The following is a 114,246-nucleotide window of genomic DNA, read 5'->3' on the forward strand; positions in this document are numbered from 1 at the left end:
CACGCTGGCTAGGAAGGCCGGCGGCGGCTTCAGGAGAACCGCTGGTGGAAGGCGGGTTTCGGGCAATGAGGTCGTGGTCCTGGCGCCGATGAACACCAGGCCGGCTGCCCCGATGCCTCTGCCCTGGCGTCCCGCCTTCTCTTACAGCATGCATCCACCCGGCCACTACGGCTAGACGGCGATTACCTGATGGGTACTCAAGTTGACGGTTCCTTCCGAGCCATCAACTGGTCTATACCAAATTGCCAGCTATGAAAAATCAATCGGAACGTGATCGAGGGTTTTGAATGCTTGTAAGCGATAAGGCGTTCTTTCGCTACCAGCCCGCGCCAGAAGCCGAAAGCCACCGCGCGGGCTCCTGCCCTGGCAGCCGGGCGGGAGCCCGTGCGGGTACGTGCTGGCGGCCCTACTGACTGACTCTTCCCGGTGTGAGTGCACCGGATCCAAATAAGCACCCGAAAAATGGAAAGAGGGCCGGTCCAGCAGAAATCTGCTGCACCGGCCCTCTTTAATGCTATGCACTGATTCCGATCGATCCAACGTATGCGTACGCCGCATAGTCGGAATCCAGATCCGAGATCACGTCGTCCCAGATTTCATCGAGGGTATCGAGATCACCGGACGCCCATGCGGAAACCGCATCGTTCCAGATGTAGCGGGCAGTCACGGTGCGCTGCTCCACGACGCGCTTCCGCTTTTCCGGAACTGTGGATTGATCCACGGGGTGAATTTCGATTCGGCGCCCGCGGCCATCGTTATCGAGGAGCCTTTTCAGCGCGCCTGACCGAATCAGGTTTGCCCGACGCCGATCCCAGTACGCGGCGTCGACGGCGGCCAGCTTGGCGCGGCTGGGGGTGCGTCCGCCCTCCCAAGCACGGCGCAGGCGCTCAGAGACGCCGTGTTCGGCGAGGGCGCGGCGGCCGGCCTCGCTGTCGAGGTACCGCAGTCGCGCTCGCAGGCCGCGTGAGCTGGTCACGGGCGAGGAGATTCCGCCCTTACGGGCGATGCGCTCAATCTCCGCGCCCAACGCTTCTGCGCCTTTCTGGCCCTGTGCGTGGTATTTTCCGAATTCGCCCCACAGGTCACTTGCGCCGGTCGTCACTCATTCCCTCCCAGTGTGTAGACGTTCTTAGCCTTTACCTGGCTGAGCCCACGCCCTTCGGGAAAGACTTCCCTCCAGGCGCCGGACACGTGCAATTCGTCCGTGCCGCTCATCTGTACAACGGTGAGGCCGGCTTTATGTGCCTTGTGTGCTTTGAGCCATAGATTCACGAATGCCTGACTACGGATGGTGTGCATCCAGTCCGGCCGTCGAATTTCGCGGTTCGCTGCACTCTCTCCGATTGTGGAGACGAACTTAGAATACATGGACTTGATATATTCTGTGGTCACTGAGTCGTTATTTGCGATTGCCTCATCCCTTACGGTGGCGAGGGCGCGTCGCATTTTCTCCAAAAGCCCTTCGGAAGCTCCGGAGGTCCATGATTCCATGATTTTTGGCGCGTTGCAGAGGTCCATTTTGGCGCACCGGATGAGTGCCCGGAGAGTGGGCTCGGTGATCCAGAGTGGTCCCGGCTGTTGTCGCGCCCCCAGTGGGGACGGCAGATCGGGGGTGCTCCACTCTCCTGGGTCGACCAGGTGTACGCCGCTGCGTTTGGGGTCGTGGTGGTTGCCCTCGGAGTGCACCAACTTGCCGATGGGGAGCCAGGTCTTGAGCGCGCTGAGGTACGCGGCGTTCATGTCCAGGGCGGTTACGTCCATGGTGATGTGGCCTGCGCGGGCGGCGCGGTGGAGGTCGGTGGAGCGCCACTTGGGCCGGCCCTCCCAGATTTCGTCAGCTCCCTTCTGGGACCGCTTCCGGAGGATGTCGGCGGTGGGGGGGAACTCGCTGTGCTCGTACCGGCCGCCGACGCGGGAGGCTGCAAACAACTTCATCACGTCTGGCACCGCGGTTTTGATCAGGGCGGCTTGCGCGGTTTCGGCGTCGCCGCCCGCCTCGCTCAGGGCGGCGGTGACACGGTCGCGGATGAGGTCGGGCAGTGGTCCGGTCGGGGCGGCGCGGCGGGGGGTGGGTGGGGGCGAGTTGGGAGGCGGGGCTGTGTGGTGGGGGGCGGTGGGGCGGCGGGCGGGAGCTGGGTGGGGGCGGTGGTCTGTATGCCGGTGGTGGGGCGGCGGTCGGCGGGCAGGCGCTCAGCGGCGTGTGTGGGCCCGGCGAGGAGGTCGAGGGTGGGCATGCCCCAGTGGGCGGCGAGACGGTCGCAGTCGGTCAGGGTCCAGCCTGCTTTTCCGTTCTGGCGGCGGCTGAGCTGGGGCTGCGTCAGGCCGATAGCGGCGGCCACGTCGGGCTGTCGTTCGCGGGTGAGCTGCATGAGTGCGGCGACGGTGAGACGGAGCGTCTCCTCGGTGCTCATCATGGGTAACACCCTAGACAATTAATGCGGCTTCCGCATTGTTTGTAGGGAAGTCGCATTGTTCGTAGGTGTGATCAAGTGCTTTTCTCCCAGGATCGCCGTCAGGAGTTCAAGGGTGCGCTCGGGATGGACGGCCGTTGCGGACGGTGACGTGCCGGTGGGCGTGGGCCGCATCCTCTACCGCGTGGGCCACCTGCCCCGCGGAGTCGGCCAGGTGCACGGCGTCCGTGGAGTCGGTGAAGTGGCCGTTGTGCCCACGGGTGATGAGGGTTCGTGTAGCGGGGGTCGTCCGGCTCCAAGCACCGCGGGTCCCTGGGGCCTCGGTTCCGTCGGCCTGGTGGAGGTGGTGGCGGGGGCGTGGAGGAGAGCGCCGGGAGTTCCAGTGGCCTTCTGTGAGTCGCGCCAATTGGGTCTTCGGCTTTGCCGTCCGGCCCGAGGCTGATCACCTTGCAGGTCGTCAGTGTCGGTGTCCTCGTCGACAGGTCGGTGGTGTCGTGCTGGTGGGGTGGTATTTGGCGGGCCGGAAGCGGTTTGACGGCCCGGTCGTGGGGCGGGGTGGTTCGAAGAGCGCGTCGGGACTGTCAGGGGTGCTGACAAAGACGTTATTAGCGCTTCTAAGCTCGAAGAAGTCAAGGGCTCAGAGCGCCTGACTTCTCCTCAGCCTGCCTTGCCCTGCCCTGAATCGGGTCGGCCGATTCTGGCTCGGGCCGGGAACCCAGCTGGCTCGCCCCCATGAACCCCGTACGGGAGAACTCATGATTCACACCCGCGGGCTCACCCGCAGCTTCCGCGCCGGAGGAGAGACCGTCGAGGCCGTGCGCGGCCTGGACCTCGACGTCGAAGCCGGTTCCGTGGTCGCGTTCCTCGGTCCGAACGGCGCCGGGAAGACCACCAGTCTGCGGATGCTGACCACTCTGCTCCCGCCGACCTCGGGCACCGCCGTCGTCGCCGGGCACGACGTGCTGACCGACGCGTCCGGGGTCCGCCACCGCATCGGCTACCTCGGCCAGGGGAGCAGCGCCGGCAGCACCTTCGGCGTCTGCGACGAGCTGATCACGCAGGGCCGCGCGTACGGTCTGAGCCGTACAAAGTCCCGTATCCGGGCGGAGTGTCTGCTGGCCGCGCTCGAACTGGAGGGCTTGGCCAAGCGGACGGTGGGGACGCTTTCGGGCGGGCAGCGCCGCCGTTTGGACATCGCCATGGCCTTGGTTCACGAGCCGGAAGTCCTTTTCCTGGACGAGCCCACCACCGGGCTGGATCCGCACAGTCGCGCCCATGTCTGGGAGCACGTGCTGCGGCTGCACAAGGAGCTGGGCACGACGATCGTCTTCACCACCCACTATCTGGAGGAGGCGGACCTGTGGGCCCGTCGGGTGATGGTGGTCGACCACGGCCGGGTGATCGCCGACGACTCCCCCGAGAAGCTCAAGGCCGGCCTGGCCGGCGACCACATCATCCTGGGGACCGCCGGCCGCGCCGACGCCGGGCGGGCCGTCGAGCTGGCCCGCGCCCTGCCCACCGTCCATGAGGTCACCGCCGAGGGCACCGAGGTACGGGTGCGCACCCCGCACGGGGACGCCGAGCTCCCGTTCCTGCTACGGATCCTGGAGGTGGCGGGGGTGCGGGCGCTGACCGCCCGGCTCGTCCGTCCCACCCTCGACGACGTCTTTCTCGGCCTGACCGGGCGCACCTTGCGGGAGAGCGCTGATGTCACCGCTGTGACCGCCACGCGGGACGGGGTCTGACCATGAAGGTGCTCAATGACACCCGTACCGCGTTCGCCCGCGAGTTGGGCCCGAGCTGCGGCGGCCGGCCGGACTTCTCTTCACCATGCTGCTGCCCTTTCTGTTCCTCGCCCTCTTCGCTCCGCTGCTTTCTGGCCTCTCCGGCATGAGCCGCGTGGGCGGGAACACGGGCACGGGCTCCTCCTGGCAGTGGTTCGCGCCGGGCATGCTCGTCCTGCTGGCTCTCTCCGCCACTGCCGGGGCCGGGGCTTCGCTGCTCAACGAGATGTCTTCGGGGGCCTTCGAGCGGATGCTCGTGACCCCGCTCAATCGGGCCGCGATGCTGGTGGGGCGGGTTCTCAAGGAGGTTGTGATCCTGCTGGCACAGGCTGTGCTGATCCTGGTTCTGCTGCTGCCGAGCAGTTTCCGGCTCCGGCCGCTCGGCGCCCTGGCGGGCCTGGTGCTGCTGATGTTCTTCGGGGTGGGGATCGGCGCGCTCTCCTTCGCCCTGGCGCTCCGTTCCCGTGGGCGGCAGACCCTGTTCTACGGGGTGCAGCAGATGCTCTTCTTCCCGCTGCTGCTGCTTTCCGGTGTTCTGCTGCCCATCACCCGGGGCTCGGCCCCCACCTGGCTGCATGTCCTGAGCCGGGTCAACCCCGCGACCTATGTGGTCGAGGCCGAACGAGCGCTGTTCGACGGCCGGTTCGCCGAGACGAGCGTGCTGTACGGGGGGCTCGCGGCGACGGCTGTCGCGGTGCTGGGGGTTGTCGCGGGTATCCGGGGCATGCGCGATGCCTCCGTGTGACGTGCCGGCCGCCGCATCCGCCCGCTGCCGTCGCCATCCACCACCGCCACCGCCATCCACCGCCGCCGTACGACTCTGTACGGCTCCGTGCGCGAAGGAGCACCGCACCGTGACTGCTGAAGCCCTCCGGGTTACCTCGTGTCCCGAACTCCGCATCGTGGACGTCTGGTTCGACCCGGCCTGCCCGTACAGCTGGCTGACCGCCCGCTGGTTGCGGGAGGCTGCCCGTGTCCGTCCGCTGGAGCCGCGCTGGCACCTGATGAGCCTGGCCCTCCTCAACGAGGACGGGGACGGTGATTGCGAGGGCGACCGTGGGGGGTATCTGATGGTGCCTGTTCGGATCGGTGCCGCCGTCCGGCATCATCATGGGCACGAGGCCCTGGGTCGCTTCCATGCTTCCTTGTGGGCCGGTCTCGGCTCCCCCGGCGGGGGTGGCGGGAGGGCCGGGAGGTGGATCAACGATCCGGTCCTGGCACTGGCCCACGCGGGTCTGCCGCCGGAGCTGGCGGCGGCCGGTACGTCCACCGTCTATGACGAGGAGCTGCGGGCTTCGCACGCGGAGGCTGTACGGCTCCTGGGGCCCGGGGCCGGGACGCCGGTGGTGGCGGTCGGGGATCCGGCGCAGCCGTACCGTCCTCTGTCGGCGTTCTCCGGGCCGGTGGTCTCCCGCGTACCGAAGGGGGAGGAGGCGGGGCGGCTGTGGGACGGGACGGTGTTGGTGGCCGGGATCCCTGGGTTCCATGAACTCAAGGGAAGGCCTGCGGATCCGGACCCGGACGTGACCGGATCGGATGTCGGCCTGGCGTGACCGGGGCTGGTGTGGGGCTGGGGCATTCCCCCGCGGCCGGTGTCGCTGGGGCCATTGGGACGGGGACGTGCGGGAGCCCTCGCGCTCCCCGGGGTCAGTGGTAGCCGAGGTAGCCGCAGACGTTGAGGGCTTGGGCGGTGTTGGGCGGGGCCGTGTCGGTGGTCCGGTAGCCGATCGGGCCGGCCACCTCTTGGGGGTGGTGCGGCGGCCGAGCGGGGTCTTCGTGTGGAACCGTTCGGGGACCGTGTCGGTCGTGGTGTCCTACGCCGCCGCGTATTTCGCGCGGGTCTGCTGTGGTTATGTGTCTTGGCGTATCCGGGGGCGGCGGGCGTTGACCGTGTTGCCGGTGTCGGCCCGTTCCGGTCCGGGGGCCTTGGTGAAGCCGACGACGCCGTGCTTGGAGGCCGGATAGAGGGTGCGGGGTGGTGAGTACGATGCCGTGCTTCCGGCCCGTGGAGGGGATGTCGGTGATGCGTTCCCGGGCGTTCTCCGGCATGCCTTGCCCCTGGGTGGCCGGTGCGGCCCGGGTCACCCGGAACACGCTGTGGAGGTTGGTGTCGACGGCGTCGAGCCGGAGCTTGTCCGTCAGTCCGTCGTGTCCGTCGGTGGGCGGTGGGGCCTCCCTCCCCTGTTGGCGTCCGGTGTTGTTGACGAGGACGTCGACCGGGCCGTACCGGACGGCGGCGGCGTCCACCTGCTCGGTGGAGCGGACGTCGCGACTCCGCCCGCCGGCGTCGGGACTCTCTTCGCGCTGGAGTTCGGCGGTCACGGCGACGGTGTGCCGCGCGCGGAGGAAGATCCGCAGGCCGTCCCTGCCGAGCGAGCGGGCCACGGTGAGGCCGAAGCGCGACTCCCCGGGGGCACCGTCCTGGGTTTGGACCTCTCCGACAAGCCGGCGCTGACCGAGCCCTGGCTCACGGCACCGGTCGGGGATCAGAGCAACCCCGGGTACCTGACCGGACCGGCCCCGGGAGCACCGTCTGTTCGACGTCGTCATCGCCGGTGGCCACCAGTGTGAACGAGCACGTGTACGTCTCGTTCCGGGATTCTTCTTCCTGTAGGTGCGTCCCGGCGGTCTCCAGGCTGGCGCGGGGCCTGGACGACTCGTCGTCCGCACGTGCCGCGGCCCCGGGGGCGCACCGAGATAACTCGGTACGTCGATGCTCGCCGGGACCGTCCTGGTCCTGGAACGGATGGTGGACGCCCATCGCCCACCGGACCGGGCCGGGCGCACGCCATACGGCACGTGTCATACGGTCGGGGCGAGAAGATCACGGGCTGCGATTGTTGGGAGGGCACCGCCTTGAGGACACACGTCCCTTATCTCTTAGCCGTGGCGAGCACCGTCGCGACGCGCCGGGTGGACGAGAGGCTGGCGGCATACGGTCTGACGGTGCGCCAGTACGGGTTGCTCGCCCAGCTCTCGCTCGAACCCGAGCTGACCATGGCGGAGCTGGCCCGTCAGCTGGGCATCGCCCGGCAGTCGGTACACCAACTGGTCAGCGAACTCGTCCGGGCCGGCCATGTGCGCCGCCGCCCCGGGGCCGACGAGCGTTCACGTCGGCTGGAGATCACCGATACCGCGCACTATCTGCTGACCCGGATCGACGGGCCGCTGGAGCGGGTGGAGACGGAACTGCTCGGCGCTCTCGCCCCGGACGAAGCCGAGACCCTGCGCAGTCTCCTGCAGCGCGTCCTGGCCCATGCCACCGACGACGAGGCCTGGCTACCCGCCCGCTGACGACAGGCCCCAGCACGTACCGGCGTACGGGACGTACCGGCGTGCGGTGGGCGGCAGCCTCCCGGTGGGTGGCCTCGGCCGCCTTCCAGGACTTCTCGGCGGAGGAGACTGTGGACGGCCTGGCGGCGCTGAGCCAGTGGCGGCGCCCGACCTGGTGGTCTGGGACACGCTGATGATGCGCAGGGCGGTCGCCGCGCCTGCCTCCGGGCTGGCCACGCGCGCGCCTCCTCCACCGACTCGACCCGGTAGGCGCGACGCGGGAACGGCACTCGGCTCCACCCGCCGTGTGGCCCCCACAGCAGCGGGAGGGCCCCGCTCGCCGAAGGGCTCGGCCGGACAGCGACCCGGTACGGCAGCGGGTTCACGGAGGTCTTGGTGACCGGCCGATGGACCACCGCTCCACCCGTGCCTTGCTGCGCTTGCCCACCGGCCTGCCGTGGCCACCCGCCCGTCACGCCTCCACGACCGGCGGTCCGTGGTGTCTGAGTGGCTGCGCGAGCCGCCGACCAGGCGCCGGGGCCGTCGCCCTCGGGCTGTCCCCTTCCGCGAGGTGACGGGCGGCGGGCAGGCCTCCGTACCGGCCCTCCTGGAGTCGCTCCGCGAGCCGGACGCCGAGGCGGTGGCCCTCGACGCCGGGTTGGCGGCCAAGACCGGGCGGGCCCCCGGGAGCGTGCGGGCGGTGGACCTCGTGCCACTGGGCACGCTGCTCCCGCCCCCGTTCCGCGAGCGCGTACCAGGGCTGCTTCAACACCACAGAACGTGCTGGCACACAGCACGGCGTTGCCTCGGACGTCGGCCCGAGGCAACCTGTGGAACGTCCACCCGCAGGCGGAGCCGATCGAGCGGTTCGGCGCCGGACTGCGCCTGGACTACGCGTGCCCGGCGCCGGTCCACTGCTGCGCCTGGCCGAACTACGCAAGCCGACGGCACAGGTACTCGACGCGCCCTCGTACGCGAAGAGCGCGGCCCGGCTGCGGGCCGCGATCCGTGACGCGCGCCCTGGCCCTCCCAACCGGCCCCCTTCCTGCATGAACTGAGGGCGCATCACCGATCGTGTGCGAACCGGATGAAGCACGCTGGCGACGCGGACGTATGTGCCAAGATGCGTGCGCCCGCGCTCCGGCACCGCGCGGCATGACAGAGGTCGGGTGGTGGGGGTGTCGACGAGCAGGCGGAAGCAGTCCAGTTCGGGTACCCGATACGCCCGACGAAGTCGGTGACGTCGATGAGGTCGGTGAGGTCGGTGACGTGCGTACCCGGTGTCCGCAGGCTGTCGAGGAGCACCCGGCTCGTGGTCTCCGTGCGGTTGGGTACAGACGAGGTGGTGGGACACCACCGCGACACCGTACTCGCGCCGGGATTCGCCCACCGCCACCGGACATGGGCATTCCCTTCTCGTCGTACCGCAGTTGTGCCCAGATCAGCTCTATCCAAGTTTGACTAGCTGCACGCCTACGGTACCTTCAGTGCGACTAATCAAGTTTGACCTGACGGCGGCGGCGCTCTACCGTGACGCCAACTAGTCAAATTTGTCCACTGGTGAAGGAGGGTGCTTTGTCTGACCGCGATCTGGCGATCGTCGTCGAAGGTCTGCACAAGAGGTACAAGGACAAGCAGGCTCTCGACGGGCTCGACCTCACGGTGCGGGCCGCAACCGTCCAGGGGATCCTCGGCCCCAACGGCGCCGGCAAGACCACGGCCGTACGCATCATGTCCACGCTGCTGCGCGCCGACGAGGGACGCGTCGAGGTGGCGGGCATCGACGTGCGTACACGAGCCGACGAGGTGCGCTCTCAGATCGGGCTGCTGGGCCAGAACGCCGCCGTCGACGAGGAGCTCAGCGGCCGCCAGAACCTGGAGATGTTCGGCCGCCTCCACCACCTCGGCGGCCGGCGTGCCGGGGCACGGGCGGCCGAGTTGCTGGAACAGTTCGGCCTCGCCGACACCGGCAACAAAGCCATCAAGCAGTACAGCGGCGGCATGCGGCGGCGCCTGGACCTGGCGGCGTCCCTGATCTCCCGGCCGCAGGTGCTCTTCCTGGACGAGCCCACCACCGGGCTCGACCCCCGCGGCCGCACCGAGGTGTGGAACGCTGTGCGCTCCCTGGTGGGCGGCGGTACGACCGTACTGCTGACCACGCAGTACCTGGAGGAGGCCGACCAGCTGGCCGACCAGATCGCGGTGATCAACCACGGGCGGGTCATCGCCGAGGGCACGGCCGACGAGCTGAAGACCAAGACCGGCGGCGACCGCATCGACGTCATCCTCCACGACGTGGCACAGCTGGAGCGCGCCGCCGCCCTGCTGCCCGGTGACGTGGACAAGGACGAGGACCGGCGGATGGTCAGTGCCTCGATCAGCAACAGGATGGCGGCCCTGACCGAGACCGTACGGGCGCTGCGGGAGGCCGGCATCGAGGCGGAGGACATCGCCGTGCGCCGGCCGACCCTCGACGAGGTCTTCATGCACTTGACGAAGGAGGAGGCCGCATGACCACGGCCCATGGTGTGACCACGGCCCGGGTGGACACGACGCACGGGACGGGTTCGAAGCTGAGCTGGGCGCTCGCCGACTCCTGGACGATGACCCGGCGCGAACTGGCGCACTGGGCGCGCCAGCCCGTGCAGGTGATCGTCGGGCTGGTCTTCCCGGTGATGATGCTGCTGATGTTCGGCTTCCTGATCGGCGGCGGCAAGGGCATCGAGGGGGACTTCACGTCCTACCTGGTGCCCGGTATGCTCACCATGACCATGGCCTTCGGTCTTGAGGCGACCATGCTCTCGGTCACCCAGGACCTCGGCAAGGGGGTCATCGACCGGTTCCGCTCGATGCCGATGAACTCCGGCTCGATCCTGGTCGGCCGGAGCATCGCCGACATGCTGCAGTCAGTGGTCGCTCTGGCGGTGATGACCGGCGTCGGAACTGCGATCGGCTGGCGCTGGAACAACGGATTCGTCTCCTTCATGGGAGCGGTGGGCCTGCTGCTCCTGCTGCGGTTCGCGATGCTGTGGATCGGTATCCATCTCGCGATGGTCGCGGGCAAGCCGGAGCTGGTGCAGGCCGTGCAGATCCTGGTCTGGCCGGTCGCCTTCCTCTCCAACGCCATCGCCACGCCCGGTTCGATGCCCGCCTGGCTCGGCACGGTCGTCGAGTGGAACCCGATGTCGGCGACGGCCACCGCGGTACGGGGCCTGTTCGGCAACCCGGGCACGGCCGGCGACTCCTGGGCCGCGGCCCACGCGGAACTCCTCGCACTGGCCTGGCCGGTACTCCTGGTCGCGATCTTCTTCCCGCTCGCGGTCAAGAGGTTCCGCGACCTCAGCCGCTGACATGCCCGGCCCCGGTCCCCCGTCGGGGCCGGGGACCGCTTCCGGCCGCGCCACCGCCGTACCACCACTCCGGCCGCACCACAGCCTTGGAGAAACAGGAGCATGCCCCACCCCTCCGCCACGTCCTCCGCCGTGTCCCACGCAGCCGACAGCCACGACCTGATCCGTGTGCACGGTGCGCGCCAGCATAATCTCAAGGACGTCAGCATCGCCCTGCCCAAGCGCCGGCTGACCGTGTTCACCGGGGTCTCCGGCCCGGGCGAGAGCTCACTGGCGTTCGCCACGATCGCCGCCGACCCGTCGACTCTCACCAAGGACTTCGTGAATCTCTCCGATCTTCGTACCAAGGCCCCCTCGCTCGCGGCCGGCATGGCCGCCGCCGATCACAGCCCGGACAGCCAGCTGTCCCAGACTCGCCACCGCACCGCGCTCGTGGCGAGCTGGCACATCGCGCCAGGTTCAACCATCCTCGAACTGGGCTGCGGCCAGGGCGACATGACCGCCGTCCTGGCAGAGGCGGCCGGTCCCGAAGGGCGCGTGGTGGCCGTCGACGTGGCCGAGCCCTCCTACGGGGCGCCGGTAACGCTCGGAGAGTCAGCAGCCCGGCTCACCGCGGGCCCCCTCGGGCCGCGCATCGACTTCCGCTTCGGCACCGACGTCCTCGACCCCTCAACGGACTTCCCCGAAAACACCTTTGACCACCTGGTGCTCGCACACTGTTCCTGGTACTTCGCATCGCATGAACAACTACGAGACACACTGACCCGGACACGGCCATGGGCGCGGCAACTATGGTTCACCGAGTGGGACTTGACACCCGCGTCCGGTGACCAACTGGCGCACCTCCTCGCCGTGCTGATCCAGGGCCAGATCGAGGCCGCAGGAGCGCATGGCCAGGGCAACGTCCGCACACCCCTCTCCCGTGAGAGGCTGCTACGGCTCCTGCCTGAGGCCGGCTGGACACCCGACGGCAGCAGGTCGGTCGACACCGAAGAACTCCAGGACGGTGACTGGGAAATCGCCGCCTGCCTCGACCTGGCCGGAACAGAGGAGCATCTGACCACACTGCCCGAGCCCGTACGCCAACTCGTCCTGAGCCAGATCGACGTACTCCGGGCCACCGCCAAGCCACGCGGCAACCGCGCGCTCACCGCGTATTCAGTCACCGCACACTGACAGACACCCCCGTCACCGCACACTGACACGCACCTCCTGGCAAGACCAAAAACCAAGGGCTCGCGCACCCCGGCACAAGACAGGGCAGCAACGCAACGCAGCGCGACTCCACCTGTTCGCCCCACCGATGGAGAAGACCGAGATGAATCGCGACGCCGCTCTCCACCAGATCAGCCACATAGCCTTCGAGAGGGCGTTCGGCCGGCACGTCGGATCCGACCGTCTCATCCAGGCAGGGTTGGACGCGCTGATGGCCGGGGTCGAGAGCCCTTCGCTCGCCCTGCTGGCCGGCCTCTTGCGCAGCGAAGAACCAAAAGCCCCGGACCTCTTCAACCAGGTGCTGGAGGAACTCGGGCTCCAGCCGCCGGCTGACCCGCGGGCCGCGAAGTGGGCGATGGCCTACTGGATCGCCCGCCGGATCGTGAACGGATCGCTCGATCCCGCCGCCGGCTCCCATCTGATCTGGGCCGATGTCGCCTATGACCTCGGCTATCCCGACGACCTGCTGCCACTCGTCGGATGCGCAAGCAATCTGGAGGACTGGGACGAGAACTGGGGTGTCTCCATCGAGACACTGAAGAAAGAAGCGTATGAGGCAGCTGAACACCTCCTGAGCAAGCAGCCGTCAGGCGAGCGCACGACCTGACGGAACCCGTCCCGCCGTCCGGCCTGACGGCTCCCGGCCACACAGCGAGCACGCCCGCTCCTGCCGACGGCCCACCGGCTCGGGATGGCGGCGGCCCGTCGACGAGAAGCCCTCCGTGGTCCACGACCCCACCGTGCCGCTCGCCCCGATCGCCCCGGACCCGGCACTCAACGCCTTCCGCCGTCTGCGGGCCAAGGAGGCCGGCGCCACCAGACCGGCTGCCGGGTCCACGGCCGCCGATCCACGGTGCCCACACCATTCACGGCCGCCACGGAGCGTACGTCGCCCCGGTCACCGCCCCGTGCGGCACCGCCCCCGCCCCGTGCGACGCGACTCCGGCGGTCAGGCCCCCAGCCCCGCGTCCCGCGCCAACAACGCGGCCTGCACCCTGTTCTCGCATTCCAGCTTGGCGAGGATCCGGCTCACGTACGTCTTGACCGTGGCCTCGCTCATGTGGATACGCCGGCCGGCGTCCGCGTTCGACAGACCCTCACCCAGCAGGGCCAGCACTTCGCGCTCCCGGTCCGTCAGCTTCTCCAGTCGGCGGCGGGCCCGCTCCCCGCGCTGGGCCATGCCGCCGGACGCCAGGGAGTCCACGACGTGCCGGGTGGCGCCGGGTGACAGGTATGCCTCACCGGCCGCTGCCGCCCGTACCGCGCGCAGAAGTTCCGCGGGTGCCGAGTCCTTCAGGACGAAGCCCGCACTGCCACCGCTCAGGGCACGCAGCACGTTCTGCCGTTCACCGAACGTGGTCAGGATCAGCACCTGTACGCGGGGCGCCACCCGCCCGAGCTCGGCCAGGGCGGTCAGTCCGTCCATGACCGGCATCTGGATGTCGAGCAGCGCGACGTCGATGTGCCGGGTCCGGACGAGCTCGACGGCCTCACGGCCGTTCCCCGCCTCGGCGACCACCTCGATGTCCTTGGCCGAGGAGAGAATCATCCGGATACCCGCCCGGATCAGCGGCTCGTCATCCGTCACCAGAACCCTGATCACGACTCTCCTGAACAGACCACGCAGCGCGTTCCACCTCTGAGCACCGGACCATCATCCCCGATCGGGCCGGCCGCCTCGACGCCGGGCACCGTCCGTCCTCAGCTCTTGACCTCGAAGGACTTCTTCTCCACCAGGTCGCCGTCCTTGAAGCAGAACCGGAACACCGGTTCCGTGTCCCAGCTGCTTCCGAACTCCGTGGAGAGCAGGGTGAGGCACCGGGCCCCCTCCGGTACGGGTGGGGCGCCCTTCTCCACGCCGCTGGTCAAGAAGGACTCCCCGGCGGGAAGTTGCCGCCGGACCTCCGCCTCGGACTGGCCGACCGTCACCGCGTCGTACTGCTTCGGTTCGATCATGGCCTCGTCGGCCTCGCGGAAGAGGAAGACACCGCCGACGATCAGCGCAACCACCAGCAGTACGGCGATCAGGGCCGCCACTCCGCAGCCGATGGCTATCCCGCTGCCCCTCTTGTTCCTGCTCATTGCCCTGGCCAGCTCCTTCGGAAGACCGTTCCCGTCGATGACAGGGTCAATCTCGCCGAAAGAGCCCGCGGAATTCTGTGCCCGGAAGTCGTCCGGGACAGCGACGAACGTCGCATGGGCGCGGGCCGGCGAGGTGTACGGCAGGACGCCCGCCAGACGGAATCCGCCGTCGGCCGTGCGGCCCGCGTGCACCATGCCGCCGACGAGCCGGGCCCGCTCCTCCAGCCCGGTCAGCCCCTGGCCGCCGTTGGCCACACTGCCGGGCACCGGTTCCGCCCCCGGGCGGTTGGTGACCTCGACGACCACGGAGTCCTCCTCGTACCGCAGACCGACGGTGATCAAAGCACCCGGCGCGTGCTTGTGGGCGTTGGTCAGCCCCTCCTGGACCACCCGGTACGCGGCGTGGTCCGCGGCCGGGGCGAGCGGGCGCACCTCACCCGAACGCCGCAGCTCCACCGCCGTACCCGCCCTCCGGCAGGTCTCCACCAGACTGTCGATACCCGCCACCCCGCGTGACGGCATGCCAGGGTCCTCACCGCCCGTCTCCGGGTCCGGGCCCGCCCCGTCGGGACCGGGCGCCTCGGTACCGTCCCGCAACAGGCCCACCACGTCACGCAGTTCGTGCATCGCGGCCACCGACGCCTGACGCAGCACCCCGACAGCCTCCCGCTGCCGTCCCGACAGCCCCTGGTCGACCTCCAGTGCGCCCGTGTGGACCGCGATCAGCGCGAGCTGGTGGCCGAGACTGTCATGCATGTCCTGCGCGATACGCTGACGCTCACGGATCCGGGCATGCCCCGCCACCATCACGCGTTCGCGGACAAGCTGGGCGTGGTACTCGTCCAGGGTGTCGGCCAGCGTCCGCCGCTGCGACCAATAACGTCCGGCGAGACCGGGCACGATCAGCGAGACCAGCAGCCACAACCCGCTGAAGACCAGGAGCGACGGCGAGAGCAGCGCCCCCTCCCACACCACGGACAGCCCCAGTGCCAGACCGTAGGCGAGGGCGAAAACACCGGCCGCCCTGCCGAGGCCCCCGATCCGCCGGCCGGCCGACCACGCGGCGATCAGTACCAGCGGGCCCGCACCCGGCAGCACGACAGAACCGGCCACGGTCACCAGCAGCACGCTCGCGGGCAGCACCCGGCGCAACGGCGACAGCAGCCCCACCCCCAGCGCGACACCGACGGTCTCCGCCGCACCCCTGTCACCCAGCAGCCCGAAACCGACCACCACCAGCATCAACAGCAAGGACAGCGCCGATTCCCCCACGATCCGCCCCGCAGGCCACATACCCGGGGCGGACAAGGCCCGCCACAACACGGCCGGCCGGAACACCCGGCGCGGCCCCACCCCCACCGACGGCCCCACCGACGGCTGCGGCTGCGGCGGGTGAGCGGATGCTGCGGGGGTCATGGATTCCACACGAGTCACACGCCCACGCTAGACCCCGCCGGCCGGCCGCCGCAGTGACCCTTCGTCGCTACGGCCCACGACGAAAGTCGACCACCAACCCGCGCGGCCGGCCCCGACGACAGCACGCCCCCACCACACACCACCTACGCGGGACTCCGGTGCCCCCAGCCGTACACGGGATCGGTCCCGTCACGCCGCGACGCGACCCAGCCAGGAGCCAGCCCGTCAACCATCCGGACCACGCGCGACTCATCGAACACCACGACCCGGTCAGCGATACCCCAGGCACCGTCACGCCGCTCGAACCGGTCGACGTACCGGCAGCGGATGACCGCCAGGTCCTGCTCCCCACCGGGCTCGATGGCTGTCTGCCGCAGGAAACACAGACAGTACGACTCGACGTCGGCACCGTCCTCCCCCGTGAACTCCACCAGCACGTTGGAAATGAAGTGCTGGGAGGAATCAATGGTGCGGTGCCGGGCACGGATGTCCTCGACAAGCCCCGCCGCGTCACCCGTGTACCCGCCATGGACATCGACCGCATCGTCGAAGTAACACGCCGCGACAGCGTCGTAATCCAGCCGGTCCACCGCCCGGGCATACCGGAACAGGACATCCTGGATCTCGAAACGGTCATCAGCACGGCTCATACGGGGGCCTCCTCGGTCCACGACGACGACGCGGCCGCACGAGCAGCCGCCTCACGGCCAGCAACCCGGCCGAGTACCAGCGCGTGGGCGACGGAGTTGCCGCCACCGACATAACGTTCGCCGAGGATCCCACCGGCGGCCTCACCCGCCGCATACAGCCCCGGCAGAGCCCGGCCGTCGGTACCCAGGACCCGGGTCCGGGAATCCACCTCAAGGCCGGTATGAGTACAGACCAGCTCAGCGGGAAGCATCCGCACCGCGAAGAACGGCCCCTTCGCGATCGGGGCGAGGTGCGGATCGACACCCTTCGCCGCAAGCGACTCGTGCCGCAGGAAGTCCTCGTCCATGCCGTCGCCGAACAAGACGTTGAAGCGGCTGACGCTCGCGGTCAAGTGATCCGGGGGCACACCCATCAGGCCCGCGAGCCCTTCGAGAGTCTCGGCACGCAGAACGGTGCCCTTGGCGACCTCCTCCAGAACCCGGTCCGCATCCCAGTCGGCGTAACCAGGCGCCAGCGACGAGCGGGCATCGTCATCGAACACCGACCACACCCAGCCCCCATGATCCTTCAGAATGCCCGGACTCACCGCGTACGGGGCGTCCTCGTCCATGCAACGCCGACCGTCCAGACCCACATGAATACGCGAAGCGGGCGGGAATCCGCTCTGCCAGTGGTGATACCGCTGGAACTCAGCGGTCACCAACAGCAACCCCCAACCCTGACCGAACAGCGCGAGACCATGCCGCTCAGCAATACCGACATGGTCGCCCCGTGAGCCGGGCGCCGCCACCACGAACAACGCGTCCCCGGCGATCCCGGCGTCGGGAAGGAACCGGCGGACCAGGTCGGCGTCGGCCGCGAGACCGCCACTGGCGATGACGACGGCCGGCGCGGTCGCCTCCTCACCGTCCAGGACGACACCACGGACGGCACCGTCCCGTACCACCAGATCCTCCACCCGGCTACCAAGAGCCAGATCCACACCGAGCCGTGCCCGGGCCTTGTCGAGCACCTGCACCAGTCCGTAGCCCTGGTCCTTGGGGACATGGCCCCGCCAGACGTCCTCCACACCAGCCCGAGTCAGTCCCGGCTCGTGCGCGCTGCGCGACACCCGGGCAGGTATCTCGACCCCCAGGCCGAGCAGCCACTCGACAGTGCCGCTGGACTCCTCACAGAACATCCGAACAGGACCAGGCCGCACCCGCCAGCCGTTCAGGTCCATGTAGTGCTGGAACATACGCAGCGGCGAGTCATCAACGCCGAGACTGTCCTGGACACTGGTAGCCGAAGCCGTCAGCAGCCCGGCGGAAAGCTGAGTAGACCCGCCGATCTCGTCCTCGGACTCCAGCAACAACACACGTGCGCCCGCCTCGGCAGCCGAAACCGAAGCCGCCAGACCCGCCCCACCAGCCCCCACCACGATCACGTCGTAGTCGTACACGGCCTCCCGCAACTCAGACATGCTGCGAACCGCCGTCCACCGGGATGCTGATGCCGGTGATGTACCGGGCGCTGTCCGAGAGGAGGAAGTACAGGGCGGCGAAGACCTCCATGGGCGCGCCGATCCGGCGCAGCGGGACCGTGGTGAGCGCCCGGTCCATTGCTGCCCGGTCCTCACGGATCCAGCGCGTCATCTCGGTGTCGATGTAGCCCGGAGCGATGGAATTGACACGAATGTTGTCAGGGCCGAGCTCGACAGCCATACAGGTCGTGAGGTGCCGCACAGCGGCCTTCGAGGAGTTGTACGAGGCACGGGTCGGCCGTGCACGAACAGCGGCGACCGAGGACATGTTGACGATCGCGCCGCCCCCGACGGTACGGAAGTGGCGGGCGGCCGCCTGCCCGCCGTAGACGACGCCGTTGACGTTGACGCCGTAGGTGAGTGCGAGCTGCTGGGGTGTGATGTCGGTGAACCCGGCCTGGGGGAAGACGCCGGCGTTGTTGACCCACAGGTCGAGCCGGCCGAACTCGCGCAGGGCGGTGGCGACCAGCTCGTCGCCGGCGGCCGGGTCGGTGACGTCGGCGCCGACGCCGACCACGCGGCCCGCGCCGCTGGTCCCGGCGAGGCGGGCATTGATCTTCTCGGCGACGGAGGCCATCTCCTCCTGGTCGAGGTCGCCGCCGACGCCGTTGACGCCTCGGCGTGCCAGCTCTTCGAGGAAGAGGGCGCCCATGCCCCGGCCGGCGCCGGTCACGACGACGGTACGGCCGACCAGTTCGGGGTTGATCGCGGGGAGGACGTCGTAGTTGACACGGCCGGGGTTGTCGTCGGGTGCCTGGGTGGTGGTCATGAGAGTTCCTTCAGTGGGGGTGTGGGTGGTTGCGGACCGGCGCCGACGCGCGTGGGGCGTCGGCGCGCGGCCTCAGGCCGGCCTCGGTGGGCGGTTCACGGTTTGTCGGCCAGTCCCGCGAGGATGCGGTGGTAGAGCCCGCCGGACGTCAGTCCGCCGTCGACGACGACTTCCTCGCCCGTGATGTACGTGGCGTCGTCGGACAGCAGGAACGCGACCACGCCCGCGATCTCCTGGGGTGTCGCGAGCCTGCCCGCCGGGACCGACCTGAGGCTCTCGTCCACGAAAGTGGTGTCGGGGGCCTGGTGGAGCAGGGGGGTGGAGGTGAGGCCCGGGTGCAGGGAGTTCACGCGGATACCGTGCGCGGCGAGTTCGAGCGCACCGACTTTCGACAGCCCGCGGACGCCCCATTTACTGGTGCCGTACGTGGCCGAGAAGTAGCCGACCATCCCGGCGATGGAGGAGACGTTCACGACCGCGGCGCCGCCGTCCTCGGCCCCTCGCGCGAGAGCGGGGGTGAGCGTCTTGAGGCCGTAGAAGACGCTGGAGAGGTTGATGTCCATGACGCGCTGCCACTGTTCGACGGTGGTGTCGGCGATGCCCGCGCGCAGGCTGACGCCGGCGTTGTTGACCAGGCCGTGGAGCGGCCCGGCGGCGTCCACCGCGTCGGCCAGCGCACTCCAGGAGCCGGCGTCGGCGACGTCCAGGTGGACGGCCTGCCCCGAACCGCCGGCCGCCGCGAGTTCGGGGACGAGCGCCTCGGCGGCGGCCACGTCGATGTCGGCGGCCCAGATGTGCGCCCCCTCGGAGGCCAGCGCCAGGCAGTCGGCCCGGCCCAGGCCCCCGGCGGCGCCGGTGACCACGACCGCGGAGCCTTCGAACCTGCGTCGGCCGGTCGGTGTGCGGTTCACAGCTGCAGCTCCGTTCCGCGGGTCTCCTTGAGGAAGAAGGTGGCGACGAAGGTCATGAGCGCGGTGGCGATGAGGTAGCCCGCCGGTGCCAGGTTGTTGTCGGTGGTGCTGATCAGGAGCGTGGCGATGAAGGGGGCTGTGCCTCCCAGCGCCATGTTGGTGACGTTGTTGCTCATCGCGATGCCGCTGTAGCGGTAGCGCGCCCGGAAGATCTCGGCGTAGGCGGCGAAGGAGACGCCGTTGACCAGGCCGATGAAGAAGGTCAGCGAGCACTGGGCGAGGACGGCGGCCACGGGGCTGCCGTCGCGCATCACCATGAAGGCCGGGAGGGAGATGAGGGCGGTGACGCCGCTTCCGAAGAAGAACACGGGCCGGCGGCCGACGCGGTCGCCGACGTATCCGGCGATGGGCAGGCTGATCACCGCGGCGACCATGGCGATGCACGTGGAGGTGAACGCGAAGTCGGCCGAGCGTCCCCCTTCCGTCTGGAGGTAGCTGGCGGCGTACACGCCGGCCACGTAGTAGCCGCCGACGATCAGCGCCCCGAGGAAGATGACCAGCACGATCTGGCGCCACGCGTGGGTGAAGACGTCGGCGATGGGGTACTTCGCCACCTCGACCGAGTCGCTCTCCTGGACGGCCTCGAACTGCTCGGTCTCCGGCAGCTGGCGGCGGATGTAGAGGCCGATCAGGCCGATCACCGCGCTGAGGAGGAAGGGGATGCGCCAGGCCCAGTCGTGCAGGGTGTCCTCGCTGACGGCCGAGGTCAGCAGCAGTGCGACCAGTGAGGCGACCAGCGAGCCGAGGTAGGTGCCGGTGTTGACGAACGAGGTGTGGAACGCGCGCCGGTGTGCCGGGGCGTGTTCGGAGACGAAGGCGTTAGCGCCGCCGAGTTCGCCGCCGGCCGCGAAGCCCTGGAGGCAGCGGCACAGCACCAGGAGGCAGGTCGCCCAGATGCCGAGCGTGGCGTACGAGGGGATCAGCCCGATGCCGGTGGTGGCGACGGCCATCAGCAGGATGGTCCAGGTGAGCGCCTTCTTGCGGCCGTACTTGTCGCCCATGTGGCCGAAGAGGATGCCTCCGGGCGCCCGGAGGAAGAACGCGACCGCGAACGCGGCGAAGGTGGAGAGCAGTGCCGAGTTCGGGTCGCTCTCGACGAAGAAGTGCGCCGCGAGAAGGGTGGCCATGTAGCCGTAGATGCCGAAGTCGTAGTACTCGACGACGGTCCCGAGGATCGCCGCCCGGATGACTTTCAGTGTGTCGGCGGGGTTCGCGCCGTCCTTGGACGACGCCTCCCCCGATCGGTTCGTCGGCGTCGGGTCGGCTGTCAGTTCTGCCATGGATCGGTCCTTAGAACGCGCGAAAGCTTGAGTGGAGCACTGAAGGTCATGGGCGACCGTCGAAACGCGGTCGCTGTCACATGTCTCAGGCAGTGCGGGGCGGGACGGCTGCCGGTGCCCTCAGCCAGAGGTGGTGCCGGCCGTCGCCCGTGCCCGCGCCCTTCGCCGGCGCTCCGGGGCGCTCGGGCTGGAAGGGGTCGCCCCGGCCGGATGTCGCCGTGGACGGGTCGTGATGTGTGCGGGCACGGGCCGGGGTGTCAGGCCTGGGGGCCGGCAGGGGTGCCGTCGCGGCGTACGACGCGGGCGGCGATCCGCCAGCCGCTGCCGTCGTGGACGAGCCGGTCGGTGAGTGTGGTGAACCGCTCGGTGTGCGGTGTACCGCCGGCGGGTGTCGCGACGATCTGTAGATATGCCTCCACCCGCACAGTTCCAGCTCCGTCGTCGCCGGTCAAGGCCACGTTGCTGACCACGTGCCGGCGCACCACGCCGTCGGCGGCGCAGCCGGCGGCGAACCGTTCCGCGAACGCGGTCAGCGCGGCGGTGCCGGTCACCGGGGCGGGATAGGTGGGTGAGGTGAAGCTGCCGTCCGCGGTGAAGGTCGCTGCCCATTCCGCGGCGCGGCCACCGTCGATGAGGTGGCTCTGGAGGTGGTACAGCTGGTGGATTTCGGCCATCCGGGCACTGGCGGCAGGCGCGGGCGCGTTGGGGTTCATACGGAGATCCGTTCGGCTCGTGTCCTACTCCGGCAGTCGTCCGAGCCGCTGAAGAGGAGAGCTTGCGACACACCGAGATCGTGTGCGATATTCGCACCACCTGTGCGAATACAGGGAGCATAGGTAGCTGGCTGAAACCCGTCAAGGGATGAATTCGTGACTTCACCTTCGCCGACCAGGTCGGCACCCGAACTCGATGCGGGCATGTCCAAGACGCTCCACCACGGACTGCTGCTGCTCAGAGTTCTCTCGGAGCAGCCGCAGGGCTTGACCGTCATCGAACTGGCGGAGGCCATCTCGGTGCACCGCACCGTGGCGCACCGTCTGGTGCGGACCCTGGAGGCGCACCAGCTGTGCCGCCGCGACCACCAGCGCCGGATCGTCCTGGGTACGGGCCTGGTGTCGCTGGCCGAACCCGTACAGCAGGACCTGCGCGCGCTGGCCCGTCCGGTCCTGGACGAGCTGGCGGAGAGCACCCGGGCCACCGCACATCTGCTGGTCCGGGAGGACGACACCCTGATGCGCGCGCTCATGGTGGTGGAACCGCGCGGGGCCCTGGTCCACGTGTCCTTCCGGCCCGGTCAGACCCATTCCATCGAGCAGGGTTCCGGGGGCGTCGCCGTACTCGCCCACGGCCCGTACCGGGAGGGTGAGCGCGCGGAGGTCACCGAGGCCCGCGCCAAGGGGTACGCGGTCACCACGGGTGAGGTCATCCCGGCCGTGACCGGCGTGTCCGCCGCCGTCCCGTCGGGCAACGGGACGACGTCGGCCAGCATCGGCGTCTCGGTCTTCGAGTACACCGACCTCGACCAGCTCGGCACCCTGGTCTCCCGTGCCGCGAGGAGCCTGGGCGACATGCTCGACTGAGGGTCCTGGCCGGGCGCGACGGTGGGTGCCGTCCCGCTCGGCTCACGGGGCATCGCCCCGGCGCCCTGGGTCACCTGAAAGGCGCCGCTCTCCCACACCGCGAACCCCAGGCCCGGGGCGCGGCGTGGGAGAGCGGCGCGAGTGAGGCGGGGTTCAGGCGCGGCTGAGCCGGGCGAGCCGGGCGGCCGCCTCCCTCACCAGCTCGCCGAGACGATCGACGTCGACCTCCCCCATGGCGACCGTGCCGACGGACGCGCCGAGCAGGTGCGGCACCTCGAAGCCCGCGGCCACCCCGACGGCTCCGTGCTGAAGCTCCCCGGCGGTGACGCTGTACCCGGCGTCCCGCGCCTGTCCGACGGCTTCGGAGTCGTTCTCCCCCGGCGGCTGGAGCGCCAGGATGGCGATGCCGTTGGCCCCCTTGTCCAGCGGATGGCCTGCCCCGATGCGGTAGCTGACCTGGAAGATCGTCTGCCGGGCGGGTTCCGCGGACAGCACGGGGACGCATGCGTCGTCCCCCTGGGCCAGGGAGAGGAACGCGGCCACCCCGGCGGCGTCGGCGAGTTCCTGGAGGACCGGTCCGGCCGCGCGGATCAGCTGGGGCTGGAAGCGGCTCGCGAAGACGACGGCGCCGGCCCCGAGCCTGATCCTCTTTCCCACTCCCCGGGTCACCAGCGCGTGCTGTTCGAGCGTGTCGACGATGCGGTACGCGGTCGCCCGGTCGGTGCCGAGCCGTGTCGCGATCTCGGCGACCGTGAGTCCCTCGGGGGCGAGGGAGACGAGGTCCAGGGCACGCAGGCCACGGTCCAGACTCTGCAAGGTGGCCACGTGGGCTTCCTCCTGTGTTCGCTCCGCGGGTCGTAGCGCGCCGCGGCTCCGGGCACGGAGTGCGGGCACTGGAAGGTTAGTCATCCCCACCGCCCGGCCTGCCGACGGCTCCCCCGTGTTCGTCGGCGCCCCGGCCGCGCGTACACGGCTTCCCACCTCGGCGGATCAGCGGCACAGCGGCACAGCGGCTCTTGACCGCACCCGGGACGCGAACTATGTTGCATCCAGGTTGCGGACACCGCACAGAAATGTGCGCCAGGCGCACACTTGGTCCGAAGGGGTGGCGACACCACCAGGACGACGTCGCCGAGGCACGTCCTCAGGCCGCGAAGCCCGCGCGCACCGCCCGGCGCGGCTCGCGGCCCTTCCCTGCGCCGGCATCTGCCCGGCTCCGCCGACGTCCACCGCTCCGGGTGTCCACGGCCGCAGGGCGAACCGCCGACAGGAGATGACAGGCATGCCGTACTACCGCACAGCGGGAAGCGTCCCGCCCAAGCGCCACACTCAGCACCGCGCTCCCGACGGGTCGCTGTACTTCGAGGAGCTGATGGGAGAGGAGGGCTTCTCCTCCGACTCCTCGCTGCTCTACCACGTGAACATCCCGTCCGCGATCACGGCGTACCGGAGCTGGGAGCTGCCGGACCAGTCGCTCGTCCCGAACCATCCGCTGACGCCGCGCCACCTCTCCACGCACGACCTGTTCGGCGAGGGTGCTTCGGGGGCCGACGCGGTGACCGGCCGGAGGCTGCTGCTGGGCAACGGGGACGTCCGGCTCTCCTATGTCGTCGCCGACACGGCCAGCCCGTACTACCGCAACGCGATCGGTGACGAGTGCCTCTACGTCGAGGCCGGGACGGCCCGGGTCGAGACCGTCTTCGGGGATCTGCCGGTGAGTGACGGCGACTACGTCGTCATCCCCCGCGCGACGACATACCGGATCGTCCCGGACGGCCCGGTCCGGCTGTACGCCGTCGAGGCCAACTCCCACATCTCCCCCGCCAGGCGCTACCTCTCCCGTTACGGGCAGTTCCTGGAGCACGCCCCGTTCTGCGAGAGGGACCTCCGCGGCCCCGAGGACCTGAGGGTCGTGGCGGAGCGGGACGTCGAGGTGTACATCAAGCACCGCGGCAACGGCCCGGGAGGGATCGCGGGCACGGTGCACACGCTGCCGCACCATCCCTTCGACGTCGTCGGCTGGGACGGCTGCCTGTACCCGTACGTCTTCAGCATCCACGACTTCGAGCCCCTCACGGGCCGGGTCCACCAGCCGCCGCCGGCCCACCAGGTGTTCGAGGGCGACAACTTCGTCATCTGCAACTTCGTGCCGCGCAAGGTCGATTACCACCCCCTTGCCATCCCGGTGCCGTACTACCACTCGAACGTGGACTCGGACGAGGTGATGTTCTACTGCGGCGGTGACTACGAGGCACGCAAGGGTTCCGGGATCGGGCAGGGCTCGATCAGTCTGCACCCCGGCGGCCACCCGCACGGGCCGCAGCCCGGCGCCTACGAGCGTGCCATCGGAGCGGAGTCCTTCGACGAGCTCGCGGTCATGGTGGACACCTTCCGGCCGCTGGAGCTCGGTGAGGCGGCCCGCGCCTGCGACGACGGCGTCTACGCCTACTCCTGGGCCAAGGGCGGGAAGGGGGCCGGGAAGTGACGAGCGTTCCTCCCGGCGCCAAAACGGTCCCGCCGGAGCTGTTCGCCTCGTTCTGCGACGACGCCGCGGTGTTTCCGCCCGGTGAGATGCCGCTGGCCGAGGCGGTGCCCGCGCACCTGCGGCACGTCACCGCCGCCCACGCGCCCCTCGTGGGACCACTCGTGGTCCCGCGGGCACGGCTGGCCGAGCTGGCGGAGCTGACGACGGGCTACGAAGCGGGGTCCGTGGAGCTCGCGGTCACGGTGCCCTCACCCAAGGACGCGGCGAAGGCACTCGCGTCGGCCGGCGCGCTGCGGGCGGCCCGGCCGCTCTTCCTCGAGGTCGCCGTCCCCGACGGCATGCCCGCGGCGGAGATCGTGCCCCGGCTGTCCACCGCCCTGTCGAACGCGGACCGCGCCCCGGTGACCGTGTATGTGGAGGTGCCGCGCGACGGGCGCCGGGCCGAGCTGATCGCCTCGCTGGCGGACTCCCCGTACCTGGCGAAGTTCCGCACGGGCGGGGTGCGGGCCGAGCTGTATCCCGACGAGCGGGAACTCGCGCGCGCCGTGCGCCTCGCGGTACGCGCCAAGGTCCCGTTCAAGGCGACGGCGGGGCTGCACCACGCGGTGCGCAACACCGATCCGCGGACCCTTTTCGAGCAGCACGGCCACCTCAACCTGCTGGCGGCCACCGGCGCGGCGCTCGACGGTGCCGACGAAGGGGAGATCGTCGCGGTCCTGGCCGAGCGCGACGCCGCCACGGTCGCCGAGCTCGTCGGCGCCCTGTCCCCGGACGTCCGGAAGGCCTTCCGCTCTTTCGGCACCTGTTCCCTCACCGGGCCGGTCGGAGAGCTCGCGGCTCTCGGCCTGCTCGGCCCGGACCTGACCAAGGACCTCCTGTGACCGCATCCACCACCGTCCGCCTCGACGTGCCCCGAGACGACCTGTTCGGTCTCCACAACCTGCCCTACGGGGTGTACTCGCTGCCCGGCCGCGCCCCCCGCGTCGGCACCCGCTACGGCGAGCACGTCGTCGACCTCGCGACGCTCCTGGGCGACGACGTGTTCGCGGGCCCGTCGCTCAATCCGTTCATGGCCCAGGGATACGACCGCTGGGTCCAGGTGCGGTCCGCCGTCGCCGCCGCGCTGAACGAGGACGTCCCCCGGGAAGCGGTGCACCCCGTCGCCGACGTGACCCTCCACCTGCCGTTCGAGGTGGCCGACTACGTCGACTTCTACGCCTCGGAGCACCACGCCGCCAACCTCGGACGGCTGTTCCGCCCGGACAACCCCGAGCCGCTCATGCCGAACTGGAAGCACCTCCCGGTCGGCTACCACGGCCGGGCCGCCTCCGTCGTCGTCTCCGGGACCGACGTCATCCGCCCCGCCGGACAGCGCAAGGGCCCCAACGACCCCGCACCGGTCTTCGGACCGTCGGTACGCCTCGACATCGAGGCCGAACTCGGCTTCGTGGTGGGCACCGGCAGCGCGCTCGGGGAGCCCGTCGCGGCCGGGCGGGCGGAGAAGCACCTCTTCGGCGTCGTCCTCTTCAACGACTGGTCCGCCCGGGACATCCAGGCGTGGGAGTACGTGCCGCTCGGGCCCAACCTGGGGAAGTCGTTCGCCTCGACCGTCTCCCCCTGGGTCGTACCGCTGCTGGCCCTGGAGGAGGCCCGGGTGCGCACCCCCGTCCAGGAACCGGAGGTCCTCCCCTACCTCGCGCTCGACGAGCCCTGGGGCCTGGACATCGACCTGGAGGTCGAGTGGAACGGCCAGGTGGTCTCCCGGCCGCCGTACGCCGCCATGTACTGGTCGCCCGCGCAGATGCTGGCCCATCTCACGGTCAACGGAGCCCCCACCCGCACCGGCGACCTGTTCGCCTCCGGCACCGTTTCCGGGCCGGCCAAGGAGCAGCGCGGTGCCTTCATCGAGCTGACCTGGGGCGGGGCGGAGCCGGTGACGGTCGCCGGGCGGCAGCGGACGTTCCTGGAGGACGGTGACGAGGTGGTGCTGCGCGCCACCGCCCCCGGAGCGGGCGGCACCCGCATCGGCTTCGGTGAGGCGCGTGGGCGCGTCGTCGCCGCGCGACACGGCCGGGAGGTCTGATGGACAAGGTGGTTTCCTCCGCCGCCGAGGCGGTCGAGGACATCGGCTCCGGAGCGACGCTGGCGGTGGGCGGCTTCGGGCTGTGCGGCATTCCCGCCGTGCTGATCGACGCTGTTCTCCGGTCGGGCGCCGACCGGCTCCAGGTCGTCTCCAACAACGCCGGTGTCGACGACTGGGGACTCGGTCTCCTGCTCGCGGCGGGCCGTGTCCGCCGCATCGTCGCCTCCTACGTGGGAGAGAACAAGGAGTTCGCCCGGCAGTATCTCGCCGGTGAACTGGAGGTCGAGCTCACGCCCCAGGGAACGCTGGCCGAACGGCTGCGGGCCGGTGGCTCCGGCATTCCCGCGTTCTTCACCGCCACGGGTGTCGGCACGCAGGTGGCCGAAGGCGGCCTGCCCTGGAAGTACGACAGCGCGGGCGGCGTCGAGATCGCCTCACCGGCCAAGCAGACCCAGGAGTTCGACGGGCGCACCTACGTGCTGGAGCACGCCGTCGTGGCGGACGCCGCACTGGTACGGGCCGCGCGTGGCGACCGGCACGGCAACCTGGTCTTCGACAGGGCCGCCCGCAATTTCAACCCCTGGCCGCGATGGCGGGCCGGGTCTGCGTCGCGGAGGTCGAGGAACTGGTCGAGCCCGGCGAGATCGACCCCGACCAGGTGCACCTGCCCGGCGTCTACGTACACCGTGTCGTCGCGCTGTCGCCCGAACAGGCCGCCGACAAGCGGATCGAGAAGAGGACGGTGCGATGAGCTGGACCCGTGAGCAGATGGCAGCCCGTGCCGCGGCGGAACTGTCCGACGGGGACTACGTCAACCTCGGCATCGGTCTGCCGACGCTGGTGCCCAACCACATCCCGGCGGACGTGGAGCTGGTGCTCCAGTCCGAGAACGGCATTCTCGGTACCGGTCCCTACCCGGCCGAGGACGAGGTCGATCCCGACCTGATCAACGCGGGCAAGGAGACCGTCACCGTCCGCGCCGGGGCCTCGTTCTTCGACTCCGCGACCAGCTTCGGCATGATCCGGGGCGGCAAGATCGACGCCGCGATTCTGGGAGCCATGCAGGTGTCGGCGAAGGGGGACATCGCGAACTGGATGATCCCCGGAAAGATGGTCAAGGGGATGGGCGGGGCGATGGACCTGGTGCACGGTGCCAGGCGGGTCGTCGTCCTGATGGAGCACGTGGCCCGGGACGGGAGCTTCAAGATCGTCGAGGAGTGTTCCCTGCCCCTCACCGGACAGCGGGTCGTCGAGCGGATCATCACCGACCTGTGCGTCCTGGACGTCACTGCCGAGGGGCTGCGTCTGGTCGAACTGGCACCGGGCGTCTCCGTCGAGGACGTCCGGGCCAGGACTCAGCCGGAGATCAGCTGCGGGTAGCCGGAACCCGTGCGGCTGGGCGGGCGGGGCGGCAGAGCTGTTCCGCCGTCACCGCCTGTTGTGCCGGTCACCGCCTGTTCCTCCGTCACCGCCGGGCGGCGCCCACGTCCGCGGTGGTCCGGCGGCACGGGTCAGGCACCGGCGGGCGTGTCCCAGACGGCGCGCAGGGCCGGGCCCACGTCCTGTCCGGCGAGGAAGTGCGTCTCCGTGCCCGGCAGGGTGGGGAGTTGGGCCCAGTGCGTCACACTGTCGTCGCTGTCGGGGTCGTAGGGGAAGCGGACGACCTCGTCGGAGTCGACGAAGCAGTCATGGTGGGTGACTCCGTCCTCCGAGCGGTACCAGTCGGTGAAGTACATCGTCCTCACCAGCCAGAACTCTTCACGCGGCACATTTTCGCCGTCACCGTCGCGCGCCGGGTACCGTCCGGTGATCGCCACCGCGACCGGTACGCCGATCTCCGGCAGCCCCTCCCGGACGTCGACCCAGGTCACCTTGGCCCGTAGATCCGTCATCTCCGCCTCGTCCCCTTCTCCGCACGCCGACGCGCGAACGCCGACCGGGCTCGTACCGAACGCCGTCCGACAAGACCACCGGACACGCGCGGAGGTTGCCCGCGCCCGTGACGAGGCACGCGGAGGACCGCTGCGGACGCGCCCGTACGGCCGTGCGGTACGGCACGCGGTCTCCGCCTCCCGGTGCTTCCGCCCCCGCGCGTCACCCGGCCGGTCAGCGATGGGGAACGAGCACGACCGGACACGGCGCGTGGTGCAGGACGGCGTGCGTCACGCCGCCGAGCGGCGAGCCGATGGAGTGGGGGCGCCGCCGGGCTCCGATGACGATCATGTCCGCGCCCGAGCTCGCCGTCACCAGGGCCTCGGCCACGGAACCGACGCGGGCGACACGCTCGGTGATGGTCAGGCCGGGGAAGTCCTGGCGGACCTCCGCGACGAATCGCGCGGTCGCGGCGGCCTGGTCCGAAGCGATCCGGTCCAGGTCCGCTCCGGAGAACACGGTCGCCATGCTGCCGACGTTCTGGAGCAGAACCCATGCGCTCAGTACCTCCAGGCGCGCGTCTCGCCGCTCGGCCAGGCAGGCCGCCGCGCGCAACGGCGCTTCGTCACGCGAGTCCCTCGCCGCGACCATGACGACACCCGTCGGTTGCCGGTCGGCGCCGCCCGGTACGACGGTGACCGGGACGGGGGAGCACGCGGCCACCTTGAGCGAGTCCGAACCGACCAGCAGGGACGCGAACCCACCCCGTCCACGGGAGCCGACGACGATCATGGCTCCGGAACCGGCTTCATCCAACAGACATTCCGCCGTATTCCTTTCGCACACCTGTGTCGTCACCCGAAGTCCGGGAGCGAGTCCGCGTACGAGCGTGGCCGCTTCGTCCAGGACGTCCGCCGCCATACCGTCGATCTCCCGGACGTCCTTCGGCGAGAGGTAGACGGCTCCCCGTGTGGCCGTGGCGTAGACGATCCGCAGGCCCTGGCCCCTGGCGACCGCCTCTCCCACGGCCCACCGCACGGCACGCGCCGCGTGGTCCGAACCATCGGTGCCGACCACCACCGGCCCGTTCGTCATGGGGTCGGATCGATGTGTCTCCGCCATCCTTCTCCTCCTCGTCGTGAACAGCGGGCGGTCTTCGCCGCCCTCGGACAACGCTGGGCCCGCCCCGCTCCGCCGGCACACCGCGGTGCGTCGCGGAGGGCTGCGTGTACGTACCCTCTCGCGGGCCTCGGGGCGCACATCCGAGCTGAACGGGTCAACGGTCGTGGACCACGATGCGGCGCCCGGTCACCCTGCGGGGTGCCACGGCGATCCACCTGTCGCGTCGCCCACCGGCCCACGCCATCGAGGAGCCGCCCGCGGCTTCGAACCGCTCGACGGACGCGGGATCGGTGACCGAACGGGCCTCACCCACCACCAGGACACTCCAGCCCCGGCTGAACGCGTCGTCGATGTGGTCCACCTCGAAGGCGGTCTCATGACCGGCCGCCCGCGCGGGGCCGGAGTCCGGTGAGGTCCGGTAGGCGATCTCTCCGTCGAGGGTGAGGTAGTTGACCGGAAAGACGGCGGGCCCCGCGTCGTCGACCGTGACCACGCGCCCCACTCCGTGACTGCCGAGCAGCTTCCAGCACTCCTCCTCGCCGATCTCCACCAGATCGGGGTGGTAGGCCGCACGGCCCACACCGGGCGGCAGATCGACCGTGGCACCGGTGAGTTCGCCCACCGACGTTCCGAGCGCGTCGGCCAGGCGCAGCATGAAGCTCATCCCATGGACACCCGGGCGGGTCTCGACGTACTCGATGTATCCCGGCGCGGAATGGGTACGCAGCGCGAGTTCCTCCCTGGACAGCCCCAGGTACTCCCGCCGCGCCGCGACGCGCCTGCCGACGTCGCCGACCGCGTCGAGGCCGGTCCGGTCGGGATCTTGCTCTGGGCGATCGGTCATCCTTCACTCCTGCTTCCGGTGGTGGTGCGGGAGACGTCGTCCCGGAGGAACGCCGTCAGCCGTCCTCGGCGCTCGGGACCCGGCGGGGCCGCCCGGCGCGGCCGCCGGTGAGCACGGCTCCCGGCGGTTCGATCATCGTGCCGACCGGCAGGTGGCGCGCGTGACGTTCACGGGAGCACCTCGCTTCTCACCCGTTCCGCCTCCTCGCGCATGAGCGAGTTCCTCGGCGGCACCGCTGAACGGAACCATGATCCCGTCACGACGGCCCGGCACACGGGGCCGGGCTCGTCCATCCGGGTGACGGCTGCCGGCGGTTCCCGTTCGCGCTCCTCGTCCCGTGCGCCCCTCCCCCGGTGCGGAGCGGCTCTCCGGGATGTCCGGCGGCCGGTCCAGGACCTCGCCTCGTACGCCAACTCCGTGGTGCTCCGGCACTCCTGGAAGCCGGCCGGTCCCGGGCCGCTCGGCCGTCAGGATCCGTTGCGCCTACGACCCTCTGGGGGCCCGGTGGTGTGCGGCGAAGCGGGACGGGGGCCTGCCGAAGGTGCGGGTGAAGGCGGCGGTGAACGCGGCGGGCGAGCTGTAGCCGAGGCGGCTGCCGACCTCGCTGACCGATGCGGTGCGCAGGAGGGGCACCGCGGCGAGCAGACGGGCCCGGGCGCGCCAGACGGCTGGGCTGTCGCCTGTCTCGGAGCGGAAGCGCCGGCTGAAGGCGCGTTCGCTCATGCGGGTCTCCGTGGCCCAGTGGGCGTTGGTGACACCGGCGTCCGGGGCGGCCAGGTATCCGCGGCAGACCGCCGCCAGGCCGGCCGAGGTGGGGATCGCCACGTGGAACGGGAGTGGGGACTGCTCCGCGATCTCGTGCAGGAGGAGCGCGGTGATGTGTCCCTCACGTCCGGACAGGGCGTAGTCGGAGTCGAACTCCACTGCGGTCAGGAGCAGTTCGCGTAGCAGCGGCGGCACGTCCACCACCGTGCAGCTGTCGGGCCACCAGGGGACGGCTTCCGGCTCGATGTAGAGGCTTCGTGTGCTGACGCCCAGCATGCGGACGTGGTGGCGGGTGGCGGCCGGGATCAGTACGGCGCGCTCGGGCGGTACGGTCCAGCTGCCGTCGGCGGTGTCGACGACCATGACGCCGGTGGCACCGTAAAGGAATTGCGCGCGCCGGTGCTGGTGCCAGTCCAGTACGTGGCCGGGCGGGTAGTCGGTACCGATCGGCAGGACGGCTCGGTCCACGTGGTCGACCTCATCCAGGGACATGTTCTTCACCTGTCCACCCTACGGGCCGACTCGCGAAAGAAGTGTGCCGACCATCGCATGCGGGGATGGTGCGGGAACTGCTGAAGTGGATCCATGGACGTGGTGATACTGATCGGGGTCGGGCTCCTCACCGGGGTGACGACGGTGCTGTTCGGGTTCGGTGGCGGATTCGTCGCGGTCCCGGTCGTGGTGTGGGCGGACGCCGCGCTCGGACCGGACGCGATGAGGGTGGCGACGGCCACCTCGGCCCTGGTGATGGTGGTGAACGCGGGGTTCGCCACAGCCGTCACACCCGCTCGGGTACTGGCCGCGCTCCGTGGCAGCGGGATGCTGCTGTTCCTGCTGGCACTCGGGGGCTGGGCGGGTGCGGTCGCCACGCGTCTCGCTCCGGCCGGTCTGGCCCGTTGGGCGTTCATCGGATACGTCACGGTCACCATCGGTGACGTGCTGCTGCGGCCCGGCTTCCTGCGTCCCCGGGTCCTCCACGAGGCGGACCCGGCCACCGCGCGTTCGCTGCCGGCCGTGGTCGGGGCGCCGGTGGGCGCGATCGCGGCCTTCCTGGGTGTGGGAGGCAGCGTCATGACGGTCCCCGCGATGCGGCGGGCCGGACACACCATGCACACGGCCACCGCGCTCGCCAACCCGCTCACCCTCGCCATCGCGCTCCCGGCCACCGTGGTGGCCTTGAGCGGCACGGCGCTACCGGTGGCCGCGGACGTGCCCGTACGTCTGGTGGGCCTGATCGATCTCCGTGCCGCCTCGGCGCTGCTGCTGGGAGCTCTGCCGGTGATCGCGGTACTGCGGCGGCGCCCGCCACGGATCCCGGACCGTACGTACGCCTGGGCGTACGTCGGGCTGCTGGCCACGGTGAGCGTGGCGATGGTGTGCGCGTCCTAGATCACGGTACGCCTCCACCCGCCGGACAGTTGGTCCGCTCGACGCCTGGACAGCCAGGCCCTCCGGCCAGCCGGCGAGCCGGAGCCGGTCCACGACACGGCCGGCTCCGTTGTCGAGCAGGACGGCACCGGTCACCCCGAGGACCGGGCAGCTTCCGGTGACCGCCTCGTACGCCGCTCTCGGGTCGTCCTTGGCCACCCAGAAGCCGCCCGGCTGGTTCCGTCGGCCGGCGGTCACGGGTCCGCGATGTCGAGGGTGACCTTCGACCGTGGGCAGCCCATGCACGTCAGTACGTAGCCGTCTGCCTTCTGTCGCGGGGTGAGGCAGTTCGGCTCGTTCTGTGTGACCTCTCCGCTGCGGAGCCGCACCATGCAGTCGCCGCAGTTCCCGATCGTGCACGAATGCGGCATCGGCAGCCCTGCGGCGAGGCCCGCGTCCAGCAGCGTCTGGCCGGGCTCGACCACCACCGTGCCGACCAGGCGCCCGTCCTCCTGCACGGTCATCTCCTGAGGCACCGTCGCCATGGTCCCGGTGTCCGCCGCGCTGGTGTAGCTCTCGTGGTGCACCAGTTCGTCCGGGACTCCCAGCCCGGTCAGGACGCCCTGGACGACCTCCATCAGCGGTGCCGGGCCGCAGACGTAGTAGTGGGCGTCCTCGGCCGGGACCAGACCGGTGACCCAACGACGGACACCCTCCGCGTCGAGCCGCCCGTCCTGATCGGTCAGGACGTGGGTGACCGACAGCCGGTCGGGGTCGTCCTTCGCCAGCCGGGTCAGCTCGTCGGCGAAGATGACCTCGTCCGCACTGCTGTTGCTGTAGAGCAGAGTGGTCCGGCTGTGGCCCGGCCGGGTGGCGAGCTGTGCGCGGATCATGCTCATCATCGGCGTCACACCGCTGCCCGCCGCGATGAGCACGCTCTCGTCCGGCGGGTGCGGCCCGGTGTGGAAGGACCCCGACGGGCCGCGCACGGCGAGGCGGTCCCCGGGGCGCAGGCTCCGGTGCGCGTGGGTGGAGAACCGGCCGCCCTCCACGTGCTTGACGGTGACCTCCAGCCGGGACGAACCGGGCGCCGACGAAGCCGAGTAGGCCCGTCGCACCGGGCGCCCGTCGATGTCGGCGACGAGCGTGAAGAACTGGCCGGGCCGGAAGTCGAACGTCCCCGGGTTCCCGCCAGTGTCCTCCAGGACGAGGGTGACGGCGCTCGGTGTCTCCCTGCGCACCTCGGCGACGCGCACCTCCCGCAGAGGGTGTGCCGCCCCGCCGTCGTCCGCGGAATGCTGACGGGGGACGGCACGGAGCCGGCCGCCAGCGCCCGGTTCGACGTCTTCGTACCCCTCCTTCCGCAGGCCGGAACGGTACGCACGGTTCAACACCAGCCGCAGCAACCGGGACATCCCCGGGACCGCCCCGACGGCCTTCAGCAGGAACGCGCGTGAACCGCTACCGCTTTCGGCCGAGTTGGCGGCGAGGTGTCCTCCCGCCAATGCCATCAGGTCCGGCACGGTACCTCGGTCGAGGTGCGCGCCGGGGCTCCAGATCCGCGAGCGCGCCACGGCGTCGTTCCCGGCCACCTCGGCGTGCTCGACGTCGATGAGCAGCGCCAGCTGCGGGGACATCCCGCGCAGCGCCATCGTCTCCAAGAGCGCCGCGTCGTCGGTGATCGTGCCGCGGCCCCGGACGTGCAGCACTCCGCTGCGTCCCGGTACGAGCGCGGCGAACGAAAGCCGGTCGTCCCGCAGCAGGTTGTGGAGTGTGTCGGCGCGTTTGTTGCCCCTCCGGTCCGGGATGACGAGCGTGCGGCTGTCCAGGATCCGTGCCGCCGCCCGCCGGTCCCCGCGCGGACTCGTGTCGCTCCCGCCGGACGCGTCCCACGTGGACAGCGCGAGAAACGGTGCCGCGGCCAGGAACTCGGCTATGCCAGGGCGGCTCAGGGGCCCGTCGCCGGTGATCGCGGCGGCCGGCTCGGCCGGGCCGGGTGGCTGCCACAGGCGGGACCGGAGGACGGCCTGCGCGCAGTGCACGTACGCCTCCTCGATGTCGACGGCCGTCTGGGCGCCCTCGCGCGCGGCCACCGAGCCGTTGACGCGCAGGGTCTCCCCCACGCCGGGCAGGAGGAAGAAGAGCGAGACCGGACCGTGCGGGTCGCCGGACTCGGGCAGGGCGAACGAGATCCGCGTGGGTGAGTGGACGCGCGCGAATCCCGGCTGGCCGCCGACGAAGGTCGTCCTGCTGGTGCCGTCGGCGTCCCGGTAGCCGAGGGCCGCGATCGGGCACCGGGCGAGTACGGTCCTGCACCCCTCGTCGAGGGCGCTGATCTGCTTGAGCATGATCACCGGCGCCGGACGGCCGATGACCGTCTCGACCTCGTCCACCGTGGTCAGCCGACGCGGGGTGCTCACACTCTTTGCCTGCCGCACAGGGATTCCTCTCGTCCGGAAACGGAAACGGGCCGTACATGCGTCGGTGGCCGGCGAACGAGACGTCCCGCTCGGGCACGCCACGGTCGTCGACCAGGTGGGTCACGACCCGTCACCCGTCTCGGGAGGCGCCTTGTTTCCGCAGCTCATGGCACTATTGTGAGTAATAGCTCAGCTCTTTGGCTACTCGCTTTTCACGCCTTGAGAGGGACCTCGGATGCCGTCCGACGACCGTCGTCTTCAGCCACGTCGCAAGCCCCGTCAGGTGCGTGCCGAGCTCACCCGCGAGCGCATCCTCACCGCCGCTGCTCACGTTTTCGCCGAGTACGGCTACGCCGCCGGCACCACCAACCGCATCGCCGAACGCGCCCGCGTCTCCATCGGCTCGCTGTACCAGTACTTCCCGAACAAGGACGCCGTCCTCGCCGAACTGCTGGTGCGGCACATCGACCGTGGCGCGTGGACGCGGGCCGACCAGCTCGATCTGTCCGCCGGGAGCCTGGAGTCGATGGTGCGGGCACTGGTCCGTGACGCGATAGACCACCACAGCGACGATCCGCAACTCCTGCGGATCATGATCGAAGAGGCGTCTCTCTCGCAGGCGTTGCTCGACACGATCGACCGGCATGGAAGGAACCGTGTGGGTCAGGTACGCGATGTCCTCGCCCGGCACCCGGACGTCCGCGTGCGAGACCTGGACACGGCGGCCGAACTGATCGTGTTCACCGTGGAGTTGAACACGCACAAGGTCATGGCCGACCCACGGACCATCCCCGTCGAGACGCTTGAGAACGAACTGGTGGACATGGTCACCCGCTATCTGCGGGGCGCGCCGTAGCCGCTCACCGACTCGGCTCGCGGCGGGAGCGGGGGCGGGACGTGCGGGAGCGTCTTCCACCGCCCGATTACGTGCTACGCCCTGGTCAGCGGATGCGTCTGGCGGGTGTCGCCGCCTTCCGGCTGACCTGCCGCCGCGGACTCGGCCGCCGCCGCGGGGCACGGCACCGAAGCGGTGCGGAGGCATGGCGTGGGGCACGGTGCGGAGCACTGCCGGGCCTCCGCCGACGCCGTGGGCCTCGCCACGAACGCCCAGGAGCGGGAGCCGGCCTTCGTCGGCGTGCGTGTCCGCCTGGCGGCGGCCAGGAGCGTGGTGACGGTCGCGGGCTCGGCACCGGTGACCGTGGCGATCTGGTCGACGCTCAGCCGCAGCTTGTCGTGGAAGAGGGTCGCGTCCTCGGCGGCGGTGAGCGTACGGCCGCTCCGACGGGCGACGACCCGTGTGTGCTGCCGCCACGCCCATGCCGAGGGGCACCGCCCGGAGACAACGGTGGTCCAGTTGCCCGCCACGAGGTCGAAGAGGTGGGACACCGCTATACGGGCCTCCTCCGGGGCGAGGAGGGCCAAGGCGTAGGAGTGGTAGGCGGGGCGGTGCAGGTCGTAGAACGCGTAGAAGGAGTTCGTGAGGACGGCGGGCCGGGCGGGCTTCATGGTCGTTCTCCTCCCGGTCGTGGTCAGCCGAAGGCGTCGGCGGGGAAGGTGCGGCCGACCGCCTCGACACTGGTCCGCGCCTTGCGCCAGAGCGGGCGGGTGATGTGGGGCAGGCTCTGGAAGGCGGTGGTGAGCTGGTGGATGACCGGCCACGCCGGAATGCCGGGGCCTTCGAACGCCTGGTGCAACTCGGCCTTGGTGACGGTGTTCTGGACGGAGGCGAGGATCCTCTCGTCGCTGGGTGACCCGGCGGCGTAGCGCAGGGCCCGCAGGTAGGAGCGCAGGGTGCGCACCGGGTCGGTCCCACCGTCCTGTACGCCGGTGGCGACGTCCCATAACGGCTTGACGAGGTCCGGGTTGCCGCCGCACGCGTCGGCGATCATCTTCACGTGCTGCAGGGTGACGTCCCGCTCGCCGGAGAGCATGCGTGAGACGTAGGACGGGTCGATGGTCATGTGCTCGGCGAGTACGCGCTGGGAGATACCGGAGTGCTTCCACATGAGGGTGAGCGCGCAGGCCAGACGCTGGCGGGGCCGGCGCAATGAGTTCTTCACGGTCGGTGGGTCGTCGGGCTGCGGGGAGGCGTAGGCCGTACGCATCGGCCGGCGGCGGGCAGCCAGCTTCCGGTCGACCGTCCGGGGGTCGTACTTCTTGCGCAGCCGGTCCTCGGTGAGGTTCAGGACGGGCGCGAGGTCGGCGAGCGGTTCGCCCTGGGACCTCTGGCGGACGACGAGGGCCGCGGTCGCCTCCTCGACGAGGCCCTGGGCCATGACGACGAGACCGAGCAGTTCGGAGGCCGACGCGGCGCCGTCGGAGGCGCGGTTGATGAACGCGTCACCGACCACGACGACATCCTCGGCGATGTCGCGTACGGCTTCGGTGCAGCGCGTGGCCCGGTCGGCGTCGACGGCGGGCCCGTTGCGGGTCGGCCGCTCCGGTCCGGAGTGTGGACGGTTGGGCATGGGAGACCTCTTTCGGGGGTGCGGGGGCGGGTATCTGTGCCCACCCGCCCGGTTGGCACGGTGAGGGATCTGGGGCACGGGCAGGGAGGGAGCCGTGCTCTCGCCAGGGGTCCGGGTCGGACCCGCGACAACGGGCCCATCGGCCGACCAGCGCCTATCCATGAGAGCCCGTCAGGAAAGCGTCAGAAGGGGCGGCGTCCCGGACGCGGGAATTCCCGGGATCACGGGCAGCGGCCGAGAAGGCGGCGCGCTGAGCGGGATTCCCCTCACCATGACAGCCATGACATCCCCATGCGGCGTTCGAACCACAGGCGGGGCAGGGGTGATACGTTCACGACTCGGTCTTCGTGCAATCGCAGACGCACATGCAGGGAGACGGTTCGACGTCGGAGAAGAGACACGAAGGGGCTCCTTTCTTCCCGGGTTTCCGAGCTGACGTTGAGAAGTGACAAGAGACCCCGGCGTGAGGCGACCAACCAGTAGCCGGGGTCTTTGCCTGCCCGGCGAAGGCCGGGAGTCGGAATGTACTACCTTCCGCACGCGCCCGATGCCACAACGTAGGGCCGTGGGTATGGGTACCCGCCACCCCTGCGTTAATCAAGAAATCAACCATCCATACAAAAACATCAATCAATTGATCAGACTTGATCGCCGGAAACGGGCAACAGCCGCGAAGACCGCGAATTCGTCGAGCCTGAAATGCGCCCGCGCGAACCTCCGCCACGCCCGCGCCATGGCTGCGCTCCCCCTCTCGCAGTCCGTCGACTTGCGGAAACTTGTCAACGAATCCATCCACACTCGGGGCCCCGTTAACTCGAACGGGTGACATTCCGCATCGATGGACCCTGACTCGACGGCCGCGCCCTGCCTCCGCTCAGTCCGCAGAGCGTGCGAACGATCCGCGTCGGCGAGCGTCCGGGCGCGTGGGCGCGCTGGTGCGGTGCGGGGAGTTCACGGATCCGTGATCCCGCGCCGCCGGCTCTCGCCTCCACCGAATCCGTCACCGACCGGACCGGCCCGGCGCCGCCCCCTGCGTCCGGGCGCACCTCGCCACGCACACGGGCGGCGTGCGGCCTGCTCGACGACGAACTCGTACTGGACCCTGGCTTCCTGCTGTCCGCCGAGCCTGCCGCGCCACGACGGGTCCTACCGTCCGTGTCGGCCTGGCCGGCGGTCGCCGTCCGCGCCTCCTTCCGCCACAGCGCCCCGCTCCTGAGCGCCGAACGAGACCCCTGAGTACCGCCCGAGCGGCCTCGGACGCCTGACCGGTAACGGAGATCGCGCATGTCCCGCACGTTGATCATTTACGGTGGGGGGCAGCCTCGTAGCTCATCGGATGAACACCCGCACCTCGTAGGCCCGTTCGAGTGCGTTGTCCACGGTGCGCTCACCCGTACACGGGGCGGGCTTCCGCGTTCCGTCCCCCCCGAAAGGATGCACATGCCCCAGGACGTCCGGTTCGACCTTCCCTTCACCACACCCGTCAGCCCGCATCTCGCGTACGCGAGGGACCGCCATCTGCTCTGGGTGCGGGAAAGAGGGCTGGTGCGCAGTCGGACCGGTTTCGAGGAGTACCGGTCCTGGGACCTCGCCCAGGCCGCGGCCCGCACCTATCCGCACGCCTCGGCGGACGATCTGACCGTCCTGATGAACTGGTTCTCCCTGGCCTTCCTCTTCGACGACCAGTTCGACTCCGCTCGGCCCGACCGTGCGGACCGGATAGCGGAGGTGGCGCGGGAGCTGATCGCCACACCGCTGCGTCCGGCCGGCACCGCGCCTCGGGTGGTCTGCCCCATCACCCTGGCCTGGACGGAGGTCTGGGGTCATCTCTCAAGTGGCATGTCCCTGACTTGGCAGACGCGGTTCGCCGCGTCCTGGGGCCGCTTCCTGGTGGCCCACTGCGAGGAAGTCGACCTCGCGGCCCAGGATTTGGCCGGGAAGCTGGACCTGAGCGCCTACGTCGGCTTCCGGCGCCGTACGGTCGGTATCCACCACAGCATCGACATGGGCGAGCGCAGTCGCGGCTTCGAGGTCCCACCGGCCGCGATGGCCCATCCTCTGATGGAACGGATGCGGGACCTGGCGGCGGACACGATCGGGTTCATGAACGACATCCACTCCTTCGAGCGGGAGCGGCGCCGGGGGGACGGCCACAACCTGATCGCCGTACTGCGCCAGGAGCGGGACTGCTCGTGGGAGGAGGCCATCGGCGAGGCATACCGGATGACGACCGGCTGCCTCGACGAGTACGTCGGCCTGGAGGCCCGTGTCCCGCACATGTGCGACGAGTTGGGCCTCGGTGACGAGGAGCGGGCCCGGGTGTGGATGGGCGTGGAGGCCGTCCGGCACTGGATCAACGGCAACTACGAGTGGGCACTGACCACCGGCCGCTACGCGGCGGACAAGGACGGCCCGGTGGCCACGGCCGAACTGTCCGGACGGGGCTCGGTGGACGACCTGCTGACGATGTGACACGGGCGCACGGCCCGGCCGGGTGTCCGGCCGGGCCGTGACGTCGCGCAGGGCGACAGGTCCGTATGTGACGTCATGTCAGATGTTCCGAGGCGTCCGACGTGACATGGCGTCAAACGGCTCGGCAGGCCAGACCTGACTGGGCGTCAGCTTCAGAGCATCAGACGGCGAACTCGACCGGCAGGCTGTCGAGCCTCGACTCCCAGGTCGAGGCGGTGGAGGTGAGCTCGTCCGGCGCCACCGCCAGACGCAGTCCGGGCAGCCGGTGGAGCAGGACGTCGACCGCCGTCTCGATGATGGCCTGGCCGATGTTCTGCGCGGGGCACTCGTGCGGGCCGCCGCTGAAGGCGAGGTGCGAGGCGTTCCCCCTGACCGAGATGTCGGCGTCGGGGCGGATCCCGGGGTCGTGGTTGCCTGCCGCGAGACCGAGGACGAGCAGGTCGCCCTGCTTGACCGGACAGCCGCCGAGCTCCAGGTCGGCGGTGGCGAAGCGCCCCGGCAGCACGGCGAGCGGCGGGGTGTTCCACATCACCTCCTCCACGACCGTGGACATGTTCACCTGCCCGCTCACCAGGTCGGACAGCCAGGTGGTGTCGGTGAGGACGAGTTGCAGGGTCCGCGCCAGCAGGTTGCTGGTGGTGGTGTGGGCGGTGATCAGCACCAGGCGCAGGTGGTTGACGACCTCGTCCTCGTCGAGCGCCGCGTGGTGCTTGATGAGGCCGGAGGCGAAGTCGGATCCGGGCTCGGCACGTTTGCGGGCGGCGAGCTCTCCCAGTATCCCCATGATGCGCTCGTTGTGTGTCAGGGCGTCCGCCCCGCCCTTGATGACCTGCTTGCTCGACTCTGCGAGGGAGCGCCCCTCCTTCGCGGCGAGACCGAAGACCCGGGTGAGGACCAGCATCGGCAGGTACTCGGAGAAGTCGGCGACCAGATCGGCCCGGCCCGTGTCCGCGAACGCGTCGATCTGCTGGTTCGCGAAGTGCGTGACGTGACGGCGGATGCCCCGTCCGGCCACGGCGTACAGGTTGTCGGTCACCGCGCCGCGCAGCCGGCGGTGCGGTTCGCCGTCCTGGGAGACGCAGTCGGGGCGCCAGCCCACCATCTGCATCAACGGTGAGGTGGTGTCGACCCGGCCTTCCTTGAAGTCCCGCCATATACGCGAGTCCCGGCTGAACTGGAGAGGGTTGTCGAGCACCCGCCGGTTCTCCCGGTAGCCGAGCACGAGCCAGGCGGGGACGTCACCCTCCAGCAGCACGGGGGCGACGCCGCCGTGCCGCGTGCGCAGTTGCGCGTAGACGGCGTGGGAGAAGTCCTCCACCCCGGAACCGTAGAGCCGGGTGGTGTCCTCGCCGTGGGCGACCGGGCAGCCGCCCTCGGTGGCTCTGGGCGGGGTCTGTTCGCTCATCGGGGCTCCAGGGCAGCGGCCGAACGGTCTTTCAGGTGCCGGATCAGAGTGACGAGCACGTCACGGCTGGCACTCCGGCTGCGGGCGTCGAAGGACACGACCGGGGTGTGCGACGGGATGTCCAGGGCGTCGCGGATCTCGTTGACCGGGTAGTCCTGTGAGTCCGGGAAGATGTTGAGCGCGATGACGAAGGGGACCTTCTGCCGCTCCATCTCCTCGATCGCCCGGAAGCTGGAGGCCAGTCGGCGGGTGTCCACGAGGACGACGGCGCCGAGCGCGCCTTTGAACAGGCCGTTCCACAGGAACCAGAACCGTTCCTGACCGGGGGTGCCGAACAGGTACAGCATGAGTGTGTCGTTGAGACTGATCTTGCCGAAGTCCAGGCTGACGGTGGTCTGTGCCTTGTCGGTGACACCGATGAGATGGTCGTCCCCGGCGCTGGCCTGGGTGAGGGTCTCCTCGGTCGTCAGGGGCTTGATGTCGCTCACCGAGCGGACCATGGTGGTCTTCCCCGTGCCGAAGCCCCCGGCGATCATCACCTTCACCGAGCGTGTGTCCCCGGCCGCCGTGCTCCCGGGTTGGTCAAAGCCTTTGAAGTCCACTGAGTACCTCCTCAAGGAGCGCGATGTCGGGCCCACGGCCGACGTCATGTGCCGGGACGGGATCACGGGCGTCGATACGGCCTGCCTGAAGCAGGTCGGACAGCAGCACCGCGAGGATGTTGAAGGGCAGCCGGAGGTGGGCGCCGAGTTCGGCCACCGACAGCGGTTCACGGCAGCGCCGGAGGATCTCCTCGTACTCGTGCTGCATGCCCGATGTGGGGACGTCCCGCGCGATGACGAGGGTCGCCACGTCCAGGGTCGACGCCGAACCGCCCGGTCCGCTGCGCCCTTTGGTGAGAACGTAGTAGCGCTCGAGGCCGGACGGGTCGGTCGGCCGACGGGGAGCACTCATCCAGAGTGCCCCTCCAGTCGCGGCGAGGTGCCGAGGAGCTCGCCCATGCGGCGGGCCAGATCCCTCATCTGATGGCCGAGCAGGCCTTGGTCGAGGCCCTCGCGGGCGAGTACGCCGAGGTACGTCTCCACGCCCGCGCGGACGACGAAGAGGTGCCCGCCGTCCACCTCGATCATCGCCAGCCGCAACTGCCCGGCGTGCTGCGGGAACTGCTCGGCGACCGGCTGGGCCAGTGCCTGGAGTCCGGCCACCACGGCGGCGAAGCGGTCCACGTCGTCGGGGTCTTCGGCGCCGAAGGAGGTGATCGCCTTCCCGTCGCTGGAGGCCACGAGGGCGAAGCTGATCTCCTGGATGCTCTCCACGAGGTCGCGCAGCGCCCAGCTCATGTCGGTTCCCTGGTACGTCATGGGACTAGTCGCTCTCTTCAGTGCGGTGCTCGGTCGGTGCGCCACCGGCGGCCGTGCCGTGGCCGTTGGCTGCGGTCGGGGACCCGTCCGTCGCCGTGCCGGTGTCGCGTCCGGCGTCGGCGAAGGCCGCGAGGCCCGCGAAGGAGGCCTCCGGCGGGACGGCCGGGAAGGCGGGGACGGTGTTCGGGCCGTCCTGGGGGGTTTCGACGGCCGTCTCGCCGCGCCGGCTCCGCCTCCGGGGCAGGCCACCGGGGGTGGTCTCCACCATGTCCTCGTTCTCGAAGACCGTGGCCGGGGCCGGTTCGGGCTGGGGGGCGGCGGGCGCGGTGCCGTGCGGTGCGGTGGGCTCCGTCGGGATCTGCGGTGCGGTGGCCGGGGCGAGGGCGGGGAGCGGCCGGAAGTACTTGTGCGGTACGACGACCACGACGGACGTACCCAGCCAGGGCGAGTCGGCGAAGGTGACGCGGATGTCGTACCGGCGGGCGAGGAGGCCGACCACGCGGAGGCCGATGTTGGCGTCCTCCGAGATGCCGCCGAGGCCCGCGCCGGGCGAGGTGCCCGCGAGGGCGTGTTCGGCCTCGCGCTTCTTCTCCTCGCTCAGGCCCTTGCCGGAGTCCTGGATCTCGATGCCGACGCCGTTGGGGACCTCCTTGCCGGAGACGATCACCGGTTCGGTGGGCGGCGAGTACCGCGCGGCGTTGTCGAGCAGGTGCGCGAAGATCAGCGTGAGGTGGTCCACCAGACCGCCGTCGACGCCGAGTTCGGGCAGGTGGCGCAGTTGGACGCGGTGGAAGTCCTTGATCCGGCCGATGCCGCCGCGCACCACGCTCAGCAGGCGTTGCGGTTCCTGCCACTGCCGGCCCGGCCGGTCGGAGCCACCGAGCACCACGATGCTGGCGGCGAGACAGTCGGCGGGGCCGATGGCCTGGTCCAGTTCCATGAGGCACTGGGCGACGGCGGGCTGACGGCCGTGCTCGCCCTGCATCTCGTGCAGCCGGCCGCGGAGCTTGCTGGTCAGGACGTGGATGCGGTTGCCGACGCCGATGACGGCCTGTTCGGCGGAGGTCGAGCGGTCGAGCTCGGCCTCGATGCCCATCAGCGCGGTCCTGAGGACCTTGCCCAGTCCGGCCTGGAGGTCGTCGCCGGCCTTCATGCGCTGCTCGACGGTCGGGACGATGTCGTCGATGGCGTCACCCGCCTTCAACTGTGCTACGGCGGCCGGGAGTTGCTGGTCGTTGAGGAGGGCGATCGCGGCGAGCTGGTGGTCGAGCCGCTCCTGCCAGGCTCCGGCTCGCTCGGTGGACCGGCTCTCGTAGGCCGCGGTCTGCCGGGACAGCCGCTCCTCGTACACCCGGGAGCTCTCGGCCAGCCGCTCCTCGTGCGCCTGTGCCTGCTCGGCGAGCTGGGCCTTCTGGGCCTCGCGCTCGGTGGCGGACTGCCTGGCGTGTTCGGCCTGGGCGGTGCGGCGGGCCTCCTCGGCCAGGCGCAGCCGCGTACGGGTGCGCAGGAGGAGGAGTACGCACACGGTGCTGCCGACCGTCGCCGCGAGACCGAGGACGGCCGCGGGTATCCGATCCGAACTGATGAATGTTGCGGCCGCCGTCCCGCCACCCAGGCCCAGTGGCATCAGCCACCAGAGGTGCCGGGTGGCAGGGGCCCGCGCCGCCGGAGGCGGAGTGGCGAGTTCCATCTGCATCCTTTGAAGCAAAATGATCGAACAGGGGGTGTGCGAGGTGACCGCACCGTTGAGTACGCACCACGAGACGACCGGTCGCGATCGCGTCAACTCGCTGCGCCGGGAGGGAGCTTATCGGTTGTGAACCCGAAAAGATCAATTCGGCGGTACCGCGAGAGTGAGGATCCCGCCACTCAGAGCCATGGGCCGCGTGGCCGGCGCGGATCCGGGGCCGGCGGCCGTTGTCCGACACGTCCTCACGTGGTGGGCAGACGGGGACATCTCTCGCAACGAGCCCCGCGCTCGGCCGGACGGGGACGGCGAGCCGCTTCGGCGTAGCCCGGTTCACCTGGGCGTTTTGGTCAGGCTGTGCCGAGGGCGGGGAACGGCGGCCGCGGCGCGAGGGAGCGTCGGAGCGCGGCGGGCGCGGCAGCCGGACCGCCGGACGGACCACGACGCGCGGGGGGCGGCGGGGTGCCGTTCCGGGGTGTTCCGGGACGTGTCGGCCCCGTCCCCAGCTGACGCACACTCCCGCGACGCACATACGTGCGAACCCTGCGGTGTTTGCATCGCGGAAGCGACGTCGCGGCCGCCCGGGGTGATTCCGGCGCGGTACATCGCGGTGAGAAGCGCATGTTTTCAGCCGAACCGAACGGCGTCGGTGGCCGTGCCGCGGGGGCCCGCCCCGATCCGGGGCACCGGTTCGCGACCGGAGCCGGAGGGCCGCGCGCAAGAGCTCCGAAAGCCGTTGTCAGTGGGTCCTCATAGAGTTCCGCTCACTTGTTCACAGCGGTGCGGGGAGGCACGCATGGGGTGGGTGAAGGCGGGCGGTTACGAGATCGCCCTCGACGACGGCAAGGTGGTGTGCCGCAACGCGGCGGGACGGCGGCTGAAGTCCGTTCCGGCCGGAATCGCGGACGATCCGGCGGTCGTGGGGCTGCGCGGTCTCGCCGAGTGGCTGGAGCGGCACGAGCGGCGGTGCCTGGCCGACGTGGAGCGGTGGATGGTGCGTTCACTGCCGGTTCCGGCGACCGTGGTGACCCGTGTGTGGCCGGATCCGGCCTGGCAGGCCGCCCTGCGCGACCTCGTCGTCACGGGGCCCGGCGGAGAGGTCGCGGGATTCCTCCGGGACGCGGACCCCGAGCGGGGGCTCGGCCTGGTGGACCTGGACGGCGACACCGTGCGGATCACCCCTGACGTCGTGCGCCTTCCCCATCCCGTGCTCCTCGACGACCTCGACGAGCTGCGGGAGTTCGCCGTCGAGCTCGGCATCGACCAGCGGGCCCAGCAGCTCTTCCGTGAGGTGTGGCGCCGCCCGGCGGCCGTGGACGCGGCGAGCACACAGGTCGAGGAGTACGCGGGCGGCTCGTTCAAGGAGCTCCGCTTCCTGCACGGCAGGGCGGCCCAGCTGGGTTACCGGGTGCGGGGCGGGCACGCCCTGTGCTCCGTGCTGGAGGAGGGCCGCACCGCCGAGGCCCGGGTGTGGATCGGCGACTACGACGGCTACGAGGAGACCGAGACCGGTCCGCTGACGTGGAGCGGACCCACCGGGGGCACGCTGAGGCTCGGTCAGGTGGGGCCGGTCTCCTGGTCGGAGGGGATGCGGATGGCGGCCGCTCTGTACGCCGGGCGGGACATCGAGGACGAGGAGCGGGCGGCATGAGCGCGACGTACGACGACACCACGACGGGCACGCTGCTGGAGGCGGGCGCCGTGCTGCTTCCCGGTACGACCGCGCGGGAGGACGCCGACACCCTGACCGTACGGTCCTACGGGCATCCGGCCCTGGACGACCGGCGCGTGGTCCGGCTGGTGCCCGGCACGCTCGGGGAGGCGGAGGACCTCGCGCTGGAGTTCCTGGGCCTGGTCCGCGAGCCGGAGACCCCCGAGGTCGGGCAGGTGCGCCGGGAGACGCTCGAGTTCCCGGCCTGGGCGCTGGTCAACGACCCGGCCAACGGGCACCACGCGCTGGCCCTGGTCAAGGACGTCGAGCGGCTCGCCCGCCAGGCCAAGTCCCGCCCGGGGAACGCGAAGGCGGGCTTCGAGGCGCTCGGTGTGCGGCTCGGCCGGGCCGTGCCCCACTTCCTGCCCACGTTCTACGAGCAGGCGGCCCGGGTCTTCCTCGAACACGAGAACACGACGTATGCCGCCGCCTTCTTCGGCAAGGCGCGCGAGGCGGAGCGTGTGCACGCGCTCGCGGTCGACGAGGAGCGGCAGCGCGCGGTCTTCCTGGAGTTCGCGTTCGCCGGTGCGCTGACGGTCAAGGCCCTGAAGGAACACGTGCGGGACCTGTCCCGGCGGCTCGACCCCGCCGAGGCGTGGGCGCAGTTCCGGCAGTTGACCGTGGAGCGCTGCGCGGCGGGAATGCCGCCGTACGCCTCGCTGCCGCAGGACGCCCGCGGTCTGGTCAGGGCCGCCGGTCTCGACCGGGTCGCCGAGGAGTGCGCGCTCGTCGCCGACCTGCTGGCCTCCCCCGCCGCCGTGCGGGCCCCGGCCTCCTTCTGGACCGCCTACCGGACCACGCTGCCGGTTCTCACCGGGCTCCGGCCGGAGGTGCGGACGCGACTGCTGGAGATCATGCCCACCGGGCTGGGCCGCGGTGTCGAGGACGACGAGCTCTGGCTGACGCTGCTGGCGGAGAGCGGCGCGGAGGCGCTGCTGACCTCGGAGCCAGGCGACGGGCAGGCGGTGGACGCCGCGGACTGGCTGAGCCGCTGGTCGCTGCACCGCAAGCACGGCGCTTCCTGGTCACGGCGTTCCCCGGCCACCCTGGCGCTCGTCGGGCGGATGGCGCCACGGCTGCGTGCGGCCGGACGGCCCGTCGATCTGTTCAGCGGTCGCTGGCACGCGGGCGCGGACCTCGATCTGCTGGACCTGTGCGTGGCCGAGAACATTCCGCTCACGTTGCCCGCCGCCGGTGTGAATGTGCATCTGGCGCTGGATCAATGGCTGTCCGGCGCCACCGGGCCGTCCGTCCGGCGGGACCTGGTCGCCACCGGTGCCGATCCGCGGTTCCGGGCTCTGCTGCACCGGGCGGTGGGGGCTCTGGGCAGTGGCCACCGGGCGCGCCGCGAGGTCCTGGCCGCTCTCGCCGCCCATCCCGTGCTCCGTGAGGTGGCGCGCGAGTGGCTGGAGGAGGCGGCCGGGGAGTACACCGGCGCGGTGGGTCTGCCCGGGGCCGGCACAGCGCTCGACCGTCTGCGCGCCTTCCGGGCGGTGGCCGCCGATGTCGCGCCCGGCGCCGTCGCCAGGACCGCCGGGCACCCGCTCGCGCCACTGCTCGGCCGTACTCTGCGCGCCGGCGTCCTCGACGAACTGGGCTGGCCGGCCCTGGAGAAGGCGTTGCGGCGGCTCGACGCCGAGGTGCGCAAGGGCGAGGACAACACCCTGGCCGTGCACGAGGCGTGGCCCGCCCTGGTGCTGGTCCGTGGCCGCAAGGCGCTCGTCGTCGGGCCCGAGGAGGTGCTGCTCGAACACGACCTGTGCCTCCCGGACGGGATCGACCGCTGGCAGCGCCCCCGGTTCCGTTACGTGGACGGGGAACTGCTCGTGATGTGGCGGCAGGGCGGCAAGCAGTCGGCGTACTGGTCCGCCCGCCCGTCCGAGGTGTTCACGCTGGGCGGCGAGCAGTTGTCCTCGTGGTGGTCGGGGCACGACGCCGAGACCGTCTCGATTCCGCTGCCGGGCGGCGGCCGGGCCACCGGCGGCCGCGTGCTGCACACGGGCGACACCGACCTGCCGCCCCGCCGCGCCGTCATCGGTGACGGAACCACCTGCTGGCGTCAGGGCAGGCAGGGCCGGCGGACGCTGTGGCTGGAGTACGACCCGGCCACCGGCGCCCACGGGCGTGCGTCCCTGCCCGCCCTGCTGCGTTCCGGTGTCCTGGAGGGTGCTTCCCTGCTCACGGACGCCTGCGAGGTGCTGCCCCTGCAACCGGGCCTGGAGGAGAGCCCGTTCGGCACGGACGGCACGGTGCTCGGCCGGTGGGTACGCGAGCAGGGCGAGGGGGCAGACGCCCGGATGACGGCCGGGACGCCGGACGGCCGGACGGTCACCTTGCGGGCGGACGACGACGGTCGGATCTTGGGGGTCCCGCTGGGCGCGCTGCGGCTGCCCGGCCGGGCCGCACCGTTCGCCGTGCGGACGCATGCGGACATCTCCCTGTTCGCCGGGGCGGAGAGTACCGGTGCGGGACTGCTCGGCCGGGTCACGCCGTGCGAGCGGGGTGGTGAGTTCGCCGCCGGTACCCGGCTCGTCCCGCCGGTCGCCTTCTGGCACGCGCTGCGCCCTCGCGACGAGCAGGGCTCGGCCGTGCTGCGCGCTCTGACCGACGAGCAGGCCGGCGAGCTGATGCGGGCCGCCGCGAAGGCGCTGGCCGAGCGGCAGGACGCGCTGACGCGGGCCCGGCCGGACGAGGCCGCCAAGGCCGCCGTACCGTCCGCGGACGAGGCCGTCCTGCGTGCCGTGACCCGGCTCCTGCCGCGGCTCACCGCGCAGCCGCTGCTGATCGGTGTCGCCGCGCTCGTCCGTTCGGCCCTGCGCCTCGCCGACTCGGCGGCCACGTTCACGGCACCGCCCGTGAAGCAGCCGCCGTCCCGGCGGAAGCAGGGGATGTTCGCGGACTACGCGCCCGAGCACGGCGAGGACCATCTGATGCGGAACGCGACCTCCCGCCTCGCGAACCTGCACGGAGGGTGGGGCGGTGAGCGGTTCGGCGTGCTGCGTCAGATCCGGGCGGTGAACCATGTGCTGTCCGGGAAGCCCGCGGACGGCAAGCCGCTGTCCGATGCCGAGCGGCTCACCGCTCTGGGCGACGGCTGGCGCGGCGAGGCGTTCACCGTTCCCGGCATCGGCACGGTGTGGACGGACGCCCTGGCCGTGCTGCGGCCGCTGGCGTACCGGGCCGCCGGCCCCGCCGTGGGCGCCGACGAACGCGAGGCCCTGCTCCTGCTGTTCGAAGCGGTCCTTGAAGGTCCGCTGGCCGGAGGGGAAGGCACGCTCCGCGAGGTCGTGCTGAGCGAGCCTCACGACAAGCGGCAGCGCACGGGCCAGGTGCTGCGCCGTGACGGCCGCACCGTGGTGGTGCTCGGCTGCCAGAGCGCCGACGCCCGGCAGAACCGGGTGGAGTGGCTCGCGCTGGACCATGACCCGTCGGGTGCCTTCGGCGCGGTGGCCCACTTCACGCTGGAGCGGGAGACCCGGCACGCCTCGACGATCACCGCCGGACACCTCGCGGAGGTCGTCCGCCTGGTCCGGGACAAGGGGGCCGCGCCCTGGCGGTCCGAGGCTGCCGAGGCGTTCGCGTCCGCCGCTCGCGACGGGCTCGGCCCGCTCCAGGCCGGTGTGCTGCTCGCCGCCGAACCGTCACCGTGGGAGGCGGCGAAGCTCGCCGCCGTGGGTCTGAAGCGGCGGCAGGTGCAGTCGGGTGAGGATCTCTTGGCCCCGGTCGGTCACGAGGACCGGGTGGCGCTCGTCGGTGCGCTGCTTCCCGAGGACCCCGCCGATCTGTGGCTGTCCGGCCCGGACACGGCGGCTGCGGGCCGGATGTGGGAGGAGCGGCTGGGCCATCTGGTCCGCCTGCCGGAGCACCTCGCGGGGGAGGTCGTGGGGGCGCCCGTCGCCTCGGTGGAGGCGGTGCTGAATCCCCGGCAGACCCCCTGGCTCAGCCGGACCACGGTTCAGCGGCCGGACAAGGACGGCCATCTGGTCGCCGCGGATCCCTCGGCCGTGCCCGCGCGGCACACGGTCCAGCACGCCGTCGGGGCCCTGGCCTCCCTGGCCTACGTCCTGCCGTACGGGCACCCGCTGCGCGCGGCCCTGCCGGACGGACTGGCCGCGCTGCGCCACCGCTTCACCGACCCGGAACTGCTGCTCGACCTCGACATCGAGTGGACGGAACAGGGGCGTTCCACCGCCCGGGAGCTCCGCAAGGCGTACGGGCTCCCGGCCTCGGGGCAGTCCGACGCGCAGGGGTTCACCCGGCTCGGTGAGGCGATCGTGCTGCGGCCCTGGTTCCAGGACACCGAGACCGTTCTGGTCCGGCCGGCCGGACTCACCGGCTGTGACGACCCCGTGTTCGGGCTCGTCGAGGGGCTGGTCCACGCCGGGCGCGCCGGGGGGATGGCTGCTCTGCGCACCGTTCTGGGTGACGAGCTCCTCCGGGCTGTCAGCGCGGGCACCGGGCGACCCGCGGGGTACGCCCAGGACCCCATGGTCAGCGTGCCCGGTCTGGTCGCCGAGGTGGCGTCGGCGCACGGTCTGAGCGAGGACGGGGCCGCTCTCTACCTCCAGTTGCTGGCCCTGCCGGACCCCACGGACCGCAATCGTGCCCGGTGGACCGGCTGGAAGCCGGCGCGGACCAAGAGGGCCCGCGCCGAACTGGCCGCGACGGACCTGGTGGTCGAGGCCAAGCGCCCGAGAGCCGGACGCACGCTCTTCCTGCCCGGTGGCTGGCTCGACCTCAAGTCCCCCGCGCTGCCGGTGGAGACCTGGAAGGAAGGGCTCTACGCCGTGGCCGCACATGCGCGGTCCGTCCCGCCGGTTCCGGTGGACGAGCTGTTCCACCGCGCCTGGGAGCGGGTTCTCGGCGAGGACGCCCCGGCGTACGAGCAGCTCACCACCCGTGCCACCCGCAAGGGGCGCCGATGAGGTGCGCCCCGCGGTTCGTCCCCGGGAGTGGCGGGCCACGTCCGGCCCCCGCGACCACCGTCCGTACCACCTCGAAGGGCCCCAGCCGATGACCACCGCCCTCGCCTCCGGAGCGACCCGCCAGATCGTTCCGCCGGAGGACCGCCACTCCACCGAACTGGCCTTCCTCGCCGCGTACGACACGGGGCCGCGCCCACCGGCCTGGCTCCTCACCCCTCGTGCCGTCGTCACGTTCGTCATGGGCAGTGACGGCCGTGCGCTCAGGCTGCCCGACGAGGTGGAGGCGCCTGCCGGAGTGCCACGCCGCCTCACGGTGGAGGGCAAGTTCGTCGGTGACCGCGCCCTGGTCGAGCGGTGTGTCGTCACCCTCGCCGGTGAGCGCGGGCTGCTGCTCGTCGGCGAGCCCGGCACCGCCAAGTCGATGCTCTCCGAGCTGCTGTCCGCCGCGGTGTGCGGCACCAGCGGGCTGGTGGTGCAGGGCACGGCCGGGACGACCGAGGACCAGCTCAAGTACGGCTGGAACTACGCCCTGTTGCTGGCACAGGGGCCGAGCCCGCAGGCGCTGGTGCCCTCGCCGGTGCTCACCGCGATGACCCGGGGCGCGGTCGCCCGGGTCGAGGAGGTCACCCGCTGTCTGCCCGAGGTGCAGGACTCCCTGGTGTCGCTGCTCTCCGAGCGCCGCATCGCCGTCCCCGAGCTGGCGGGCACGGACGACGCGCTGGTCCACGCAGCGCCCGGTTTCAGCCTCATCGCCACGGCCAACCTGCGCGACAAGGGCGTGTCCGAGATGTCGGCCGCGCTCAAGCGCCGCTTCAACTTCGAGACGGTGGGCCCCATCGCGGACCTCGAAGCCGAGACGGCGCTGGTGCGTTCGCAGGCCCGTGCCTCCGTGGAACGGGCCCGAGCGCCCTTCCAGGTCGATGACACCGTCCTGGAGGCGCTGGTCACGGCCTTCCGCGACCTACGGGAAGGACGGTCGGCCGAAGGCTGGGAGGTGGAGCGGCCGTCCACGGTGATGAGCACGGCCGAAGCCGTGTCCGTGGCCGGCGCGCTGGCGCTGTCGGCTGCGTACTTCCCCGGTGACCGTGACGTGCTGGACCTGCTGCCGGGCCACCTGCTGGGTGTCGTGCGCAAGGACGACCCGGCCGACGCCGCCCGGCTGCGCGGATACTGGGACGGCCCGGTGCGGCGCCGCGCCGAGCAGGGGGCCGCCACCTGGCGCACCTTGTGGGACCTGCGCACGGTCCTGGAAGGCTGATCCCCGTTGTCTCTCCCTCCCCTCTCCCCCGAGGCGGCCGTCGCCGCCCTGACCGACCCGGCGGGGCCGTACCTCATCGGCGTACGGCACCACGCGCCGTCGCTGGCCGCGGTGGTGCCCGCGCTCCTCGACGAGGCGCAGCCCGACGTGCTGCTCGTCGAGCTCCCCGCCGAGACGCAGGACTGGCTGCCCTGGCTGGCGCACGAGGAGACGCGTGCCCCGGTCGCCCTGGCCGCGGTTCCCGGCGACGGACGAGCCGGCCCCGCCTTCTATCCCTTCGCCGACTTCTCACCCGAGCTGGCGGCGATCCGCTGGGCCGCGCGGCACGGGGTCCGGGTGGTCGCCTGCGATCTCCCGCTGGCCGACCGTGTCCTCGGAGAGACCCCGCCTGGGGAAGGGGAAGAGGCACCGGAGGCCGGGGCCCCGTGCCGGGAACCGGCCGCCGGTCTGGCCGCCGCACTGCGCGACGGGCTCACCGGCCGTCCCGGCGAGGACCTGTGGGATCGGCTGGTGGAGACCATGGCGCCGGGCTCGGCGCCGGAGGCCCTGCGCAGGGCCGCGCTGCTGACCGGGTGGGCGCTGAGGCAGGACGCCGCCGCCTCCGGTGGACTCGACGCGCTGGACCTCCGACGCGAGCGGTGGATGCGTTCCTGCCTGGCCGACGCCACCGCCGACGGTGCGCGCGCCGCCATGGTGGTGGGCGCCTTCCACGCTCCGGCACTCATGGACTCCGCTCCGTCGGGGGCCGGCGCCGGCCCTGCCGTGACCGGCTCGCTTCCGCCCGGTACGGCTCCCGGTGGAGGGACTCCGCGCGGGGAGGCCGCCGGACCGTTGCCGGGGCCGCGCGCCTCCGGGGAGAGTCGGCCGGCCGGCCGGACCGCGCGGACTCCTCCGGTGCCGCGCCCGTCCAAGGACGGGCCGCTGTGGACGACCTCTCTCATCCCCTACACCTACGCGCTTCTGGACGAACGTTCGGGCTATCCGGCGGGCATCCGTGACCCGGAGTGGCAGCACATGGTTCTGGACGCGGCGGGCGATCCCGCCGCGCTGGAGGAGGCGCTGACCCGTGCGGCCGTGCGGATCTGCGCGGAGCTGCGAGGGCTGGGCCATCCGTCGGGCCCGGCCGACGCGCGGGAGATCGCCCGGCTCGCGGGGGACCTGGCCCGGTTGCGGGAGCTGCCCGCGGCCGGCCGGGGTGAGCTGGTGGAGGCGGTCCAGACGGTGCTGGCGCAGGGCGAGCCGTACGGCCGGGGCCGGGCCGTGGCACGGGCGATGGAGAGGGTGCTGGTCGGCACACGTGCCGGGCGCCCCACACCGCGCTCGCCGCGCAGCGGGCTCGGCCCCGCCGTGGAGGCGGAGGTGGCCGCGCTGGGGCTCCCGGGGCCGTCGGAGTCGGGGCCCGGTTCGTCCCGTGACCTCCGGCTCGATCCGCTCCGGTCCGGGCTGGACCGGCGCCGGGAGCTGTTGCTGCGCCGGCTCGCGGTGTGCGGTGTGCCGTACGCCGAGGCCAAGGAGGTCGTCGGCGCGGGTGGCGCGGATGCTCTCACGTCACGTTGGGAGGTGCGCTGGACACCTGCCACCGCCGCCATGCTGACCGCCGCCGGTGTCCGGGGTGTCACCGCCGCGCAGGCCGCCGAGGGCGTGCTGCGTGAGAGGCGCCATGCCGAGCGGGAGGAAGGCGGCCCCACCGCCGCGCAGACCTCCAAGGGGCTGGAGCAGGCGGCGCGGTGCGGTCTGTCCATCCTCACCGACGAGCGGCTCGCCGACACCGCCGCCGTGTTGCCGCACTCGGCCACCCTGCCTGAGCTCCTGTCCGCGCTGGCGCTGCTGGACCGGCTGCGGGCGGGTCATGTCCCGGGGCTCGAAGCCGACGGGGGCCGCTCCCGCCGGGCGGCCGCCGTGGCCGAGTCCCTCACGGCCGCCGCGGTGCGTCAGCTGGACGGCCTGGCCGGCGCGGAGGACCCGGCCGACGCCCGCGCGCTGGTCGAACTCGCCCACCGCGCGGACGCCGTGGGCGGTACACGGCTCACCGCGGCCGTCGCCCGGCTGGCCGCCGAGGGTTCACCGCTGATGCGCGGCGCTGCCGGTGCCGTCCGGGTGCTGCTGGGCCACGAGGTACCCGGCGAGCTGGGCCGCCGGGTGGCCTCCTGGCTCGACGCGGCGGGCGATCCTGAGTCCCGCTCGGCCCTCGCCGCCCGGCTCACGGGGCTGCTGAGCGCGGCCGGCCCGCTGCTGGAATCGGCGGCGCCGGCGTTGGAGCCGCTGCTCGACCGGGTGTCGGAGCTGTCCGACCGGGACTTCCTCGACCGGCTCCCCTCTCTCCGGGGCGGCTTCGACACGCTGAGTCCCGCGGCCCGCGAACGCCTCCTCGACACCGTCGAAGAACGTCTGCGGGACACTCACCTGGGCGACACCGGGAACATCGACCCCGTCACCCTGGCCCTGTGGACCGCCGCGGACCTGACGGCCCGGGAGACGCTGGCGGCGCAGGGCCTCCTTCCGCCGCCCCCGGGTCCGACGGCCCAGGACCCCACCGCCGGCACGGCCACCGGGGAGAGCCACGGTGCCGGCGGTCACGGCCACGCCCCCGGTACGGGACGGCGCATCGCGCCCGCCGACCGCTGGAGACTCGTCCTCGGCCGCCGTACCGACAGGCTCCCCGACTCGGCCCGCCCCCTGGCCACCGCGTTGGACGAGCTGTACGGCAGCGGACGCGGCGAGGGCAGCAGGGGCGACCTCACCGGCGCGGGACGGGGCGGCGGCCGCGAGGCGCCCTATCCCGGGGTGCGGGAGTGGTCCGAGGAACTGGCGGCCCTGTTCGGGCCGGGCATCCGGGAGGAGGTGCTGGCCGCAGCCGCCGCGGCGGGCCGGCGCGACACCCTCGCCGAACTGGATCCGCGCGGCGTACGGCCGTCCGTCGATCTGCTGCGCTCCGTGCTCCGGCACGCGGGAGGGCTGCCCGAGAGCCGGCTGGCTGCGCTGCGCCCGCTCGTCCGGCGGCTGGTGGAGGCACTGACCCGGCAGTTGGCCACGCAACTGCGTCCGGCACTGCACGGCACGGTGCTGCCGCGCCCGAGCAGACGGCCCGGGGGCGGCCTCGACCTGCCCCGGACGCTCCGGGCCAACCTGGCGACGGCTCGGCGCGGACCGGACGGCGTGGTGCGGGTGATTCCGGAGCACCCGGTCTTCCGCACACGCGCCCGGCGCACAGCGGACTGGCGGCTGATCCTGGTCACCGACGTGTCGGGGTCCATGGAACCGTCCACGATCTGGGCCGCCCTCACAGCCTCGGTACTGGCCGGGGTGCCCGCGATCTCCACGCACTTCCTGGCCTTCTCCACCGAGGTCATCGACCTCACCGACCACGTGGACGATCCGCTGTCCCTGCTGCTGGAGGTCAGCGTGGGCGGTGGCACCCACATCGCGGCGGGTCTCCGGCACGCCCGGGAGCTGGTCGCGGTGCCGTCCCGGACCCTCGTCGTGGTCATCAGCGACTTCGAGGAGGGCTATCCGGTCGGTGGGCTGCTCACCGAGGTCCGCGCCCTGGCCGGTGCCGGATGCCACGTCCTGGGCTGCGCGAGTCTCGACGACTCGGGACGGCCCCGCTACTCCACCGGGGTCGCGGCGCAGCTGGTCGCCGCCGGGATGCCGGTGGCCGCTCTCAGTCCGCTCGAACTCGCCCGCTGGGTTGGGGAGAAGATCGCATGAGCCAGTCCCTTCCGCCGGTCGCTCCGTCGGTGACCGCCGAGCTGGTCGCGGCCCTGTCGCCCCGGCTGAGCAAGCGCCTGGACGGGGGCGTCGGCAAGCTGGCCGGTCTGCCCGTCGTCCGGGACGGCGACACGGTGCGTATCGCGCTCGACGACACCACCGCGCTCGAACTCCACTCGCCCGGCGGCGTGGTGCGCAGCGCCGACGCCATCCGCTGCGGCTGCCTGCTGGCCCCTGCCTGTCTGCACCGCGCAGCCGTGGCATCGGCCGCGCCGATCGCCGCCTCCGGCCCCGGCACCGATACCGCGGACCCGCACGCCGACCACCCGTCGCCGCCCATGGCCTCCGCACCCGCCGACTCCGGAACCGGCCCGCCGGACGCCACGCCCGCCCCGGGACAGGCACAGCCGGCCCCGCCCGTGCGACCGGACACGGCAGGGAAACGGGACCCGGGCGTTCGGCCGGACACGGCAGGGCGCCCCGGCACCGGGGTACCGCCGGTCGCGGCGGCAGACGGACCGGCGGCGGACGGACCGGCGGCGAACGGACCGGCGGCGAACGTCTCCGACAGCGCCACGCCGAACCAGCGCACGGCCGCCCGCGCGTTGTACGACGCCGCGGCCGCCGTGCTGGAGGCGGGCACCGACGGGTCCGGTGCCGTGCTCCAGGCCGCGTTGCTGCGTGCCGCCCACACCGCCCGGACGGCGGGGCTCCCCCGGCCCGCCGCCGCGGCGGTCTCCGTGGTGAACGCGTTGCGCGCGGCCCGTGGCGCCGACCCGGCGTACCGCCTCACCGACCTCGTGTCCGCGCTCCGCGACACGCTGGCCGTCGCCCACCGGATACCGGCGGCGACCGGAGACGAACTGACCGCGCTGCGGGGCACCTCACGGCAGGCGTACGTACCGGACGGCTCGCTGCGCCTGTACGGCCTCTTCTGCGAGCCGGTGCTGACCGCGACCGGGTACGCGGGGGCCGTAACGTGGACGGCGGACGCCGAGGGGCGGCTCTACACGGTGTCCGACGTGGCGCCGGGGGGCGTCGGCCGGGCGGTGGGCGCGGCGGACCGCGCCGTGCGTATCGGTGACACGGCACTGACACACCGCGAGTTGTCCCGCGCGGGCCTCGCGGTGTCCGGCGCCACCGTCTCTCCGACCGGGCGGCTCGGCGCGGGTGCGAAAGTCCGGGCGGTGCGGGCCTCAGGTGCCGACTGGAACGGACCGCCCCTCGACCGTCTGTGGGCCGTACCCGTCGCCGAGCAGGTCGCTCACGCGCTGGACGGCGACGGGCACGGTCTGCTCTTCCTCGACATCGTGGTCCTGGGCACGGTTCGTGAGGCTGCGGGCGACGTCCTGCTCGCCGACTGCGACGGGCTGCCGGTCCGGCTGGCCGTCGCCCACGACGATCCGGGGCTCCCCCACCGCGACAACGTCCGGCACCTGGCGGCCGCCCGGGGCACCCGGCTGCGAGCCGTCGCCCGGCTCAGCCCGGCACCGCACGCACGCGCCCTGCTCCTCGCGACCGGCCACCCCACGGATCCGGGCGCCCGGGTGGACCTGGGCCTGGACCGGCTCCAGCACGCCGACCTGCCGGCCCTCCCACCGCCCGCCCCCACGGCTGCGCCGCCCGGAGCCGACGAGGCTCCGCTGCATCTGCTGAGCCGTCGCGTCCACCAGGCCGCTTCCGGCGGACGCCGGGTACTGGCCTTCCCCGGTGCCGGTTCGGCGGACGGCGGCCGGCTGCGCGGATGCGGTCTGGCCACCGCGGCAGAGTTGCTGGCCGCCTTGGAGGCGGCCGCAGCGGAGCGCTCCCGTGATCCGTTCGGCCGTCTCCTTCCCGCCGACACAGGCCTGTTCGCCCACGCCTGGCTCGCCGCGGCCCGGTACACGCAGGAGATCGACCGCGCATGGTGCGCCGCCGCCTGGAACGCCGTGCGGGCCACCGCCCCCCGCACCGACGTCCCGTAAGCACTACCCGCACCGGGACCAGGCCCGATGACGTCGCACCCCTCGCGTCCGCTCCGGGCGATCACGTTCTTTCCCCATGGATCCACGCCGACCGATTCTGGGGGAAAATGGCCGAGCAACAGGGTTCGGCCGGGGGTGACCATGTCTGACCGCGACTGGTACGACGACGGTGAGTACCACGACGCACTCGAACGAGCCGAGCGGGCAACGCGGTTCGGCTGGGCAGCAATCGCTGGGACGGCCGGAGCATTGGTCTGCGCACTGATCGTCCTGGTCGCGCTCTGCGTCGTTGCGGTCGTGGCGGGCCTGTACGTGGTGATGGCTATGCGCTGATAAGACCTGCCGTGGGGAGCATGTGACAGCTCCTTGCCCGGATCGTCGATGTGAGTATGGAGCGAGGTGTGACTTGGGGCGCGTATCGAGTCGTGATCAACCTTCGGAAGCCGCCCTCGTCCCGGGGCCTGGATCGGAAGATCATCTTGCATGCCGCGAGTGCGGCTGAGATCCGTAGGGGATGTTCATGGAGCCGTACCTGCTGACAGGGTTCGGCCCGGCCGGACGCGGTAGCCGGGACAGGGCGCACTCGTCCCGTGGAAACCACGCCCACCTGCGTAAACGTCGTACACCGGGCGCTGAGGGCGGGATCGACGCGGAGGGCGCCGATCCGGACGGGATGCGGCAGGCCTTGGAGGTCAACGTCCTGGGTTATCTGCTGTGCGCCCGCCGCGCCATCGGCGACATGACGGCAGGCGGAGCGATCGTGAACATCTCCTCAGCCGCCGCGACTCTCAGCCGCCGCGACTCTCGGCAGCCCCGGCACCTACGTCCACTACGCGGCGGCGAAGGCCGCCGTGGACGCCATGACGGTCGGGCTGTCCAAGGATGTGGCGGTCACTCCCATGGGCCGCGCCGGCCGGCCCGAGGAGATCGCGGGAGCGGTCGCCTGGCTGCTCTCGGACGACGCCTCCTACGCCACCGGCACGGTGATGAGAATCGCGGGCGGGATGTGAGCACGGGCGGTTCCGCCGCCTCGGGGCACGGGCCTCCGCCGCGCTCAGATCAGCTTCCCGCCCCGCATCCCGTTCCTGTGCTCCTCGCACTCCGTCGCACCCCTCGAATCCTGGGCTGGAGCGTTGCGGCGACCGCGGACGCGAAGCCCGCACAAGCGCTTTGCGCGCGTACGCAGCCGCCCGAAGGCGGTCAGCGCCTGGGGTCCGTGCCGCGTTGCCCCGTACTGGCGTCGATCCGGGCGATCTCCACCCGGGCCCGCGCGATGACCGCGGCCAATCCGACGACACACACGCCGAGAAGTACCATCACGAACGCGGTAGTACCGGCCATGCCCGCCCTCCATCCCCGTCACAGCAAGTGGCAAGTGCACTACAAGGAGCATGCCCACCCGGGGCCGCCCCGGAACCGCCCCGTTCGAGCTACGACCAGCACATATGACTGTATGTCACCAGGCCGTGCTATCTGGCAGCATGAGGCTGCGTCACCCTACGCACTCCACACACCCCGGCCCTCGCCGGCACCTGCCCTTGCGCTTAGGCCTCGGGGCCGGGACCCGGCGGACACGAGCGGACACAAACGGCGCCCCTGAACCCACACGCGCCATGGAGGCCAAGGGAGTTCCGGGTACAGCGCCCGAGCCCACGCCAACGCCAACGCCAACGCCAACGCCGCCAGGATCCTGCGAGCGGCTGTTTCCCCCCATGGCCGCGGATCACCTGGCACGACCGGCCGGACGCGCGCGTCCCGCACCGCCTAGGACGTCGGGTCCGCGGGCAGGGCCCGGCCGCGGACCAGCGGCAGGAAGACCTCGTCGACGATCTCGGTCAGGACCGCGTCCGGCACCGCCGGTGCGCCCCGCACGACGTACTCGTTGCGCAGCAGTGCTGTCGGCGCGGACGTGACGCGCGGGTGCAGCGCCTCGGGTTCGGCCTCGCCTCGGGCGACGGCCCGGCCGATGACGGTCAGCCAGGCCGCCTCGATCGCGCTGCCGCCGGCCTCGCCGCGCAGCTCGGACAGCAGTTCCGGGGCGCCGTCGGCCGCGGCGAACAGGCCGCGCAGGATCTCACCCAACGGCGAGGACCACGTGCTGTTCGCGCCGCGCAGCAGCGCGAGGGCGTCATCTCGCAGCGAGCCGGTGTCCGGCACCGCCGTCCGCTCCGCGGCCAAGCGGCGGTAGGCGGCCACCGCGAGGTCGAGGCGGTGCGGCCAGCGCCGGTAGAGCGCGTTCTTGTTCGTCCCGGCTCTTCGGGCGACCTTGTCCATGGTCAGACCGGCCACGCCGTCCTCGGTGAGCACCTCGGCCGCAGCGGTGAGGATGGCCTCTTCCAGTTCGGCACCGCGCCGCCGTGTCACCGCTGCGGCCCGCCGTTCGACCGGCTCCACAGACTGCCCTCCCGTCCCGCATTACGTCCTTACGGTACGGATCGTACGCCATATGGCGCCACGGAGCCTACTCTGCTACACCTATACGGTACGTTCAGTACCCTATTTTGGAGAGAAGCCTCCATGCGCGCCCTCGGGATCAACTACGACACCGGCTTCACCTCAGCCGGGACCACCACCCACGAGCCGTTCGACCCTGCCGCCGTGCGCCGCGAGATGCGCGTCATCCGCGACGAGCTGCACTGCGACGCCGTACGCGTCACGGGCGGCGACCTCGACCGGCTGGAGACGGCGGCCCGCCACGCGGCGGAGACGGGGCTGGAGGTCTGGTACTCGCCCTTCACCAACGGCCTCTCCCCCGAGGCCCTGTTGTCCTTCCTGAGCGACAGCGCCGACCGCGCGGAGAAGCTGCGCCGCACCGGTGCCGACGTCACGTTTCTCACGGGTTCGGAGATCTCGCTGTTCACCACCGGATTCCTGCCGGGCGACACGTACACCGAGCGCCAGAGCCTGTTCGCCGATCCTCAACGACTTCGGGACACCCTCCCGGGCCTGCCCGCGCGGATCAACGCCTTCCTGGCCGAGGCGGTCGCGGCCGTCCGGGCCCGCTTCCACGGCCGCGTCGGCTACGCCTCCCTGCCTTTCGAAGGCGTCGACTGGACCCCCTTCGACGTGGTCGCCACCGACGCCGGCTACCGGGACGCGAGCACCGCCGACCTGCTCGAAAGCGGCCTGCGCGCCCTCGTCTCACACGGCATGCCGGCCGCTGTCACCGAGTTCGGCTGCGCCCCGTACCGCGGCGCCGCCGACATCGCGAGCCGGGCCGATCAGGTCGTCGAATGGGACGAACGGGGGCGCCCCACCGGTTTCACCCGCACCGTGGTCCGCGACGAACAGGAACAGGCCGACTACCTCCGCGAACTCCTCGGCGTCTACGGGAAGTCCGGTCTCGACGCGGCGTTCGTCTACACCTTCGCCCGCTACGACCTGCCCTATGACGACACCGACGACGCCCGCGACTTCGACAAGGCCTCCTACGGGGTCGTCCGGGTCCTCCCCCCGGGCCACGCCGGCATCACCCTGCGCCCCGGCCTGTCTTGGGAGCCCAAGACCGCCTTCCACACGCTGGCCGCCTACGGCCGCGACAGGGACCGCGCCCCGCGCACGGGCCCGGCCCCCGCCGGGTGACAGGCCGCCCCTCAGCTCCCGCCGGAACCGCCGTCCGTCCTGGGCCGGGAACCGTCCAGCGCCAGCGTGACCAGCCGGGGGACGAGGGTGTCGCCCCAGGACGCGCCGCTCAGCAGGACACGGGCGAAGAGGGGGCCGCTGACCGCCTCGATCAGCAGCCCCGGGTCGGTGCCCTCGACCAGCTCACCCCGCTCGACACCTCGCTCGACCATAGCGGCGGCCCGGTCGAGGCGGTCGGTCCAGTAGGCGCGGCGGCTCTCGTCCAGGCTGTCGTCACGCTCGACGCTCAGCCGGAGCAGCGCCCGGCCGTGAGCACCGGCCAGCAGGGACGCCAGGGAGCCGAAGAAGCGCTCCAGGTCCTCGCGCACGTCCCCCGTGTCGGGGATGGGCAGCGCCGCGTCGAGCTCCGTGGTCAGGGCATCGAGGATCAGGTTCTCGCGCGTCTTCCAGCGGCGGTACACGGACGTCTCGTGCACCCCGGCCGCGCCGGCGACGGCGGCGACCGTAGCACCGGCCAGGCCTTCGGTCGCGAGGATGTCCACCGCCGCGGCGAGCACCGCTTGCCGCATGGGCTCCCCGCGTCGGCGGAGCGGCTCTGCGGCGGGCTGCGAAGGAGTCATCGGGCCAGCCTAAAGCAGGCCTCCTTGCATTACGAGTTCCGACAGTCGTACCTTTAACGCAAGGCGACTTGCGAAATCCGATGACGCACGACCCGTCGCCGCACCGAGGAGGTCTTCCCATGGGCCAGATGCTCGCCGCCCGCCTGCACATACCCAGCCGTACCCTGCGCGTGGAGAAGGTGGAGCGGCCCCGGCCGGGCCCCGGTCAGCTGCTGGTCAAGGTCCAGGCGGCCGGTGTCTGCCTGTCCGACGTGCACCTCATCGACGGAACGCTCAGCCCGCTGCTGCTGAAGGGCGACACCGTCACGCTGGGCCATGAGGTCTCCGGGACGATCGCCGAGACGGGCGAAGGCGTCACCGCGTGGTCGGCCGGTCAACGCGTGGTGCTCCACGCGGGCGAGGTACGCGACGGTGTCACCTACACGCGTGGGGTGGACTACGACGGTGGCTGGGCCGAGTACGCCCTGTCGTCGGAGACGGCGTTGACGGCGCTGCCCGACGTCATCCCGTTCGACCAGGGCGCCATCATCCCCGACGCGGTGTCGACGCCCTGGGGCGCGATCACCACGACGGGCGCCGTCCGGCCCGCCGAGGCGGTGGGCGTGTGGGGCGTGGGCGGCCTGGGCGTCCACGCCGTCCAGTTGCTGCGCGCCGTCGGCGCCTGCCCGATCATCGCCGTCGACCCCAGCGAGACCGCCCGCGAGCGGGCATTGGCCGCCGGAGCCGACCTCGCTCTGGACTCCGCCGACCCCGCACTGCGGGAGACCGTCGCCGGGGCCACGGGCCGCCAAGGGCTCGACGTCGCGTTCGACTTCGCGGGTGTGCCCGCGGTGCGGGAGCAGGCACTCGGTGTCCTCGCCCCCAAGGGCCGGCTGGTCCTGGTCGGGCTCACCGACCAGCCCCTCGCGGTCGTCGACGGCACCCGCTTCAGCTATCTCCAGCAGCGGATCCTGGGCCACTACGGCTCCGACATGCCGGTCGCGCTGCCGCAGTTGCTGCGTCTCGTCCAGTCGGGGCGACTGGACTTCGCCGGTTCCATAAGCGAGGTCCTGCCACTCGCGCGGGCGGCCGAGGCCGTCGAGATGCTGCACAAGAAGGCGGGCAACCCCATCCGGCTCGTCCTGCGCCCCTGACCCGCGGTGACATCGCTGCCACGACGGTTTGCGGTGCCGTCGCGGCGAAACCGGCCGATACCCGATGCCACCCGCACGTCACAGCCGTAAGAAGCCACCGGCCCGGCGCAGTCGACGGGGAACAGGCCTGGTGTCACGGGGACGTCGACCCGCACCGGCGGACCGTCGCCGCGGACGCCTCGCCGCACGACAGGTGGTGGCGTCGGCACGGGACCGTGTTCGGCGGCACGGGCGATCCGCACGTCTGACGCCCCCGCCCCGCCGCGCGCACATGGGCGGCCTGGTCGGTGCCGCACGCCGGAGCGGGCCGCACCGGCCGGACTCAGCTCGCCCGCACACGAGGGGCGGATGTGCCGGACGGGGCGACGGCCTTCCCGGGACGGAGCGTCCACGGCACGGGTTCGGTGTTCGTCAGCCATCCTTCGGCGATCAACTGGCGGACGAGGTAGATCCGCAGCCGGCGCGGCTGCTTCCGTTCGGAGATGCCCTGGCAGAGCTGCTTGACCGAGGGACCGTGGCCGTGTGCCGCACGGAAGTCGGCGGCGAACCGCGCGGCGCGCGGGCCCGGCTCGGACTGGTTCTCCCGCCACACCGCGTAGGCGGCCCGCACCTTCTCGTCCGCCTGGGCGGGGACGGGCTTGCGCATGAACGCCTCGGACACGCGCGCGGTGGACAGTCCGCACAGGGGACAGTTCTCGACGGCCTCCACGTGCCGGCGCAACGCCACGCTCGCCCGGCCCTTCCAGACGTCCCAGCTCACGGGCTCCTCCTCGTCCGGCACACGGGCCGTGGGAACAGGCGCCGTGCGCTTGCCCGCCACATGTCGCACGGCGTCGCCCAAGAGATAGGTGTCGCCGTCCAGTTCCTTGAGGAAGTTCCTGGCCAGCAGGTCGGGAAGGGCGGCCCGGCAGTGCTCGGGCAGGTCCGCCGGCAGGATGCTCGGCCGGTACGGTCTGCCGTGCGCGGCCAGGAACAGAGCTGCCAGCCGGGCCGCGGGGGATGTCTTCTTGACCGGTTTGGCGTTGAGGGTACGACTCGTCCAGCCCGACACCCGGGACCGCATCACCTTTCCGAAGGGCAGCCGGTGGTCGGCCCCGTCCGTGAGGTCGGGCACGGCGATGCCGACGGGGACGTCGGGGCTGCCCGCGATCAGGTCGCCCCGCGCCTGCCACCCCAGGGCGGTGAGCGCGGCGACCGCGCCCTCGGCATCCGCCAGGCGCAGCGACCGCAGGTCCTGACCGGTGACGTTGCCGACACCGGTCCGGGCGGCCCGGATGGCGACGACCACGGCGAGGAGTTGGGCGTCCGCCCCGCGCAGCGGCAGGGAGGCGACGTAGGACATCAGCCTGCGGGCGGCTTCGCCCTGCTGAACGGTCAGCAGGAACACGACCGGGGGCGGGGCGCCCGTGACCGTGGGCTCAGGGGACGGGCTGGGTGAAGAGTGAGGCACACCGAGCACAACGCGCGTACGGCACGGAGGTCACCGTTCACGCCTGGGTGCGCGTACTGATGGACTGATTTTCAGCCATGCGCCGCACAGGTCTGGTCCCCCGAGGTTCCGGCGGGCGGGCGGGCGTTCCCGCCGCCGCGGCGCGCCCTGGGAGGAAATGCTTGGTCACGCGGGGGCGCTGCCGGATAGCGTCCGCCCATGACCATGTTGCAGCGGCTGCGGGCCGATCACGCTCCCTCCCTCCTGGCCTTCGAACGGGAGAACCGGGACTACTTCGCCGCCTCCGTGCCGGACCGCGGCGACGGGTACTTCGCCGGATTCGACGCCCACCTCGCGGAGTTGCTGGCCGAGCAGGCCGCGGGCCGGCTGCACTTCCATGTCGTGACGGATGCCTCGGGTGCCGTCCTGGGCCGTGTCAACCTCGTGGATGTGGAGGACGGTTCCGCGGAGCTCGGGTACCGCATGGCCGAGCGGGCCACGGGCCAGGGGCTGGCCACGTCCGCGGTCCGGGAGCTGTGCGGGCTGGCCCGCGCCTCGTACGGACTGCGCGTGCTGCGGGCGCGGACGACCCTCGACAACCCCGGTTCCAGGGCGGTGCTGGCCCATACCGGCTTCGTCCCGGACGGCGAGATCTCCCTGGACGGCCGTCCGGGGCTGCGCTTCGCACGGGTGCTCGACGACGGCGAGGACGGGGGCGACGGGGCCTGAGTCCGCGACACGGCGGACGACGGACGGCGGCCGGGACGCGGCAGGCGGCAGGCGGCAGACGCAGATCGGTGGCGAACCGTCGTGCGGTTCGCCACCGATGAGACCGATGAGGCCTAGGAACGGACGGGGCCGAAAATCAGTCCTTGACTTGCTCGTTGGTGATCTTGCCGTTCTCGGCGTCCACGTCGAAGGTCGTCATCTTCCAGTCCTTCGTGACGACGTCGACCTTCCAGACCAGGGTCTGGCTGCCGTTCTCGTCGAGGTCGACCGAGGTGACGATGCCCTTCTTCTTGTCCGTGGCCACCTGAGCCGCCTGCTGCGGCATCTCCTTCACCTTGGCGATCCGGTCGGCCGTCTGCTGCTTGTCGGCATCGCTCTGGTTCGCCTCCGGCTTGGAGTCGAGCACATCTCCCGACACCGCGTCGATGGTCACGATGTGGACCGTGCCGTCCGTCTCGGCGACCTGCGCCATCCACTTCGGTGCGGTGGAACTGCCGCTCGGACTGGGACTGCCGCTCGGGCTGTGGCTCGGACTGGCGGTACCCGAGGGGCTCGCCGTGCCGGTCGCCTCGGGGCTCGGGCTCGCGCTCTTGCCGCTGCCGTCCAGGCCCTCCAGCCCCAGCGCGGTCAGCTTGCCGCCGGCCACCTCGCCGACCGCGGTCGTGGCCGCCTTGTCGAAGGTGATCTTGACCTTCGAGAGCACGTCCTTGCGCTTGGTCTGCTCCTGGGTCAGCTGAGCCGTGGAGGAGGGGCTGGCCGAGCCGCTGCCGGACTGGTTCGGCATGACCTTCGCGGCTTCGGAGGTCGCCGTGGACGTGTCGTCGCCGCTGCTCTGGCCGCAGCCGGTCATCAGGGTGGCGGCAAGGAGTGCACCCAGGGCGCCGGCGACACGGAGACGACGGGTGCGCGGGGAGACGGTCTTGTTTCGTGGGGACTCAGATCTCATACCCGCATCAGTAGCCGCCCGGCCGATCGGTCATGTTGACCGACCGGCGCCTGTCACCCGTTCGACGGCGTGTTCCCCCCGTTCGCCGTCGCCGCCCGCGCGGTCCGGGCGCCCGGACGCGCCGGTAGGGGCCGCACCGTCGGGGCCGGGCACGCGAACGACGCCGGTCCGCGAGGGTCCGGCGTCGTTCAGAGAGCCGTGCGCGCTCCGGTCAGGCGGTGAGTTCGACCTCGGCCAGGGCGGCCGGGGCGGCGGGCGGGCCCGCCGACGGCACGGCACGCAGCTGTGTCTCCGCCGCGATCAGCGCGTCGGGCACCGTCCGCGTTCCGGTGGTGACGCAGAGGGTGTAGGAGACGTCCTCCAGGTGGCGGCCGCTCTCGGACGTGCCGAGCCGTGCGTGGGCGCTCCGCAGTGCCTCGTAGCGCTTGACGAGTTTCCGCAGTGTCGCGGGATTGGCCATCAGCACGGCAGTTCCTCTCTGCAGGGCGGTCGGCGGCCCGTGGCCCCGCACCGACGAAGGACGAATCGCGCCGGCGGTCCGCCTGGCGTCATGGGCGGCGGTGCGAAGGTCAGCACACGTCCGGTCCCTTGCACATGATGGTCGCCTCCGCTCACCGGATCCGCATCCGCAGTCACCGGTCGTGACACGGGGTGTGCGGGGCCGGCGCCGAGTGCGCCAAGTCCGCCGGTGGGAAACAATGGAGGTGACGGGCGGAAGGCCATCGGCCATGCCCGGTCGGGAGGTACAGATGGATTACCCGGAGCATTACGAGCTGATATTCCAGACGACAGGCGCCGCCGACGACGTGGTCGTCGTCCATCTCACGGCCCGGTCGGGGGCGGGCGGCTATCCGGTGTACGAGGACGAGACCGGCATCGTGAGGGCGGAGATCAGCGAACGCGGCGAGGTGCGCATGCAGGCGAGCGGCGGCCACCAGGCCCCCCGCGTGCCCCTGCTCGCCAGGCCTTTGAGTCGTGGGCCGGGCCCCAGGACGGACTGAGATCGGCCGGAACCGGGCCCGGAAACCCGGCCCGCCACCCGCCCGGCGCGTGTTTACTGGTACCCGCCGGAAGCGTGGGGCCGAGGAACAGGGGGCAGTCGTGGGTGAGACGTGGGACCGTGCGGATCCTGGGGTGCTGCGGCTGCCGTCGGGGCGGCTGGTGCGCGGGCGGGGCCTGCGGTATCCCCTGCCCGACGGCCCGGCCCCGACGTACGCGGTCCATCTCCTCGGCAGACGCCCTCCGGCCGTCGAGTGGGAGGCGCGGTGGCTGCGCTGGCCGGACTTCCGGCTTCCCAGCGACCGGCCGGCGGCCCGGCGCACCCTCGACGAGGCGTGGGCGAGGTCCGCGCACGAGCGGGTGGAGGTGGCCTGCGGAGGCGGCCGGGGCCGCACGGGGACGGCGCTGGCCTGCCTGGCCGTCCTGGACGGGGTCCCGGCGGAGCACGCCGTGGCGTACGTACGCCGGAATTACCACCCCAAGGCCGTCGAGACGCCCTGGCAGCGCAGGTTCGTGCTCCGTTTCGGGAGCTGAAAGGGCCGAGCGGCTTCAGGGCGCGCGCCGGGAGCGGCCTGCCGAGGACGGCGGGCCGCTCGTGTCCGTACCGGAATCACTCCACGCCGTGCAGCACCGGGACGGTGGCCGCGCCGCCGGCGCGGACCGCCTCGACGACGCTCTGGTGGAAGGAGCGACTCGCCTCCTCGGACGGGCACGGCACGGGGCTGCCCGCCATGGTGTACCACTCGGAGGCACCGCTGTACTGCACAGCAACCTCCGCCTGGCCGTTCGACCATGTGGTGTGTACGGTCAGATCGCCTTTGACGACGCCTACCTCTTCGGTGCGCACTCCGCCTGTTCCCGCGAAGACACCGCAGGTAGTCCACGATGCCCAGTTCATGAAGCGTCACCTTTCGGGACGATTGACAAGCCTGTTCAGCGAACTCCTTCAAGTATGGCACCGGAGAACGTCATTCGCACATATGTGCCCGCCTGTATCCCGGCCGTAGCGCGGTGCTGTCGGGCGGTGTCCGGTCAGGGGTGCATCGACGCCCCCTTGAAGATCTTGTCCACGTCCTTACGCGGTCCGTGCACCGCCATTCCCACCAGATCCAGCCCCTCCCGGGCCACCGCGCGGACGGCGGCCCGGTTCGCCGCGTCGTGCCCGGTCGCGAAGAGGTCGGACGTGAAGACGGCCAGGGCCGTGCCCCGTCCCACCGCCCGGCCGTGAGCGGTGGTGAGCAGTTCCCCGGACCCCGCGAAGACCAGGACCGGCTGCCGGAACATCGGCAGGTACGGGGTGCCGTCGGCGTCGGCGTAGGGTTCGCCGATCACCTCCGGCGCCCGCGTGCCGAGGCCGCTGACCAGGAAGGCGGTGACGTTGAGGCGCTGCCAGGTCAGCAGGTCGTCGCGGAGCAGTACGGCGATCTTGGTGTCGAAGCGTACGGGTGCGGTGTCGTCGTTCATGGCCGCAAGCCTGCCGGGGCGGAGCGCGGGAATCTTGTACGAAGTTTGCGTGTGCGGGCCTCACGTGCGGTGCTTGTACGCTTTCCGCATGGCCGCACCGGTGGAGGTCACCGCGTGGCGTCCGCGGGTGGAGGGGATCGACGAGGTCTTCCACGCCCGCTTCGCCGACCACGTGTACCCCATGCACACCCACGACTCCTGGACGCTGCTCGTCGTCGACGAGGGCATGGTCCGCTACGACCTCGACCACCATGAGCACGGCGCACCGCGCTCGGTGGTGACGCTGCTGCCGCCGCACGTTCCGCACAACGGTGACGCGGTCACGCCGGACGGCTTCCGCAAGCGTGTGCTGTATCTGAACACCGGGCAGATCGACGTGGACCTCATCGGCCGCGCCGTCGACCGCCCCGTACTGCACGACCCGCGGCTGCGGCACCGGGTGCACCAGCTGCATCTGACCCTCGCGCGGCCCGGTGACGAGCTGGAGGCGCAGAGCCGTCTCGCGCTCGTCCGTGAGCGGCTCGCCGGTCATCTGCTCGACCGGCTCGGCACACCTCCGCCGGTGCGGGACCGCAGGGTGGCTCGCGAGCTGCGCGATCTGCTCGACGGGCACGTCGTGGAGGGGATCACCCTGCGGGAGGCGGCGCGCCGCCTGCACACCCATCACACCCATCTGGTACGGGCCTTCGGCCGCGAGTTCGGCATGGCCCCGCACCAGTACCTCACGAGCCGCCGGGTGGATCTGGCGCGGCGTCTGCTCCTGGGCGGGATGCGCGCGCCGGATGTGGCGGCGGCGGCCGGTTTCTACGACCAGTCGCACTTCTCCCGGCACTTCAAGCGCGTCGTCGGCACGAGTCCGGGCCGTTACGCGCGCACCGGGCCGGCCTGCCGGCGTTCCAGCGCGCCGCGGACGAACGCCGCCTGACCCGCGTGCTGAAGGTCGTCGGAGAGCACGCTGATCAGCCGCACCCCGAGAGTCACCGGCGGTGACCACGCCTCGTCCACGACGCGGTCCAGGGCGCGCCCGTCGAGGCCGTGGATGAAGGCGAGGCTCTGCTCGTGGACGGCGTCGTAGTAGCCGAGGAGCAGTTCGCCCGAGGTCACCGTGACGGAGGCGACCTGCTCGCTGCTGTGCCCGAAGCCGGTCGATCCCTCGGGGAGGGGGAGTTCGAAGCGGGAGGCCCAGTCCTGGGCGAACCAGACCTGCTGGGTGCCCGCCGCGTCGGAGACGTGGTCGTCCTGGATGCGGGTGAGGTGCCATACGAGCCAGGCGATCGAGTTCGCGTCGTCGTCCGGCCGGGCGTTGAGCATGTCGGGCGCGAGGCCTTCGACGGTCGCGTGCACCGTTCCATGGATGCGTTCGAACGCCTCGGCGAGAATCCCAGCACTGTTCATACGCCTACCTTGGCCGCTCCGGGCGCGGGGCCCCGGCTCCGACACGCGTTCCGTGCCGGGGCCCGGGGCCGTTCGCTCAGCCGTGCACCGTGTGCAGCCAACGGACCAGCAGGGCGTTGACCTCGGCGGCGCGTTCCTGCTGGATCCAGTGTCCGCAGCCTTCGATGATGTGCGAGGAGACCAGACCGGGCAGGGTGTCGGGGTAGGCGGCGATCGCGTCGGCCATCCACGTGGTGGAGGAGTCGAGGGAGCCGCCGATGAACAGGGAGGGCTGGGTGAGCACGGCCCCGTCCCAGGCGGCCAGGTCCTCCCAGTCGCGGTCGACGTTGCGGTAGCGGTTGAGTCCGCCGGTCAGCCCGGTCCTCTCGAACTCGGCGCTGTACACGTCGAGGTCCTCCTCGGTGAGCCAGGACGGCAGCGGTCCACGGGCGAAGCGGTCCAGCATCCGGGCGCCGGCGGGCACGAAGAAGGGACTGCCCTGGTCGGCCGGGGGCATCGTGCCGGCGGAGAGCGAGGTGTAGAAGCCGGCGAGCCAGCCGCGTACGTCGGGCTCGATCTCGGCCTCCGCGCGCCCCGGCTTCTGGAAGTAGCTGACGTAGAACTCCTCGTCCCCGCCGATGCGAGCGAAACCGTCGGTGGGCCGGACCGGGTTCCACGGGGAGTAGGGGACGCTGAGGAACGCCGCGGCGGTGAACAGGCCGGGCCGCATCAGCGCGCTGTCGGCGGCGATGGACGAGCCCCAGTCGTGGCCGATGACGGTCGCGGTCTCCTCCCCGAGCGCCTTGACCACGGCGACGTTGTCGGCGACCAGGGCTGTCATCCGGTAGGCGTCCACGGCGTCGGGGGCCGAGGAGCGCCCGTAGCCGCGTACGTCGACGGCGACCGCCCGGAAGCCCGCCTCGGCGAGGGCGGGGAGCTGGTGGCGCCAGGAGTACGACGTCTCGGGGAAGCCGTGGATCAGGAGGACGAGCGGTCCTGTGCCCTGTTCGACCAGGTGGATCCGGCCTCCGGGAACGTCCACCAGCCGGTGGACCGCCCCGGAGACGGTTCCTGAGGTGCCGGACGCCGGCGCGGGCTGTTGCATGGGGGCTCCTTGGTGGTCCCTGGTACCTGTCCCCGCCACGATCACGCGACGCCTGCCGGCAGAGCAAGGAGAGTTGCAGTTCCGGCAAAGCCCGGGGCCTCCCGCCGCCTCAGACCAGCAGGTGGTGCAGGTGGCGGCAGGCCGTCGCCTCGTCGGGGTGCCGGGCGAACACGTCGTACACGCCCCGCTCATAGGCTCCGGTCTCCCACGTCCCGTCGGGTGCACGCCTCAGGAAGAGGAAGTCGGGCGGCGTGGGCGCCGGTTCGTGGACGCCTTCGATGCGGTAGTAGCCGTCGGGCACCCCCGCCGCGCTCAGCGCGGACCGCAGTCCTCGGCGGTCCATCGGCGGGTCAGATCCCGGCGTGCGTGAGGTAGGCGTGGTCGAGCAGCCACTTCACGTTGAGGCGTTCACCCGCGCCCGGGTCGAGGAAGACCGCGTCGAGCTTGATCTGCCGGCCTCCGCCGGGCTGCTCGAACCACGGGGCGATGCCGCCCTGCCAGACCCAGAAGGGTTTGGCGACCTTGTAGACGCGGTAGTCGCACGGAGTCGCCGCCTCACGGGTGTTGAGGTTCTGCGGCGGCAGGGCCCGCTCCCCGTAGGAGTCACCGGCCGGGGCCAGGTAGCCGCCGTACTCGGAGCCGAAGCGGTCCAGGCGCTGACCGGGGCGCAGCTGGGTGGGCTCCTTGTCGATCTCCCCGTTGACCTCGGCGAAGCCGTCGTTCGGCGGGTACTTCCAGCTGCCCGTGTCCGCGGGGCCCTCCCAGTACTTCTTCAGGAAGGCGGCCGGTGACAGGGTTCCGGTGCGCTTGTACCCCTTGAGCAGCGGGCCGACGGGCGCCTGGCCGGGGCGGGGCAGCCACGCGGGGCCGAGCCGGGCGTCGTCGAGGAACTCACCGGTGCAGGGGTCGTGGCGTACGGCCACCGCGGTCTGCGGTGTGTGCTCCTGCCGCGGGGCGGCGCTCGCGGCGGGTGCCACCACCAGGCCCGCGGTGACGCCCATCGCGGCAAGTACGGTGCGGATACGGTTCATTCGGGATTCCCTCGGTTGCCGTCACTGCTCGGTCAGCTACGAAGGGTAATGCTTCGAACGCGTGGAGTGGTCACGCCATGCCGCTTCCGTCCGGACCGGAACTGCCGTTGGTCGTGGAGCGGTTCAGCTTGAGGGGTCGGCGTAGCGGACGGTGACCTTCTCGAACCCGAGGGATCCCAGGAGCCCTTGGAGCATGGAGGTGGTGTTCTTCTCGGCGCGTGTGGTGAGGCCGCTCTCCTCGGCCGCTTCCGCGATGCGCCGCGCGGCCAGCTTGTTGACGGCCTGTTCACTTCCGGGGTTGTCGGAGAAGAGGTCGCCGAGCCGGTCGAGGAGCCCGCGCTGCTTGGACACCGCGTAGGAGCGGTCCGGGTCGAGGGCGGGCTTGCTCAGGACGGCGTGGGGCAGACGGAGTTCGGCCTCGGTCCGGTCCTCGTCGACCTTCACTCCGTCCTCGGCGACCCCGCCGAGGTCCACCGAGGCGGCGACGGTGCCCGCGCCCACGTACAGGGTGCGGGTGCCGCGGACGGCGTCGGGCAGGAACTTGGTGTCCTTCTCCAGGTCGACGACCACCTGGAAGTCTCCGGACGCGGCCTGGTAGGCGCTCATGTCCTGGACCGCCTTGAGTACGGCCGGGCCGGACCGGTCCGTGGTCCGCTCGCCGAAGAGGTCGCCGAAGCCGGGCAGGAGTCCGACGCGCGAGCCCACCAGCAGCAGGGCCAGGGCCACGGCGCAGACACCGGCGAACGGGAGGCAGCCCCGGGTGCGGGCCGGACGCCTGCTCCGGCCGGCGGCGTCGGGGTCCGGGGTACCGTCTGTCTTTACGTCGGTGGACGTCATGTCCTTCGGATGACCCGGTGCGGCGATTTCACTCCACACGGGGTCCGCGACTACGCCAGAGGCTGTACGGGCGCCGAAGGCGGTGCGCCGTGGAGGCCGTAGTCGTAGCTGCCGCCCTCGTCGGGTGCCCGCACCGAGGCGGTGACGCAGCCGGCGATGCCGAGGAGCAGGAAGAGGGCGAGCAGGAGCTTGCCCGCACCGCTCATGACCAGGGGTCGGGTCAGGGAGCGGCTCAGCGGCTCGGTCACCGGGAGGCCGTCGTCGCCGAAGAGTCCCGTGGGGTAGGCGGGGGTGAGCATCAGGGCGTAGGCGGCGAAGCGTACCTGGTAGCGCAGGACCGCCCCGGTGGCCTCCATGAGCGGGCGGGGCATCCGGCCGAGGACCAGGGTGATCAGCCACCACAGGACCGACAGGGCCCACCAGCCGGACAGGGCGAGGCTCTGGACGACCGCGGCCGGAATCATCAGCGGGAGGCGGAAGAGGACGGCGAGGCGGTTGAGGTCGGTGGGGCGTACCTCGACGCGCACCGGGTGGTCGGACGGCGGGGTCAGGGCGAACGGCGGGTAGCGGTCGACGAGCAGCATCCCGCTCGCCGCCACCCGGGTGCGGTAGCCGAGGTATCCGGCGAGGTAGCGGAAGACCGGCTGGGGCAGCCGCCCGAGGACGAGGGCGCTGAACCAGCCGGCGATCACGGTGAGCACGGCCGCGATGTGCAGGAAGAACAGGACGACGTAGTGCGGGAGCAGCAGGAGGAGGCGCGGCAGGACGGTGAGCCGCCGTTGGCGGGCCGGCTCGGTGACGTCCAGAACGGGCGCGGAGACGTACGCCTCCCCCGCGGCGCGCACCGGGCTCCACTGTCCGTCAGCCATGTCGCTTCCCCTCGGCCGGTGACCGTACGCGGTCGGTCCGTACGTCACCTCACGCTGGTCGCGGGCCGTGGGGCGGGCAATCGGCCGGGGGCCGAACGGGTGCCCCGGCCGGTGGGCCGGGGCACCCGCGAAGGCGCGGTCACTCACTCCAGGAGGTCTGCGTACGCCCCCAGGGCCAGTGCGATGTCGGCCTGTGCCCAGAACCGGTGGTAGGTGAAGACCGGGGCGGCGCCGCCGTCCAGGTAGGCCTGCACCTTGGGCCAGTTCGGGTCGTCCTTGTAGAAGGAGCGGATGGAGACGAACGTCGAGTTCTGGTCGACGGTGTCACCGTTGGGCATGGCGCCGGTCCAGCCGCCGGGGACGTAGACCGGGTCGTCGAACCGGTTGTAGTCGGCGCGTGTCTCGGGCACCGCGACACCGGCGTCGTCCTGGTAGTGCTGCCACATGCCGTCGAGCAGCGCCTCGGCGGTGGCCTTGGCGTCCGCGTCACCGGACTTGGCGGCGTAGTAGGTCAGTGTCCGGGCGTACGCGCCGGCCACTCCGACGTCGTTGGTGTAGTCGGCGACCGTGACGTGGAGCCCCGCGTTGGAGCCGGGGTTCGACGCGTTCCAGGTGTCGGGCGCGCCGGACCACTGGAGGGTGGACGGCATGAGGTAGGTGCCGTCCGGGTTGACGGTCGTCTCGGACAGGGCCCAGTCGACCCACTTGTCGAGTACGGCCTTCGCCTGGGCGTCGCCCGACTCGTGGTAGTACTCGGCGACGCGCTCCATGGACCACGCCTGGAAGCCGAACCACTGGTTGGACGGCGGGTCGTGGTAGACGGGCTTCTCGTCGTAGTACATGCCGTGGAAGGTCGGCGTGCCGGCCGGGGGCTGGGCGTAGCTGCCCTTCCAGCTGTTGGTCGCGCCGCCCGCGATGGCTCCCTCGTCGGACTGGAGCCACTGGTAGAAGTCCAGTTGCCGGTCGAGGCTCTTGGCCCAGTCCTGCTGTCCGGTGGCCGACTTGGGCTTGAGGTCGGCGACCGAGCTCAGCGCGTAGGCCGCCATCGGGTTCTGGTATCCGCCGTGGGCGTGGCTGGAACCGATCCGCCAGGCCCAGCCGGCGGAGGTGTCGGTGGCTCCGCCCCAGGCGTAGTACCAGGACATCAGGTAGTGGGAGCTGTCCTTGCCGGAGCCGGCCGGGCAGGTGGTCGGACCGACGCAGTCGCCGATCTTCTTGAAGTACTTGTCGAACATGGAGTAGCGCAGGTAGTCGCCCATCTTCGCCGCCTTGCCGACGGTGCCGGCGACCTCCCCCGACTTCCCCTGCTCCTTCGCCCAGACGTCGGCCCAGTAGGCGGCCTGCACGGCACGGGCGTCGGCGTCGGGGGCGTTGGTGAACTTCCACTGCTTGGCGTACGAGGAGTCCCCGGTGAAGAGGTCGAGGTAGCCGTTGGCGCCGCCGTACGTGAAGTTGTCGCAGGTCGGGTGGGTGACGGTCTCCCAGACCGACTCCTGCGGCCCGCGCTGGAAGGTGTTGATGTAGGACGGTCCGGTCTTGGTGGGTCCGGCCGCGCACGTGCCGGGCGCGTTCCCGTATCCGTAGACGTTGTCGACGTCCTGGATCCAGTGCATGCCGTAGATGTCATCGGTGCCGTACGCGCTCTTCAGCTCGGCCGCGATGGGGTCGGAGCCGGAGGAGACCGAGCCGTCGAGGACCGCGGGGTACTCGTTCGGGGTGTCGTGCTCGGGCGCGTAGGTGGCCGGCTTGGACGCGTCGTAGTAGGCGTTGGTGGGCTGGTCGGCGTGGGTGGGGATCATGTACGTCTCCATGGTGTCCCACGCACCGTTGAACCTGGTCCAGTCGCCGGTGATCTTCCCGTACATCGCCTGGAGCCAGATCAGGTAGCTGTACGCCTCGGACGTGGTCTCGTGCCCGTGGTCGGGGGCCTCGACGATCAGCGTCTCGACGGAGTGGTAGGGGATGCCCTCCGGGGAGAAGTAGCCGTTCGCCGGGTCGGTGACCTTTCCGTAGAGGTCGAGGAAGCGGGCGTCGTACTCCTTGGCCCCCGCCAGCTGGGTGACGGTGACCTCGGCCTTGCCGTGCCCGGGGGCCGAGACGGTGAAGGTGGCCGCCCCGGTGCCCGACGCGTCGGCGGAGACGGTCACCTTCTGGGGGGTGGACCAGTTGGCCGGGGTGAAGGTGAGGCTCGCTCCGCCGGTGACGCTCAGCCCGGTGTTGCCGGCGGTCCGGGCGGCCGTGGCGGTCACGTTCGACGCGGGCGCGGTGGACAGCGACACGTTGAAGGTTCCCGACTTGCCTTGCTGGACGCCGAGTTGGGCGGGTGTCGCGACGACGGCGGGGCCGGCGGCGACGGTGATGCCGGCGGGCGGGGACTCCGCGGAGGCGCCGAGGCTGTCGTAGGCCCTGGCGTACACGGAGTGGCTGCCCGCCGCGAGGCCCTGGGCGGTGTAGCTGTACGGGGACGTGGTGTCGGTTCCGAGCAGGGTCGTGTCGTCGTAGAACTCGACCTTGCTGATCGTCGCCCCGTCCGCGGCCGCCGCGGTGGCCGCCAGCGGGACCGGGTCCCCGGCGGTGAAGACGGCGCCGGCGGCCGGAGAGGTGAGGACGGCGATCGGCGGCTGGTGGGCCCCCGCGCAGACCGTGCCGTTGACGGCGAAGGCGGTCGGATCGGTGTTGGTACCGCTGTACGTGAACTGCGCGCCGGCCGTGACGGCCTGACCGGCGGCGACCGTGCCGTTCCAGTCGGCGTTCTTGACGGTGACGGTCTTGCCGGACTGGGACCAGTTGCCGCTCCAGCCACTGGTGAGCTGCTGGTTCCCGGCGTAGTCGTAGGTCAGGGTCCAGCCGTCGATGGCTCCGGATCCCCGGTTGGTGAGGGTGAGTTCGGTGGTGAAGCCCGAACCCCAGTCATTGGTCTTGTAGTCGACGCTGCACGCGACGGCGGCGGCCTGGGCCGGGGTGCCCGCGGCGGCGGTCATCCCCAGGGGGAGGGCCAGGGCTGCCACGAGGGCGGTCCACAGGCGTCTGGGCCCGGCGCCGGTTCCGCCGGATCTGATTCTGGAGGATCTGGTCCTGAAAGATCTGGTTCCGGGGGGTCCGGTTCTGCCCGGTCTTCCCGGTAACCAACTTCTTCGTGCGCCGGCCGATGGCATGCGCGGTACCTCCTGGCGGCTCGGAGACATGGGGGGGGTGTGCGGGCTGAGCACAAGCCTTGAACCAGTGGGAGCGCTCCCAGAATGGGGACGAGGAAAAAGAGAGTCAAGAGACTTGAAGAGTCGAATTATTTCGACAACAAGAGTTGGGAACGGGTGTGTTGACCGACGAGACTTGACGCTCTACGGTCAAGCCACACCAGTGGGAGCGGTTCCACCAGTCGACGTGCCGTAGGGGGCACGCCGGGCCTGTAAGGAGTCGCTCATGCGACACCCGCACGTTTCGCACCCGCACCAGCTGCTCCCACGAGCAGTGCCCGCCACGGCCGGCCCCGCCGCCGTCCCCGTGGCGGCACCCCCTCCGGATCCGCCCCCCGTACGCACGGTGGAACGACTGTGCCGTGCGCCCCGGGACGGCGGCTTCGCGGTGCCGGTGACAACGGCGCCCGCACCCGGCGCACCCACGCTCGACGGCACGCCGCGCAAGGCGGGTCCCTTCCGGGATCCGGACCGATCCGGCCGATCAGGCCGGCGAGAACGCCACCGCCCGTATCCCCGACCGAGGAGTGCCCGGCTGACCTGGACCCACAGATCCGCAGTACGCGGGGAAGTACACCATCACGAGGAATCGGGCCCGCCGGCGGGCGGCAGCAGCCGCCCAGGGACCGCGGTCCCGCCGCCCGGCACGCCCCTCAGACCGACGTCCGTGCGAGCGAGCACCGCCGGACCGTCCGCGCTCAGCCGCCCCACCGCCGGATTCCCCCTCGCCCAGAGCGAGTTCGGCACAGACACCTGAGCACGGACCTATCTGTCCCGGAGGGGCCCGGCCCGGGCACCAGTCCACGGACCCTTCCCCGATCAGCGACCACGACGGAACCCACCGTACGGAATCGGGCCGCGCGACCACCGCGCGCCCTCGACCACTGAGGAAACGGAATTCGTATGAGCCGCACGAGCCGCACCACCCTGCGCCGATCCCGGACAGCACTGATAGCGGCGGGAGCACTCGTCGCCGCAGCCGCGGGCTCCGCCGCCGCGGCCGCCCCCTTCGCCGCCTCCGCCGCCGCCGCGACCGGCTGCACCGTGGACTACAAGATCGAGAACCAGTGGAACGGCGGGCTCACCGCTGCCGTGAATGTCACCAACAACGGTGCTCCCGTGACCAGTTGGCAGCTCCAGTGGAGCTTCAACGGCGGTGAGCAGGTCAGCCAGGGATGGAACGCCACCATCTCGCAGAGCGGCTCGGCCGTCACCGCGAAGGACGCCGGATACAACGGGACCCTGGCCACCGGCGCCTCGGCCACCTTCGGATTCAACGCGACCGGCAACGGCAACAGCACCGTGCCCGCGACGTTCAAGCTGAACGGCGTCACCTGCAACGGCGACACCACGGGTCCGACCGATCCCACGGACCCGACCGACCCCACCGACCCGCCCGCGGGCAACCGCGTGGACAACCCCTACCAGGGCGCCAAGGTCTACGTGAACCCGGAGTGGTCGGCCAACGCCGCCGCCGAACCGGGCGGCAGCCGGGTGGCGAACCAGCCGACCGGCGTCTGGCTGGACCGTATCGCCGCCATCGAGGGTGCCAACGGTTCGATGGGGCTGCGCGAGCACCTCGACACGGCCCTCACCCAGAAGGGCTCGGGCGAACTCGTCGTCCAGCTCGTCATCTACGACCTGCCCGGACGCGACTGCGCGGCCCTGGCGTCCAACGGTGAACTCGGCCCCACCGAGATCGGCCGCTACAAGACCGAGTACATCGACCCGATCGCGGCGATCGTCGCCGACCCGAAGTACGCCGGTCTGCGCATCGTCACCACGGTCGAGATCGACTCGCTGCCGAACCTCGTCACCAACGCCGGCGGCCGCGAGACCGCCACTCCGGCCTGTGACGTCATGAAGGCCAACGGCAACTACGTCAAGGGCGTCGGCTACGCGCTCAACAAGCTCGGCGACGCGCCGAACGTCTACAACTACATCGACGCGGGGCACCACGGCTGGATCGGCTGGGACGACAACTTCGGCGCCTCCGCCCAGATCTTCCACGAGGCCGCGACCGCGGAGGGCGCGACCGTCAACGACGTGCACGGCTTCATCACCAACACGGCCAACTACAGCGCCCTGAAGGAGCAGAACTTCTCGATCAACGACTCCGTCAACGGGACCTCCGTGCGGCAGTCGAAGTGGGTCGACTGGAACCGCTACACGGACGAGCTGTCCTTCGCGCAGGCCTTCCGCAACGAGCTGGTCTCGGTCGGCTTCAACTCCGGCATCGGCATGCTCATCGACACCTCGCGCAACGGCTGGGGCGGCTCCGCCCGGCCGAGTGGACCGGGTGCGACCACCAGTGTCGACACCTACGTGGACGGCGGGCGCTACGACCGCCGCATCCACCTCGGCAACTGGTGCAACCAGGCCGGAGCGGGTCTCGGCGAACGGCCGAAGGCCGCCCCCGAGCCCGGGATCGACGCGTACGTCTGGATGAAGCCTCCGGGGGAGTCCGACGGTTCGAGCAGCGAGATCCCGAACGACGAGGGCAAGGGATTCGACCGGATGTGCGACCCGACGTACACCGGTAACCCGCGCAACAACAACAACCCGTCAGGCGCGCTGGGTGGCGCTCCCGTCTCCGGGAAGTGGTTCTCCGCCCAGTTCCAGGAGCTCATGAAGAACGCCTACCCGGCGCTCTAGGCACCCCGTCCGTCCGGTCCGGGCGCTCCCCCGCCCGGCCCGGATCGGCCGCTGCGCCACTTCTTGGCCAGGGCGCGTCCGCGTGTGGTCCGCGCGGGCGCGCTCCGGCGCGGGGCGGGCGGCGGATCGGCCGCCGGGGCGTCCGCCAGCGCGTGGTAGCGGTGACTGATCCGCCGGCCGATCAGGACATATCCCAGCAGGGCCCCGGCGGTGTTGAGGATCACGTCGTCCACGTCGAAGGCGCGTCCCACCACGAGCGCGCCCTGGACGAGCTCGACGACCGTGATGACCAGCGCTGTCAGCAGGACCATCCGGATCATCCGCAGCCGGCGCGGCACGAGGACCGGAAGCAGCAGCCCGAACGGCATGCCGAGCAGGAGGTTGCCGCCGGCCTGCTTGCACGCGGCGAGGAACGTGTAGTCCTCCGCGTACTGCCGCAGCGACCGGCCCGGCCGCAGGTTGGACGTCACGAGGTCCGCCGAGGCCGGTGACGGGGTCAGGGTCACCTTCGCCAGCGCGACCGAGAACACCACCAGCCCCAGGAACGCTCCCGCGAGCACCGCGGCCCGCAGCAGAAGGCGTCCGGGATTCGAGCGTCGTGCAGGGGGCCTGCGCTCTGCGTCCATGGACCACGTCTTCCCGGGTCCACCGCGACCACACCCGGCGACGGGATGCGACGATGTGCGCATGAGTGCTCGAACCAAGGACGACCTGCTCGCCGAGGCCGTGCGGCTGCGCGAACAGGGCCACCCGGAGCAGGCCAGGGAACGTCTGCTCTCCCTCACGGCGTCCTTCCCCGACGCGGCCGACGTCGCCTACCAGACCGCGTGGGTCCACGACGTGCTCGGGCTGGAGGCAGAGGCGGTTCCGTACTACGAGCGGAGCCTTCAGGGGGACGGTCTGAGCGAGGAGGACCGCCGGGGAGCGTTGCTGGGTCTCGGCAGCACCTACCGGGTGCTGGGCAGGTTCGGCCAGGCCACCGAGACGCTGCGCCGCGGAGTCGCGGAGTTCCCTGACGACGGGGCGCTGCGCACGTTTCTCTCCATGGCTCTGTTCAACACGGGCGACCACCACGAGGCGATGCGGATCCTGCTGTGCCTGGTCGCCTCGACGAGCGGCAGCCCGGAGGTGCAGCGGTACCGGCCGGCCATCGAGCACTACGCGGCGGATCTGACCCGGACCATGTGAAAGCCCCGACCGGATCGGGGGAATCCAGCCGGGGCGGCTCAGGCGCGGGGTCGGTGACGGTTACCCGTCGGCGGGCGTCGGCCCGCTCCTCCCCACGTATAGATGAACGATAAACCACTAGCGCCCGTTCCCGGGAATCCGTCCGGGCTCATGTGATCCACACCACGACGACCTGGGGCGACGTCCGTGCGGCCACGGGCGCGGGCCCGTGACTCAGCGGGCCTCGCGGAACAGCACGTGCCGCCCGGCGACCGGGTCGAACTTGCGCAGCTCCAGCCGGTCGGGGCTGGTGCGGCGGTTCTTGCGTGTGGCGTAGGTGTGGCCGGTTCCCGCCGTCGACCGGAGGAGTACGACGGGCCTGATCTCGCTGCGTGCCATGGGACCTCCAGACATGGATCCGACGACCCGCCCCGATGGGGATGGGTGTCGTTTTCGTACACCCGCCTCAACGCCGAGGCGCACGCCACCATTCCCGCCTCCACCGGCTGCGCATATGCCCTGGTCCCCGGCCGTGTGCGCCGTGCGGGAGCCGCACACGCGGGCGCGCACACCGCGGCTCACGCCGGGTGGCTTGCGTCAACTCGCCGACGGGAGCAAGGGTGTTCGGCGTGCCGTCGCCCCGTCCCGCCGAAGGCATATGCCAGAAGCAACACTCGGTCGAGTGTTGCCAAATCCCTTACGGGTCCCCCCGGCCTGTGCGACAGTCGTGTCCGGTCCCACCCCACGAACCGGCCGTGCCGTGTCTGTATCGGAGTACGAGATGCCGTCCCATCTGTTCGCGGACCGCCCGGCCCCAGGGCCGCCCGAGCGGACGACCGTCGACGCCCTGATCAGCCGCACCCGGCGGCTGCGGGGAGACGTCGCCGCGGTACGGCCGGACACCTCCGTACTGGACGGGGACGATCCCCAGCTGCGCTGGCGGCACGCCCTCTGCGAGCTGGCCGTGAACCAGCTCGACGACCTCGGCACACAGCTGGGACAGCTCAGGGACGGGGTCTCTGAGCAGCCTGCCGGGTGCCTGGACGGGACCGCGCGGCCGGCCGGCGCCGGACCCGAGCGGGGCTCGCTGCTCAGCAGGGTCGGCAGCGCCGAGTGGAATCTGCTCACGGACGAGGTCAGCTGGTCCGACGAGCTCTACGCGATCTTCGGAAGGGAGCCCGGGACGGGAGCGCTCTCCCTGGACGAACTCCCCTCCGTGCTCCTCGCCGAGGACCAGCCGGTGCTGACCGCGATGGTCACGGACTGCCTGGTGGACGGCAGACGGATAGACGGCGAGATCCGCATCCTGCTCCCCGACGGAGGGATGCGGACCCTGCACATGATGGGCGAGCCCGTACTCGACGCCGACGGCTGCACCGCTTCCATGTGGGCGGTCCTGCGCGACGTCAGCAGGCTCAGACGCAGTCGGCACCAGGTGGACCGGACCCGCTCCTCGCTCCGGAGCCAGGAACATCGCGCCAGGACCGAACGGCGCATGGCCGTGGAGCTGCACGAGGCCGTGCTGCCGCCCTGGCGGGGAACGCGGCCCCCCTCGGCACAGGGGCCCGACGGCCTGGATGTGGCCGCCCACTACCTCCCCGCGGATTCGGCCGACCGGATCGGCGGTGACTGGTACGACGCTCTGCGCCTGCCGGACGGCGGAACACTCCTCACGGTCGGGGACCTGACCGGCCACGGGGTCCCGGCGACCTCGGGCATGGCGACACTGCTCGGGGCCCTGCGCGCGATGGCCGTCGCCGGCATCGAACCAGGACCGGTGCTCGGCCATCTCAACGCGTTGATCCAGTGCTCCGCGCGGCCCGCCCTGGCGAGCGCCCTGTGCTGCCGCTTCGATCCCGTGACCGGCGGGCTCGTCTGGGCCCAGGCGGGCCATCCCGCGCCGCTGCTCTTCCGCGACGGCGTGGGGCGTCCGCTTCCGGCGCCGGACGGAGTACTGCTCGGTGCGGCCTCCGGCGTCGCCTACGAGCAGGACCAGGTGGCCCTGATTCCCGGCGACGTACTGATGTTGCACACCGACAAACTGACGCGCCGGAGCGACGGGGACACCGGCCCTGAAGCACTCCTGGACCTGGCCCCGCGATTCGCCCGGGCCGAGACGGCACAGGACTGCCTTCGCACGGTCGTCGCGGAGTTCGGTGGCACCGAACGGCTGGACGACGCATGTGTGCTGGTGGCCCGCGTCGAGGCCTGAGACATCGCCCGACGGCATGGCGCCGACGGGTCGGCAGGTCCGACGCAGCGACCGGGGACGTCAGATCTGGGCGCCCTTCGCCTTCCTGAACACGCTCTGGGGCAGGGATCGTTCGATCTCCTCACGTAGGTCCTCGATCTTGCCGTATCCGGCGAACTGGCCGGTCAGGCGGTACATCTCGCGAAGCCGGTCCCAGGTCCGGTGCGAGGAGGTCTCCCCCATCGACACCAGGGCGAGCCGCGCGTAGCGGTCGGCCTGCTCGGGGTCGTCGGCGATGAAGCAAGCCGAGGCGAGCGAGATGTAGTCGAAGATCTTGGACCGCTGGCGACCGTTCTTACGCAGATCGAGCGCCTGCTTGGCGTGACGCTGGGCGGTTCCGGCGGCCGCCGGGTCATGTTCGGCCAGGGTGCGGAAGGCGAGTGCCTGCATACCGTGCATGTCGGCCTCGTCGAACATCTGCATCCAGCTCGGCGGCGGCACGTCCCTCTTGTCGGAGACGAAGAGCTCCTCGGCCTCGCCGAGGGTGCGCCGCATGGCCTGCCCACGCCCCAGCGAGGCCTGGGCCCATGCCTCGATGGTGTGCAGCATGGCCTGGGTGCGCGGCAGGGTCTCCTCCCCCGAACCGGACTTGGCCAGTTTCATGAGATCCAGTGCTTCGTCGGGGCGTCCCAGGTGGACCATCTGACGGGCGGCCCGGGACAGTGCCTCGCCGGCGCGCGGCCGGTCGCCGCCCTCGCGCGCCGCGTGGGCGGCGATGACGAAGTACTTCTGGGCGGTCGGTTCGAGGCCGACGTCGTGGGACATCCATCCTGCGAGTACGGCGAGGTTGGCGGCGACGCCCCACAGGCGGCGCTGGAGGTGTTCGGGGTGGCGGTAGGCGAGCATGCCGCCCACCTCGTTGAGCTGGCCCACGACCGCCTTGCGCTGGAGTCCGCCGCCGCGGGAGGCGTCCCAGGCCCGGAACACCTCCACGGAGCGCTCCAGGGCCTCGATCTCCTCGGACCCGACCGGTGCGGCCTCGTACCGGTCGAAGCCGGCGTTCTCCGCGTCGAAGGGGCCGTCGGGCCGCGGCGGCCGGGCGGCCGGGGCGGGATCGGAGTGCAGCCAGTCGTACATGGCGCCGGTGATGGCTGAGCCTGCGGTGAGCGCGGCGCCCGCGCCCACCAAGCCGCGTCGGTTGAGCATGAGGTCCATTCCCGTGAATTCGGTGAGGACCGCTGCCGTCCGCTCGGGCGCCCACGGCATTCCGTCGGGATGCTCCCGCGTCCCGGTGTCTCGCCGTTTCCCCACACGCCCGCGCCGGCCGAACCCGAGGTCCTCGATGGTCACGACACGGCCGAGCCGCTCGGTGAACAGAGCTGCCAGCACCTCGGGCACGGGATCACGGGGGGACTCCCCCATGTCGATCCAGCGCCGCACCCGCGAGGTGTCGGTCGCCAGCTGGAGGTGGCCCATGGCCGCCGCCTGCCGGTTCACCATTCTCGCGAGCTCGCCCTTGGACCAGCCGGCCAGGCCGAACAGGTCGGAGAGGCGGGTGTTGGGTTCTCCGGTCACTTCAAGCCCCCAGGTTCTCGGCTGACTTGACACTAACCCCCTGTCAGATGCTGAGGGACTATTCGCCAGGGTTCGCCAGGGTCCGCCAGATGGTCTGCCACCGGTGATCCGGTGTCAGGTAGGAAAGCGCCACCCCGCCCGGCAGCCCTCGGTACTCCCCAGGGTGCCGAACGGCCGCCGGCCGGGGCGGCGTACGCAACTTGTCGGCGCACGAAGGGATCTGTCTCGCCCATGTACACAGCATCGTCCTCCGTGTCCGCCCCGCCCCGGCCGCTTCGTCCCATGGGGGCGGGCGGCGGGCCGTTTCTCGACCCCCGCGCCGCTTCACCGGCGTCCGGCACGGGTCGGACCCGGCGGGCGGCGGGGCCGGGCACCCAACCGCTCAGCGGACGGCTCGACCTGTCGGGCCCCCAGGGTGCGCAGCTGAGGATGGCGATCGCCTCGGTGCACCGCATCTGCCCCGAGTTCAACCCGGTCCAGGTGCTGCGGCGCAGCGGCCGCTCGGTGCTCGTCGTCGGCACCACCGGTCGTGCGACCGCCGTGGCCAAGTGCTTACTGGACCACTCCCCCGCCTGGACCGAACGGTTCCGGCACGAAATAGCTGCCTACCGGGCCTTCGTCAGGCACCGCCCGCCGGTGCGGGTCCCCCGGCTCATCGCCGCGGATCCGGAGAACTGCACGCTGGTGATCGAGCGGATGCCCGGCCGGGTCGCGGCGTTGACCAGGCATCCCTCGGAGGCGCCGCCGCGAGCGGACATCCGTGCGGCCCTCGGCGCGATCAGCCGGGTCAACGCCTGGCGGCCGCCCCCCGGCCTCTTCGGCGCGCCGCTGGACTACGCCTCGCGCATCTCCCGGTATCACGAGCTGGGTCTCTTCACCGACCGGGACCTGGGCGACCTGCAGAAGCTGCTGCACGGCCTGGCCCACGCGAGCGGCAGGCAGGGTATGGGCCAGTTCTGCCACGGTGACGCGCTGCTCTCCAACATCCTGGTCCCGCCGACCGGCCCGGTACTGGTCGACTGGGAGCACGCCGGCTGGTATCTGCCGGGGTACGACCTGGCGACGTTGTGGACGGTGCTCGGTGACGCTCCATCGACGCGGCGGCAGATCAGCCAGCTCGCCCAGAGCCAGGGGGCGGCGGCTCGCGACGCGTTCCTGATCAACCTGATGATCGTGCTGACCCGCGAGATCCGTACGTACGAGACGGCGGTCCAGCGGGCCGTGCGGGACGGGGCGGCCGCCCCGGTCCGTCCGGGCGCGCCCTCCTCGAACGAGGAGCAACGGCTGCTGCTGCGCAGGCTGCACGACGACTGTGCCATGGCGCGCCGGGCCGTACGCGCCGCGGTGGGGACCCGCTGAACGGCGGCGGGAACCCGCCGGCCGTCGGGGGACGCGGGCTGCGGGGCCGGTGCCGACACACGGGCCCCGCAGCCCGCCGCGCAGCCGACGACGGCCGTCCCCACGGGCAGGGCTCATGAGCGGGTCCGTACGACGTCCACGTCGGAAGCTCTGACGAAGCCGACCCGGTGCCCGATCTGCACCGTCACATAGGTCTGCGTACCCGTGAAGTAAGTGTGGTCGTAGGGCTTGGAGGAGTCGATCGTCGGCGCGTAGAAGTATCCGGTGGGCGCCGCACCGCCACCGGGGTAGGACTGCCCCTCCTTGATCGTGTAGACGAGAGGGGTCCCCGTGGTCGGCTTGGTGAAGTCCCCGGGGTACTCCGCCTTCTCCGGGTAGGCCACGCCGTACACCGGCACCGCGTCCCTGCCCGCCTTGGGACGGACCACCTGGCCGGCCGTCGGCGTGATGACGCGGGAGTGGGTGGGCGTACGCATCCACGCCTTCTGCCCGTACCACCAGATTGCCGTCCAGCCGGGTGCCCGGTCCGCGACGACCGCCTGCTGGGTGGCGCTGATCTTGCTGCCCCAGTCGGCGGCGCAGTCGGTGCCGGGGGCGCCGTCCGGATGGAGGCCGGGATCGGAGAAGAGCGGGGCGTCGGTGGACGGCGCGGTGCGCAGGGGGACGGCGCTGCTCGCCTGCGCCGGGAGGTCGACGCCCTTCTCGCAGTCGCGGAATGCCTGCCGGTTCCCGGCGAAGTCGGCGCTGACGGTGACGAGTTCGCCACTGCGGGGCTCGCTCGGCGCGGACCGGGGCGGGCTCGGCCGGGCGGGCTGCCCCAAGAGGGCCATGAAGCGGTTCCAGTCCCAGTAGGGGCCCGGGTCCCAGTGCATGTTCGGCGTACCGGCGGCGCTGGTGGGGGGCACTCCGTCATGGCCGAGGATGTGCTGCCGGTCGAGCGGGATGTCGTACGTCGCCGCCAGGTGGCGTACGAGCCGGGCTGTGGACCGGTACATCGCGTCGGTGTACCACTTCGCTCCCTCGGCCGCCACGCCCTCCTGTTCGATACCGATGGAGTGGGTGTTCAGGTACCAGTTGCCGGCCTGCCAGGCGATGTCCTTGTTCTTCACCATCTGGGTGACGTGGCCGTCGGAGGAGCGCACCACGTAGTGCGCGGAGGTCTGGTTGGCCGGGTCCTGGAAGATTTTCAGGGTCGTGTCGTAGTCGACCTCGGTGTCGTGCAGCACGATGAACCTGACCGCGTTGCCGCGCGGACGGTCGGCCGTGTCGTAGTTGCCGTACGTCTCCTTGTCCGCGGGATCGCCGGTCTGCCGGTAGGCGGCCGGCACCCAGTCGCAGGAGAGCCCGCGTGGGCACTCCGGCCGTACGGAGCCGGTGCCGGCCTGTGCGGAGGGGGTGAGCAGCGCCACGGCGAGCGCTCCCGTGGCGAGCAGTGCGAGAGCGGTCCTGGTCCTCGTTCTGGTCCTCTGGTCGGGCTTCATGACAACCCTTCTCGGGCCGGTGGCACCGGGCCCGTTCTTTGGATTTCTCGGCGTTTTCTCTGTCCGCTCACACTCTGTGACCGACAGTGATGGCGCGTCAAGAAGCTTGTCCACAGGCACCTTGGCTTGTGGGCTTGTGTGACTATTTCGCGCGATGCGTACCCCGAATGGCGGAGGGGTAGTGCTGGCGCCGACAGACCGATTCGCGTGGACCCGCGCGATGTTCTCGGAAAGGCCGGACGTACATGGCACAGCCCTTCACCCTGCCGGACTTCTATGTCCCGTATCCGGCACGTCTCAACCCCCATCTGGAGGCGGCCCGGAGTCATACGCGGGCGTGGGCCCGCGGGATGGGGATGCTGGAGGGGTCCGGCATCTGGGAGGAGAAGGACCTCGAATCCCACGACTACGCACTGCTGTGCGCCTACACGCATCCCGACTGCTCCGCCGAGGCGCTGTCCCTGGTCACCGACTGGTACGTGTGGGTCTTCTTCTTCGACGACCACTTCCTGGAGCTGTTCAAGCGCACTCCTGACCGCGAGGGCGGGAAGCGGTATCTGGACCGGCTGCCCGCGTTCATGCCGATGGAGCGGGGCGCCCCGACACCGGAGCCCACCAATCCGGTCGAGGCGGGTCTGGCCGACCTCTGGGCGAGGACGGTTCCGGCGATGTCGGACGCGTGGCGTGCCCGCTTCGCGGAGGCGACGGAGAACCTCCTCAACGAGTCCCTGTGGGAGCTCGCGAACATCAACGAGGGACGAATCGCGAATCCGGTCGAGTACATCGAGATGCGCCGCAAGGTGGGCGGCGCACCCTGGTCGGCGGGCCTGGTGGAGTACGCGGCGCATGCCGAGGTGCCCGCGTCGCTGGCGGACGCCCGTCCGTTGCGCGTGCTGCGGGACGCCTTCTCGGACGGTGTGCACCTGCGCAACGACCTGTTCTCGTACCAGCGCGAGGTCGAAGAGGAGGGGGAGAACAGCAACGGCGTGCTGGTGCTGGAGAGGTTCCTGAACTGCTCCACCCAGGAGGCGGCGGAGGCCGTCAACGACCTGCTGACCTCACGCCTCCAGCAGTTCGAGAACACGGCGCTGACCGAACTGCCGCCGCTGTGCGCGGAGAAGGGCCTCACTCCCGACGAGACGGTCGCCGTCATGGCGTACGTCAGGGGGCTCCAGGACTGGCAGTCCGGGGGCCATGAGTGGCACATGCGCTCCAGCCGCTACATGAACGACGGGGGCGCGGCAGCGGCGGCGCCCGGATTCGCGATGGCCGCCGCGTCCATCCGCTTCACCCCCCGTTCGGAATCGGCCCGGACGCGCAGTCACACCCACGTCCCCTACCAGCACGTGGGGCCGTCGCTCCTGCCCGACTTCGAGATGCCGTTCTCCACGACGCTGAGCCCGTATCTGGACGGCGCGCGCGTGCGGATCGTGGAGTGGTCGCGGCGGATGGGCCTGCTGGAGGCGCAGCCCGGGGTGCCGGGCTCCCACATCTGGGACGAGGAGCGGCTGATCGCGACCGATCTGCCCCTGTGCGCGGCCGGCCTCCATCCGGACGCGACGCCGGAGGAGCTGGATCTGTCCTCGGGATGGCTGACCTGGGGGACGTACGGCGACGACTGGTTCCCGGTGGTGCACGGCCGGACCCGGGACCTGGCCGGTGCCCGGCTCGCCAATGAGCGGTTGTCGCTGTTCATGCCGCTGGACGAAGCGTCGACGCCCGAGCCGGTGAACGCGCTGGAGCGGGGGCTGGGCGATCTGTGGCGGCGCACGGCCGGGCCGATGGACGAGGACGGCCGCCGCACCTTCCGGGAGGCCGTGGAGTCGATGACGGCGAGCTGGCTGTGGGAGCTGGCGAACCAGGCGCAGAACCGGATCCCGGATCCGGTGGACTACGTGGAGATGCGCCGTGCGACCTTCGGTTCGGATCTGACGATGAGTCTGTGCCGGCTGGGGCACGGCAGGAAGGTGCCCGACGCGGTGTACCGCAGTGGGCCGATGCGGTCCCTGGAGAACGCGGCCGCGGACTACGCGTGCCTGCTCAACGACCTGTTCTCGTACCAGAAGGAGATCGAGTACGAGGGCGAGGTGCACAACGGCGTCCTGGTCGTGCAGAACTTCTTCGGGGTGGACTACCCCACGGGGGTCGCGATCGTGCACGATCTGATGAAGGCCCGGATGCGGCAGTTCCAGCATGTCGCCGAGCACGAACTCCCGGTGTTGTACGACGACTTCGACCTTGATGCGGAGGCGCGGGAGATCCTGGCGGGCTATGTGGTGGAGCTCCGGCACTGGCTGGCCGGCATCCTGATCTGGCACCGGGACTGCCGACGCTACCGCGAGGAGGACCTGCGCCGGGGAACGGGAACCCCGTGGCACCTCAGCGGTCCCACGGGGTTCGGTACGTCGGCGGCCCAGGTGACCCGGCTGCTGGCGAAGGAGCGGTTCAGCCCTGCTGGAACAGCTCGGCGGGCAGCGGTTTGAGCAGGGCGTACAGATCGTCGGTGATCGGCCGGTCCCAGCTCGCGATGGTGACCAGCACGCCGTCGCTCCGGTCGAACTGAACACAGGAGACGCGGCTCTCGGAGAGCTTGACGCGGCGGACGACCAGGAGGCTGTCCCCCTGCATGACGGGGACGTCCTCGGTGGCGGTCACCTCGATCGGCTCGTCGTTCTCCAGGGCGAGGAGGAGCTGGGCGACCTCGAAGGGGACCTGGCCCTCCTCGGTCTCGCGGGCCGGTGAGCCCTCCGGGAGATTGCCGATGATCATCGCCGGGCCGCGTCCGCCGTACAGGTCGTACCGGAGGAAGACACCCTGGCAGCTTCCGTCCGGGGCGGGGAGCAGGCCGGCGCCGAGGTTGCCGGGCCAGTCGCCCGGATCCATGGCCAGGACATCGAAGTCCGGGCCGGCGGGGGTGGCGGCGCTGCGGCGGCGGAGGAAGGACATGAGGCCATATTACGTGGCCCGGCTCACGTTGCGGAGCCGGGCGGGCCCGACGGCTCGGGGCCGGCCGGGCCCGGAGGCGACGAGCTGTCCGCTCAGGGCGCGGGCTCAGGACTCCCGGGCGAGCGCCTCCAGCACTCCGACGGCCTCGGCCGCCCGCTCGTAGGGGACGAACAGGTGGTCGTGGTGGTGTCCCGCGACCACGTTGCAGCTCACCCCGGCGTCGGTGAGGGCGAGGGAGACCGCCGCGGTCAGCCCCACGGCGTCCAGGGCGGAGTGGACGCGGAGGGTGATCCACCCGGCCACGAAGTCGTACGGCAGCCGCGACGCGACGGCCTGGTGCTCGGGGAGGACGAGCGTCAGCCCTTCGGGTTCGGCGACGGTCACCACGGGGGTGACGCCGGACGGCACCTGGCCGCTCTCCCGGGTGGTGAAGACGTAGCGGCCAGGGTTCAGTTCCGGTCGCATGCCGCGCAGAAGTGTTCGAAGATCGCGTTCGCCCGTCATGGGGGCCACGTTACGGCTCGCCCCCGCCCTGCCCGGGCGTGTGGGCGGCCGCGTCGGCGGAGGTCGCCCGCGCGGTCCCGCGCGGCGGGCACGGACGCGGCCCGCCGGCCGGGGCCAGGCGTCCACGTAAGCCATTCGGGCACGCCATGTGGTCATATGCTCACCAAGCGTGGCAGTGGCTCGTGATCGCCCCTAGCTTCGGCTCATGAGGAAAAGACACATCACCTGTCTGGCGGGGGCCACGATCGCCACGGCCCTGGGTCTCGCGGCCGTCCCCTCCGCCGCGTCCGTACCGGGGCACCACGCGGTGCGACCGGGCGATTCGATCCAGCGCGCGGTGGACGCCGCGAACGCCGGGGACACCGTCCTCGTCCTGCCCGGCGTCTACCGCGAGAGTGTCCTGATCACGAAGCCCGGTCTGACGCTGCGCGGCACCGGCGGGCAGACCGTGATCATGCCACCGGCCACCCAGGCGAAGACCGCCGGTTCCTGCGCGGCGGACGGCAACGGCATCTGCGTGGTCGGCACGGCGAGCCGGACCGTCGACGAGGTGACCATCCGGTCGTTGACGGTGTCCGGCTTCTCCGGGAACGGGGTCTGGGCGTCCTGGACGGACGGGCTCACCGTCACCGGTGTGACGGCGAGCGGCAACGGCACCTGGGGCATCGCGCAGGAGCGCTCCACCCGCGGTGACTTCCGGGGCAACACCGCCACCGGCAACGGCGACGCCGGGATCTTCGTCGCGAACTCGGTCACCGAGGAGGGCGGGGCGACCGACACCCGGGGCACCCGGATCGGGCAGAACGTGCTGGACGGCAACCGCATCGGGGTCACCGCCCGGCGCGTCCGGAACCTGGTGATCGACGACAACGACATCACCGGGAACTGCAGCGGGGTCTTCGTCGTCGGCGACGAGTCCAAGCCGGCGGCGGGCGCGATGACGGTCAGCGGCAACCGGATCCTGGAGAACAACAAGTTCTGCCCGGCGACTCCCCGGCTCACGGCCATCCAGGGATCCGGCATCGTGCTCACGGGCAGCGAGAAGACGGTCGTCCGGTCCAACGTCGTGCGCGGCAACGTCGGCACCACCCCGCTCTCCGGCGGGATCCTGCTGTTCAAGAGCTTCGTGGGCGCGCTGAACAGCGACAACACCATCAGCGGCAACCTCGTGCGGGACAACCAGCCGGCCGACCTGGCCGACCGGGACGACTCCGGTACGGGCAACACCTTCGTCAGCAACGAGTGCGGGACGTCCGTACCGGCCGGGATGTGTGCCGAGTAACGGCCCGCCACCGCACCAGGAGAATCGAGACGGTATGACCACCGTGAGTCCCACCCCCGAGACCACCCCCCTCACCTCACCCGTCACCACACCCACGGTTCCCTCCGCCGCGGCTCAGGCCCCGCCGCCGGCCATGCGGCTGAGGGAGCTCGCGTTCGGAGCGGCCTGTGCCGCGGCCGTGCGCGCGGCGGCCCGGCTGGGCGTCGCCGACGCCCTCGGCGAGGCACCCGCCTCGGCCGAGGATCTCGCCCGGTCCGTGAACACCGAGCCGGTTCCCCTGCGGCGGCTGCTGCGCGCGCTGTGCTGCTACGGCGTCTTCAGCGAGACGGAGGACGGGACGTTCGCCCACACCGAGATGTCCCGCCTGCTGCGCGAGGACGACCCGAACAGCCTGCGGTACATCTCCCTGTGGTGTACGGAGCCCTGGACCTGGGAGGTCTGGCCGCGGCTCGACGACGCGGTGCGCTCCGGTTCGAGCGTCTTCCCGGAGGCGTTCGGCAAGGGGTTCTTCGACTACCTCCACCAGGACGCGGGCGAGTCCGCCCAGGTGTTCAACCGGGCCATGACCACGTCCAGCGTGCAGTCGGCGCGGGACGTCGCCGAACTGCTCGACCTCACCGGAGTGTCCTCGGTGGCCGACATCGGCGGGGGCCAGGGTCACGTCCTGGCGAGCCTGCTGGAGAAGCATCCCTCGGTCCGCGGCACCCTCCTCGACCTGCCCGGTGTGGTGGCGCGGGCGGACGAACGGCTGCGGGAGGGTGGCGCGCTCGCCGACCGGGTGCGGATCGTGCCCGGTGACTGCCGTGACGGCATCCCGTTCGAGGTGGACCTCTACATCATCAAGAACATCCTGGAGTGGGACGACGAGAGCACCCGCCGGACGCTGGCGAACGTGGTCGCGGCGGCCCGTCCGGGCGCCCGGGTGGTGGTCATCGAGAACCTCGTCGACGACACCCCCTCGATGCGGTTCACCACCGCCATGGACCTTCTGCTGCTCCTCAACGTGGGCGGTGCGAAGCACACCAGGGAGAGCCTGGTGACCCGGATCGGCGACGCCGGTCTGGAGATCGGCGAGGTCCGGCCGGTCAACGCGTATCTGCACGCCTTCGAGTGCGTCGTACCGGACTGACCCACTCCGGTACGCGGACCGCCCCGGGCCCGGCACCTGAGTGCCGGGCCCGGGGCGGTCTCCGGAGCGTCAGCCGGAGCCGTCCCGCTGCCACCGGTAGAACTGCTGCGCCATGGCGTCCTTGGGGCCGCGCCAGGTCTGCGGGTCGTAGGGGCTCACATAGGCGGTCAGCCGGTCGCTGACGGCCTTGAACTCCGGGTGCTCGGTCACCTTGGCGATCTCCGGGCCCGGCGGCCGCTCGGACTCGATCAGGTGCAGGTACACGTCCCCGAACTGGAACAGGGTGCGCCGGTTGACCCCCACCAGATGGGGCAGCTCGGTGTTGTCCGAGGCGGCGAACAGCTCGGCGATGTCCGGGGCGGAGTCGGGGGCCATCCGGGCGACGATCAGTGCGTGGTGCATCTGGCTGCCTTTCGGGGCATCAGTTGGCCGGGACGGAGGCGGAGCGCCGTTCGCGGTCGCGCTGCTCGATCTTGTCGCGGATGAGTTCCATCTGGACGCGGGAGTTGCGGTTGATGTTGTCGGTCATCCACGCGTCGTCGACCGGGGCGTCGGGCCGCATGGCGAAGTCCTGGCGCCAGCGCATCCGGGTTCCGCCGGTGACCTCCTCGTACTCCCAGTGGATGTCCATGTGCTGGAACGGTCCGGGCTCCAGGCGCCGCGCGTCCACCGTGCGGGCGCGGCGGTCGGTGGTGCGCTCGGAGACCCAGCTCCACACCTTGCCGTTGTCGTCGGGGTGCATGGTGAGCCGGAAGGTGGTCGTCTGCCCCTCGCGCCGGATCACCTCGACGGAGGCGTACTCGCTGAACAGCTGGGGCCAGTTCTCGAGGTCGTTCGTCATGTCCCAGACCAGGTCCAGGGGGGCGGCGATGGTGATCTCGTTCTCGGTGTGTCCGGACACGTCAGACTCCTGTCAGGGTGGTGTTCACGAGGTCGAGGAACTCGCCGGGCGTCTTGCACCGGTCGGCGTCGGCCGGCAGCGGTCGTCCGTAGCGGTTCTCGAGTGCGGCGACGATGCCGAGCAGGCCCAGTGAGTCGAGGCCGTATTCCTCGAAGGCCGAGCCCGGACTGCTCTCCATCTCCGACGCGTCGACCGTGAGGCCCGCGCCGCTCTTCATCAGTGCGGACAGTTCTTCGTACGTCAGTCGGTCCGGCATCGGGTCGCTCCTTGTCAGTCGGGGGTGTCGGTGGGGCACCGCAGTACCAGGGCCGAGTTCGAGCCCATGAGGCCCCGGCTCAGCACCAGCGCCGTCCGCGGCTGTGCGGGGCGCGCGCGGACGGTGACCAGGTCGAGGTCGTGGCACACCTCGAAGACGTTGGGCGTCGGCGGGATCAGACCGTGCTCCATGGCGAGCACGGCCGCGGAGACGTCCAGTACGGGCGCTCCGCAGTAGGCGCGGCCGATGCCGGTCTTGGGCGCCGTCACGGGGACGCGCCGTCCGTGCGCGCCCAGTGCGTCGGCGAGTGCCCCCGCCTCGGCCCGGTCGGCGGCGGGGACGCCGAGGGCGTCGGCGAAGACGACGTCGATCTCCTCGGGAGCGCAGCCGGCCTCGCGCAGGGCGCCTTCGACGGCTCGGGCCAGCCCTTGGCGGGACTGCTCCCAGCGGCCCGCGCCGGTGAAGGTCGCGCAGTGGCCGGCGATCTCGGCGCGGACCCGGGCACCCCGGCCGCGGGCCGCCGTCTCCTCCTCGACCACCAGCATGGCGCCGCCCTCGGCCGGCACGAAGCCGCAGGCGTCGGCGGTGAAGGGCCGGTAGGCGCGGGTCGGTTCGTCACAGGCGCTGAGGTCCTCGTAGCCGAGTTGGCAGACGACCGAGTACGGGGCGAGCGGTGCCTCGGCGGCTCCGACGACGAGGGCGTCCGTACCGCCCCGCACGGAGCGTGCGGCGTGCATGAGCGCGTCGAGGCCGCCGGCCTCGTCGCTCGCCACGACGGCGCAGGGACCCTTGAAGCCGCCTCGGATGGAGATCTGGCCGGTGCTGGCGGCGTAGAACCAGGCGATGGACTGGTACGGGCCGACGAAGCGGGGGCCCTGGCCCCACAGGCGTTCGAGTTCGCGCTGGCCGAACTCGCCGCCCCCGGATCCGGCGGCGGTCACCACACCCACCTTGAACGGCGTGTCCTCGTAGTCGGCACGGCCGAGGCGCGCGTCGTCCAGGGCGAGGTCGGCGGCGGCCATCGCGTAGTGCGTGAACCGGTCGGTCTGGACGAGATAGCGCTCCTCGACGGAGGCGACCGGGTCGAAGTCCCTGACCTCGCCGGCGACCCGCAGCGGAAGGTTCTCACAGCCCTCGCGGGTGACCCGGTCGAGGACGCTGACCCCTTCCTGGGTCTGCTTCCAGAAGGCGCCGGTGCCGGTCCCGTTGGGGGCGACGACACCGATCCCCGTGATGACGGACCGCCGGTGTGCGGGGTTGCTCATGGTGTCCTCCCTCCTGGCCGGGTCAGGGCGACGGCGGACTGGAACCCGCCGAACCCGCTGCCCACCGAGAGCACGCTCCGCAGTTTGAGGGGCCGTGCGGTGCGCGGTACGTAGTCGAGGTCGCACTCGGGGTCCGCGGTCTCGTAGTTGGCCGTCGGGGGCACCGTCTGGTGCTTGAGGGCCAGGACGCACGCGGCGATCTCGATCGCCCCGATGGCGCCCAGCGAGTGTCCGACCATGGACTTGATGGAGCTCATCGGCACCTTGTAGGCGTGGGTGCCCAGGGCCCGTTTCACCGCGGCGGTCTCGTGCCGGTCGTTCTGCTTGGTGCCCGAGCCGTGCGCGTTGACGTAGTCGATCCCCGAGGGGTCGATCCGGGAGTGCGCGAGTGCCGTGTTGATGGCTTCGGCCATTTCGATGCCTTCGCTGGTCAGCCCGGTCATGTGGTAGGCGTTGCCGAAGGTGGCGTAGCCCGATATCTCGCACAGGACGGTCGCCCCGCGGGCTCGCGCGTGCTCCAGCTCCTCCAGTACGAGGACGGCTCCGCCCTCGCCCATGACGAAGCCGTCGCGACGGGCGTCGAACGGCCGGGAGGCGTGCTCCGGGTCGTCGTTGTTCGCGGAGGTCGCCTTGATCGCGTCGAAGCAGGCGACGGTGATGGGGGTGATCGGGGTGTCGGACGCCCCGGCGACGCAGACGTCGACGCGGCCTTCCTCGATGGAGTGAAAGGCGTAGCCGATCGCGTCCAGACCGGAGGTGCAGCCGGTGGAGACGGTCTGCACCGGTCCGTGCGCCCCGACCTCCTCGGCGACCGCCGAGGCGAGGGTGCTGGGCGAGAACGCCCGCTCCAGGTGACGGCCGGCCGGCCGGTGGTCGACGTCCCAGCGGGCACCGCTGCCGCTGACGGCCACGTAGTCGTGTTCGAGGCGGGTGGTGCCTCCGACCGCGGTGCCGAGGGACACGCCGATGCGCCAGGGGTCTTCCTCCTCCAGGTCGAGCCCCGCGTCGCCCAGCGCCTCCCTGGCCGCCACGAGGGCGAACTGGATGTAGCGGTCGGAGCGGGCGATCAGTTCGTCGTCCAGGCCGTGGGCGACGGGGTCGAAGTCGCACTCGGCGGCGATCCGGGAACGGAAGGGGGCGGGGTCGAACAGGGTGATGCCGCGTGTCGCGGTGCGGCCGTTCGCCAGCATGTCCCAGAACGCCGGGGCGCCGATTCCACCGGGCGCGACGACGCCGACCCCCGTGACGGCGACACGCCGGGTCACGACGCGGCCCCCGTTCGTTCTGGCGGGGCTTCGCGCTCGGCGGCCGGTACGGTTCCGGCGTCGGTGCCCTCGGTGTCGACGTGGCCGAGTTCGGGGCGCGGGGCGAGGGGTCCGAGGTGGAAGACCATGCGCGCCTCCACGTCCCCCACGTTGCGGAAACGGTGGCGCACGTGCGGCGGGATGAGCAGGCCCTGGTCGGGCCGCATCGGGTGCGGCTCACCGTCCAGGTCGACTTCGAGGAGACCGTCCACGACGTACACGAACTCCTCGGAGTACGGGTGGTAGTGCTCGCCGATGCGCTCGCCGGGGCGGACGATGGCCAGTCCCATGAAGCCGCTGGTGGCTCCCACTGCTGTGGGCGTGAGCATGGCGCGCAGGTCTCCTCCGCGCCTGCGGTTGGGCTGCGTCTCGCTGAGGTCCACGATGCGAGGCCGGTGCGTGGTCATGAATGCTCTCCTCCGGGCGCGTTGTGCGAGGTGGTGGCAGCGGGCCCGTGCCCGGTTCTGCCGGTGACGGACGTCAGGACTCGGAGGCCCGACGGTCGGTGATGAGGGTCATCTCTGCCTGGGCGAGGAACCGCGCCGCTTCGGGGTCGGTCGTCGGCAGGCCGTTCGCGCCCCCTTCGAGGAGCCGGCCCAGCATGGCCGCCTTGCGGTCGCCGCCGATACCGAGCGCCTGCGCGGGCTGTGCGTCGAGGGGGCCGCTCACTTCGAGCAGGCGCACCACGACGTCGTCGCGCTGGAAGATGGTGCTGCTCTCGATGGGCCCGGCGACGTCCTGTGCCGCTTCCTCGTCCTGGCCCGCGAGCAGCCGGGCCAGGGCCATGCCGCAGCCCTCCTTGGCCTGGTAGAACAGCGCGTGCCGCTGGACGTCGGCGGCAGCGTGGCGTCCGGCCTTCACGTGGTGGACGGTGGGCAGCGCGGCGCGGGTGAAGAACATCCGGGCGGAGTCCGGGTCGGCGAGGTCCCTGTCCTGCTCCAGGTAGGGGTTGATGGCTTCCTCGACGGCTCTGACCTCGGGCTGGCGGGAGACGTGACGCAGGGCCGCCATCAGGTCGCCCTCGACCTCCACCGCCCGGACGACACGGTTGCCGTGCATGAAGAGCGAGGTGCGGCGCAGCCGGGTGTTCTCGTCGACCCTCGCCTGCGGGGAGTCGTAGTCGGCGAGGATCTTCGCGACGATGTCCTCCGTGCCCGGCCTCACCGTGAAGGTGAGCGCGTGGCGTACGACGCCGTCGCCCAGGCGCGGGGCGGCCTGGAGCCGGCCCTTGACGGGTTCGGGGGTGTTCTCGAAGGCGAGCCCGGTCTCACGCAGCACGCTGAAGCGGAGCGAACGGGTGTCGCGTACGCAGCTGTGCAGGGGCTGGACCGTCTTGACGTGCTCCTCGCTGTTCACCCAGGCGAGGAAGGGCGGCGCGCTCTCCCACTCGCTGGTGATGAGCCACTGCGAGGGGTTCTCGATGGACTGGCAGAGCTGGTCGCTGATGTGACCGGGGATCGACGCCACCTGGTTGCGCATGTGCTCGTACGCCTCGAGGAACTGGTTCTGCGCGCCGTCGTGCAGGTCCAGCAGCAATATGACCCGGAGCCTCGAACCGTCGAAGGCGGACTGCGATATCCGTTCCGAGAGGGTTGTCATCTTTCGCTCTCCTTCGAGACGGTGCGACGGCCACGTCCGGTGGTCCGTCGTCATCCGTCCGGTTTCGGTGGAGTGGAAGCGGAGCTGGCCCCTCCCCGCCGATGCGCCCTGTCCGCCCCCGCATCGCGAGCATCGCTCCCGCGATCGATCGTGGAACGCCGCTCCGGACGGCGCGAGATTTATGAACCGTTCAGGTGAGGAGGTCGCCGAAGCCCTCCCACGAGGGCATGGACACTGCATCCGTCCTGCGTCCGAGCTGGAGCAACTGATGAACGAGAACGTCGACCACCGTGTACCGGTCCTCATCGTGGGCGGCTCCCTCGTGGGCCTGTCCACCTCCCTCTTCCTGAGCCGGCTCGGCGTCCGCCACCTCCTGGTCGAGAAGCACGCGGGCACCTCGACCCACCCGCGGGGCCGCGGCAACAACGTGCGCACGATGGAGCTGTTCCGGACGGCGGGGGCGGAATCCCTGATCCGTGACGCCGCCTCGGTCCTGGCGGACAACCACGGCATCCTGCAGGCCGCCTCGCTCACCGGGGACGACCAGGAGTGGCTGTTCAAGGAGATCGACCCGGGCGGCGGACTCGCGCGGTTCAGTCCGAGCGGCTGGTGCCTGTGCAGCCAGAACGACCTGGAGCCCGTGCTGGTCGACCACGCTCGCGCCCAGGGCAGTGATCTGCGGTTCTCGGCCGAACTGCTGAACTTCGACCAGGACACCGACGGCGTCACGGCGGTGGTGAAGGACCGGGAGACCGGGGAGCACACCACCGTGCGCGCCGACTACCTCGTGGCGGCCGACGGGCCGCGCAGTCCGATCCGCGAGCAGCTGAGGATCGGCCAGACGGGCCCCGGGGACCTGTTCCACAACGTGAGCATCACCTTCCGGTCCCGGGACCTGGCCGCCGTGGTGGGGGAACGGCGGTTCATCGTCTGCTACCTGACGAACCCGGACGCGGACGGCGCGCTGCTGCCCGTGGACAACGAGGAGCGGTGGGTGTTCCACGCGCCGTGGAAGCCCGACCTGGGCGAGACGCTGGAGGACTTCACCGACGAGCGGTGCGCCGAGCACATCCGCCGGGCGGTCGGCGCGCCCGGGCTTGATGTCGAGATCACGGGCAAGGCCCCGTGGCACGCCGCGGAGCGGGTGGCCGAGCGGTACGGAGCCGGCCGGGTGTTCCTGGCCGGCGACTCGGCCCACGAGATGTCCCCGACCGGGGCGTTCGGCTCGAACACCGGTATCCAGGACGGGCACAACCTGGCGTGGAAGCTGGCCGCCGTGGTCGGCGGGGAGGCCGGTCCCGGGCTCCTGGAGACGTACGAGGCCGAGCGGCTGCCGGTGGCGCGGGAGACGAGCGCGCGGGCTTCGACCCGCTCGCAGGAGCACAGCCACCCGGGTTACGCGGGCACACCGGGCCCGGTCGGCGGGCGCAAGGGCGGCATGCTGACGGTGGCTCTGGGATACCGGTACGTCCGGGGCGCGGTGCTGGGCGCCGATCCGGATCTGCCGGTGGTGCCGGAGGGCATGGATCTCAGGGGCGAGCCGGGCACCCGTGCCCCGCACCTGTGGGTGCGCCGGGACGGTGAGCGGCTCTCGACCCTGGATCTCTACGAGCGGTCGTTCGTGCTGCTCTGCGACGCGGCCCACACCGAGTGGCGCGCGGCGGCGGGCCGGGTCGCGGAGAAGCTGGGGATCCGGCTGGACGCGTACACCCTCGGCGCGGGCCCGGAGGCGGACCTGGTGACCGAGAACGGGGCGGACTGGGCCGCCGCGCACGGCACGGGTACGGACGGCGCGGTGCTGGTGCGTCCCGACGCCTTCGTGGCCTGGCGCTCGCCGGGTGCGGTACCGGACGCGGAGACCGTGCTGCGCGACGCTCTCGCGACTCTGCTGCACCGGGCCTGACACGCCCGGGTGGGTCTGCCGACCGGCCTACGACGTGCCGGGCGGCGCCCGTGGCACGGGGCTCGACACGCCCGGGGAGATCCACTCGGGCGGCGTCCGACGCGCCTGGGCCTGTTGCCGGCATACGAGCGCCACGCCCGGCTTCTTTCCGGCCGTGGCGCGTCCAGCCTCTACGGCCGTGGCGTCCGGCCGGCGGGGTTCAGCCGACGCCGAAGGATCTGAGCGCGGCGAGGAAGGCGCCCGGGTTCTCGGTGTGCACGAGATGGCCGGCGTCGACCGGGACGAACCGTCCGTCGGGTATCCGCTCCGCCGCCAGGACCAGTTGCCGTTGGTCGATATGGCTGCGGGTCCCGCCGATGAGGAGCGTCGGGGCGGTGATCTCGCCCAGGCGTTCGCGCACCGCCGGGTCCGGGTCGTTCAGCTGGGCGTCGATCGCCGGGACCACCGGCCAGTCGAAGCCGAGCGGGCCGTCGGGCCGCTCGGCGGGCGGGCGGGGCGGGTCGAGGGGGACCGGGGGCGGGGCGTCCTCGATGACGAGTGAGCCGATCAGTCCGGGGTGCTGTTCGGCGAGCATCAGGGCCGCCGCGCCGCCCATCGAGTGTCCGACGACGGTCGCGCCGGCGAGGTTGCGGGCCTCCAGGAACCCGTGCAGGTCGTCGCGGAAGAGTTCGAAGGAGTAGCGGCCGGGCCAGTCGCTCAGGCCGTGGCCGCGGAAGTCGAGCGCGTACACCCGGTGGTGCGCGGCGAGTTCGCGGGCGACGGTCGCCCAGTCCCGGCTGTCGCCGCACCGCCCGTGGGCCAGCACGACCGGTGGGGCGCCGGGATCGCCCCAGGTGCGGTAGGCGAGGCGGATGCCTCCGGGCCGCACGCTGCTGACCTCGGGGTCGAGGAAGGCGGTGACCGTTCGCGCGAAGGCACCGGGGTCGTCGGTCCACGGGCAGTGGCCCGCGCCGCGCTGGACGGCGAACTCGGCGTCGGGGAAGTGCGCGGCGAGTTCTGCCGCCCGGTCGGGGCTGGGAGCGGAGTCGCGCTCCCCCGCGAGGACAAGGACCGGGTAGCCGGGTTCGGGGTCGCGCGGGGACGGGGCGTCGCGCATGTCATGGCCGGTGACGGGGAGTCCGACCGCGCGTGTCCCGGGCGCGACGAGGATGAGGGAGCGCAGGCGCCGGGGGTGTCTCGCCGCGTAGAGCGCCGCCAGGTTCCCGGACGTGGAGTGGGCCAGCAGGTCGATCTGTCGGAGACCGAGGTGTACACGGAGCGCCTCGACATCGTCGACGGACCGGCCGCAGTGGTACGTCGACCGGTCGGCGGAGTTCGCGGATTCGCCGGTAGCCCGCGGGTCGAGCAGGACCAGTTGGCGGATGCGGGAGAGCCCGCCGAGATCACCGAAGCGGGCGGCCGCCCGCGTGGAGCCGCCGGGCAGGCAGATCAGCGGCTCCCCCTCCCCCACGAGGCGGTAGGCGAGTTCGGTCCCGTCGTACGCGCGGAGGGTCGGCATGACGTCCATCCAAACAGGCCCGGCGGCCGCCTGCCGACGCATACGCCCACAGCGAATCGGGCGAGGACACGCAGCGGCGTCAGGAGTTTTCCACAGGGTCGGACTCCCCCCTTGCCAGAAAGGGCTCCGTCCTGAATTACTGCTCCCAGAGAGATCGACCGAATGATCGGTCGTCCGGTTTCGGAGAACGGAGCATCGCATGACGGCGCTGCTGGACGACGCCGAGCGGCTCGGCCGCGAGGAGCTGGAGGTGGTGCAGCTGGAGCGGCTGAGGGCCACGCTGCGGCACGCGTACGACCACGTCCCCTTCTATCGGACCGCCTTCGACAAGGCCGGTGTCCGGCCCGACGACTGCCACACGCTCGCGGATCTCTCCCGTTTCCCGTTCACCGTCAAGGGGGATCTGCGCGACAACTACCCGTTCGGAATGTTCGCGGTTCCGGAGGACCGTATCCGGCGGATCCACGCGTCCAGCGGGACGACGGGCCGGCCCACGGTGGTGGGGTACACGCAGAGGGATCTCGACACGTGGGCCGATGTGGTGGCCCGGTCGCTCCGGGCGGCGGGGGCACGTCCGGGCCAGAAGGTCCATGTGGCCTACGGATACGGGTTGTTCACCGGCGGGCTGGGCGCGCATTACGGCGCGGAGCGCCTGGGCTGCACGGTGATTCCCGCCTCGGGCGGGATGACGGCCCGCCAGGTGCGGCTGATCCAGGACTTCCGGCCCGAGATCATCATGATCACGCCGTCGTACATGCTGACGCTGCTGGACGAGTTCGAACGGCAGGGGATCAACCCCCGTTCGACGTCCCTCAGGACCGGTGTCTTCGGGGCCGAGCCATGGACCGAGGAGATGCGGAAGGAGATCGAGGACCGGTTCGCGATCGACGCGGTCGACATCTACGGGCTGTCCGAGGTGATGGGCCCCGGGGTCGCGCAGGAATGCGTCGAGACGAAGGACGGTCTGCACATATGGGAGGACCACTTCTATCCCGAGGTCGTGCATCCCTTCACCGGGGAGGTGTTGCCGGACGGTGAGGAGGGCGAGTTGGTGTTCACCTCGCTCACCAAGGAGGCGATGCCGGTGATCCGTTACCGGACCCGGGACCTGACGCGGCTGCTGCCCGGTACGGCGCGTACGTTCCGGCGGATGGAGAAGGTCACCGGACGCAGCGACGACATGGTGATCCTCCGAGGCGTCAACCTCTTCCCGACCCAGATCGAGGAGATCGTGCTGCGCACGCCGGGAGTGGCTCCGCACTTCCAGTTGCGGCTGACCCGGCAGGGGCGTCTGGACGTGCTGACCGTGAGGGCGGAGGCGCGTGGGGACGCGACGGCCGACGAGCGCGCGACGGCCGCGGAGGCGATAGCCAGGGCCGTGAAGGACGGGGTCGGGGTGAGTGTCGGGGTGGAGGTCGTGGATCCGGAGACGCTGGAGAGGTCGGTCGGGAAGATCAAGCGGATCGTGGATCTCCGGTCAGCCGGCAGCTGAGGCGGGGCTGACCCTGCGGCACGCAGCCTGCCGGCCGTGACCGCCGGGTGGCCGTGAGGGCGGACGCCGACGCCTGACGACCGTGCGCACAGAAGGGGCAGGCGGGTCGGGTGGGGCGTCACGGATCGCCGGGTCGGAAGGTGCCTCGGAGAACCGGTCAGGCGGACGGTGAGAACCGGTCACGCAGCTCCCGTTTCAGGATCTTGCCGCTGGCGTTGCGCGGGAGCTCGTCCACGAACACGACTCTTTTCGGAGCCTTGAAGTGGGCCAGTCGCTCGCGGGCGTGCTCGATCAGCTCGCTCTCGGTGGCGTCGTCGCGGAGCACGACGATCGCGGTGACCGCCTCGATCCAGCGTTCGTCGGGCAGCCCGACCACGGCGGCCTCGGCCACGGCCGGGTGGGTGTACAGGGCGTCCTCCACCTGGCGTGAGGCAACCAGCACACCCCCGGAGTTGATGACGTCCTTCACCCGGTCGACAACCGTGAAATAGCCCTCACCGTCGCGTACGGCGAGGTCGCCCGAGCGGAACCAGCCGTCCCGGAACGCCTCGGCGCTCTCCTCCGGCTTGTCCCAGTACCCCTGGCAGAGCTGGGGCGAGCGGTAGACCACCTCCCCGGCCGTACCGTCGGGCACCTCCGCGCCCTTTTCGTCGACGACCTTGGCCTCGACGAAGAGGACCGGGCGGCCGCAGGAGTCCATCCGGCCGTCGTGCTCGTCGGGGCCGAGGACGGTGGCGAGCGGTCCGATCTCGCTCTGGCCGAAGCAGTTGTAGAACGCCAGGTCCGGCAGGTGTCCGCGGAGTCGTTCCAGTACCGGCACGGGCATGATCGAGGCCCCGTAGTACGCCTTGCGCAGGGTGCCCAGCCGACGGGTGGTGAATTCCGGGTGGTTGGCGAGGCCGATCCACACGGTCGGTGGTGCGAAGAGGCTGTCCGCCTGGCCGGCCTCCACCAGGTCGAAGATCCGGCTCGGGTCAGGGGCGTCGAGGATGGTGCTCTCGGCTCCCACCGCGAGATAGGGCAGGAGGAAGACGTGCATCTGCGCGGAGTGGTAGAGCGGCAGCGAGTGGACGGGACGGTCGGTGGGGCGCAGGTCGAGAGCGGTGACGGCGCTGACGTATGCGTGGACCAGCGCACCGTGGGTCATCATCGCGCCCTTGGGCTGCGCGGTGGTGCCGGAGGTGTAGAGCAGTTGCACCAGGTCGTCGGCGCCCGGAGCGCGTTCGGGGGTGAAAGAGCGGGGAGTGGTCAGCTCGTCGAGAAGTGCGTCGGGGGCGTCACGCAGGGCTCGCACCGCGTATCCCGAGGGGATGCGTGGGGCCAGGTCGGGGTCGGTGAGGACGAGCGAGCTGCCGGACTGACCGAGAATGTACGCGAGGTCCTCGCCGGTGAGGTTCTGGTTGACCGGCACGTGGATCAGGCCGGCTCGGGCGCAGGCCAGATAGGCGATCAGATAGGCGTCGGAGTTGTGCGCGTAGGAGGCGACCCGGTCTCCCGGGTGCAGTCCGTGGCCGGTGGTCAGTACGGCGGCCGCCGTACTGACCGCGGTGTCCAGCGCCTCGTAGGTCCAGGCCCGCCCGGCGTACCGCACGGCGGTGTGCCCGGGGGTGCGCCGTGCGCTGCGTGCCACTACTCCGTCGACCGTGCTGCTGCGTACACCGTTCATGGCGTGATCCTGGGCGGCCGGACGCCAGGGGTCAAGGGGCCGGTTACCACGGGGCGGTTGCCGGGGGCCGAGCGGGATGACGGGCACGCCGGCCGGCGGGCACTGCCTGAGGGCGCTGGGGCTGTCCTCGCCACGCGCCTGTGGACGGGGTGGGCTTGTCGCTCTGCCTGTCTGCGGCCCGCCCTCCGACGGCACTCGGATTCGCCGTCCTGGTGGGTGCCTCGGCTGTCGTTCCCGGCCGTGCCGCCCGGCTCCCGGGGCGGTGCGCCCCTGTGCCGGTCCGCCACTTGCCAGGCTCCGGCTCGTCGCTGACGTGCCGTCACATTCTTTGTTTTGCCAGGGGCGTACGGGGCGACGGAGGCGCCAGTACTCTCTACTCCGGCAGGAAGTTTCATGCTCGGACGAGATTTCGAAAATTACTTTCGCGCTGCTGGTCGCGCTGACGACGCGAGGGGAAAGGGGTTCGGGATGACCGGGGACATGTCGGGCGGGGGAATGAGCCGCCGGAGGCTGGGCGGCGGGATACTGGCGCTGGGCGGAGCACTCGCTCTCGCACCGATTCCCTTCGCGGGGGCGGCCGGATCCGCGTTCGGGGCGGAGCGGGGGGCGGGTTCCGCGGGAACACCATCGGTGACCGGGACGGGTATGGGACCAGGGGCGGACAGGCCTACGCTGCGCCGCGGGCCGGCCGGGCGCGCGGGTCTGCTTCAGGAGCACCTCGACCTGCTGGTGACCGACGCCGAGACATATCTGGCCGACTCCCCGCGGCACCCGTGGTACGCCGGTGCGGTGCTGCTCGCCGGGCGCGGCGGAACCGTCGCGCTGCACCGGCCGATCGGGAAGGCGCTGCGCTACGCGGCGTACGACGAGGAGACGGACAAGGGGGTGGAGTTCCCCGCCGACCAGCAGATCCCGATGGCGCGGGACACGGTCTTCGACCTGGCGTCGGTGTCGAAGCTGTTCACCTCGATCCTGGCCGTCCAGCAGATCGAGCGGGGCCGGCTGGAGCTGGAGGCCACGGTCGCCTCGTACCTCCCGGACTTCGCCGGGGGCGGCAAGCAGGACGTCACGGTCCGTCAGCTCCTCACCCATACCTCGGGCTTCCGGGCCTGGATCCCGCTGTACGAGGAGCCGACCCGGGAGGGGAAGCTCCGGCTGCTGTGGGACGAGGTGCCCACGTCCGCCCCGGGGACGGTGTATCTCTACTCCGACCTCAACCTGATCTCGCTGCAACTGATCCTGGAGAAGATCACCGGCCGCACCCAGGACGTGCTGCTCCGCGAGGAGATCACCGCTCCGCTCGGTATGCACCGCACGCGGTACAACCCGCCCGCCTCGTGGAAGCCGAAGATCGCCGCGACCGAGGACGCGCGGCTGCCCTGGTCGGGTCTGGAGCGCGGACTGGTCTGGGGCGAGGTGCACGACGAGAACGCCTACAGCCTGGACGGGGTCGCCGGCCACGCGGGCGTCTTCTCGTGCGCCTGGGACCTCGCGGTGCTGGCCCGGACACTGCTCAACGGCGGTGTGTACGGGCGGTCGCGAATCCTGTCGGAGAAGTCCGTGGAGCTGCTCTTCACCGACTTCAACACCGCCTTCCCCGGTGACAACCACGGTTTGGGCTTCGAGCTGTACCAGCACTGGTACATGGGAGCGATGGCCACGCCACGTACGGCGGGCCACACGGGATTCACCGGCACCAGCCTGGTCCTGGACCCGTCGACCGACTCGTTCCTGATCGTCCTCGGCAACTCCGTGCACCCGGTGCGCACCTGGCGCTCGGGCAGTGCCCCGCGGGTGGCCACGGCGAACCGGATGGCGCGTGCGGTGCCCGTGCGGCCCACCCGTGGCCGGACCGCGTGGTTCTCCGGCCTGGCGAGTTCGGCCACCGCCACCCTCACGCTGCCCGCGCTGCGTCCGTCCTCCTCCCGCGCGGCGCTCACCTGTGCGCTGTGGTGGGACACGGAACCGGCCTCCGACTTCCTCTTCCTGGAGGCGTCGGCCGATACGGGGGCCACGTGGCAGCCGGTGCCGTTCACCACCCGGCCGACAGCCCGTGGCGGTGCCCCGGCCGTCTCCGGGACACATCCGCACGGCTCGGTGTCCGGCTGGTCGGGGCGCGTCTGGCACCGGTTGGACGCGGACCTGTCCGCCTGGCGGGGTACCGAGGTGCGGCTGCGCTGGCGTTACACGACCGACCAGTTGTACGTCGGGCGCGGGGCGTACGTGGACGGGGTCCGGGTCGAGGACGGCGGGCGCACCCTCTTCGACAGCGAAAAGCCTGCGGACGCACGCCGGTTCGAGGCTTCGGGGTGGACCGTGTCCGCCGACTGAACAGACCGCGGTCCTGCGGCGGGACGGATACGGCTGCTTGGATGACCGGCATGAACGGTACCCAGCACATAGAGGCCCCGTGGGGCGTGTCGGTGTTCGGCGCGGCGAGTGAGGACGCCGCGCCGGACCTGGCCCGTCTGCGCGTGGCGATCGAGCAGACCGAGGACACGCCGGCCGAGGCGTTCGCGGCCACCCATGGCGGGGTCAACCGCATCCGCCAGGTGCTCCGAGGACACGGGGTGCCCGAAGCGGCCGTCTCCGCCTCACGTCTGAACCTCACGTCGAAGTGGAGCTACGGCGAGACACGCAGGTTCATGGGCTACGAGTGCACCGCCTCGTTCGTCATCGAACTGCGCGAACTGGACACCCTGGAGACGGTTCTCATCGACCTGGTCGACGCGGGGGCCAACCAGGTCAGCGGTGTGGAGTTCGACGTGCGCCGCAAGAAGGAGCTGCGCGCGCAGGCCCGTACGGCGGCGGTGGCCGCGGCACGGGAGAAGGCCGCGTTGTACGCCGAGGCGGCCGGTGCGCGCCTCGGGCCGGTCGTCCACATCAAGGACGTGGACGCCGAGGAGATGCAGAGCTACCGGAGCCATCGCGGGCGCGCCGTGGACGGCGGCGAGGGCGACTTGACGCCGGGGAAGGTGACCGTGTCGGCGGGTGTCGTGCTGGGGTTCTCACTCCTCGACGGCTGACGGCTCGCACTCTTCATCCGGCCCACGACCCAGGACCCATGGTCACGGCTCCCGGCTCCCGGCTCCCGGCTCCCGGCTCCCGGCTCCCGGCTCCCGGCTCCCGGCTCCCGGCTCCCGGCTCCCGGCTCCCGGCCCAGGATCCCCCGTCGCACGACTGCGGGGCGCGGTCTGCCCGGAGGGCACAGCCCGCGCCCCGCCACGCTCAGCCGCATCCTGTGACCAAGGGGACGTGCAGGCCGGGCCGCTTCACAGGGACGGTTCACGGTGCCGGCGCACAGGCCGCGTTCATCAGGGACGCCGGTCAGGGGGTACGCCACCTCGCCGCCCCTGGCGACCCGCTCCGAAACTTTCGCCCGCTCCCCTGACGGCCTTTCGCCACGGACCCCCATGGGCGGCGCCCGCCCTCGCCGGAAGAATCCGGATCCGTACCAGATCCTCACCGTCTACGCAGGTGGTAAGGCCAACCATCCACAGATGAGCGGGTATTCGCTCGGAAATATTTCGGAAACATGGCGTTGACGCGGCCTCCGCCTGAGCGCATACTCTCCCTCGCTCCCATGTTCCATCGCTCACCCTCCCGCCGAGGGTGCCTTCGACGGCGCGTCCCGGCGGGAGGTCCCACAGCACCTCGAACGGTCCGCATCCCCTGACCGGGCGCCCCTGTTGCTTCCGCCCGGCAACCGGAAGAAGAGGCTGGACAACGTGATGGCCAAGAAATCCCCCGCACGCCCCCGCTCGACGGCCCGCGCCAGACGGGCGGTCTCCGTGCTGACGGCGGGTGTGCTCGCCGCGGCCGGTGTCGTCTCCCTCGCCGGGACGGCCGAGGCCACGGGCGCCCTCGGTGACGCGGCGGCGGCCAAGGGCCGGTACTTCGGCACCGCGGTCGCGGCGAACCACCTCGGCGAGGCGCAGTACGCCTCCACACTGGACGCCCAGTTCGACTCGGTCACCCCCGAGAACGAGATGAAATGGGACGCGGTCGAGGGCAGCCGGAACTCCTTCACGTTCACCGCCGCCGACCAGATCGTCAGCCATGCGCAGAGCAAGGGGATGAAGGTACGCGGGCACACCCTGGTGTGGCACTCGCAGCTACCGGGCTGGGTCGGCGGCCTGGGCGCCACCGATCTGCGCGCGGCGATGAACAACCACATCACCCAGGTGATGACGCACTACAAGGGCAAGATCCACTCCTGGGACGTGGTGAACGAGGCCTTCCAGGACGGCGGCAACGGCGCCCGGCGCAGTTCGCCCTTCCAGGACAAGCTGGGTGACGGCTTCATCGAGGAGGCGTTCCGTACCGCGCGCACGGTCGATCCCGCTGCCAAGCTCTGCTACAACGACTACAACACCGACGGACAGAACGCGAAGAGCAACGCGGTCTACGCCATGGTGAAGGACTTCAAGCAGCGCGGCGTGCCGATCGACTGCGTGGGCTTCCAGTCCCACTTCAACAGCAACTCGCCGGTCCCCTCGGATTACCGGGCCAACCTCCAGCGCTTCGCCGACCTCGGCCTCGACGTCCAGATCACCGAGCTGGACATCGAGGGCTCGGGCGCGGCCCAGGCCGCCAACTACACGAGCGTCGTGAACGCCTGCCTGGGCGTGACGCGCTGCACGGGCCTCACCGTCTGGGGTGTCACCGACAAGTACTCCTGGCGCAGCAGTGGGACGCCACTGCTCTTCGACGGCAACTACAACAAGAAGTCGGCCTACGACGCGGTGCTCGCCGCGCTCGGCGGGTCCACCGGCGGCGGCGACGGTGGCGGTGACGGAGGTGGCGACAACGGCGGTGGCGGAACCGGTAGTTGCTCGGCAACCTACACGCAGACCGCCACGTGGCAGGGCGGGTACAACGGCGAGGTGACCGTCAAGGCCGGCGCGTCGGGCATCACCACCTGGTCCGTGCCGGTGACCATGCCCTCGTCCCAGCAGGTCTCCGCCCTCTGGAACGGCGCCCCCACATGGAACGCCGGCAACACCGTGATGACCGTGAAGCCGACCTACAACGGGACCCTGTCGGCCGGTGCCTCGACGAGCTTCGGGTTCACCGTCATGACGAACGGCAACACCGCGGCGCCCGTCGTCGGCGCCTGCACCGCCTCCTGACCGCGAGGCGCCCCTGCCGGGACCGGGCGGCGGTGACACCCGCACCCACCCCGCCCGTCCCGTGTGTCCGCCCCGTCCGGTCCGTCGACCGGGCGGGGCGGTCCGCGTCGGCCCCCGCTCCAGCGAACGGTATCCCTCACCCTGAAGTACAGGGTGAGGGATACCCTCCGTGAGAGTTACCCTCTGTGAGGGAGCCGACCGCCCTGGGTCAGTGGCCCAGTGCCGCCATGGCCGCGTTGTGTCCGGGTACTCCGCTGACCCCGCCGCCACGCACCGCGCCCGCCCCGCAGAGCAGGACGTTGGTGTGCGCGGTCTCCACTCCCCACCGGCCGCTCGCCTCCGTCGCGTACGGGAAGGAGAGGTCGCCGTGGAAGATGTGGCCGCCGGGCAGCCCCAGGTCCCGCTCCAGGTCGAGCGGGGACTTCGCCTCGATACACGGTCTGCCGTCGCCGTCGAGGGCCAGGCAGTCGGTGAGCGGCTCCTCCAGGTGCGCGTCGAGTTGCGCGAGGGTCGCGTCGAGCAGAGCCGTGCGGGCCGCCTCGTTGTCCTCGGCGAAGAGCCGGGCCGGGGCGTGCAGACCGAAGAGGGTGAGGGTGTGGTAGCCCCGGGCGGCGAGTCCGGGGCCCAGGATCGAGGGATCGGTCAGCGAGTGGCAGTAGATCTCGGACGGCGGGGCGGCGGGCAGCCGCCCCGCCGACGCCTCCCGGTAGGCGTCCGCCAACTGCCCGTATCCCTCGGCCACATGGAATGTCCCGGCGAACGCGCCGCGGGGATCGACCGAGCGGTCACGCAGCTTCGGCAACCGGGTGAGCAGCATGTTCACCTTCAGCTGGGCTCCCTCGGCAGGGGCGGGCGGGGCCTCACCGAGCAGTGCGGACAACTCCTGCGGCGAGGCGTTGACCAGGACCCTGCGGGCGGCCACGACGTGCTCCGCGTCCGCGGAGCGGACGGTGACCTCGGCGCGGGTGCCGTCGGTGTCGATGCGGGTCGCCTCGTGCAGGACCCTGATCTCGGCCCCCGCCGCCCGTGCCGCACCGGCCAGCGCGTCGGTGAGGGCCCCCATGCCGCCGACCGGGACGTCCCAGTCCCCGGTGGATCCGCCGATCACGTGGTAGAGGAAGCAGCGGTTCTGGATCAGGGAGGGGTCGTGGGCGTCGGCGAAGGTACCGATCAGCGCGTCGGTGAGGATGACCCCACGGACCAGGTCGTCCTGGAAGGTCCGCTCGACGGCGGCCCCGATCGGCTCCTCGAACAGCGTGCGCCAGGCCTCCTGGTCGTCGACGCGGGCCCGCAGGGCGCCCCGGTCCGGCAGGGGCTCGGTGAGCGTCGGGAAGACCCGCTCGGCGACCCGCCGGGTCATGCCGTAGAACCGCTGCCACGCCTCGTACTCGCGGTCGCCGCCGGTGAGGGCGGCGAAGGAGTCCCGGGTGCCCTCGCCGCCGACGAGCAGCCCGGTGGGCCTCCCCGCGCGTACGACGGGGGTGTACGAGGAGACGGGACGCTTGCGCACGGCGAAGTCGAGCCCGAGGTCCTTGACGATCTTGTCGGGCAGCAGGGAGACCAGGTAGGAGTATCGGGAGAGCCGGGCGTCGATACCGGCGAAGGCCTGGGTGGAGACGGCCGCTCCGCCGGTTCCGGCGAGCCTCTCCAGTACGAGGACGGACTGCCCGGCGCGGGCCAGGTAGGCGGCGGCGACCAGGCCGTTGTGGCCGCCTCCGACGATCACCGCATCGTAGCGGTCCGACGCGGGCGGGCCTGTGGGGTGGGTCTCGGCTGCGGACATGTCCCTTCGTAACACGGCGGGATCGGGCCTGGCCAGAGGCCGGGCACCGCCACCGAAGCCGCACGGGCCCGGGGCGCCGCCACCACCGAAGCCGGCACGAACCCGGGACCGTCGTCACCACCGAAGCCGGCACGAACCCAGAGCCCTCGCCGCCACAGAAGCCAACACGGGCCAGACCCTCGCCGCCACCGACGCCCGCACGAACACGCGCGTCGCCTCGCCCGAAGCGGGTACGGGCCGGGGCGCCCCCTCGAAAACCGGTACAGGGCCGAAAGCGGCTGTGGCAGGGTGCTGCGCGGCCCGACTCGCCCTTCCGTCCGGCCCGGCCCGCTTCCGTCCCACCGTAGGAGAACGATGACGACACCGGCACGCCTGATCCCCCTCCTCGACCAGTTCGACTGGGCGTCCGAGCGGCTCGTGAGGCGCATGACGGGACCCTTCACCGACAGCGGCAACGGCACGGACGTCCCGGCCACGGCGATGACGGACGAGGAGTTCCGCTGGGAGCCGGTCCCCGGATGCTGGTCGGTCCGCCGCCGCGCCGACGGTCCGGGTACGGGCGCGACCACGCTGAGCGGGACGGGCGGGTGGGGCCGCGACACCGCTCCCTTTCCCCATCCCTCGCCACCGCCGTTCACCACGGCGTCCTGGCGTCTGAGCCACCTCGCGGAGCTGCTGACGATCCGCGCCGACCACACCACCGGAACCCGCGCCCTGACCCGGGACGACTACCGCGTGGAGGGCGAGGCCGCCGGTGGGATCGCCGCGTTCGAGGCTGGTGTCCACGCCTGGCGGTCCGTGCTGGCAGGCGCCGACGACGCGGCGCTCGACACCGTCGGGTACTGCGGGTACCCGTACGGCAGCGATCCGGAGAGCCCGTTCCTCGACGTCGTGTGGTGGGTGAACCAGGAGATCCTGCACCACGGGGCCGAGATCGCCCTGCTGCGCGACCTCTACCGCGTGCGGGACGGGCTCGGAAGCTGACGGGCCCCCTCAGTTCGGTGGGACGTGCTGCCGGCGCAGGGCCGCGACCTGCCGGTACAGGTCGACCGCTTCCGTGCCCCGGCCGAGCTGTTCCAGGCAGTGCGCCTCGTCGTTGCGGCTGGCGAGGGTGTCGGGATGCTCGGCACCCAGGACCCGTTCGCGGGCGTCGGCGACCTCCCGGTAGTCGATGAGGGCGTCGGCCCATCGGCCCAGCCAGCCGAGACCCACGGCCACCTCGCGCCGGCTGACCAGCGTGTCGGGGTGGTCCGGGCCGAGGGTGCGCTCGCGCAGCACGCAGACGTCACGGGCCTCGACGAGCGCCTCCTCCCAGCGTGCCATCCGTCCCAGGTTGACGCCGAGGCCGTGCCGGGCCCGCAGGGTCTCGGGGGCGTCGGGACCGTCGACACGGGTGCGGTCCTCGACCAGCGCGCGGTACAGCTCCAGCGCCTCGGCGCTGCGGCCCAGCCGGCCGAGGCTGATGCCGATCTCGTAACGTGCGGCCAGGGTGTCGGGGTGATCGGCGCCCAGCACGCCGCTCCTGGCGCGGGCGACCTCACGGTAGGTCAGCAGCGCCTCGCCCCAGCGGTCCAGCTGGCCCAGGGTGTACGCGACTTCGTAGAGGGTGACCAGGGTGTCGGGG

General features: G+C 71.3%; 98 protein-coding genes and 4 pseudogenes (1 of these 102 only partly in view). 45 read left to right on the forward strand and 57 right to left on the reverse strand.

Annotation, left to right across the window (positions count from 1 at the left end; translation table 11 throughout):
* Positions 1–514: 514 nt before the first annotated feature.
* The 3 genes from B9S64_RS00005 to B9S64_RS34800 are packed head-to-tail and all read right to left on the reverse strand — an operon-like array spanning position 515 to position 2,414.
* Positions 515–1,102 (reverse strand): hypothetical protein, encoded by a 588-nt coding sequence (locus B9S64_RS00005; RefSeq protein WP_103489104.1) that lies wholly within the window; start codon positions 1,100–1,102, stop codon positions 515–517.
* Positions 1,099–1,947: a dihydrolipoamide S-succinyltransferase gene (locus tag B9S64_RS00010; RefSeq protein WP_258317429.1), complete on the reverse strand. Its 849-nt coding sequence runs from the start codon at positions 1,945–1,947 to the stop codon at positions 1,099–1,101. The genes B9S64_RS00005 and B9S64_RS00010 overlap by 4 nt, the downstream gene beginning before the upstream one ends.
* Positions 1,948–2,000: 53 nt before the next feature.
* A complete protein-coding gene (locus B9S64_RS34800; RefSeq protein ID WP_258317430.1) occupies positions 2,001–2,414 on the reverse strand; it encodes an XRE family transcriptional regulator in 414 nt (137 codons plus the stop codon).
* A 752-nt stretch (positions 2,415–3,166) separates the two neighbouring features.
* On the opposite strand from B9S64_RS34800, the gene B9S64_RS00020 reads away from it, so the two are divergent.
* From B9S64_RS00020 to B9S64_RS00030, 3 genes are all read left to right on the forward strand, one after another.
* Positions 3,167–4,156 carry an ATP-binding cassette domain-containing protein gene (locus B9S64_RS00020; RefSeq protein WP_103490915.1) on the forward strand — a complete coding sequence of 330 codons (990 nt, stop codon included), beginning with the start codon at positions 3,167–3,169 and terminating at the stop codon, positions 4,154–4,156.
* Between the two features lie 85 nt (positions 4,157–4,241).
* Positions 4,242–4,940 carry an ABC transporter permease gene (locus tag B9S64_RS00025; RefSeq protein ID WP_219963718.1) on the forward strand — a complete coding sequence of 233 codons (699 nt, stop codon included), beginning with the start codon at positions 4,242–4,244 and terminating at the stop codon, positions 4,938–4,940.
* 109 nt (positions 4,941–5,049) lie between these two features.
* Positions 5,050–5,748: a DsbA family protein gene (locus B9S64_RS00030; RefSeq protein ID WP_258037827.1), complete on the forward strand. Its 699-nt coding sequence runs from the start codon at positions 5,050–5,052 to the stop codon at positions 5,746–5,748.
* A 94-nt stretch (positions 5,749–5,842) separates the two neighbouring features.
* On the opposite strand, the pseudogene B9S64_RS35460 reads toward B9S64_RS00030, so the two are convergent.
* Positions 5,843–6,580: pseudogene (locus tag B9S64_RS35460) on the reverse strand (SDR family NAD(P)-dependent oxidoreductase).
* 501 nt (positions 6,581–7,081) lie between these two features.
* Between B9S64_RS35460 and B9S64_RS00040 the strand changes: the two are divergent.
* The 7 genes and pseudogenes from B9S64_RS00040 (at position 7,082) to B9S64_RS00065 (ending at position 12,640) form a co-directional block, all read left to right on the forward strand.
* Positions 7,082–7,489, forward strand: a complete 408-nt coding sequence (locus tag B9S64_RS00040) for a MarR family winged helix-turn-helix transcriptional regulator (RefSeq protein ID WP_219818778.1) — start codon at positions 7,082–7,084, stop codon at positions 7,487–7,489.
* 875 nt (positions 7,490–8,364) lie between these two features.
* Positions 8,365–8,526 carry a hypothetical protein gene (locus B9S64_RS34275; RefSeq protein ID WP_181012263.1) on the forward strand — a complete coding sequence of 54 codons (162 nt, stop codon included), beginning with the start codon at positions 8,365–8,367 and terminating at the stop codon, positions 8,524–8,526.
* 517 nt (positions 8,527–9,043) lie between these two features.
* Entirely contained in the window at positions 9,044–9,982 is a 939-nt protein-coding gene (locus tag B9S64_RS00045) for an ATP-binding cassette domain-containing protein (protein ID WP_103490912.1), read from the forward strand.
* Positions 9,979–10,818, forward strand: a complete 840-nt coding sequence (locus B9S64_RS00050) for an ABC transporter permease (RefSeq protein WP_103490911.1) — start codon at positions 9,979–9,981, stop codon at positions 10,816–10,818. Before B9S64_RS00045 ends, B9S64_RS00050 begins: the two co-directional genes overlap by 4 nt.
* Before the next feature lie 102 nt (positions 10,819–10,920).
* A pseudogene (locus B9S64_RS00055) lies at positions 10,921–11,136 on the forward strand (hypothetical protein); the annotation flags it as partial.
* A gap of 3 nt (positions 11,137–11,139) precedes the next feature.
* Positions 11,140–11,994, forward strand: a complete 855-nt coding sequence (locus B9S64_RS00060; RefSeq protein WP_103490919.1) for a class I SAM-dependent methyltransferase — start codon at positions 11,140–11,142, stop codon at positions 11,992–11,994.
* Positions 11,995–12,121: 127 nt separating this feature from the next.
* On the forward strand, positions 12,122–12,640 hold the full coding sequence (locus B9S64_RS00065; protein ID WP_258037826.1) for a hypothetical protein: 519 nt from the start codon (positions 12,122–12,124) through the stop codon (positions 12,638–12,640).
* A gap of 342 nt (positions 12,641–12,982) precedes the next feature.
* Here the strand turns inward: B9S64_RS00065 and B9S64_RS00070 are convergent, their stop codons facing one another.
* From B9S64_RS00070 to B9S64_RS00105, 8 genes are all read right to left on the reverse strand, one after another.
* Positions 12,983–13,636, reverse strand: coding sequence for a response regulator transcription factor (locus tag B9S64_RS00070; protein ID WP_103490909.1), 654 nt, complete (start codon positions 13,634–13,636; stop codon positions 12,983–12,985).
* Between the two features lie 98 nt (positions 13,637–13,734).
* Positions 13,735–15,408 (reverse strand): histidine kinase, encoded by a 1,674-nt coding sequence (locus B9S64_RS00075; protein WP_103490948.1) that lies wholly within the window; start codon positions 15,406–15,408, stop codon positions 13,735–13,737.
* 266 nt (positions 15,409–15,674) lie between these two features.
* Positions 15,675–16,181 carry a nuclear transport factor 2 family protein gene (locus tag B9S64_RS00080; RefSeq protein ID WP_103490947.1) on the reverse strand — a complete coding sequence of 169 codons (507 nt, stop codon included), beginning with the start codon at positions 16,179–16,181 and terminating at the stop codon, positions 15,675–15,677.
* Positions 16,178–17,644, reverse strand: coding sequence for an FAD-dependent oxidoreductase (locus B9S64_RS00085; protein WP_103490946.1), 1,467 nt, complete (start codon positions 17,642–17,644; stop codon positions 16,178–16,180). The genes B9S64_RS00080 and B9S64_RS00085 overlap by 4 nt, the downstream gene beginning before the upstream one ends.
* Entirely contained in the window at positions 17,637–18,473 is an 837-nt protein-coding gene (locus B9S64_RS00090) for an SDR family NAD(P)-dependent oxidoreductase (RefSeq protein WP_109491925.1), read from the reverse strand. The genes B9S64_RS00085 and B9S64_RS00090 overlap by 8 nt, the downstream gene beginning before the upstream one ends.
* A gap of 95 nt (positions 18,474–18,568) precedes the next feature.
* Positions 18,569–19,384, reverse strand: coding sequence for an SDR family NAD(P)-dependent oxidoreductase (locus B9S64_RS00095; RefSeq protein WP_103490945.1), 816 nt, complete (start codon positions 19,382–19,384; stop codon positions 18,569–18,571).
* Positions 19,381–20,724: an MFS transporter gene (locus B9S64_RS00100; RefSeq protein WP_103490944.1), complete on the reverse strand. Its 1,344-nt coding sequence runs from the start codon at positions 20,722–20,724 to the stop codon at positions 19,381–19,383. Before B9S64_RS00100 ends, B9S64_RS00095 begins: the two co-directional genes overlap by 4 nt.
* A gap of 257 nt (positions 20,725–20,981) precedes the next feature.
* Positions 20,982–21,437 (reverse strand): nuclear transport factor 2 family protein, encoded by a 456-nt coding sequence (locus tag B9S64_RS00105; protein WP_103490943.1) that lies wholly within the window; start codon positions 21,435–21,437, stop codon positions 20,982–20,984.
* A 204-nt stretch (positions 21,438–21,641) separates the two neighbouring features.
* Here B9S64_RS00105 and B9S64_RS00110 point away from each other — a divergent pair, with 204 nt between their 5' ends.
* A complete protein-coding gene (locus B9S64_RS00110; protein ID WP_103490942.1) occupies positions 21,642–22,304 on the forward strand; it encodes an IclR family transcriptional regulator in 663 nt (220 codons plus the stop codon).
* 153 nt (positions 22,305–22,457) lie between these two features.
* Here the strand turns inward: B9S64_RS00110 and B9S64_RS00115 are convergent, their stop codons facing one another.
* On the reverse strand, positions 22,458–23,129 hold the full coding sequence (locus B9S64_RS00115) for an IclR family transcriptional regulator (RefSeq protein WP_103490941.1): 672 nt from the start codon (positions 23,127–23,129) through the stop codon (positions 22,458–22,460).
* 457 nt (positions 23,130–23,586) lie between these two features.
* Here B9S64_RS00115 and B9S64_RS00120 point away from each other — a divergent pair, with 457 nt between their 5' ends.
* The 5 genes and pseudogenes from B9S64_RS00120 to B9S64_RS00140 all read left to right on the forward strand — a co-directional run bounded on the left by B9S64_RS00120 (position 23,587) and on the right by B9S64_RS00140 (position 28,252).
* Positions 23,587–24,789 carry a homogentisate 1,2-dioxygenase gene (locus B9S64_RS00120; protein WP_103490940.1) on the forward strand — a complete coding sequence of 401 codons (1,203 nt, stop codon included), beginning with the start codon at positions 23,587–23,589 and terminating at the stop codon, positions 24,787–24,789.
* Positions 24,786–25,670: a hypothetical protein gene (locus B9S64_RS00125; protein ID WP_103490939.1), complete on the forward strand. Its 885-nt coding sequence runs from the start codon at positions 24,786–24,788 to the stop codon at positions 25,668–25,670. The genes B9S64_RS00120 and B9S64_RS00125 overlap by 4 nt, the downstream gene beginning before the upstream one ends.
* On the forward strand, positions 25,667–26,872 hold the full coding sequence (gene fahA, locus B9S64_RS00130; protein ID WP_103490938.1) for a fumarylacetoacetase: 1,206 nt from the start codon (positions 25,667–25,669) through the stop codon (positions 26,870–26,872). The genes B9S64_RS00125 and fahA overlap by 4 nt, the downstream gene beginning before the upstream one ends.
* Positions 26,872–27,623, forward strand: a pseudogene (locus tag B9S64_RS00135) (CoA transferase subunit A). Before fahA ends, B9S64_RS00135 begins: the two are co-directional and overlap by 1 nt.
* Positions 27,620–28,252, forward strand: coding sequence for a CoA transferase subunit B (locus tag B9S64_RS00140; protein ID WP_103490936.1), 633 nt, complete (start codon positions 27,620–27,622; stop codon positions 28,250–28,252). Before B9S64_RS00135 ends, B9S64_RS00140 begins: the two are co-directional and overlap by 4 nt.
* A 131-nt stretch (positions 28,253–28,383) precedes the next feature.
* Here the strand turns inward: B9S64_RS00140 and B9S64_RS00145 are convergent, their stop codons facing one another.
* From B9S64_RS00145 to B9S64_RS00160, 4 genes are all read right to left on the reverse strand, one after another.
* Positions 28,384–28,764 (reverse strand): AQJ64_40280 family protein, encoded by a 381-nt coding sequence (locus tag B9S64_RS00145; RefSeq protein WP_103490935.1) that lies wholly within the window; start codon positions 28,762–28,764, stop codon positions 28,384–28,386.
* 214 nt (positions 28,765–28,978) lie between these two features.
* On the reverse strand, positions 28,979–29,866 hold the full coding sequence (locus B9S64_RS00150) for a universal stress protein (RefSeq protein WP_103490934.1): 888 nt from the start codon (positions 29,864–29,866) through the stop codon (positions 28,979–28,981).
* Positions 29,867–30,020: 154 nt separating this feature from the next.
* Positions 30,021–30,710, reverse strand: a complete 690-nt coding sequence (locus B9S64_RS00155) for a pyridoxamine 5'-phosphate oxidase family protein (RefSeq protein WP_103490933.1) — start codon at positions 30,708–30,710, stop codon at positions 30,021–30,023.
* 483 nt (positions 30,711–31,193) lie between these two features.
* Positions 31,194–31,976: a helix-turn-helix domain-containing protein gene (locus B9S64_RS00160; RefSeq protein WP_103490932.1), complete on the reverse strand. Its 783-nt coding sequence runs from the start codon at positions 31,974–31,976 to the stop codon at positions 31,194–31,196.
* A gap of 84 nt (positions 31,977–32,060) precedes the next feature.
* Here B9S64_RS00160 and B9S64_RS00165 point away from each other — a divergent pair, with 84 nt between their 5' ends.
* Positions 32,061–32,864, forward strand: a complete 804-nt coding sequence (locus B9S64_RS00165) for a sulfite exporter TauE/SafE family protein (protein WP_103490931.1) — start codon at positions 32,061–32,063, stop codon at positions 32,862–32,864.
* 233 nt (positions 32,865–33,097) lie between these two features.
* Here B9S64_RS00165 and B9S64_RS00170 read toward each other — a convergent pair whose 3' ends face one another.
* A complete protein-coding gene (locus tag B9S64_RS00170; protein ID WP_258037831.1) occupies positions 33,098–35,263 on the reverse strand; it encodes a 2Fe-2S iron-sulfur cluster-binding protein in 2,166 nt (721 codons plus the stop codon).
* 235 nt (positions 35,264–35,498) lie between these two features.
* Between B9S64_RS00170 and B9S64_RS00175 the strand changes: the two genes are divergently transcribed.
* On the forward strand, positions 35,499–36,119 hold the full coding sequence (locus B9S64_RS00175) for a TetR/AcrR family transcriptional regulator (RefSeq protein WP_103490930.1): 621 nt from the start codon (positions 35,499–35,501) through the stop codon (positions 36,117–36,119).
* Between the two features lie 74 nt (positions 36,120–36,193).
* Here B9S64_RS00175 and B9S64_RS34805 read toward each other — a convergent pair whose 3' ends face one another.
* Together B9S64_RS34805 and B9S64_RS00185 are read right to left on the reverse strand one after the other, a co-directional pair.
* A complete protein-coding gene (locus B9S64_RS34805; RefSeq protein WP_258037830.1) occupies positions 36,194–36,769 on the reverse strand; it encodes a hypothetical protein in 576 nt (191 codons plus the stop codon).
* Positions 36,770–36,792: 23 nt separating this feature from the next.
* Complete coding sequence (locus B9S64_RS00185) at positions 36,793–37,731, reverse strand: helix-turn-helix domain-containing protein (protein WP_103490929.1); 939 nt, start codon at positions 37,729–37,731, stop codon at positions 36,793–36,795.
* Between the two features lie 1,440 nt (positions 37,732–39,171).
* Between B9S64_RS00185 and B9S64_RS00190 the strand changes: the two genes are divergently transcribed.
* Positions 39,172–40,203, forward strand: a complete 1,032-nt coding sequence (locus B9S64_RS00190; protein WP_103490928.1) for a 7-epi-alpha-eudesmol synthase — start codon at positions 39,172–39,174, stop codon at positions 40,201–40,203.
* A 160-nt stretch (positions 40,204–40,363) separates the two neighbouring features.
* On the opposite strand, the gene B9S64_RS00195 is transcribed toward B9S64_RS00190, so the two are convergent.
* The 5 genes from B9S64_RS00195 to B9S64_RS00215 are packed head-to-tail and all read right to left on the reverse strand — an operon-like array spanning position 40,364 to position 44,659.
* On the reverse strand, positions 40,364–41,608 hold the full coding sequence (locus B9S64_RS00195) for a cytochrome P450 (RefSeq protein WP_103490927.1): 1,245 nt from the start codon (positions 41,606–41,608) through the stop codon (positions 40,364–40,366).
* Complete coding sequence (locus B9S64_RS00200; RefSeq protein WP_103490926.1) at positions 41,605–42,210, reverse strand: ATP/GTP-binding protein; 606 nt, start codon at positions 42,208–42,210, stop codon at positions 41,605–41,607. The genes B9S64_RS00195 and B9S64_RS00200 overlap by 4 nt, the downstream gene beginning before the upstream one ends.
* A complete protein-coding gene (locus B9S64_RS00205) occupies positions 42,191–42,562 on the reverse strand; it encodes a DUF742 domain-containing protein (protein ID WP_103490925.1) in 372 nt (123 codons plus the stop codon). The genes B9S64_RS00200 and B9S64_RS00205 overlap by 20 nt, the downstream gene beginning before the upstream one ends.
* A complete protein-coding gene (locus B9S64_RS00210) occupies positions 42,559–42,969 on the reverse strand; it encodes a roadblock/LC7 domain-containing protein (protein ID WP_028442003.1) in 411 nt (136 codons plus the stop codon). Before B9S64_RS00210 ends, B9S64_RS00205 begins: the two co-directional genes overlap by 4 nt.
* Positions 42,970–42,973: 4 nt before the next feature.
* Positions 42,974–44,659, reverse strand: a complete 1,686-nt coding sequence (locus tag B9S64_RS00215) for a sensor histidine kinase KdpD (protein WP_103490924.1) — start codon at positions 44,657–44,659, stop codon at positions 42,974–42,976.
* A 793-nt stretch (positions 44,660–45,452) separates the two neighbouring features.
* Between B9S64_RS00215 and B9S64_RS00220 the strand changes: the two genes are divergently transcribed.
* The 7 genes and pseudogenes from B9S64_RS00220 to B9S64_RS00250 form a co-directional block, all read left to right on the forward strand.
* On the forward strand, positions 45,453–46,307 hold the full coding sequence (locus B9S64_RS00220; protein WP_103490923.1) for a DUF4132 domain-containing protein: 855 nt from the start codon (positions 45,453–45,455) through the stop codon (positions 46,305–46,307).
* Entirely contained in the window at positions 46,304–51,292 is a 4,989-nt protein-coding gene (locus B9S64_RS00225; RefSeq protein WP_103490922.1) for a hypothetical protein, read from the forward strand. The genes B9S64_RS00220 and B9S64_RS00225 overlap by 4 nt, the downstream gene beginning before the upstream one ends.
* Before the next feature lie 88 nt (positions 51,293–51,380).
* On the forward strand, positions 51,381–52,550 hold the full coding sequence (locus B9S64_RS00230; protein ID WP_103490921.1) for an AAA family ATPase: 1,170 nt from the start codon (positions 51,381–51,383) through the stop codon (positions 52,548–52,550).
* A gap of 6 nt (positions 52,551–52,556) precedes the next feature.
* Positions 52,557–56,258, forward strand: a complete 3,702-nt coding sequence (locus tag B9S64_RS00235; protein WP_103505106.1) for a DUF5682 family protein — start codon at positions 52,557–52,559, stop codon at positions 56,256–56,258.
* Positions 56,255–58,222: a hypothetical protein gene (locus B9S64_RS00240; protein ID WP_109491926.1), complete on the forward strand. Its 1,968-nt coding sequence runs from the start codon at positions 56,255–56,257 to the stop codon at positions 58,220–58,222. The genes B9S64_RS00235 and B9S64_RS00240 overlap by 4 nt, the downstream gene beginning before the upstream one ends.
* 141 nt (positions 58,223–58,363) lie before the next feature.
* Complete coding sequence (locus B9S64_RS00245) at positions 58,364–58,555, forward strand: hypothetical protein (RefSeq protein WP_103493081.1); 192 nt, start codon at positions 58,364–58,366, stop codon at positions 58,553–58,555.
* A gap of 325 nt (positions 58,556–58,880) precedes the next feature.
* Positions 58,881–59,232 (forward strand): annotated as a pseudogene (locus B9S64_RS00250) (SDR family oxidoreductase); the annotation flags it as partial.
* A 190-nt stretch (positions 59,233–59,422) separates the two neighbouring features.
* Here B9S64_RS00250 and B9S64_RS34280 read toward each other — a convergent pair.
* Both B9S64_RS34280 and B9S64_RS00255 read right to left on the reverse strand, forming a co-directional pair.
* Positions 59,423–59,563 (reverse strand): hypothetical protein, encoded by a 141-nt coding sequence (locus B9S64_RS34280; protein ID WP_157841332.1) that lies wholly within the window; start codon positions 59,561–59,563, stop codon positions 59,423–59,425.
* Between the two features lie 423 nt (positions 59,564–59,986).
* Positions 59,987–60,616: a TetR/AcrR family transcriptional regulator gene (locus B9S64_RS00255; protein WP_103493074.1), complete on the reverse strand. Its 630-nt coding sequence runs from the start codon at positions 60,614–60,616 to the stop codon at positions 59,987–59,989.
* Positions 60,617–60,739: 123 nt separating this feature from the next.
* Between B9S64_RS00255 and B9S64_RS00260 the strand changes: the two genes are divergently transcribed.
* Entirely contained in the window at positions 60,740–61,804 is a 1,065-nt protein-coding gene (locus tag B9S64_RS00260; RefSeq protein WP_103493073.1) for a hypothetical protein, read from the forward strand.
* Between the two features lie 11 nt (positions 61,805–61,815).
* Here B9S64_RS00260 and B9S64_RS00265 read toward each other — a convergent pair whose 3' ends face one another.
* The gene (locus B9S64_RS00265; RefSeq protein ID WP_258038002.1) at positions 61,816–62,424 is read right to left on the reverse strand and encodes a TetR-like C-terminal domain-containing protein; all 609 of its coding nucleotides are present in this window, start codon (positions 62,422–62,424) and stop codon (positions 61,816–61,818) included.
* A 119-nt stretch (positions 62,425–62,543) separates the two neighbouring features.
* Here B9S64_RS00265 and B9S64_RS00270 point away from each other — a divergent pair, with 119 nt between their 5' ends.
* Positions 62,544–63,557, forward strand: a complete 1,014-nt coding sequence (locus tag B9S64_RS00270; protein WP_103493071.1) for a zinc-binding dehydrogenase — start codon at positions 62,544–62,546, stop codon at positions 63,555–63,557.
* 322 nt (positions 63,558–63,879) lie between these two features.
* On the opposite strand, the gene B9S64_RS00275 is transcribed toward B9S64_RS00270, so the two are convergent.
* A complete protein-coding gene (locus B9S64_RS00275) occupies positions 63,880–65,007 on the reverse strand; it encodes a hypothetical protein (protein ID WP_103493080.1) in 1,128 nt (375 codons plus the stop codon).
* A gap of 198 nt (positions 65,008–65,205) precedes the next feature.
* Between B9S64_RS00275 and B9S64_RS00280 the strand changes: the two genes are divergently transcribed.
* Positions 65,206–65,715 (forward strand): GNAT family N-acetyltransferase, encoded by a 510-nt coding sequence (locus tag B9S64_RS00280; RefSeq protein WP_103493070.1) that lies wholly within the window; start codon positions 65,206–65,208, stop codon positions 65,713–65,715.
* Positions 65,716–65,851: 136 nt separating this feature from the next.
* Here B9S64_RS00280 and B9S64_RS00285 read toward each other — a convergent pair whose 3' ends face one another.
* The gene (locus tag B9S64_RS00285) at positions 65,852–66,661 is read right to left on the reverse strand and encodes a PepSY domain-containing protein (RefSeq protein ID WP_103493069.1); all 810 of its coding nucleotides are present in this window, start codon (positions 66,659–66,661) and stop codon (positions 65,852–65,854) included.
* A gap of 211 nt (positions 66,662–66,872) precedes the next feature.
* Positions 66,873–67,127, reverse strand: coding sequence for a DUF5133 domain-containing protein (locus tag B9S64_RS00290; protein ID WP_103493068.1), 255 nt, complete (start codon positions 67,125–67,127; stop codon positions 66,873–66,875).
* A 283-nt stretch (positions 67,128–67,410) separates the two neighbouring features.
* Here B9S64_RS00290 and B9S64_RS00295 point away from each other — a divergent pair, with 283 nt between their 5' ends.
* Complete coding sequence (locus B9S64_RS00295) at positions 67,411–67,662, forward strand: DUF6296 family protein (protein WP_103493079.1); 252 nt, start codon at positions 67,411–67,413, stop codon at positions 67,660–67,662.
* A gap of 100 nt (positions 67,663–67,762) precedes the next feature.
* Positions 67,763–68,194, forward strand: a complete 432-nt coding sequence (locus tag B9S64_RS00300; RefSeq protein WP_028441988.1) for a protein-tyrosine phosphatase family protein — start codon at positions 67,763–67,765, stop codon at positions 68,192–68,194.
* A gap of 76 nt (positions 68,195–68,270) precedes the next feature.
* On the opposite strand, the gene B9S64_RS00305 is transcribed toward B9S64_RS00300, so the two are convergent.
* Both B9S64_RS00305 and B9S64_RS00310 read right to left on the reverse strand, forming a co-directional pair.
* Positions 68,271–68,558, reverse strand: a complete 288-nt coding sequence (locus B9S64_RS00305; RefSeq protein ID WP_028441987.1) for a hypothetical protein — start codon at positions 68,556–68,558, stop codon at positions 68,271–68,273.
* Positions 68,559–68,692: 134 nt separating this feature from the next.
* Positions 68,693–69,124, reverse strand: coding sequence for a DUF2000 domain-containing protein (locus B9S64_RS00310; protein WP_103493067.1), 432 nt, complete (start codon positions 69,122–69,124; stop codon positions 68,693–68,695).
* A gap of 88 nt (positions 69,125–69,212) precedes the next feature.
* Between B9S64_RS00310 and B9S64_RS00315 the strand changes: the two genes are divergently transcribed.
* Positions 69,213–70,049, forward strand: coding sequence for an AraC family transcriptional regulator (locus B9S64_RS00315; protein ID WP_103493066.1), 837 nt, complete (start codon positions 69,213–69,215; stop codon positions 70,047–70,049).
* Here the strand turns inward: B9S64_RS00315 and B9S64_RS00320 are convergent.
* The 7 genes from B9S64_RS00320 to B9S64_RS00350 all read right to left on the reverse strand — a co-directional run bounded on the left by B9S64_RS00320 (position 69,989) and on the right by B9S64_RS00350 (position 77,321).
* Positions 69,989–70,519: a DUF664 domain-containing protein gene (locus tag B9S64_RS00320; protein WP_103493065.1), complete on the reverse strand. Its 531-nt coding sequence runs from the start codon at positions 70,517–70,519 to the stop codon at positions 69,989–69,991. The two genes, B9S64_RS00315 and B9S64_RS00320, sit on opposite strands and share 61 nt — an antisense overlap.
* A gap of 76 nt (positions 70,520–70,595) precedes the next feature.
* A complete protein-coding gene (locus tag B9S64_RS00325; RefSeq protein ID WP_103493064.1) occupies positions 70,596–71,603 on the reverse strand; it encodes an alpha/beta fold hydrolase in 1,008 nt (335 codons plus the stop codon).
* 109 nt (positions 71,604–71,712) lie between these two features.
* Positions 71,713–71,946, reverse strand: coding sequence for a hypothetical protein (locus B9S64_RS00330; RefSeq protein WP_103493063.1), 234 nt, complete (start codon positions 71,944–71,946; stop codon positions 71,713–71,715).
* A gap of 7 nt (positions 71,947–71,953) precedes the next feature.
* On the reverse strand, positions 71,954–72,634 hold the full coding sequence (locus B9S64_RS00335; protein WP_103493062.1) for a TNT domain-containing protein: 681 nt from the start codon (positions 72,632–72,634) through the stop codon (positions 71,954–71,956).
* A gap of 123 nt (positions 72,635–72,757) precedes the next feature.
* Positions 72,758–73,471 carry a DUF4230 domain-containing protein gene (locus B9S64_RS00340; RefSeq protein WP_103493061.1) on the reverse strand — a complete coding sequence of 238 codons (714 nt, stop codon included), beginning with the start codon at positions 73,469–73,471 and terminating at the stop codon, positions 72,758–72,760.
* A 50-nt stretch (positions 73,472–73,521) separates the two neighbouring features.
* A complete protein-coding gene (locus B9S64_RS00345) occupies positions 73,522–74,340 on the reverse strand; it encodes a DUF4389 domain-containing protein (RefSeq protein ID WP_103493060.1) in 819 nt (272 codons plus the stop codon).
* Between the two features lie 143 nt (positions 74,341–74,483).
* Positions 74,484–77,321, reverse strand: a complete 2,838-nt coding sequence (locus B9S64_RS00350) for a glycoside hydrolase family 48 protein (protein ID WP_258038003.1) — start codon at positions 77,319–77,321, stop codon at positions 74,484–74,486.
* Between the two features lie 1,116 nt (positions 77,322–78,437).
* On the opposite strand from B9S64_RS00350, the gene B9S64_RS00355 reads away from it, so the two are divergent.
* On the forward strand, positions 78,438–80,189 hold the full coding sequence (locus B9S64_RS00355) for a glycoside hydrolase family 6 protein (RefSeq protein ID WP_103493059.1): 1,752 nt from the start codon (positions 78,438–78,440) through the stop codon (positions 80,187–80,189).
* Here B9S64_RS00355 and B9S64_RS00360 read toward each other — a convergent pair.
* The gene (locus B9S64_RS00360) at positions 80,186–80,815 is read right to left on the reverse strand and encodes a VanZ family protein (RefSeq protein ID WP_103493058.1); all 630 of its coding nucleotides are present in this window, start codon (positions 80,813–80,815) and stop codon (positions 80,186–80,188) included. The two genes, B9S64_RS00355 and B9S64_RS00360, sit on opposite strands and share 4 nt — an antisense overlap.
* A gap of 61 nt (positions 80,816–80,876) precedes the next feature.
* Between B9S64_RS00360 and B9S64_RS00365 the strand changes: the two genes are divergently transcribed.
* Positions 80,877–81,377 carry a tetratricopeptide repeat protein gene (locus tag B9S64_RS00365; protein WP_028441977.1) on the forward strand — a complete coding sequence of 167 codons (501 nt, stop codon included), beginning with the start codon at positions 80,877–80,879 and terminating at the stop codon, positions 81,375–81,377.
* A gap of 213 nt (positions 81,378–81,590) precedes the next feature.
* Here B9S64_RS00365 and rpmG read toward each other — a convergent pair whose 3' ends face one another.
* Positions 81,591–81,755 carry a 50S ribosomal protein L33 gene (gene rpmG, locus B9S64_RS00370; RefSeq protein WP_103493057.1) on the reverse strand — a complete coding sequence of 55 codons (165 nt, stop codon included), beginning with the start codon at positions 81,753–81,755 and terminating at the stop codon, positions 81,591–81,593.
* A gap of 382 nt (positions 81,756–82,137) precedes the next feature.
* Between rpmG and B9S64_RS00375 the strand changes: the two genes are divergently transcribed.
* On the forward strand, positions 82,138–83,568 hold the full coding sequence (locus tag B9S64_RS00375) for a PP2C family protein-serine/threonine phosphatase (RefSeq protein WP_103493056.1): 1,431 nt from the start codon (positions 82,138–82,140) through the stop codon (positions 83,566–83,568).
* 60 nt (positions 83,569–83,628) lie between these two features.
* Here the strand turns inward: B9S64_RS00375 and B9S64_RS00380 are convergent, their stop codons facing one another.
* On the reverse strand, positions 83,629–85,122 hold the full coding sequence (locus B9S64_RS00380; protein WP_103493055.1) for a hypothetical protein: 1,494 nt from the start codon (positions 85,120–85,122) through the stop codon (positions 83,629–83,631).
* A gap of 231 nt (positions 85,123–85,353) precedes the next feature.
* Here B9S64_RS00380 and B9S64_RS00385 point away from each other — a divergent pair, with 231 nt between their 5' ends.
* Entirely contained in the window at positions 85,354–86,481 is a 1,128-nt protein-coding gene (locus B9S64_RS00385; protein ID WP_103493054.1) for an aminoglycoside phosphotransferase family protein, read from the forward strand.
* Between the two features lie 113 nt (positions 86,482–86,594).
* Here the strand turns inward: B9S64_RS00385 and B9S64_RS00390 are convergent, their stop codons facing one another.
* Positions 86,595–87,962, reverse strand: coding sequence for an N-acetylmuramoyl-L-alanine amidase (locus B9S64_RS00390; protein WP_103493053.1), 1,368 nt, complete (start codon positions 87,960–87,962; stop codon positions 86,595–86,597).
* A gap of 245 nt (positions 87,963–88,207) precedes the next feature.
* Here B9S64_RS00390 and B9S64_RS00395 point away from each other — a divergent pair, with 245 nt between their 5' ends.
* The gene (locus B9S64_RS00395; RefSeq protein WP_103493052.1) at positions 88,208–90,445 is read left to right on the forward strand and encodes a family 2 encapsulin nanocompartment cargo protein terpene cyclase; all 2,238 of its coding nucleotides are present in this window, start codon (positions 88,208–88,210) and stop codon (positions 90,443–90,445) included.
* On the opposite strand, the gene B9S64_RS00400 is transcribed toward B9S64_RS00395, so the two are convergent.
* Both B9S64_RS00400 and B9S64_RS00405 read right to left on the reverse strand, forming a co-directional pair.
* The gene (locus B9S64_RS00400; protein ID WP_028441971.1) at positions 90,408–90,908 is read right to left on the reverse strand and encodes a hypothetical protein; all 501 of its coding nucleotides are present in this window, start codon (positions 90,906–90,908) and stop codon (positions 90,408–90,410) included. The two genes, B9S64_RS00395 and B9S64_RS00400, sit on opposite strands and share 38 nt — an antisense overlap.
* A 105-nt stretch (positions 90,909–91,013) precedes the next feature.
* Positions 91,014–91,412, reverse strand: a complete 399-nt coding sequence (locus B9S64_RS00405) for an ACT domain-containing protein (RefSeq protein ID WP_103493051.1) — start codon at positions 91,410–91,412, stop codon at positions 91,014–91,016.
* Positions 91,413–91,617: 205 nt separating this feature from the next.
* Between B9S64_RS00405 and B9S64_RS00410 the strand changes: the two genes are divergently transcribed.
* Both B9S64_RS00410 and B9S64_RS00415 read left to right on the forward strand, forming a co-directional pair.
* A complete protein-coding gene (locus B9S64_RS00410) occupies positions 91,618–92,694 on the forward strand; it encodes a nitrous oxide reductase family maturation protein NosD (protein WP_103493050.1) in 1,077 nt (358 codons plus the stop codon).
* Between the two features lie 34 nt (positions 92,695–92,728).
* On the forward strand, positions 92,729–93,823 hold the full coding sequence (locus tag B9S64_RS00415; RefSeq protein ID WP_103493049.1) for a methyltransferase: 1,095 nt from the start codon (positions 92,729–92,731) through the stop codon (positions 93,821–93,823).
* Positions 93,824–93,892: 69 nt separating this feature from the next.
* Here the strand turns inward: B9S64_RS00415 and B9S64_RS00420 are convergent, their stop codons facing one another.
* The 7 genes from B9S64_RS00420 to B9S64_RS00450 form a co-directional block, all read right to left on the reverse strand.
* Positions 93,893–94,225: a TcmI family type II polyketide cyclase gene (locus B9S64_RS00420; protein ID WP_103493048.1), complete on the reverse strand. Its 333-nt coding sequence runs from the start codon at positions 94,223–94,225 to the stop codon at positions 93,893–93,895.
* A gap of 19 nt (positions 94,226–94,244) precedes the next feature.
* Positions 94,245–94,724 (reverse strand): SRPBCC family protein, encoded by a 480-nt coding sequence (locus B9S64_RS00425; RefSeq protein ID WP_103493047.1) that lies wholly within the window; start codon positions 94,722–94,724, stop codon positions 94,245–94,247.
* A gap of 1 nt (position 94,725) precedes the next feature.
* Complete coding sequence (locus tag B9S64_RS00430; protein ID WP_103493046.1) at positions 94,726–94,980, reverse strand: acyl carrier protein; 255 nt, start codon at positions 94,978–94,980, stop codon at positions 94,726–94,728.
* Positions 94,981–94,994: 14 nt separating this feature from the next.
* Positions 94,995–96,245, reverse strand: a complete 1,251-nt coding sequence (locus B9S64_RS00435; RefSeq protein ID WP_103493045.1) for a beta-ketoacyl synthase N-terminal-like domain-containing protein — start codon at positions 96,243–96,245, stop codon at positions 94,995–94,997.
* Positions 96,242–97,510 (reverse strand): beta-ketoacyl synthase, encoded by a 1,269-nt coding sequence (locus B9S64_RS00440; RefSeq protein ID WP_103493044.1) that lies wholly within the window; start codon positions 97,508–97,510, stop codon positions 96,242–96,244. Before B9S64_RS00440 ends, B9S64_RS00435 begins: the two co-directional genes overlap by 4 nt.
* The gene (locus tag B9S64_RS00445) at positions 97,507–97,956 is read right to left on the reverse strand and encodes a cupin domain-containing protein (RefSeq protein WP_103493043.1); all 450 of its coding nucleotides are present in this window, start codon (positions 97,954–97,956) and stop codon (positions 97,507–97,509) included. Before B9S64_RS00445 ends, B9S64_RS00440 begins: the two co-directional genes overlap by 4 nt.
* Before the next feature lie 73 nt (positions 97,957–98,029).
* Entirely contained in the window at positions 98,030–99,148 is a 1,119-nt protein-coding gene (locus tag B9S64_RS00450; protein WP_103493042.1) for a SchA/CurD-like domain-containing protein, read from the reverse strand.
* A gap of 268 nt (positions 99,149–99,416) precedes the next feature.
* On the opposite strand from B9S64_RS00450, the gene B9S64_RS00455 reads away from it, so the two are divergent.
* Positions 99,417–101,051, forward strand: a complete 1,635-nt coding sequence (locus B9S64_RS00455) for an FAD-dependent monooxygenase (protein WP_103493041.1) — start codon at positions 99,417–99,419, stop codon at positions 101,049–101,051.
* A 199-nt stretch (positions 101,052–101,250) separates the two neighbouring features.
* On the opposite strand, the gene B9S64_RS00460 is transcribed toward B9S64_RS00455, so the two are convergent.
* Positions 101,251–102,549 carry an alpha/beta fold hydrolase gene (locus tag B9S64_RS00460; RefSeq protein ID WP_103493040.1) on the reverse strand — a complete coding sequence of 433 codons (1,299 nt, stop codon included), beginning with the start codon at positions 102,547–102,549 and terminating at the stop codon, positions 101,251–101,253.
* A 199-nt stretch (positions 102,550–102,748) separates the two neighbouring features.
* Between B9S64_RS00460 and paaK the strand changes: the two genes are divergently transcribed.
* Positions 102,749–104,041 carry a phenylacetate--CoA ligase PaaK gene (gene paaK / locus B9S64_RS00465; RefSeq protein ID WP_103493039.1) on the forward strand — a complete coding sequence of 431 codons (1,293 nt, stop codon included), beginning with the start codon at positions 102,749–102,751 and terminating at the stop codon, positions 104,039–104,041.
* Between the two features lie 157 nt (positions 104,042–104,198).
* Here the strand turns inward: paaK and B9S64_RS00470 are convergent, their stop codons facing one another.
* On the reverse strand, positions 104,199–105,707 hold the full coding sequence (locus tag B9S64_RS00470; RefSeq protein ID WP_103493038.1) for an acyl-CoA synthetase: 1,509 nt from the start codon (positions 105,705–105,707) through the stop codon (positions 104,199–104,201).
* Positions 105,708–106,175: 468 nt separating this feature from the next.
* On the opposite strand from B9S64_RS00470, the gene B9S64_RS00475 reads away from it, so the two are divergent.
* The 3 genes from B9S64_RS00475 to B9S64_RS00485 all read left to right on the forward strand — a co-directional run bounded on the left by B9S64_RS00475 (position 106,176) and on the right by B9S64_RS00485 (position 110,839).
* A complete protein-coding gene (locus B9S64_RS00475) occupies positions 106,176–108,038 on the forward strand; it encodes a serine hydrolase domain-containing protein (protein WP_103493037.1) in 1,863 nt (620 codons plus the stop codon).
* Positions 108,039–108,088: 50 nt separating this feature from the next.
* Positions 108,089–108,733, forward strand: coding sequence for an SIMPL domain-containing protein (locus tag B9S64_RS00480; RefSeq protein WP_103493077.1), 645 nt, complete (start codon positions 108,089–108,091; stop codon positions 108,731–108,733).
* A 705-nt stretch (positions 108,734–109,438) separates the two neighbouring features.
* Entirely contained in the window at positions 109,439–110,839 is a 1,401-nt protein-coding gene (locus B9S64_RS00485) for an endo-1,4-beta-xylanase (protein WP_181012412.1), read from the forward strand.
* 208 nt (positions 110,840–111,047) lie between these two features.
* On the opposite strand, the gene B9S64_RS00490 is transcribed toward B9S64_RS00485, so the two are convergent.
* Positions 111,048–112,622 carry an NAD(P)/FAD-dependent oxidoreductase gene (locus tag B9S64_RS00490; protein WP_103493036.1) on the reverse strand — a complete coding sequence of 525 codons (1,575 nt, stop codon included), beginning with the start codon at positions 112,620–112,622 and terminating at the stop codon, positions 111,048–111,050.
* Positions 112,623–112,976: 354 nt separating this feature from the next.
* On the opposite strand from B9S64_RS00490, the gene B9S64_RS00495 reads away from it, so the two are divergent.
* Positions 112,977–113,606: a DinB family protein gene (locus B9S64_RS00495; RefSeq protein ID WP_103493035.1), complete on the forward strand. Its 630-nt coding sequence runs from the start codon at positions 112,977–112,979 to the stop codon at positions 113,604–113,606.
* 9 nt (positions 113,607–113,615) lie between these two features.
* Here the strand turns inward: B9S64_RS00495 and B9S64_RS00500 are convergent, their stop codons facing one another.
* On the reverse strand, positions 113,616–114,246 hold the 3' end of the coding sequence (locus B9S64_RS00500; RefSeq protein ID WP_103505256.1) for a serine/threonine-protein kinase. The gene runs 1,631 nt beyond the window's last position; only the last 631 of its 2,262 coding nucleotides appear in the window; its start codon lies beyond the right edge, outside the window — the gene reads right to left on this strand; it ends in the stop codon at positions 113,616–113,618.

The sequence above is a fragment of the Streptomyces sp. SM18 genome, from assembly GCF_002910775.2.
Lineage (GTDB): Bacteria > Actinomycetota > Actinomycetes > Streptomycetales > Streptomycetaceae > Streptomyces > Streptomyces halstedii.

Bases quoted from the DNA above. Each gene is read 5' to 3' on its own strand.
- B9S64_RS00395 (WP_103493052.1), top strand. From the start codon at position 88,208: ATGGCACAGCCCTTCACCCTGCCGGACTTCTATGTCCCGTATCCGGCA.
- B9S64_RS34800 (WP_258317430.1), bottom strand. From the start codon at position 2,414: ATGATGAGCACCGAGGAGACGCTCCGTCTCACCGTCGCCGCACTCATG.
- B9S64_RS00385 (WP_103493054.1), top strand. From the start codon at position 85,354: ATGTACACAGCATCGTCCTCCGTGTCCGCCCCGCCCCGGCCGCTTCGT.
- B9S64_RS00020 (WP_103490915.1), top strand. From the start codon at position 3,167: ATGATTCACACCCGCGGGCTCACCCGCAGCTTCCGCGCCGGAGGAGAG.
- B9S64_RS00455 (WP_103493041.1), top strand. From the start codon at position 99,417: ATGAACGAGAACGTCGACCACCGTGTACCGGTCCTCATCGTGGGCGGC.
- B9S64_RS00120 (WP_103490940.1), top strand. From the start codon at position 23,587: ATGCCGTACTACCGCACAGCGGGAAGCGTCCCGCCCAAGCGCCACACT.
- B9S64_RS00270 (WP_103493071.1), top strand. From the start codon at position 62,544: ATGGGCCAGATGCTCGCCGCCCGCCTGCACATACCCAGCCGTACCCTG.
- B9S64_RS00285 (WP_103493069.1), bottom strand. From the start codon at position 66,661: ATGAGATCTGAGTCCCCACGAAACAAGACCGTCTCCCCGCGCACCCGT.
- B9S64_RS34805 (WP_258037830.1), bottom strand. From the start codon at position 36,769: ATGAAGCCCGCCCGGCCCGCCGTCCTCACGAACTCCTTCTACGCGTTC.
- B9S64_RS00100 (WP_103490944.1), bottom strand. From the start codon at position 20,724: ATGGCAGAACTGACAGCCGACCCGACGCCGACGAACCGATCGGGGGAG.
- B9S64_RS00075 (WP_103490948.1), bottom strand. From the start codon at position 15,408: ATGTGGCCTGCGGGGCGGATCGTGGGGGAATCGGCGCTGTCCTTGCTG.
- B9S64_RS00050 (WP_103490911.1), top strand. From the start codon at position 9,979: ATGACCACGGCCCATGGTGTGACCACGGCCCGGGTGGACACGACGCAC.
- B9S64_RS00310 (WP_103493067.1), bottom strand. From the start codon at position 69,124: ATGAACGACGACACCGCACCCGTACGCTTCGACACCAAGATCGCCGTA.
- B9S64_RS00405 (WP_103493051.1), bottom strand. From the start codon at position 91,412: ATGACGGGCGAACGCGATCTTCGAACACTTCTGCGCGGCATGCGACCG.
- B9S64_RS00280 (WP_103493070.1), top strand. From the start codon at position 65,206: ATGACCATGTTGCAGCGGCTGCGGGCCGATCACGCTCCCTCCCTCCTG.
- B9S64_RS00140 (WP_103490936.1), top strand. From the start codon at position 27,620: ATGAGCTGGACCCGTGAGCAGATGGCAGCCCGTGCCGCGGCGGAACTG.
- B9S64_RS00105 (WP_103490943.1), bottom strand. From the start codon at position 21,437: ATGAACCCCAACGCGCCCGCGCCTGCCGCCAGTGCCCGGATGGCCGAA.
- B9S64_RS00360 (WP_103493058.1), bottom strand. From the start codon at position 80,815: ATGGACGCAGAGCGCAGGCCCCCTGCACGACGCTCGAATCCCGGACGC.
- B9S64_RS00325 (WP_103493064.1), bottom strand. From the start codon at position 71,603: ATGCAACAGCCCGCGCCGGCGTCCGGCACCTCAGGAACCGTCTCCGGG.
- B9S64_RS00110 (WP_103490942.1), top strand. From the start codon at position 21,642: ATGTCCAAGACGCTCCACCACGGACTGCTGCTGCTCAGAGTTCTCTCG.
- B9S64_RS00210 (WP_028442003.1), bottom strand. From the start codon at position 42,969: ATGACGTACCAGGGAACCGACATGAGCTGGGCGCTGCGCGACCTCGTG.
- B9S64_RS00450 (WP_103493042.1), bottom strand. From the start codon at position 99,148: ATGACAACCCTCTCGGAACGGATATCGCAGTCCGCCTTCGACGGTTCG.
- B9S64_RS00480 (WP_103493077.1), top strand. From the start codon at position 108,089: ATGAACGGTACCCAGCACATAGAGGCCCCGTGGGGCGTGTCGGTGTTC.
- B9S64_RS00415 (WP_103493049.1), top strand. From the start codon at position 92,729: ATGACCACCGTGAGTCCCACCCCCGAGACCACCCCCCTCACCTCACCC.
- B9S64_RS00065 (WP_258037826.1), top strand. From the start codon at position 12,122: ATGGAGAAGACCGAGATGAATCGCGACGCCGCTCTCCACCAGATCAGC.
- B9S64_RS00435 (WP_103493045.1), bottom strand. From the start codon at position 96,245: ATGAGCAACCCCGCACACCGGCGGTCCGTCATCACGGGGATCGGTGTC.
- B9S64_RS00345 (WP_103493060.1), bottom strand. From the start codon at position 74,340: ATGGCTGACGGACAGTGGAGCCCGGTGCGCGCCGCGGGGGAGGCGTAC.
- B9S64_RS00265 (WP_258038002.1), bottom strand. From the start codon at position 62,424: ATGACTCCTTCGCAGCCCGCCGCAGAGCCGCTCCGCCGACGCGGGGAG.
- B9S64_RS00230 (WP_103490921.1), top strand. From the start codon at position 51,381: ATGACCACCGCCCTCGCCTCCGGAGCGACCCGCCAGATCGTTCCGCCG.
- B9S64_RS00295 (WP_103493079.1), top strand. From the start codon at position 67,411: ATGGATTACCCGGAGCATTACGAGCTGATATTCCAGACGACAGGCGCC.
- B9S64_RS00185 (WP_103490929.1), bottom strand. From the start codon at position 37,731: ATGCCCAACCGTCCACACTCCGGACCGGAGCGGCCGACCCGCAACGGG.
- B9S64_RS00260 (WP_103493073.1), top strand. From the start codon at position 60,740: ATGCGCGCCCTCGGGATCAACTACGACACCGGCTTCACCTCAGCCGGG.
- B9S64_RS00175 (WP_103490930.1), top strand. From the start codon at position 35,499: ATGCCGTCCGACGACCGTCGTCTTCAGCCACGTCGCAAGCCCCGTCAG.
- B9S64_RS00080 (WP_103490947.1), bottom strand. From the start codon at position 16,181: ATGAGCCGTGCTGATGACCGTTTCGAGATCCAGGATGTCCTGTTCCGG.
- B9S64_RS00155 (WP_103490933.1), bottom strand. From the start codon at position 30,710: ATGACCGATCGCCCAGAGCAAGATCCCGACCGGACCGGCCTCGACGCG.
- B9S64_RS00355 (WP_103493059.1), top strand. From the start codon at position 78,438: ATGAGCCGCACGAGCCGCACCACCCTGCGCCGATCCCGGACAGCACTG.
- B9S64_RS00215 (WP_103490924.1), bottom strand. From the start codon at position 44,659: ATGGAACTCGCCACTCCGCCTCCGGCGGCGCGGGCCCCTGCCACCCGG.
- B9S64_RS00315 (WP_103493066.1), top strand. From the start codon at position 69,213: ATGGCCGCACCGGTGGAGGTCACCGCGTGGCGTCCGCGGGTGGAGGGG.
- B9S64_RS00205 (WP_103490925.1), bottom strand. From the start codon at position 42,562: ATGAGTGCTCCCCGTCGGCCGACCGACCCGTCCGGCCTCGAGCGCTAC.
- B9S64_RS00390 (WP_103493053.1), bottom strand. From the start codon at position 87,962: ATGAAGCCCGACCAGAGGACCAGAACGAGGACCAGGACCGCTCTCGCA.
- B9S64_RS00145 (WP_103490935.1), bottom strand. From the start codon at position 28,764: ATGACGGATCTACGGGCCAAGGTGACCTGGGTCGACGTCCGGGAGGGG.
- B9S64_RS00225 (WP_103490922.1), top strand. From the start codon at position 46,304: ATGAGCGCGACGTACGACGACACCACGACGGGCACGCTGCTGGAGGCG.
- paaK (WP_103493039.1), top strand. From the start codon at position 102,749: ATGACGGCGCTGCTGGACGACGCCGAGCGGCTCGGCCGCGAGGAGCTG.
- B9S64_RS00220 (WP_103490923.1), top strand. From the start codon at position 45,453: ATGGGGTGGGTGAAGGCGGGCGGTTACGAGATCGCCCTCGACGACGGC.
- B9S64_RS00490 (WP_103493036.1), bottom strand. From the start codon at position 112,622: ATGTCCGCAGCCGAGACCCACCCCACAGGCCCGCCCGCGTCGGACCGC.
- B9S64_RS00190 (WP_103490928.1), top strand. From the start codon at position 39,172: ATGCCCCAGGACGTCCGGTTCGACCTTCCCTTCACCACACCCGTCAGC.
- B9S64_RS00475 (WP_103493037.1), top strand. From the start codon at position 106,176: ATGACCGGGGACATGTCGGGCGGGGGAATGAGCCGCCGGAGGCTGGGC.
- B9S64_RS00340 (WP_103493061.1), bottom strand. From the start codon at position 73,471: ATGACGTCCACCGACGTAAAGACAGACGGTACCCCGGACCCCGACGCC.
- B9S64_RS00330 (WP_103493063.1), bottom strand. From the start codon at position 71,946: ATGGACCGCCGAGGACTGCGGTCCGCGCTGAGCGCGGCGGGGGTGCCC.
- B9S64_RS00460 (WP_103493040.1), bottom strand. From the start codon at position 102,549: ATGCCGACCCTCCGCGCGTACGACGGGACCGAACTCGCCTACCGCCTC.
- B9S64_RS00195 (WP_103490927.1), bottom strand. From the start codon at position 41,608: ATGAGCGAACAGACCCCGCCCAGAGCCACCGAGGGCGGCTGCCCGGTC.
- B9S64_RS00470 (WP_103493038.1), bottom strand. From the start codon at position 105,707: ATGAACGGTGTACGCAGCAGCACGGTCGACGGAGTAGTGGCACGCAGC.
- B9S64_RS00375 (WP_103493056.1), top strand. From the start codon at position 82,138: ATGCCGTCCCATCTGTTCGCGGACCGCCCGGCCCCAGGGCCGCCCGAG.
- B9S64_RS00400 (WP_028441971.1), bottom strand. From the start codon at position 90,908: ATGTCCTTCCTCCGCCGCCGCAGCGCCGCCACCCCCGCCGGCCCGGAC.
- B9S64_RS00245 (WP_103493081.1), top strand. From the start codon at position 58,364: ATGTCTGACCGCGACTGGTACGACGACGGTGAGTACCACGACGCACTC.
- B9S64_RS00320 (WP_103493065.1), bottom strand. From the start codon at position 70,519: ATGAACAGTGCTGGGATTCTCGCCGAGGCGTTCGAACGCATCCATGGA.
- B9S64_RS00495 (WP_103493035.1), top strand. From the start codon at position 112,977: ATGACGACACCGGCACGCCTGATCCCCCTCCTCGACCAGTTCGACTGG.
- rpmG (WP_103493057.1), bottom strand. From the start codon at position 81,755: ATGGCACGCAGCGAGATCAGGCCCGTCGTACTCCTCCGGTCGACGGCG.
- B9S64_RS00240 (WP_109491926.1), top strand. From the start codon at position 56,255: ATGAGCCAGTCCCTTCCGCCGGTCGCTCCGTCGGTGACCGCCGAGCTG.
- B9S64_RS00025 (WP_219963718.1), top strand. From the start codon at position 4,242: ATGCTGCTGCCCTTTCTGTTCCTCGCCCTCTTCGCTCCGCTGCTTTCT.
- B9S64_RS00420 (WP_103493048.1), bottom strand. From the start codon at position 94,225: ATGCACCACGCACTGATCGTCGCCCGGATGGCCCCCGACTCCGCCCCG.
- B9S64_RS00410 (WP_103493050.1), top strand. From the start codon at position 91,618: ATGAGGAAAAGACACATCACCTGTCTGGCGGGGGCCACGATCGCCACG.
- B9S64_RS34280 (WP_157841332.1), bottom strand. From the start codon at position 59,563: ATGGCCGGTACTACCGCGTTCGTGATGGTACTTCTCGGCGTGTGTGTC.
- B9S64_RS00485 (WP_181012412.1), top strand. From the start codon at position 109,439: ATGGCCAAGAAATCCCCCGCACGCCCCCGCTCGACGGCCCGCGCCAGA.
- B9S64_RS00350 (WP_258038003.1), bottom strand. From the start codon at position 77,321: ATGACCGCCGCCGCGGGCACCCCGGCCCAGGCCGCCGCCGTCGCGTGC.
- B9S64_RS00090 (WP_109491925.1), bottom strand. From the start codon at position 18,473: ATGACCACCACCCAGGCACCCGACGACAACCCCGGCCGTGTCAACTAC.
- B9S64_RS00335 (WP_103493062.1), bottom strand. From the start codon at position 72,634: ATGAACCGTATCCGCACCGTACTTGCCGCGATGGGCGTCACCGCGGGC.
- B9S64_RS00305 (WP_028441987.1), bottom strand. From the start codon at position 68,558: ATGAACTGGGCATCGTGGACTACCTGCGGTGTCTTCGCGGGAACAGGC.
- B9S64_RS00430 (WP_103493046.1), bottom strand. From the start codon at position 94,980: ATGCCGGACCGACTGACGTACGAAGAACTGTCCGCACTGATGAAGAGC.
- B9S64_RS00085 (WP_103490946.1), bottom strand. From the start codon at position 17,644: ATGTCTGAGTTGCGGGAGGCCGTGTACGACTACGACGTGATCGTGGTG.
- B9S64_RS00445 (WP_103493043.1), bottom strand. From the start codon at position 97,956: ATGACCACGCACCGGCCTCGCATCGTGGACCTCAGCGAGACGCAGCCC.
- B9S64_RS00365 (WP_028441977.1), top strand. From the start codon at position 80,877: ATGAGTGCTCGAACCAAGGACGACCTGCTCGCCGAGGCCGTGCGGCTG.
- B9S64_RS00150 (WP_103490934.1), bottom strand. From the start codon at position 29,866: ATGGCGGAGACACATCGATCCGACCCCATGACGAACGGGCCGGTGGTG.
- B9S64_RS00165 (WP_103490931.1), top strand. From the start codon at position 32,061: ATGGACGTGGTGATACTGATCGGGGTCGGGCTCCTCACCGGGGTGACG.